The 96060-nt window shown below is 37.5% G+C and carries 89 protein-coding genes and 1 pseudogene; 50 read left to right on the forward strand and 40 right to left on the reverse strand.

What is annotated here, in order from left to right; genetic code table 11:
* Nucleotides 1–760, reverse strand: a pseudogene (locus tag C9J46_RS14100) (histidine kinase dimerization/phospho-acceptor domain-containing protein); the annotation flags it as partial.
* A 365-nt stretch (nt 761–1125) separates the two neighbouring features.
* On the opposite strand from C9J46_RS14100, the gene betI reads away from it, so the two are divergent.
* From betI to choV, 6 genes are all read left to right on the forward strand, one after another.
* The gene (gene betI / locus C9J46_RS14105) at nt 1126–1722 is read left to right on the forward strand and encodes a transcriptional regulator BetI (RefSeq protein WP_107291076.1); all 597 of its coding nucleotides are present in this window, start codon (nt 1126–1128) and stop codon (nt 1720–1722) included.
* 16 nt (nt 1723–1738) lie between these two features.
* Nucleotides 1739–3199, forward strand: a complete 1461-nt coding sequence (gene betB / locus C9J46_RS14110; RefSeq protein WP_107208502.1) for a betaine-aldehyde dehydrogenase — start codon at nt 1739–1741, stop codon at nt 3197–3199.
* An 18-nt stretch (nt 3200–3217) separates the two neighbouring features.
* The gene (gene betA / locus C9J46_RS14115) at nt 3218–4918 is read left to right on the forward strand and encodes a choline dehydrogenase (protein WP_107208503.1); all 1701 of its coding nucleotides are present in this window, start codon (nt 3218–3220) and stop codon (nt 4916–4918) included.
* A gap of 54 nt (nt 4919–4972) precedes the next feature.
* The gene (locus C9J46_RS14120) at nt 4973–5908 is read left to right on the forward strand and encodes a choline ABC transporter substrate-binding protein (RefSeq protein ID WP_107174935.1); all 936 of its coding nucleotides are present in this window, start codon (nt 4973–4975) and stop codon (nt 5906–5908) included.
* 131 nt (nt 5909–6039) lie between these two features.
* Nucleotides 6040–6882, forward strand: a complete 843-nt coding sequence (choW, locus tag C9J46_RS14125) for a choline ABC transporter permease subunit (protein ID WP_107291077.1) — start codon at nt 6040–6042, stop codon at nt 6880–6882.
* A gap of 2 nt (nt 6883–6884) precedes the next feature.
* Nucleotides 6885–8066 carry a choline ABC transporter ATP-binding protein gene (gene choV / locus C9J46_RS14130; protein WP_107291078.1) on the forward strand — a complete coding sequence of 394 codons (1182 nt, stop codon included), beginning with the start codon at nt 6885–6887 and terminating at the stop codon, nt 8064–8066.
* 52 nt (nt 8067–8118) lie between these two features.
* Here choV and C9J46_RS14135 read toward each other — a convergent pair whose 3' ends face one another.
* Both C9J46_RS14135 and C9J46_RS14140 read right to left on the reverse strand, forming a co-directional pair.
* Nucleotides 8119–10005, reverse strand: a complete 1887-nt coding sequence (locus tag C9J46_RS14135) for an FAD-dependent oxidoreductase (RefSeq protein ID WP_107208505.1) — start codon at nt 10003–10005, stop codon at nt 8119–8121.
* A 311-nt stretch (nt 10006–10316) separates the two neighbouring features.
* Nucleotides 10317–11234, reverse strand: coding sequence for a LysR family transcriptional regulator (locus C9J46_RS14140; protein ID WP_107208506.1), 918 nt, complete (start codon nt 11232–11234; stop codon nt 10317–10319).
* 87 nt (nt 11235–11321) lie between these two features.
* Here C9J46_RS14140 and C9J46_RS14145 point away from each other — a divergent pair, with 87 nt between their 5' ends.
* On the forward strand, nt 11322–11972 hold the full coding sequence (locus C9J46_RS14145) for a CatB-related O-acetyltransferase (RefSeq protein ID WP_107208507.1): 651 nt from the start codon (nt 11322–11324) through the stop codon (nt 11970–11972).
* 69 nt (nt 11973–12041) lie between these two features.
* Here the strand turns inward: C9J46_RS14145 and C9J46_RS14150 are convergent, their stop codons facing one another.
* The gene (locus C9J46_RS14150) at nt 12042–13448 is read right to left on the reverse strand and encodes an amidohydrolase (RefSeq protein ID WP_107208508.1); all 1407 of its coding nucleotides are present in this window, start codon (nt 13446–13448) and stop codon (nt 12042–12044) included.
* 317 nt (nt 13449–13765) lie between these two features.
* On the opposite strand from C9J46_RS14150, the gene modA reads away from it, so the two are divergent.
* From modA to modC, 3 genes are all read left to right on the forward strand, one after another.
* Nucleotides 13766–14542, forward strand: coding sequence for a molybdate ABC transporter substrate-binding protein (gene modA / locus C9J46_RS14155; protein WP_107291079.1), 777 nt, complete (start codon nt 13766–13768; stop codon nt 14540–14542).
* Nucleotides 14543–14772: 230 nt separating this feature from the next.
* Entirely contained in the window at nt 14773–15462 is a 690-nt protein-coding gene (modB, locus tag C9J46_RS14160; RefSeq protein ID WP_107208510.1) for a molybdate ABC transporter permease subunit, read from the forward strand.
* Nucleotides 15462–16553: a molybdenum ABC transporter ATP-binding protein ModC gene (gene modC / locus C9J46_RS14165; protein WP_107208511.1), complete on the forward strand. Its 1092-nt coding sequence runs from the start codon at nt 15462–15464 to the stop codon at nt 16551–16553. Before modB ends, modC begins: the two co-directional genes overlap by 1 nt.
* 66 nt (nt 16554–16619) lie before the next feature.
* On the opposite strand, the gene C9J46_RS14170 is transcribed toward modC, so the two are convergent.
* On the reverse strand, nt 16620–17630 hold the full coding sequence (locus C9J46_RS14170; protein WP_107291080.1) for a DUF2955 domain-containing protein: 1011 nt from the start codon (nt 17628–17630) through the stop codon (nt 16620–16622).
* A gap of 62 nt (nt 17631–17692) precedes the next feature.
* A complete protein-coding gene (locus C9J46_RS14175; protein ID WP_107291081.1) occupies nt 17693–18760 on the reverse strand; it encodes an HlyD family secretion protein in 1068 nt (355 codons plus the stop codon).
* Between the two features lie 117 nt (nt 18761–18877).
* On the opposite strand from C9J46_RS14175, the gene C9J46_RS14180 reads away from it, so the two are divergent.
* Entirely contained in the window at nt 18878–19741 is an 864-nt protein-coding gene (locus C9J46_RS14180) for a LysR family transcriptional regulator (protein WP_107208514.1), read from the forward strand.
* Nucleotides 19742–19770: 29 nt separating this feature from the next.
* On the opposite strand, the gene C9J46_RS14185 is transcribed toward C9J46_RS14180, so the two are convergent.
* From C9J46_RS14185 to C9J46_RS14215, 7 genes are all read right to left on the reverse strand, one after another.
* The gene (locus tag C9J46_RS14185) at nt 19771–20523 is read right to left on the reverse strand and encodes an alpha/beta fold hydrolase (protein ID WP_107291082.1); all 753 of its coding nucleotides are present in this window, start codon (nt 20521–20523) and stop codon (nt 19771–19773) included.
* 19 nt (nt 20524–20542) lie between these two features.
* Nucleotides 20543–21619: a DUF2817 domain-containing protein gene (locus C9J46_RS14190; RefSeq protein ID WP_107291083.1), complete on the reverse strand. Its 1077-nt coding sequence runs from the start codon at nt 21617–21619 to the stop codon at nt 20543–20545.
* Between the two features lie 83 nt (nt 21620–21702).
* Nucleotides 21703–21978: a hypothetical protein gene (locus tag C9J46_RS14195; RefSeq protein ID WP_107208517.1), complete on the reverse strand. Its 276-nt coding sequence runs from the start codon at nt 21976–21978 to the stop codon at nt 21703–21705.
* 142 nt (nt 21979–22120) lie between these two features.
* Nucleotides 22121–22804 (reverse strand): DUF4336 domain-containing protein, encoded by a 684-nt coding sequence (locus C9J46_RS14200; RefSeq protein WP_107208518.1) that lies wholly within the window; start codon nt 22802–22804, stop codon nt 22121–22123.
* A gap of 137 nt (nt 22805–22941) precedes the next feature.
* Complete coding sequence (locus C9J46_RS14205) at nt 22942–23847, reverse strand: DMT family transporter (protein ID WP_107261603.1); 906 nt, start codon at nt 23845–23847, stop codon at nt 22942–22944.
* A gap of 312 nt (nt 23848–24159) precedes the next feature.
* Entirely contained in the window at nt 24160–25443 is a 1284-nt protein-coding gene (locus tag C9J46_RS14210) for a sodium:proton antiporter (RefSeq protein WP_199187082.1), read from the reverse strand.
* A 286-nt stretch (nt 25444–25729) separates the two neighbouring features.
* Nucleotides 25730–26452 carry a glycerophosphodiester phosphodiesterase family protein gene (locus C9J46_RS14215; RefSeq protein ID WP_107208520.1) on the reverse strand — a complete coding sequence of 241 codons (723 nt, stop codon included), beginning with the start codon at nt 26450–26452 and terminating at the stop codon, nt 25730–25732.
* A 346-nt stretch (nt 26453–26798) separates the two neighbouring features.
* On the opposite strand from C9J46_RS14215, the gene C9J46_RS14220 reads away from it, so the two are divergent.
* From C9J46_RS14220 to C9J46_RS14230, 3 genes are all read left to right on the forward strand, one after another.
* Nucleotides 26799–27377, forward strand: a complete 579-nt coding sequence (locus tag C9J46_RS14220; RefSeq protein WP_107247158.1) for a nucleoside triphosphate pyrophosphohydrolase family protein — start codon at nt 26799–26801, stop codon at nt 27375–27377.
* A gap of 86 nt (nt 27378–27463) precedes the next feature.
* On the forward strand, nt 27464–28810 hold the full coding sequence (locus tag C9J46_RS14225) for an MATE family efflux transporter (RefSeq protein ID WP_107291084.1): 1347 nt from the start codon (nt 27464–27466) through the stop codon (nt 28808–28810).
* A 36-nt stretch (nt 28811–28846) separates the two neighbouring features.
* Complete coding sequence (locus C9J46_RS14230; RefSeq protein WP_107208523.1) at nt 28847–29665, forward strand: alpha/beta fold hydrolase; 819 nt, start codon at nt 28847–28849, stop codon at nt 29663–29665.
* A gap of 92 nt (nt 29666–29757) precedes the next feature.
* Here the strand turns inward: C9J46_RS14230 and C9J46_RS14235 are convergent, their stop codons facing one another.
* The gene (locus C9J46_RS14235; protein ID WP_107208524.1) at nt 29758–30567 is read right to left on the reverse strand and encodes an alpha/beta fold hydrolase; all 810 of its coding nucleotides are present in this window, start codon (nt 30565–30567) and stop codon (nt 29758–29760) included.
* Nucleotides 30568–30947: 380 nt separating this feature from the next.
* Here C9J46_RS14235 and C9J46_RS14240 point away from each other — a divergent pair, with 380 nt between their 5' ends.
* The gene (locus tag C9J46_RS14240; protein WP_107208525.1) at nt 30948–31403 is read left to right on the forward strand and encodes a helix-hairpin-helix domain-containing protein; all 456 of its coding nucleotides are present in this window, start codon (nt 30948–30950) and stop codon (nt 31401–31403) included.
* Between the two features lie 90 nt (nt 31404–31493).
* Here the strand turns inward: C9J46_RS14240 and C9J46_RS14245 are convergent, their stop codons facing one another.
* Complete coding sequence (locus C9J46_RS14245; RefSeq protein ID WP_107291085.1) at nt 31494–32597, reverse strand: nucleotidyltransferase family protein; 1104 nt, start codon at nt 32595–32597, stop codon at nt 31494–31496.
* A gap of 258 nt (nt 32598–32855) precedes the next feature.
* On the opposite strand from C9J46_RS14245, the gene cobU reads away from it, so the two are divergent.
* From cobU to C9J46_RS14285, 8 genes are all read left to right on the forward strand, one after another.
* On the forward strand, nt 32856–33410 hold the full coding sequence (gene cobU, locus C9J46_RS14250) for a bifunctional adenosylcobinamide kinase/adenosylcobinamide-phosphate guanylyltransferase (RefSeq protein ID WP_107208527.1): 555 nt from the start codon (nt 32856–32858) through the stop codon (nt 33408–33410).
* A gap of 15 nt (nt 33411–33425) precedes the next feature.
* Nucleotides 33426–34052 (forward strand): histidine phosphatase family protein, encoded by a 627-nt coding sequence (locus tag C9J46_RS14255; RefSeq protein WP_107247160.1) that lies wholly within the window; start codon nt 33426–33428, stop codon nt 34050–34052.
* Between the two features lie 35 nt (nt 34053–34087).
* Nucleotides 34088–35554, forward strand: a complete 1467-nt coding sequence (locus C9J46_RS14260; protein WP_107291086.1) for a cobyric acid synthase — start codon at nt 34088–34090, stop codon at nt 35552–35554.
* Nucleotides 35555–36283: 729 nt separating this feature from the next.
* Nucleotides 36284–36763 carry a hypothetical protein gene (locus tag C9J46_RS14265; protein ID WP_107208530.1) on the forward strand — a complete coding sequence of 160 codons (480 nt, stop codon included), beginning with the start codon at nt 36284–36286 and terminating at the stop codon, nt 36761–36763.
* A gap of 325 nt (nt 36764–37088) precedes the next feature.
* Nucleotides 37089–37694 (forward strand): histidine phosphatase family protein, encoded by a 606-nt coding sequence (locus C9J46_RS14270; protein WP_107208531.1) that lies wholly within the window; start codon nt 37089–37091, stop codon nt 37692–37694.
* Between the two features lie 506 nt (nt 37695–38200).
* Nucleotides 38201–38476, forward strand: a complete 276-nt coding sequence (locus C9J46_RS14275; RefSeq protein ID WP_105062330.1) for a hypothetical protein — start codon at nt 38201–38203, stop codon at nt 38474–38476.
* 189 nt (nt 38477–38665) lie between these two features.
* Entirely contained in the window at nt 38666–39595 is a 930-nt protein-coding gene (locus C9J46_RS14280; RefSeq protein WP_107208532.1) for an SPFH domain-containing protein, read from the forward strand.
* Entirely contained in the window at nt 39592–40041 is a 450-nt protein-coding gene (locus C9J46_RS14285) for an NfeD family protein (RefSeq protein WP_107208533.1), read from the forward strand. Before C9J46_RS14280 ends, C9J46_RS14285 begins: the two co-directional genes overlap by 4 nt.
* A 35-nt stretch (nt 40042–40076) precedes the next feature.
* Here C9J46_RS14285 and C9J46_RS14290 read toward each other — a convergent pair whose 3' ends face one another.
* Together C9J46_RS14290 and C9J46_RS14295 are read right to left on the reverse strand one after the other, a co-directional pair.
* Complete coding sequence (locus C9J46_RS14290; RefSeq protein WP_107208534.1) at nt 40077–41360, reverse strand: winged helix-turn-helix domain-containing protein; 1284 nt, start codon at nt 41358–41360, stop codon at nt 40077–40079.
* A gap of 320 nt (nt 41361–41680) precedes the next feature.
* On the reverse strand, nt 41681–42133 hold the full coding sequence (locus C9J46_RS14295) for a DUF3069 domain-containing protein (RefSeq protein WP_107208535.1): 453 nt from the start codon (nt 42131–42133) through the stop codon (nt 41681–41683).
* A gap of 235 nt (nt 42134–42368) precedes the next feature.
* Here C9J46_RS14295 and C9J46_RS14300 point away from each other — a divergent pair, with 235 nt between their 5' ends.
* From C9J46_RS14300 to C9J46_RS14320, 5 genes are all read left to right on the forward strand, one after another.
* Nucleotides 42369–43343: a diguanylate cyclase gene (locus C9J46_RS14300; RefSeq protein ID WP_107208536.1), complete on the forward strand. Its 975-nt coding sequence runs from the start codon at nt 42369–42371 to the stop codon at nt 43341–43343.
* Nucleotides 43344–43529: 186 nt separating this feature from the next.
* On the forward strand, nt 43530–44189 hold the full coding sequence (locus C9J46_RS14305; RefSeq protein WP_199187080.1) for a YceH family protein: 660 nt from the start codon (nt 43530–43532) through the stop codon (nt 44187–44189).
* 124 nt (nt 44190–44313) lie between these two features.
* Complete coding sequence (locus C9J46_RS14310; protein WP_107247164.1) at nt 44314–44622, forward strand: GIY-YIG nuclease family protein; 309 nt, start codon at nt 44314–44316, stop codon at nt 44620–44622.
* Nucleotides 44623–44804: 182 nt separating this feature from the next.
* Entirely contained in the window at nt 44805–45344 is a 540-nt protein-coding gene (locus tag C9J46_RS14315; RefSeq protein ID WP_199187085.1) for a YaeQ family protein, read from the forward strand.
* Between the two features lie 436 nt (nt 45345–45780).
* The gene (locus tag C9J46_RS14320; protein WP_107247165.1) at nt 45781–46446 is read left to right on the forward strand and encodes a YdcF family protein; all 666 of its coding nucleotides are present in this window, start codon (nt 45781–45783) and stop codon (nt 46444–46446) included.
* Between the two features lie 138 nt (nt 46447–46584).
* Here C9J46_RS14320 and C9J46_RS14325 read toward each other — a convergent pair whose 3' ends face one another.
* Nucleotides 46585–46941 (reverse strand): YibL family ribosome-associated protein, encoded by a 357-nt coding sequence (locus tag C9J46_RS14325; protein ID WP_006643799.1) that lies wholly within the window; start codon nt 46939–46941, stop codon nt 46585–46587.
* Nucleotides 46942–47222: 281 nt separating this feature from the next.
* Between C9J46_RS14325 and C9J46_RS14330 the strand changes: the two genes are divergently transcribed.
* Nucleotides 47223–47540, forward strand: a complete 318-nt coding sequence (locus C9J46_RS14330; protein ID WP_107247166.1) for a DUF4144 family protein — start codon at nt 47223–47225, stop codon at nt 47538–47540.
* Nucleotides 47541–47614: 74 nt separating this feature from the next.
* Here the strand turns inward: C9J46_RS14330 and C9J46_RS14335 are convergent, their stop codons facing one another.
* Complete coding sequence (locus tag C9J46_RS14335) at nt 47615–48493, reverse strand: AraC family transcriptional regulator (protein ID WP_107247167.1); 879 nt, start codon at nt 48491–48493, stop codon at nt 47615–47617.
* Nucleotides 48494–48776: 283 nt separating this feature from the next.
* On the opposite strand from C9J46_RS14335, the gene nagE reads away from it, so the two are divergent.
* Nucleotides 48777–50258: an N-acetylglucosamine-specific PTS transporter subunit IIBC gene (gene nagE / locus C9J46_RS14340; RefSeq protein ID WP_107208543.1), complete on the forward strand. Its 1482-nt coding sequence runs from the start codon at nt 48777–48779 to the stop codon at nt 50256–50258.
* A 150-nt stretch (nt 50259–50408) separates the two neighbouring features.
* On the opposite strand, the gene hemB is transcribed toward nagE, so the two are convergent.
* Nucleotides 50409–51401, reverse strand: coding sequence for a porphobilinogen synthase (gene hemB, locus C9J46_RS14345; protein WP_107247168.1), 993 nt, complete (start codon nt 51399–51401; stop codon nt 50409–50411).
* A gap of 205 nt (nt 51402–51606) precedes the next feature.
* Here hemB and C9J46_RS14350 point away from each other — a divergent pair, with 205 nt between their 5' ends.
* Nucleotides 51607–51786: a delta-aminolevulinic acid dehydratase gene (locus tag C9J46_RS14350; RefSeq protein WP_107291087.1), complete on the forward strand. Its 180-nt coding sequence runs from the start codon at nt 51607–51609 to the stop codon at nt 51784–51786.
* Nucleotides 51783–52673 (forward strand): acyltransferase, encoded by an 891-nt coding sequence (locus tag C9J46_RS14355; protein ID WP_107291088.1) that lies wholly within the window; start codon nt 51783–51785, stop codon nt 52671–52673. Before C9J46_RS14350 ends, C9J46_RS14355 begins: the two co-directional genes overlap by 4 nt.
* A gap of 513 nt (nt 52674–53186) precedes the next feature.
* Here C9J46_RS14355 and C9J46_RS14360 read toward each other — a convergent pair.
* Both C9J46_RS14360 and C9J46_RS14365 read right to left on the reverse strand, forming a co-directional pair.
* Nucleotides 53187–53480, reverse strand: coding sequence for a hypothetical protein (locus C9J46_RS14360; RefSeq protein ID WP_107207234.1), 294 nt, complete (start codon nt 53478–53480; stop codon nt 53187–53189).
* 133 nt (nt 53481–53613) lie between these two features.
* Nucleotides 53614–54537: a DMT family transporter gene (locus tag C9J46_RS14365; RefSeq protein WP_107207233.1), complete on the reverse strand. Its 924-nt coding sequence runs from the start codon at nt 54535–54537 to the stop codon at nt 53614–53616.
* Nucleotides 54538–54671: 134 nt separating this feature from the next.
* Between C9J46_RS14365 and C9J46_RS14370 the strand changes: the two genes are divergently transcribed.
* The 3 genes from C9J46_RS14370 to C9J46_RS14380 all read left to right on the forward strand — a co-directional run bounded on the left by C9J46_RS14370 (nt 54672) and on the right by C9J46_RS14380 (nt 57345).
* Complete coding sequence (locus tag C9J46_RS14370; RefSeq protein ID WP_146144064.1) at nt 54672–55082, forward strand: hypothetical protein; 411 nt, start codon at nt 54672–54674, stop codon at nt 55080–55082.
* A gap of 232 nt (nt 55083–55314) precedes the next feature.
* A complete protein-coding gene (locus C9J46_RS14375; RefSeq protein WP_107291089.1) occupies nt 55315–55695 on the forward strand; it encodes a GlyGly-CTERM sorting domain-containing protein in 381 nt (126 codons plus the stop codon).
* Between the two features lie 387 nt (nt 55696–56082).
* A complete protein-coding gene (locus C9J46_RS14380; RefSeq protein ID WP_107207231.1) occupies nt 56083–57345 on the forward strand; it encodes a dicarboxylate/amino acid:cation symporter in 1263 nt (420 codons plus the stop codon).
* A 220-nt stretch (nt 57346–57565) separates the two neighbouring features.
* On the opposite strand, the gene C9J46_RS14385 is transcribed toward C9J46_RS14380, so the two are convergent.
* Nucleotides 57566–58405 carry an SDR family oxidoreductase gene (locus C9J46_RS14385; RefSeq protein WP_107291090.1) on the reverse strand — a complete coding sequence of 280 codons (840 nt, stop codon included), beginning with the start codon at nt 58403–58405 and terminating at the stop codon, nt 57566–57568.
* 355 nt (nt 58406–58760) lie between these two features.
* On the opposite strand from C9J46_RS14385, the gene C9J46_RS14390 reads away from it, so the two are divergent.
* On the forward strand, nt 58761–60557 hold the full coding sequence (locus C9J46_RS14390; protein WP_107291091.1) for a GTP-binding protein: 1797 nt from the start codon (nt 58761–58763) through the stop codon (nt 60555–60557).
* A gap of 119 nt (nt 60558–60676) precedes the next feature.
* Here the strand turns inward: C9J46_RS14390 and C9J46_RS14395 are convergent, their stop codons facing one another.
* Nucleotides 60677–61201: an arylamine N-acetyltransferase gene (locus C9J46_RS14395; RefSeq protein ID WP_233217768.1), complete on the reverse strand. Its 525-nt coding sequence runs from the start codon at nt 61199–61201 to the stop codon at nt 60677–60679.
* 159 nt (nt 61202–61360) lie between these two features.
* Here C9J46_RS14395 and C9J46_RS14400 point away from each other — a divergent pair, with 159 nt between their 5' ends.
* Nucleotides 61361–61876: a GNAT family N-acetyltransferase gene (locus C9J46_RS14400; RefSeq protein ID WP_107291092.1), complete on the forward strand. Its 516-nt coding sequence runs from the start codon at nt 61361–61363 to the stop codon at nt 61874–61876.
* 67 nt (nt 61877–61943) lie between these two features.
* Here C9J46_RS14400 and C9J46_RS14405 read toward each other — a convergent pair whose 3' ends face one another.
* A complete protein-coding gene (locus tag C9J46_RS14405; protein ID WP_107291093.1) occupies nt 61944–62795 on the reverse strand; it encodes an SIS domain-containing protein in 852 nt (283 codons plus the stop codon).
* A 252-nt stretch (nt 62796–63047) separates the two neighbouring features.
* Here C9J46_RS14405 and murQ point away from each other — a divergent pair, with 252 nt between their 5' ends.
* Both murQ and murP read left to right on the forward strand, forming a co-directional pair.
* Nucleotides 63048–63953: an N-acetylmuramic acid 6-phosphate etherase gene (gene murQ / locus C9J46_RS14410; protein WP_107291094.1), complete on the forward strand. Its 906-nt coding sequence runs from the start codon at nt 63048–63050 to the stop codon at nt 63951–63953.
* A 31-nt stretch (nt 63954–63984) separates the two neighbouring features.
* Nucleotides 63985–65439, forward strand: a complete 1455-nt coding sequence (gene murP / locus C9J46_RS14415; protein ID WP_107291095.1) for a PTS N-acetylmuramic acid transporter subunit IIBC — start codon at nt 63985–63987, stop codon at nt 65437–65439.
* A gap of 155 nt (nt 65440–65594) precedes the next feature.
* Here the strand turns inward: murP and C9J46_RS14420 are convergent, their stop codons facing one another.
* From C9J46_RS14420 to C9J46_RS14435, 4 genes are all read right to left on the reverse strand, one after another.
* Complete coding sequence (locus tag C9J46_RS14420) at nt 65595–66008, reverse strand: hypothetical protein (RefSeq protein WP_107291096.1); 414 nt, start codon at nt 66006–66008, stop codon at nt 65595–65597.
* A gap of 285 nt (nt 66009–66293) precedes the next feature.
* Complete coding sequence (locus tag C9J46_RS14425) at nt 66294–67127, reverse strand: C13 family peptidase (protein ID WP_107247179.1); 834 nt, start codon at nt 67125–67127, stop codon at nt 66294–66296.
* Nucleotides 67128–67419: 292 nt separating this feature from the next.
* Nucleotides 67420–69717, reverse strand: a complete 2298-nt coding sequence (gene pflB, locus C9J46_RS14430) for a formate C-acetyltransferase (RefSeq protein WP_107291097.1) — start codon at nt 69715–69717, stop codon at nt 67420–67422.
* A 383-nt stretch (nt 69718–70100) separates the two neighbouring features.
* On the reverse strand, nt 70101–71810 hold the full coding sequence (locus tag C9J46_RS14435; RefSeq protein WP_107291098.1) for an electron transfer flavoprotein-ubiquinone oxidoreductase: 1710 nt from the start codon (nt 71808–71810) through the stop codon (nt 70101–70103).
* Nucleotides 71811–71941: 131 nt separating this feature from the next.
* Here C9J46_RS14435 and C9J46_RS14440 point away from each other — a divergent pair, with 131 nt between their 5' ends.
* The 3 genes from C9J46_RS14440 (at nt 71942) to C9J46_RS14450 (ending at nt 75533) form a co-directional block, all read left to right on the forward strand.
* Nucleotides 71942–72775, forward strand: a complete 834-nt coding sequence (locus C9J46_RS14440) for an electron transfer flavoprotein subunit beta/FixA family protein (RefSeq protein ID WP_107291099.1) — start codon at nt 71942–71944, stop codon at nt 72773–72775.
* A complete protein-coding gene (locus C9J46_RS14445; protein WP_107291100.1) occupies nt 72775–73731 on the forward strand; it encodes an electron transfer flavoprotein subunit alpha/FixB family protein in 957 nt (318 codons plus the stop codon). Before C9J46_RS14440 ends, C9J46_RS14445 begins: the two co-directional genes overlap by 1 nt.
* A 407-nt stretch (nt 73732–74138) precedes the next feature.
* On the forward strand, nt 74139–75533 hold the full coding sequence (locus C9J46_RS14450) for a peptide MFS transporter (RefSeq protein WP_107291101.1): 1395 nt from the start codon (nt 74139–74141) through the stop codon (nt 75531–75533).
* A gap of 330 nt (nt 75534–75863) precedes the next feature.
* On the opposite strand, the gene C9J46_RS14455 is transcribed toward C9J46_RS14450, so the two are convergent.
* The 4 genes from C9J46_RS14455 to msrP all read right to left on the reverse strand — a co-directional run bounded on the left by C9J46_RS14455 (nt 75864) and on the right by msrP (nt 79817).
* The gene (locus tag C9J46_RS14455; RefSeq protein WP_107291102.1) at nt 75864–77192 is read right to left on the reverse strand and encodes an MATE family efflux transporter; all 1329 of its coding nucleotides are present in this window, start codon (nt 77190–77192) and stop codon (nt 75864–75866) included.
* Between the two features lie 110 nt (nt 77193–77302).
* Nucleotides 77303–77929 (reverse strand): hypothetical protein, encoded by a 627-nt coding sequence (locus C9J46_RS14460; protein WP_233217769.1) that lies wholly within the window; start codon nt 77927–77929, stop codon nt 77303–77305.
* A gap of 206 nt (nt 77930–78135) precedes the next feature.
* Complete coding sequence (gene msrQ, locus C9J46_RS14465) at nt 78136–78801, reverse strand: protein-methionine-sulfoxide reductase heme-binding subunit MsrQ (RefSeq protein ID WP_107291103.1); 666 nt, start codon at nt 78799–78801, stop codon at nt 78136–78138.
* 2 nt (nt 78802–78803) lie between these two features.
* Nucleotides 78804–79817, reverse strand: a complete 1014-nt coding sequence (gene msrP / locus C9J46_RS14470; RefSeq protein ID WP_107291104.1) for a protein-methionine-sulfoxide reductase catalytic subunit MsrP — start codon at nt 79815–79817, stop codon at nt 78804–78806.
* Between the two features lie 148 nt (nt 79818–79965).
* On the opposite strand from msrP, the gene C9J46_RS14475 reads away from it, so the two are divergent.
* The 3 genes from C9J46_RS14475 (at nt 79966) to C9J46_RS14485 (ending at nt 82907) form a co-directional block, all read left to right on the forward strand.
* Complete coding sequence (locus C9J46_RS14475; RefSeq protein ID WP_107262095.1) at nt 79966–80451, forward strand: hypothetical protein; 486 nt, start codon at nt 79966–79968, stop codon at nt 80449–80451.
* A 93-nt stretch (nt 80452–80544) separates the two neighbouring features.
* Entirely contained in the window at nt 80545–81678 is a 1134-nt protein-coding gene (locus C9J46_RS14480; RefSeq protein WP_107247187.1) for a fatty acid desaturase, read from the forward strand.
* A gap of 326 nt (nt 81679–82004) precedes the next feature.
* A complete protein-coding gene (locus C9J46_RS14485; RefSeq protein WP_107247188.1) occupies nt 82005–82907 on the forward strand; it encodes a L,D-transpeptidase family protein in 903 nt (300 codons plus the stop codon).
* 438 nt (nt 82908–83345) lie between these two features.
* On the opposite strand, the gene C9J46_RS14490 is transcribed toward C9J46_RS14485, so the two are convergent.
* From C9J46_RS14490 to C9J46_RS14510, 5 genes are all read right to left on the reverse strand, one after another.
* On the reverse strand, nt 83346–83606 hold the full coding sequence (locus tag C9J46_RS14490; protein ID WP_107207210.1) for an Lpp/OprI family alanine-zipper lipoprotein: 261 nt from the start codon (nt 83604–83606) through the stop codon (nt 83346–83348).
* A gap of 436 nt (nt 83607–84042) precedes the next feature.
* Nucleotides 84043–84642, reverse strand: coding sequence for an SCO family protein (locus C9J46_RS14495; RefSeq protein WP_107247189.1), 600 nt, complete (start codon nt 84640–84642; stop codon nt 84043–84045).
* Between the two features lie 173 nt (nt 84643–84815).
* A complete protein-coding gene (locus C9J46_RS14500; protein ID WP_107291105.1) occupies nt 84816–85736 on the reverse strand; it encodes a DUF368 domain-containing protein in 921 nt (306 codons plus the stop codon).
* Between the two features lie 160 nt (nt 85737–85896).
* Nucleotides 85897–86562 (reverse strand): hypothetical protein, encoded by a 666-nt coding sequence (locus C9J46_RS14505; RefSeq protein ID WP_107287574.1) that lies wholly within the window; start codon nt 86560–86562, stop codon nt 85897–85899.
* A 487-nt stretch (nt 86563–87049) separates the two neighbouring features.
* On the reverse strand, nt 87050–88003 hold the full coding sequence (locus tag C9J46_RS14510; protein WP_107291106.1) for a chemotaxis protein CheV: 954 nt from the start codon (nt 88001–88003) through the stop codon (nt 87050–87052).
* Nucleotides 88004–88635: 632 nt separating this feature from the next.
* Here C9J46_RS14510 and C9J46_RS14515 point away from each other — a divergent pair.
* Nucleotides 88636–89064 (forward strand): NADH:ubiquinone oxidoreductase, encoded by a 429-nt coding sequence (locus C9J46_RS14515; RefSeq protein WP_107291107.1) that lies wholly within the window; start codon nt 88636–88638, stop codon nt 89062–89064.
* A 206-nt stretch (nt 89065–89270) separates the two neighbouring features.
* Here C9J46_RS14515 and nagA read toward each other — a convergent pair whose 3' ends face one another.
* Entirely contained in the window at nt 89271–90404 is a 1134-nt protein-coding gene (gene nagA / locus C9J46_RS14520) for an N-acetylglucosamine-6-phosphate deacetylase (protein WP_107291108.1), read from the reverse strand.
* Nucleotides 90405–91285: 881 nt separating this feature from the next.
* Between nagA and C9J46_RS14525 the strand changes: the two genes are divergently transcribed.
* Nucleotides 91286–92044 (forward strand): hypothetical protein, encoded by a 759-nt coding sequence (locus C9J46_RS14525; RefSeq protein ID WP_107291109.1) that lies wholly within the window; start codon nt 91286–91288, stop codon nt 92042–92044.
* 122 nt (nt 92045–92166) lie between these two features.
* Here the strand turns inward: C9J46_RS14525 and C9J46_RS14530 are convergent, their stop codons facing one another.
* Complete coding sequence (locus C9J46_RS14530; RefSeq protein ID WP_107291110.1) at nt 92167–92712, reverse strand: isochorismatase family protein; 546 nt, start codon at nt 92710–92712, stop codon at nt 92167–92169.
* Between the two features lie 133 nt (nt 92713–92845).
* Between C9J46_RS14530 and C9J46_RS14535 the strand changes: the two genes are divergently transcribed.
* The 3 genes from C9J46_RS14535 to C9J46_RS14545 all read left to right on the forward strand — a co-directional run bounded on the left by C9J46_RS14535 (nt 92846) and on the right by C9J46_RS14545 (nt 95393).
* Nucleotides 92846–93532 carry a VC0807 family protein gene (locus C9J46_RS14535; RefSeq protein ID WP_107207201.1) on the forward strand — a complete coding sequence of 229 codons (687 nt, stop codon included), beginning with the start codon at nt 92846–92848 and terminating at the stop codon, nt 93530–93532.
* A gap of 161 nt (nt 93533–93693) precedes the next feature.
* Nucleotides 93694–94185 (forward strand): hypothetical protein, encoded by a 492-nt coding sequence (locus tag C9J46_RS14540; RefSeq protein WP_107207200.1) that lies wholly within the window; start codon nt 93694–93696, stop codon nt 94183–94185.
* A gap of 293 nt (nt 94186–94478) precedes the next feature.
* On the forward strand, nt 94479–95393 hold the full coding sequence (locus C9J46_RS14545) for a cation diffusion facilitator family transporter (protein WP_107207199.1): 915 nt from the start codon (nt 94479–94481) through the stop codon (nt 95391–95393).
* Nucleotides 95394–96060: the final 667 nt, after the last annotated feature.

Here is a 96060-nt window from a genome sequence, read left to right on the forward strand (position 1 = left end):
GTTCATTAATAGAGCTTAATAGTAAGTTAATTGTTTCATTACTATTATTAATAACAGTCATATTACTTCTAATGATAGATTTTAGCTCATTAGCATTATCTTTTTGGTTATCATTTTTTTGGCGAAGAATATCAAGCATGAGTTCCATGGAAGAGTAAAGAGAACTAAAAGGGTTTCTCATCTCATGGGCAATACCGGCACTAAAGCTACGAGCAAAAAGTAATTGATCTTCGTAATGAATGTGATTTCTATAATGTGAAGCAATACCTGTCACATATGAAAAACTAATAACTGCAATATAGCCCCAATGAAAATTATCACTGTTTATCGGATGGAAGCCATAAGAAAATAATGCGCCTAATGATATACCAATAATGGAGATTACGCTGATAATATAAGCATCGTAAATCAATAATATTGATAAAAATAGTGCAGCCATGAAAGACATGACCCAAGGGATAGACCAATCATTCATAATCAGCATAAAGCTGAAAAAGAAAGGCAGTCCTATGGTGATTGTAGCAATGAAATGAATCGCCTTATAACGTAAAAACCAATAAGGAAGATGATCTTTTAAAATGAATGGGATAAACAAACTGCCACAAAATAACCTGAGTAAAAAGTTCTCATAAGGTTGAGGAAAAAGATAATGCCAAACAAAGAAGTATAGTGGAAAACCAATGCTACCAAGATAGCCTATAATGATTAAATTAGGCTCAAAGTAACGGTAAACATTATTAATTCTATTTTTTATACTCATTGTCTATGAACTTCTAGTTATTAGCTTGAATACTATAAACCAAAATAACTAAATAAAAAAAACAAATTGAGTTTATGCTATAGAGCTCACCTTACTAATATTTCATTTCTCTCGTTACATATCATTTCTTAACGTTTAATAATTGCTCGTAATATGTCTCGGTTATTCGACTAGTATGTATCACTTTTTAATTTATACACTCACTGTTAATATTTTGTTACATTCGATATTGTGTTGATAATCTAGCGATTTTCTTTGTTTTGATGGTTTTTTAAACTGTGATTTTGGTTTTATTTTGATTTAATGTAAAAAATATGTCACATTTATACTTAATTGATCGTTCAATAAAAATAAATGGGAGCATTATGCCAAAGGTTGGAATGCCTGATATTCGTAAACCACAGCTTGTAAATGCCACGATGGCAGTGATTGAACGAGTTGGCTTACATGCAGCAAGTATCTCTTTGATCAGTAAAGAGGCTGGGGTGTCAACGGGTATTATCAATCACTATTTTGGTGGTAAGCATGGTTTATTAGAAGAGACCATGCGTGAAATTTTACGTCGTTTGTCAATGAGTGTTACAACATCATTAAGCCAAATCCCCCGCAATGATCATCAAGCTCGAATTAATGCCATTATCATGAGCAATTTTGATGGTTATCAAGCTGAAAATAAAGTAGCGAAAACATGGTTAGCATTTTGGTCTTACGCTATGCATGACGCACAGTTGGGTCGCCTACAGCAAGTTAATGAAAAACGTTTGCTATCGCATATAAAGATTGAACTTAAAGGGTTATTACCATCTTCTCAAGCTGAATTAGTTGCCCATGGTATCGCTTCATTAATTGATGGTATTTGGTTGCGCGGGACATTAAACCCTAGAGGTATTGATGCGAGTAATGCACGCATGATCATTAATGATTATTTAGAAAAGCAATTGTCTTTTTATTCAAAATTATAAATTCTAAGAGTTTCAAATGGATATGAAATCACTATATATCGATGGTAACTATGTTGCTGCATCTTCTGATATTCAATTTACAACGTTTAATCCAGCTAATGGTCAACCGATAGCAACCATTGGACAAGCTTCTCAAGCGGATCTTGAGTTAGCCATTAGTGCTGCTAAAAAAGGCTTTGCTACATGGTCGGCTATGACGCCAACTGAACGTAGCCGTATTTTATTACGTGCTGTTGCGTTACTGCGAGAACGCAATGATGAATTAGCGGTATTGGAAGTCACAGATACTGGTAAACCGTTACAAGAAGCGATAGCGGTTGATATAGAAACGGGTGCGGATGTTATTGAGTACTTTGCCGGGTTAGCACCTGGGCTTCAAGGTGAGCAGCAACCTTTAAGTGAAAATCAGTTCTTTTATACGCGTCGAGAACCATTGGGCATTTGTGCAGGTATTGGTGCGTGGAATTATCCGATCCAAATTGCGATGTGGAAATCAGCGCCAGCGCTTGCAGCCGGTAATGCCATGATTTTCAAGCCATCAGAAGAAACACCGCTTTCGGTTCTAAAACTTGCTGAGATTTTTACTGAAGCAGGTCTACCTGATGGCGTATTTAACGTTGTACAAGGTGATTACCGAGTAGGGCAGATGCTAACGGCACACCCTGAGATCGCTAAAGTGTCATTTACAGGTGAAACCGGCACAGGTAAAGCGGTAATGGCTGATAGTGCTCAAACCTTAAAGTCGGTCACGATGGAATTAGGTGGCAAATCGCCAATGATCATTTTTGATGACACTAATGTCGATCATGCTGTTTCTGCGGCAATGGTGGCTAACTTCTATACCCAAGGTGAAGTATGTACACATGGCACACGTGTTTATGTTCATGAGGCTATTTATGACACCTTTATAGAGCAACTTAAGCGTCGAACTGAGTTATTAATCGTTGGTGATCCTATGAATATGGAGACTCAAATTGGCGCATTGATTTCAACATCACATTTATCAAAAGTGTTATCAGCCATTGATGCCGCTAAACAAAGTGGTGCCACCTTGCTGACTGGCGGATACCAATGTACTGATAATGGGTTAGCACAAGGTAATTTCGTTCAACCTACCGTTTTTATTGATTGTGATGAATCGATGTCTCATGTTCAAAATGAAATTTTTGGGCCTGTGATGTCGGTAATTAAGTTTAGCGATGAAACCGATGTTATCGCTCGCGCCAATAATACTCACTATGGTTTAGCTGCGGGTGTGTTTACCCAAAACTTAGCGAAAGCCCACCGTGTTATCCATCAATTACAAGCAGGGATCTGTTGGGTTAATACATGGGGGGATTCTCCTGCGCAAATGCCTGTGGGTGGTTATAAGCAATCAGGGATTGGACGCGAAAACGGAATAGAAACTTTACAACATTATACCCAAACCAAAAGTGTACTTATTGAATTGGGCGATTACCAAAGTCCTTATGCTTAACGGATGGAGTCGATTTTGATGGATCAAAATAAGCAGCAAAATAACCCCCAACACTATGACTACATTATTGTTGGCGCGGGTTCGGCAGGGTGTGTATTAGCTGACCGTTTAAGTGAAAGCGGTGAATATGATGTGTTATTGCTAGAAGCTGGCGGTAGTGATCGCAGTATTTTTATTCAAATGCCAACGGCATTGTCTTACCCAATGAACAGTGACAAATATGCATGGCAGTTTGAAACTCAAGCAGAACAAGGCTTAGACGGGCGTAAATTACATTGTCCACGAGGCAAAGTATTAGGCGGTAGTTCATCTATCAACGGCATGGTGTATGTACGTGGGCACGCATGTGATTATGACGAATGGGAACAAGAAGGCGCAACAGGCTGGAATTACCAAGCTTGTTTACCGTATTTTCGTCGTGCTGAAACATGGATAAAAGGTGGTAACGCTTACCGCGGTAGCAAAGGTCCAGTTGGGACTTGTAATGGTAATGACATGGCACTCAATCCACTTTACCAAGCCTTTATTGATGCAGGTAAAGAAGCCGGTTATCCCGAAACGGATGATTACAATGGTTACCAACAAGAAGGGTTTGGTGCCATGCATATGACAGTTGATAAAGGTGTGCGTGCATCGACATCTAACGCTTATTTACGTCGAGCATTAAAACGCTCAAACCTGACGTTGAAAAAAGGCATTGTGGCACGCAAAGTTTTACTCGATGGCAAAAAAGCGGTAGGCGTTGAATTTGAACAGTCAGGTAAGCTATCTCAAGTATTTGCAACAAAAGAAGTGATATCTAGTGCTGGATCCATTGGTTCAGTCCAGTTATTACAATTGTCTGGCATTGGACCTGCTGCAGTATTAGAGAACGCGAAGATTAACCTTGTGCACGATCTTCCAGGGGTGGGGGCTAATTTACAAGATCACTTAGAAGTTTACTTCCAATACCACTGTAATGAAGCCATTACCTTAAACAGTAAATTAGATTTAGTCAGCAAAGGTAAAATTGGCGCGCAATGGCTACTAACTCGTACAGGTTTAGGTGCGACTAACCACTTTGAATCTTGTGCCTTTATTCGCTCACGTAAAGGGTTAAAGTGGCCAAATATTCAATATCACTTCCTACCTGCAGCGATGCGTTACGATGGCCGTGCTGCATTTGATGGTCATGGCTTCCAAGTGCATGTGGGGCCTAATAAGCCACAAAGCAGAGGGTCGGTAGAAGTTATTTCTAATGATCCACACGCGAAACCTAAAATTGAATTTAATTACATCTCTACCGAGCAAGATAAGCAGGATTGGCGCGATTGTATTCGTTTAACCCGTGAAATTATGGCGCAATCAGCATTGGATCAATACCGTGGTGATGAAATTCAACCGGGAGCAGATGTCACATCTGATCAGGCTATTGATCAGTGGGTAAAAGAAAATGTAGAGAGCGCTTATCATCCATCTTGTACCTGTAAAATGGGCGATGATAACGATGTGATGGCGGTTTTAGATTCACAGTGTCGTGTTCGCGGTATTGAAAACTTACGTGTTGTTGATTCTTCCATATTCCCGACGATTCCGAACGGTAACCTTAATGCGCCAACAATCATGGTTGCTGAGCGAGCCGCTGATTTTATTTTACAGAGAACCCCGCTTCCTGCAGGCAATGTACCTGTATGGATTGCCCCTAATTGGGAAACGACCCAACGAAACAATTCACAATAAGTACGTGGGAGATACGTACTTAATAATGATAAATAAAAAGACAAAGGAATAATTATGTCTGTTACTAAAAAAACACTTCTTGCCTTAGCGTTAAGCTCAGTCGCTTTTAATAGCTATGCTAACCAATGTGATACGGTACGTTTTGCTGATGTAGGCTGGACGGATATTACGGCAACCACAGCGGTAACTTCTGAGCTTTTAAAAGGAATGGGTTACAACACTAAAACTGATTTATTGTCAGTGCCCGTGACGTACTCATCAATGGCGAATGGTGATATTGATGTCTTTTTAGGTAATTGGATGCCGACCATGGAAGGCGATATTGCGAAATATCGTGAAGCCAAAACGGTTGAAACAGTAAAAGCGAATTTAGAAGGTGCAAAATATACGTTAGCTGTACCTAAATATGTTTATGACGCAGGTGTTAAGAGCTTTGCAGATTTGGCAAAACATGCGGATAAATTTAAAGGCCGTATTTACGGTATTGAACCTGGTAATGATGGTAACCGTTTGATTCAATCAATGATTGATACGAATGCGTTTGGTTTAAAAGACTTTAGTTTAGTGGAATCAAGTGAAGCTGGGATGGTTTCGCAAGTTTCTCGCTCTGTACGCCGTGATCAGTGGATTGTTTATTTAGGTTGGGCACCACACCCAATGAATAGCAACGTTGAAATGGAATACCTTGCTGGTGGTGATGACTTTTTTGGACCTAACTATGGTGGTGCCAATGTCTACACCAATGTTCGCAGTAACTATTTAACCGAGTGTCCAAACGTTGGACAACTTCTGAAAAATCTATCATTTAGCTTAGAAATGGAAAATAGCTTAATGGAAGCGATCCTTAATCAAAAGGTTCAACCTGAAAAAGCAGCACGTCAATGGCTGAGTGAAAATCCACAGCAAGTGGAAGCATGGCTAAAAGACGTCAAAACTCGCGAAGGTAAAGTGGCCACCACTGCGGTGTTGGATTACTTAAAGCAATCTTAATCCTTTCTTAAAATACTGCGTTAATAATCGCTTCTTATTTATTAGCGCAGATACTTCTTTGCTATTAGTTATTGTAAAACTTCATAAAAATAAGGTGGTAAGCATCGTCTTATCAAATAAAAGGCAAAAGTGTGAATTTCATTACGGATAATAAAATCCCTTTGGGTCAATGGATGGAAGCAGGTGTTGATTGGTTAACTATCAATGCAGCAGGGTTATTTGACGCCATTTCATTTTTCTTAGAAACCGTAATTCTATTTTTAGTTGATGTATTTAAGTGGATGCCGCCAGCACTGCCTATTTTAATCACCGCGGCGTTATCATGGTATTTACACCGTAAAATTTCATTAGTGGTTTTCGTTGTTGCAGCATTATTAGTTATTTTAAATTTAGGCTACTGGCAGGAAATGCTAGAAACCTTTGTGTTGGTCTTTGCTGCCACAAGTATTTCAGTGCTTATTGGTGTCCCAATCGGGATCATGTCTGCGCATCGTCCGTGGTTGTATACCTTGATGCGTCCTATTTTAGATTTAATGCAAACGGTGCCGACGTTTGTCTATTTAATTCCAACGCTGGTTTTGTTTGGACTAGGTATTGTGCCCGGGCTTATCTCTACCATTATTTTTGCTATTGCAGCGCCAATACGACTCACGTATTTAGGTATCACGAAAGTGCCTGAAGATTTAATTGAAGCAGGTAAAGCGTTTGGTGCAAGTCGGATGAAGTTACTGTTAAAAGTCGAGTTACCGGCGGCGATGCCAAGTATTATGGCGGGTATCACCCAATGTATTATGTTGTCTTTATCCATGGTGGTTATCGCCGCGTTAGTCGGCGCGGATGGATTAGGAAAGCCTGTTGTACGTGCGCTAAATACCGTGAATATTTCACAAGGATTCGAAGCGGGACTTGCGATTGTATTGGTCGCGATCATTTTAGACCGATTATGTAAAACCCCAGCACAGAAGGAGCTGTGATCATGAATGCAATAACGATTAACAATCTGGATGTGGTGTTTGGCGATAAACAGCAACAAGCCTTAGCGTTATTAGATCAAGGAAAAAGCCGTCAACAAATTATTGATGAAACAAACCAAGTGGTTGGAGTAAATAACGTTAGCCTGCAAATCAAAGAAGGCGAGATTTGTGTACTAATGGGGTTGTCTGGTTCGGGGAAATCAAGTCTATTACGCGCAGTTAATGGATTGAATGATATAAGTCGTGGCGAACTATTGATTAAAGATGGTGAACAAACCGTAGATTTAGCGAACTGCTCAAAAGCCCAGTTACAGCATCTTCGTACTCATCGCGTCTCGATGGTATTTCAAAAATTTGCCTTAATGCCATGGCTAACCGTGTTAGATAACGTTGCTTTTGGACTTGAAATGCAAAATGTCCCAAAGAAAGAACGCCATCAGCGCGCAAGAGAGCAGTTAGAAATGGTGGGGCTGGCTGAATGGGAAGATAAATACCCATCAGAGTTATCGGGCGGGATGCAGCAGCGGGTGGGTCTTGCACGTGCATTTGTTATGGATACCGATATTTTACTGATGGATGAGCCTTTTTCAGCACTTGATCCGTTAATCCGTGCGCAGTTACAAGATGAATTATTAGCACTGCAAAGTAAGCTAAATAAGACGATTTTGTTTGTCAGTCATGATTTAGATGAAGCACTTAAAATCGGTAATAATATCGCGATTATGGAGTCAGGGGAGCTGATTCAACACGGAAAACCGGAAGAAATCGTGCTCAATCCGAAAACAGATTATGTGCGTGATTTTGTCGCACATACTAATCCGTTAAATGTATTGAAAGGACGCTCATTAATGACGCCATTAACCGCGTTAGAGCAACGGGGAAATACTTATAAAGTGTGTGATGCTGATGAGCTTTGGATCGCCCAAAATGAGGATACGTTGTCTATCGTGAATGAAGGTAATCTTGATTGCCTTTCATGGCAAATTACAGATGCTATTCCAAGCCATATAACTGACACCACTATAGTGATGGTCAGCCCTGATATTAGTATGCGAGATGCCATTGAGCTGAAGCGACTGAATAATAAACCATTACTCATGGTTGAAAATAATCAATTGGTTGGGGTGTTACATAACAAAGATGTTTATAACGCGCTGCTAGGTGATTTTCAGCTAGCGTCTTAATGAAAATCGGTCAACAAAGACGATATAAAACGTCATTGTTGACCGTGATTTTTTAGTTCGCTAAAGGTACGGCACGGTTGATAAACAATTTACGATCAACTTTATAATCTGTTGCATAGTGACGAAGTTTACAGTCGTTGCCTTCATCACAACCACAACTTAAACAACGGTTAGCTTCATCAATAGCGGCTTGCTGTGATAGCCCGGTTTCAACTTCATTGAAGCTCAAATGACGCTGTGCCAGTGTTAGCTCTGGCATTTTAGCGCGTAACACTTTAGCTAGGGCGTGATTTAACATCTGTTCGGTTTGCTTAGCGTTATCTCCAGTGGCAATACTTGCCATAACACGTTTTAACTTTTCAATATGTTCAGGCTGAATAAGATGACTTCTTTCAACATTGCGAGATCGGAATGACTCGGTATAGAGTTTTTCCATGGTGCCACCAAAGAACTCATCAATCCCTTTTGCCGCTTTTCGCCCATCAGCAATCGCTTCAATCGCTGTTGCTGGCCCTCGACGAAAATCACCAATACCGAAGATATTTTTAACCCCAGAGTGCATCGTTGTTTCATCAACATTGATGGTGTTCCAGCGACTAAATGAAAGTTCGATATCTTCGTTAGCAATAAAGCTGGTATCGGTTTTTTGCGAGACAGCAGCGATAACGGTATCAAAGTCTTCAACAAAATATTCGCCGGTTGCTTTTGGTGAGCAACGACCAGAGGCATCAGGTTCGCCCAATGCCATTTTTTCAAGTTTTATCTGACAAACATGACCATTGTCATCTGCAATATTTTCAGCAGGATTGGTTAGAAAGTGAAATTTAACACCTTCGTGCTCTGCTTCTTCAATTTCATAGGTTTCAGCTGGCATTTCATCACGCGTACGGCGATAAATAAGTGTGGTATCTGCGCCTAAACGTAATGCAGAGCGGGCGCAGTCAATTGCAGTGTTACCACCGCCAATGACCGCGACTTTTTTACCAATAGTATATTGTTTATCGAGTGTCTGATCTTTTAAGAAATCAACACCAAGATAACAGCCTGCTAAATCACTACCGGTATACTTCATCTCACTGGCTTGTGATGCACCAATCGCTAAACAAACAGCATCAAATTCTTCACTGAGCGAAGAGAGGGTAAAGTCTTCACCTAACTTTTTATTGGTTTCGATACTCATGCCGTTACGACACATAATATCGATTTCTTTATCTAGAATATCTTTAGGTAAACGATATTCAGGAATACCGTAACGTAGCCATCCACCGGCTTGTGGCATCGCCTCATACACAGTGACGTTGTAACCTTCATTACTAAGGAAATAACCACAACTTAAACCGCCAGGTCCTGCACCCACAATGGCAATACGTTTACCTGTATCGTCTTTTTTGATTGGGGTGTAGCTATTTAGTTTTTCAAGGTCAATGTCAGCGGCGTAACGTTTCAATTGACGGATCGCGAGTGGTTCATCGACTAAGTTACGTTGGCATTTTGCTTCACAGAAAGCAGGGCAAACACGACCAATAGAAAGTGGCATAGGTAATGTTTTCTTTATTACTTCTATGGCTTTTAAGTGTTCATTGTGAGCGATAAAGTATAAATAGGATTGGATATCAACGCTTGCAGGACAGGCGATCTGACAAGGCGGTACGCTGCAGTTGGTATTGGCGCGTTGTAAAATTCGCTCTAAATTGCACTTTCGAATATTTGACAGTAATTGCGATGAGGTAGTGACGACCATTCCATCAGTAGGTTTAACTTTGCACGCTTTCACAATCCCTTTACCTGCGATTTCAACATCACAAAGTGCGCATTCATCTGTGAATGTGTCTATGTCGCAGAGTGATGGGATCTCAATACCGCATTGTTTTGCTGCTTCTAATAAGTTTTGATCTTTGTCGACTTGATAGCTATTGCCATCAATATTAATAGTAACCATTAATTGCCTCTATTGTTATTTATTTACTGGGCAGCAAGATTGCTTGGTTATTTGCAGTTAATGATTATGTGAGAAAATTGAATATATTTTTGAAAAGATAAATAAGTAGGGTAAAAGTTATTTATCACTCAGGTGTATTGCGAAGCAACAGCATTGAGCAGCTATTGTATTCACTTTTTATAATCACTATACAAATCTTCTTAATTATATCCTATGCCTTTTACGAATAAAATATGGGTAGTTAAGCGTTGTCAGGCCAATATTAGTATTTTAAAGGCCGTATTCTTCTTTTTATTTCTTTCAATCTATTTTTAATTCTCATTTTTTTTATCAAATTTTTGACGAATAAAATTAACAAATAGACTTGTACGTTGGGCAAGATGTTTACGTTTAGGATAAAGGATATATAAAGGCAAACGATTAGGTGTAAACCAATCAGGCAAGATATTAATAATATGTGTTCGTTTATCACTATCTAAGTGACTGAGCGCCATTTCATCAAGCATAGCAATACCACAGCCTTTGATCATAGCCTCGATCATGACGGTGACTAGGCTAAAACTCATGGCAGGTTTAAGGATAATATTTGTCTTTTCTTGTGTTGTTTGATTAATAAAGCACCATTTATCGAGCGTGAATTCGCTATTTCTATAAATAATGTGGTGATGATCGCGCAAATCCAATGGATGAGTAATCGCTGGATGATCTGCTAAGTAGCTTTCATGAGCAAAGGGTTGGCATTGAAGGTGACGGATATAATGACCGACATAGCCTTCTGGTGGCGTCTCAGTGAAATAAATGGCGACATCAAAACCTTGCTCTATTAGATCTAATGGGGTTTCAGTAAAAGCGACTTCTAATTCAATGTTTGGATGACTCAAATTGAAATCGGCAAGATGTTCACTTAATAGCATCGAGCCAAAAGAAGCAGACGCTGCGATACGAAGTTTGCCATAAACCGAATTAGTGACATCTAATCCTTCGTTTATGGCTTCTGCATGAGCAAACAGTGCTTTTACTTGCTTATAAAATTCAAGCCCATCATAGGTGAGGTGAAATTGGCGAGTTGTTCGCTGTATAAGCTGAGTATCGAGTAGTGCTTCGAGTTGGCGTAACTGTCGACTGATATGCGCGCTTGAGCAATTCAATCTTAGCGCTGCTTTTGCAATGCTTTTTTCTTCACATAACGCCAAATAGATGGGTACGTAACTTAGCCACTTTATTTCCATATGGTAATTATTAATCTCTAAATGGTCGCTTCTGGTAAGAATAAAGAACAATTAGACTAACTGCAATCAATCAACAGGACGTTTAATATGCAGTTTGAAACATGGCTTGAAAGCCAAAAATTAAAAGACACCATTACTAACCCCAACATAGAAGTTGGTGATTACAGTTATTATTCTGGTTATTACCACGATAAATCTTTTGAAGATCAAGCAGTACGCTATTTGCTTGGCGATAAGCCAACCAAAGAGGTTTGGCAAAGCGGTATGTTTGGCGAAGTGGATAAGCTGATCATTGGTAAATTTTGCTCTATTGCTTCTGGCGCGACTTTTATGATGGCGGGTAATCAAGGACATCGTATCGATTGGATTTCAACCTTTCCCTTTGGTAATGATTTTGGTGAAGATGTGCCCAGTGGTTTTAAGCGAGCAGGCGATACCGTGATTGGCAATGATGTATGGATTGGCTCTGAAGCGATGATCATGCCTGGAGTAAAAATTGGTAATGGTGCTGTAATTGGATCAAGGGCGGTGATCACCAAAGATGTTGAGCCTTATAGCGTGGTTGTAGCGAATAATCATGTGGTGAAACAGCGATTCACGGCAAAGCAAATTGAGATGTTGACTGAAATGCAGTGGTGGAATTGGTCAGAGCAGCAACTGAAACAAGCGATGCAAGTTATGTGTAGCGGTGATGTCGAGCAGCTTTATGGATACTATCTTGAAAACATTAAGCGTTAGCCACTTTTATACTAAGAATTGCAATAGGGCAGCTGATACTGCCCTATAAGATGAGATAAAAGATGTTAATTACTGTACGATTTCACCGCTTTCAATAACGGTTTGACGTACTTTATCTGCAAACTGCAGCGCCTCTTTACGAATGTTATCTTCATTAACAGTCAGTACGTTTCTGTTTTCCATAATCACTTTACCGTCAACAATCGTATGCTTTACGTTCGTTGCGTAAGCAGAGTAAACCAGTGCTGAATATGGATTATAGACAGGTACCATATTTGGCGCTTTGGTATCAATAACGATAACATCTGCCAACTTACCGACTTCTAAAGAACCAACTTTATCTTCCATATGGAGTGCACGAGCAGCACCGATCGTTGCCATTTCAATTACATTTTTAGGTGGCATGGCTGCACGATCTTTATTAACTAACTTATGTACTTTTGCAACTTGGTTAAACTCATCGATAGTACTTAGCGTATTGCCTGACATTGGACCATCAGTGCCTAAGCCTATACGTAAGCCGTCATTAAACATTTGTAATGCTGGTGATACACCTTTTGCTGATTTAATGTTTGCACTCATATTATGTGCAATACCCACATCGTACTTTTTTAAGATAGCGATATCTTCTGCGTTTGCATCAATAACGTGTGCTGCGACTAAGTTCTCGTTTAGTGCGCCAATAGACTCCATGTATTTTACAGGAGATAGGCCACCAGAACGTTTTGCAATAACCTCGCGCTCACGATCTGATTCAGCTAAGTGCATCATCACTGGAACATCGTATTTCATCGAAAGTTTGGCAATAGTTTGCAGAGTTTCTGTTGAGTTGGTGTATGGGCCATGTGGCGCAAATGCCATTGTGATACGTGGGTGATCTTTATATTCATTAATCAGTTTTTCTGCGTATTTAATGCCATCTTCCGGTGTTTTAGCACTTGCTACAGGGAATTGAATAATGGTTTCACCTAAAATCGCACGCATACCAATTTGATCTACGGTTTTAGCTACTTCGTCTTCAAAGTAATACATGTCAGCGTAAGTTGTTACGCCACCTTTCACCATTTCAACGTTACCTAATTGAGCACCGATACGTACCATTTCACGTGATACCAGCTTTTTTTCTAATGGGAAAATGTAACGGTGAAGACGATCTGGTACATCATCTGCTAATGAACGGAAAACAGTCATAGATGCATGAGTGTGGGTATTAATAAGACCTGGCATCACAATATCGCCATCAGCATCGATTGTTTTTACTGATTTATACTCATTAATGTCTGAGCCATCAGTAACAGCGACAATTTTATTATCTTTAATTGCAATTAAACCGTTATCAAAAATCGTTTTTTCACGATCCATGGTCAGTATGTGACCATTCTTGATTAATAGATCAACATTTTCGATCGCAAAAGCAGAAGCGCTTGGAAGAGATAAAGTTGCTAATGATGCAGCAAGTAATGTTTTCTTTAACATCGAGTATCACCGAAGGAAGGTATTTTTCGCAGATAATACTGAGTAATTTTTTATTGAAAATAATAATTTCAGTTATTACTTTTAATTGTGATCAAAATCGCTATGACTGGGGTGTTTTATGCTTTTCAGCGATAATAAAAGGCGTGTAATCGTTTGCTATTGGAAGGTGAGAGAATTAATTACTTTTCAGATGACAATAAAAAGTGATGTTGAAGACAGATATATTGTAGTTTAAACACTAAATTTCTATGACACAGATAATACTTGAAATAACCGATATGTAGTTTACTATACATCGAAATATTAGGAGCATCGTCATGACACGTAAATTAGCTTTCGCAACAGCAGCGTTACTCTCAACACTCTCTTTTTCTTCTTTTGCTGCTGATAGCAACATTACGGTATTTGCGGCTTCGTCATTAACCAATGCGTTAAATGACATTGCAGCTAAATATCAAAAGGAGACTGGGGTTAAAACCACGCTTTCATTCGCTTCATCTTCAGCGCTAGCGCGGCAAGTTGCACTTGGTGCACCAGCAAATATTTATTTATCAGCTAACGAAAAGTGGATGGATTATGTAGAGCAGCAGGGCGCGGTCATTGATAATAGCCGTGTCGATGTTCTAAAAAACAGTTTAGTGATGGTTGCGCCTACTGATTATCCACAAAATAATATCAAGCTGACAGCAAGCTGGGATTTATCTAAAGCCTTAGACGGTACACGTTTAGCGGTGGGTAATCCGGCAAATGTTCCAGCAGGACGTTACGCTAAGCAATCGTTAGAGTATCTAAAATTATGGCAGCAAGCAGAGCCCTTATTGGCAATGGCGAATAACGTACGCTCGGCATTAGTGTTAGTTGAACGCGGCGAAGCGAAACTTGGAATTGTATATAAAACCGATGCAGAGATTTCTAAAAAAGTAAAAATCGTTGCGACTTTCCCTGCTGATTCACATAAGCCAATTACGTATCCAATGGCATTAGTCAAAGGTAATGCGACGCCTGCGGCAAAAGCGTTTTATGAATACTTACAGCATGACGAAGCCAAAGCTATTTTTAAACAATATGGTTTTGGTTTTGGTTTTGTTAATTAAGACAAAAAGTTAGGTAATAAATCAATCATATTATGGTTAAACGACGTTATAGATAAAACGAGGCACTGAGCACTTCGCTCCGTGCTTTTTTGTTTATTTATAGAGCAACTACGAAGTTTTATACACATCGTTACTGACTATGACGCAATGATTACTTATGCTATCGCTATTATTACGAATCTCATGCAGAAAAGAGCATGGGTTTAGATTGAAACACAGGATTGTTCGCTTTGCTCACTGATTATGAATTACAAGCGTTATTATTAAGCCTTAAAATTTCAAGTGTTGCTGTGCTATTTAGCCTTCCTTTGGGTATTGCTTGTGCTTGGTTATTGGCTCGTCGAGATTTTTGGGGTAAATCATTATTAGATGGTTTCATTCATTTACCCCTTGTTTTACCTCCTGTTGTGATTGGTTATTTATTGTTAATTTCAATGGGAAGACAAGGCGCCATAGGCAAATGGCTTTATGAGTGGTTTGGCTTTAGTTTTAGCTTTAGTTGGCGAGGGGCAGCTTTAGCGGTTGCCGTGGTCTCTTTTCCATTAATGGTGCGTTCTATTCGCCTTGCCTTAGAAGGGGTCGATAAAAAGCTCGAACAAGCTGCTCGTACACTAGGCGCATCCCCCCTACGTGTATTTGTCACCATTACGTTACCATTAACGATCCCTGGTATTTTAACAGGCACAATTTTAGCCTTTGCTCGTGCTCTAGGTGAATTTGGTGCAACGATTACCTTTGTTTCTAATATTCCTGGTCAAACTCAAACGATTCCATTGGCAATGTATTCCTTTATTGAAACTCCAGGGGCTGAAAGTGAAGCGGCCCGTTTATGCGTGGTCGCGATCGTGATTGCCTTGTCTTCATTATTTGCTTCTGAGTGGCTAACACGGCTTGCTAGAAAACGGTTGGAAGTAATGTAATGACAACTAATAAACGATTAAAAATTAAATTTAAACAACAGTTGGGTGATTTGTCGCTAGATGTTGATCTCGATGTGCCCATGAAAGGGATCACTGCGATCTTTGGTCGTTCAGGAGCAGGTAAAACGTCGTTAGTGAATGTTCTTTCGGGCTTAACAAAGCCAGATAACGGGGTTATTAAGCTTGGTGATAGAACCCTTTATAGTAGTGAAGAGCGGATATTTCTTTCGCCAGATAAACGCAAAATTGGTTATGTATTTCAAGATGCGCGTTTATTCCCTCATTACAGCGTCAAAGGTAACTTAAACTACGGTGTGAAAGTGCCTGATGAAACGCATTTTAATGATGTCGTAAAACTGCTTGGTATTGAAGCGTTATTACACCGTTATCCCTCGTCACTCTCCGGTGGCGAAAAGCAGCGGGTCGCGATTGGACGTGCGTTATTAACTAGACCTGATATGTTGCTGATGGATGAGCCATTAGCATCATTAGATATGCCGCGGAAACAAGAGCTAATGCCTTACCTTGAGCGTTTAGCTAAGAGTGTGAACACACCGATTATTTATGTAACCCATAGCCTTGATGAAATCTTACGCCTTGCCGATTCTATGGTGATGCTTAACCAAGGTAAGGTATTAATTTCGGGTCATGTGAATTCAGTGTGGAGTTCACCTGAAATGCGCCCTTGGTTACCTGTTAAAGAGCAAAGTTCATTACTCAGTGCACGGATTAATTATAATCATCCTAAATATGCATTAACGCAGGTAATGTTAAGTCATGATTCATTCTTATGGGTCAGCCGATTAGAGCAGCAGCGAGGTGAATGGGTGAGGGTACGTATTTTTTCAAATGATGTATCTATTGCTCGTGAACAACCCACTCAAACCAGTATTCGTAATATCTTAGCCGCAAGCATTGACAAAATTCATTATGCTGAAGGTGAACGTGTCGAAGTAAAATTGCGTGTTGGTGAAACGCATTTATGGGCAAATATTACTACATGGGCTGCTGATGAATTAGCGTTAAAGATTGGCGATAAAGTCTATGCGCAAATTAAAGGCGTAAGTGTGACTAAAGATGATTTAGCATAGTGATAATCGCAAGATGATAGAGAAAAACCAACGTAGTATTGATACTAGCTGGTCTATTTATCGTTTTTAAAATTGCTCATTAGGGGCTTTGATTACCCGAATTAAAAAGTGGTGGGTGATCCAAATTACGATTGAAGTTGCTATCACTGCAACGAAAATAGAGCTGAAGCGATATAAAATAGAGAAAAAGGCATCTTTTTGCTCGGGTATTAATGATGTTGTAAGCGGTACGGTTAAGGCCGACATCGCAGAAAAAGCAATACTTGATTTTATGGTACCTTGTGCAATCCAGTGACAGAAAAAGCCTGCAGCTATCGCATAAGCCATCAGAAATAATATGCCGTTATTAACCCATGAATAAAGCCCTAACTGGATAATCATACCCGCTAAACACCCCAAAAATGTCCCTGTAATACGTATTTTAGCGACAGCGATGGAGCCTATTAGTGTCATTGGCGCGAGCACAATGAAAATAGAAGCTTGCGCGGATAATGAATCGCGTAAATCCCCAAATTGAAACAAAAGAAAAGCAACCATTGCAACTATCCAACCCAGTGCGGCTTGGCGGATCATCCCGATACGATCAACGCGCTGTGTGTCATTATTTATACTAGGTGCTGTTTGTTCTTTATCAGATTCAGGGAAAAGAAAATACGCAAGGGCGCAAATAGGTGCAGTTATTAATCCACTCATCCACAAGGTGATATTGAATTCTTCAAGATCAAATCCGGTATAACTCGCAAAGTTAAGCGAGATTGAACCAACTAACAAACCAGTGAACCCAAATAAATAGGTTTTAGGGTTTATCATCGCTTTGCATTTTGCCATTAGCATAATACCAACAGCGATAGTCATTAAAACAGGGTAGGGTTGCAAGAAACCTGAAATAAAAGTCACTTGTACTGTAACCCAGATAATTCCTAAAATCAGTTGCACAAGCAATGATAAATTCCAGCGTTCTGCCTTCATTAATACCATTATTGGCAGTAAAGCAGCGAAAAAACCATAAGACCAACCAAAAATCATACTAATAGCGAGCCCTAAAACACATCCAAACCAGATCCGCATTGTTTTCATTATTAGCTCCTTTTTTAAGCGATAAGAAGGGGCGATCAACCATAAGGTTGATCGCACTGCGGTTAGTAGATGTAGTGCAACCAACTCGCTAGGTGAATTTGAATACTCGCTAAGGTTTGCCATAACAAGCTGTTATCTGAATAAATAACAACAGTAGCACGTGAGCCAATAAACAATTGATGTGGTAACGGCGTATCACTGGTTAAATTAACGCGCACACGCTGTGCGTCACGTACCCAGCGGTTATTAACCTCAACAGCACTTAATTGACCGTTTGGTGTTTCTTGTGCTGCGGCGACACCAAAGTCTCGATTAGCGATATGGAAATTGAAAACTTGACCGGGTAATGCATCGTAGGTGACATAGGCAACAGAGTCTTTATTAATTAATGCTGTAGACTTTTCACGATAATCAGCTGAAACCCACATAGAACTTGTTGGAATAAATGTAAGCATAGGTTTGTTTGCTGTAGCCATTGTACCTACATCAACTTGTAGATTAGTAATGACGCCGTTACTTGGTGCAATAATTTTAGTATGTTTTAAATCAAGTTCTGCCTGTTGTAGAGCATTTTTCGCGGACATGACTGGTGTTGTTTCACCGACTGTATTCCCTAATTTAGCTTTAACGGCTAACAGTTGCTGTTGTGCTGCATGTAATGTCGATAATGCACTACGATCTTTCGCGAATGCTGAATCACGCATAGACGCAGAGACTAATTTCTTCTGCGCCAGTTTATTTATACGACCATAATCATTTCTTGCGTTGTCATAATTGGCTTGGCTGGTGGCAACATTCGCTTTTGCTGCCTCAACTTGTGCTAACAAAGATTTTTCTTGTTCCAAAGATTGTTGTAATGCCAATTTTGCGCGGTCAACGGCAAGCTCATACTTAGATGGATCTATAGTTAATAACACCTCACCTTTTTTTACTTTCTGATTGTTAGTGATCGAAACTGAGGTGATATTGCCAGAGACTTCTGGAGCAATTTGAACGACATAGCCACGAACACGGCTTTCTGTTGTAAGTGGAATATGCCTATCTGCAACAATGATATACCCCATGAAGAGTAAAAACAGGATGATTAATCCTTTCATCCAGCGACGGAATGTTGTGTCAGCATTTGCCATGAGCGTCTCTTTTTATAGTGATCTTTATCACATTATTATAAAGAGTGTGTATTTGATTAAATAGACTAATAAGTATTACACTTGCGTTCTATTTTTAGGACAATGGTTGTATGTGTTATGAAAGCATCGTTAGATGATATTTATTTATTTATGTTAACGGTCAGACATGGTGGGATCAGTGTTGCGGCAAAAGCACATTCATTACAACGTTCTAAAATTAGCAGAAGAATACAACAACTTGAAAAAGATCTTGGTTGTCAGTTATTGATAAGAACAACACGACAAATTGAATTAACTGAAAATGGGCGATTGTTTTATCAATATATCAACCAGCCATTAAGTGAAGTTGACCAAGCGGTGAATTTAGTGAAAAGCCAGCAACAAGCATTCAGTGGTGTGCTTAAAATGGCGATTCCTGCAGCCTTTATTTCATCCTCTGTTTTTCTTGAAATATTGGATCGATACACAGAACAATTTCCAGATGTAACATTAGATATTATTCATCGGTATGAAAGCATCGATTTAAAAAGAGAGAATATCGATTTACAGCTATTGCCAAACATTGTTGATGTGATTAACGAAAACTATGTTCAACAAACGTTTCTGAGTTCAGCGAACCGTTTGTATTGTTCTCCTAAATATCTTGAGTCATACCGTTTACCAACGACGATGGAAGCGCTTTATCAACACCCGATTTTAACGAGCCGATATAACTCAACGTTATTGCCAGAAAGAATGAATGTTCGTTTAGTTTCAGAAGATTTTGGTTTAATTAATCACTTAACTGAATCAGGTAGAGGAATCGCTATACTGCCAGTTGTCTTATTTGAAGATAAAGTTGCCAGCGGCGATTTAATTCCAGTACTTCCAGATACCTTTGAAATAGATATTGTTATGACGTTAGTGTATCCATCCCGTCGTTTTATTCCGAAAAAAACACGAGCAATGATTGAATTACTACGTGAGCAATTTTCAAAGTAATTAAACTGATAATGAAAGAATACGTGAGATTATAAGAAACGTTTAGCGTGCTCACAAACCCATTTTGGGTCATCAAGCGGTATATCGTGACCTGCTGTGGGGTGAATATGAACAGGCAAATTCCAATAGCTAGCTAAATCAATACTGCACTGGTAATTTACGAGCTTGTCTTGCTCGCTTGTAAGTAAACTAATTGGCTGAGATAGCTTATTCGGTAATATAAACTCACGACTAGCATTGAGTTGATTAAACATGTTGAGACATGAAATGGGATGTTGTTCTTTCCAGTTAGCCCAGCGATGAGATAAAGCAATAAGTTCAACGCTATCCCATTGTTTATTTGATGTTAAATGAATGATTTTTTCTTCTTGTTTTAAGTTTGGTAACCATAAAATTTGGAAAATATCGATATAGCGCTGCCAACGTAAACGTTGATGAAAGGGAGAAAGGCTTTGGGTACTGGTATTAATCAATATCGCTTTACGAATATCATTTGGAAATAATGTCATCCACTTTAAAGCAATCATTCCTCCCATAGAAATTGCAATAATATCGGCTTGATGATCTGGCTGTAAAGCATGGAAATGTTGGTGCAGATCTCGAGCAATGCCTTCAAGGCTCGATGGTGTTTTTTCGTTATTACGAGTGCCATTGCCTGCAATATCAAGACAAACAATATTTGAGCGGGGAAAGTTTAATTTCAGCGTTTGCCGAAAGTCCCCCCAATGAAATTGGTCTCGGAATAATCCTCGCAATAATATAATAGTGTGTTGTTTGGTCATATTTAAAAGCCACAGTAGTTTATTGTTGTTTTTTATACCAGCGAGATAATGCTTGTTGTTTGTAGTAAGGGTTATCTGCGTGATTGAACCATGATGGGTAGTTTGCAGTCGCATTGATCATGAAATCCATCAGCACAATGTGTTTTTGTAATACGCGTTGTATGCGTTGAGGTTTCATGGGGTTAAAAATACCCAATGCTTGCCGAATTTGAAGTGGATTTTTCTTTATCCAACGCCAAGATCCCATTTCTAATGTTAGTGGTAGTATAGCCTGTTGTTGCCTTAAACATTGTAGGGTGATGTGATCCCATAAATCCCCATGACAGAGATAGTGCAAAGCCTGAGGTTCAAAAATATAATTTTGATTAGGGTAAGTCGTCATAAATCTATGTCGGAGATGGTAAACATCACCAATATAAGGGAAGGCTCGTTTTGCACTATGGGCATAAGGAAACCAAATTCTATCTTTTAAACCAAAGCCGGAGTGACAATCTAACGACAGTGTTACAGGTCGAGATGTTGTTAAGTCGGTAACGTAACGGGTTAATGCTTCTGCTTCTAATTCCATTTGTTGACTGTTGTTTCCTCTAAACCAAGGGATGCGAGGAGATAAGCGATGTCCACCAATTAAAAAAGCTGTATTTTCTTGACTGTTTAAAGGTGCATTTCGCATTAAATCAACATGATTACCATTTGAACGGTAATTTTTCGCCATCCCTACAGGGTTTACTAAAGGAATAAAAACGATTTGAATCTGCTGTAAAAGATGATGTAGCGTGGTATCCCATGTCATACGTTCGATAATTGTATGCAGATATGACAGCAGTACTTGAGTGCCAATCCGTTCCAAACCATGAACACCGCCTACAAATAGCATTAATGGTGCATTTGGATCAGGCGTACCAAGATGAATCGCATAGAGTGGTAAGCTATTTTTATTGTGCTGAGGAAAATGATCATTGCAAGGGATGTGGGCAAATACATTACAGTGAAATGGTACAGGGGATTTGTACTGGTTTAACCTTTCAATTAACGTTTCAAGTTGTAAGAGTTCTGGTAATAACGTTGAAATAGGGGAAGTTTTAGCGTTTAGCAAAAGAGCCTCACACACAAAGATAAAAAAGAAACAATATCAGTGTATGTTGACAATTAGATGTCAGGCTCTTTTTCTATTAAAGCTTATGCAGACTCTTTCTTGGCTTTTACTAAGCGAAACTGTGTTGTTTCCGCTATCCATTTTGGTCGGTTGATAGCATAGCCGAGTAACAATGCTGGGACTAAAAAAACAATGTGGGTCATCGCAAGATGAAGATCTTTAGCAACTAAATCTGTTGCCCCTGTCATATAGTGAATGGCTCCAACAGCCGCAAAAATAATCCCAAGTATTGCTAAGATAAACATACCGACAACACCAAGGCCTAAAATGTCGCGAATATAAATTCTTATTGGATTCATAGTATGGTTCCGAATCAAACTTATCTGAAAAAGTGATAAGCATGGCGATAATAATCAGAATACTATGCGCTTTAGGTTGAATGTATTTATTGATCTGTCTCACAATTACTGTGAGACAGATGAATAAATAAGCATTATTTTGCTAAGCGTGGAATAACCAGTGAAAAGCGGTTGAGAATAACTGTTTGCCGTTTGTCTCAATAACTTTACCTTTTGCAAAAATGATACGGTCAAAAGGCCATGTTAAGATCTCTTGAATTGATTGGCGTAATCTTACGCGGTCGGTAAAACTGAGTCGTAAATAGAAAGGCATGGCTGGGTGAATATAGCAACCGTTTAGAAGCCCATAACCTATACTCAGTGGGTGCTTCTTATCAACCATCCATGCAAGTAAATCACCCAAAATTAATGTTTTTGATAAAGGATCACAAAAGGCGATTTCTTCAAAGTTGTCACTACCCTTAATTAAGGTTTGTAATAGTTGTCCTTGCCATAAAGCGGGAGTGTACTGGCGTAATACGTCGTCAAACGTTAGATCTCCACGTTTTTGTTGTAAACCAGGAGCGGCAAAGAAATAGGCATCTGGATAAGCGAGCCACCACTCTGATAAATAGTGATGATAGCTTTGATTGGGAGTGACAACGGCGACAATTTCACCCAGTTGCTCTATGGTTGATTTCAATGCATTGTCGAGTTCAACAGGGGAGTGAATAAACAAACGATCATCGTCTAATTTTATCACTGTCATTTTACAACCAACCGCAATACCGTTGGTTTTCATGGCAAAATCTTGATACCAAAGTCTATTTTTATAACATTCGATCATACCGCTTCCTGCGTACTACATTGATAGATTATGTTGTAAACGGTCATTCCTTGACCGTAAATCATCATGAAAATTCTTTCATTAGATTATCATTAAGATATTGTTAAAATCCATCACTCTTTATGTTTCTTCAATACTTATACCGTGGTGCGTTTAATCTTTTTCATCATGTTGTGGCCAAACAGATTCACAACAGCTCCCGAAATAATCAGTGCACCACCGAGGTAGGTCCAAATAGATGGGACTTCTTTGAAGATTAGAAATCCAAGGATGATTGATAAGACAATTTGAACATAAGAGTAAGCTGTTGCTTTTCCTGCTGTTTGAGTTTGCATCGCTTTTGTTAAGCCGACTTGTCCTACTTGTGTAAAAATGCCGACTAATATTAGGCAGATAGTGGTAGGTAAATCAGGGACAACGAAGTTATCAGCGATCAAAAGTAGGGCTAATGGTAAGGTGATCAGCGGGAAGTAAAAGATAATGACGGAGCTATCTTCCGTGCTACTGAGTTTTTTCACAATAATATATGAAATAGCACTAACGAAAGCACCGATTAATGCAATCATGACGCTAAATAAGGGCAGGTGAGAACTTCCAGATGTTAATGTTGTTGGATTAACGATAAAAAATAAGCCTAAGATACTCAAAAAAATGCACACTAGCGTTGAAAATTGAACGCGCTCTTTTAAGAAGATGACGGCAAGTAAAGCAGTAAATACGGGATTGGTGTATTGCAAAATGGTAGCTTCGGCAAGGGGAAGTGTAGTAACAGCATAATAAACACATGAGAGTCCAATAGTACCTACAATACCTCGAACAACTAATAATGGCTTATTATTCCCCCAGACCGAAATGCCTTTACGCTTAATATCTAAATAACTAATGATAAGAGAAACAACAGCACGCGCCGCAACAATTTCAAAGACTGGAATGCCTATTTGGTTAACGTATTTAACGGTAGAAGACATTAAGGCAAAACCGAGGGCAGAAAGGAGCATAAAACGTGCGCCTAATGGAATTAAACTCTCATTGCTGGTGGTCATTAATATATGTCTTATTTAAAGTGATTAAAAATATCATAAAGGAAGCGATTTTATTAACAATGGTTGATTGTAAAAATGTAGTTAATTATTCAAAAGTAACGATCAATGCAATACTTGCTCGAATTAGACGTTGATCATAAAAAAAGAGATAAAAACATAACGGTTCTTTATCTCTTTTGTATGGATTTGTCTCTGGTTTGGCTGTTCTTATTTCTGCTTATAAAGCCCAATAAGGCCGGCACCAAAGGCAGCAATTAGACCAACAAATGCAATAATAATGTGATGGTGATGGATCCAATACATGTTCTCTCCTTAGAATGGTTTATTGTCAACCGCTTTTGCTTTCATGATCATTGGGGTAATGGTTGAGCCTTGGATCAATATTGAAAAGATCACAATAGCGTAAGTCATTAAGACAATGATTTCTTTAACACTGACATCCGGATGAGATGGTAAGTAAATATGGGCTGGGATAGCCATCGCCATAGCAAGTGCTAAGCCACCACGTAAGCCGCCCCATGTAAGAATTTTAACAGACTCTGGGTTGTATTGGCGGTAACGTGTAAAACCGATATAAGAGAGACGAATACTTAGATAACGACTTAATAATACGAGTGGGATTGCAATAATTACCGCGATGATATCAATGCGGTGGAAGCTAAAGGTGATCATCACAAAACCGATAAGAAGGAATAATACGGCATTTAAAATTTCATCGACCAATTCCCATAAATGTGCCATTTGGTCTGCCGATTGTTCTGAAATGTATTTACGCGTGATATTGCCAATTAGGATCCCTGAAACAACCATTGCAAGAGGGGCTGAAACTTCTAAATGTTCACCTAATACATAACCAAAGGTAGGAATAAGCATGGTTAATATTAAGCGCATCATATTATCGCTTGAACCTTTAATTAGGTAGTGGAATATACCGCCTAACACTGCACCAAAAGCAATACCGCCAAGGGCTTCACGAATGAAAAGTAGTGCAGTACCAGATACCGTTGGCGTTGTTTTTCCAAAAGCGACTTCAAAAATAGTAACGAAAATAACTAAACCTACGCCATCATTAAATAATGATTCACCTTCAATTTGAGTTGAAATACGTTGTGGCGCCTTTAATTTTTTCACAATTGCTAATACAGCAATTGGATCGGTAGGAGAGATAAGTGCGCCGAATAAACAGCAATAAATAAAGTTGAGATCAATACCGATAAGATTGAATATTAACCATATGACAATGCCGATAAAAAAAGTAGAAAATAGCGTGCCGACAAGAGCAAGAAAGGTAATTTCAAATTTTTGGTCTTTTAAATGGTTTAAATCTATATTTAGTGCACCTGCAAATAATAAGAAACCAAGCACACCTTTTAGTAAGAAGTCTTCAAATTTTATATGTTGAATAAGCTCTATTAACGCATTTTCTTTATCTATTGAAATATAACCAAAGCTAGTTAATGCTAAAAGAATAAGCGATATAGCGATAGACCAACCTGTAATCGCAATGGTTGTTTGAAAACGTCCAATCTTATGGTTAATTATTGAAATAAAGACTGCAATTGCCGCCATAATACATATAGTGTCATATACTGACATGAAGAGTTTTCTCCCAATTCTGATTATTTTCTGACAATATTATTCAGTTACGGTTATTTATAATATAGAGCGATTTTTCAAACAGAGAGAATCACTATCAATATATCATTCATATAGTATTAATATTACCCACACATATTGAAACATTTTATACAGATTGCTATTAGAATTATTTGTATTATTTCGGAATATAAATAATCAAAAATATAGCTTGAATTATAATTTAGCCCTTAGCTTGTAAGGGGGAGATAAGCGCTTGCCAATAAGCGCTTATACAGAAAAGATGTTAGTCGTTAAGCACTGAAATGAGTAATGCAGGATCATCTGTGATGATTGTTGATACGCCCCATCGAGTAAATTTAGCTACTTTTTTAGGGTCATTCATTGTCCAAATTTGCAGTACTTTACCGGCTTGGATAATTTCTTTTGCAAGTTTTTCATTGAGAAGATGATGATCGAGATGGATACTGTACAACTTCAATTTTTCATCTAATCGTTCAATATCAGGTACCCAATCTTCAATAATTAACCCTCGGCGTACTTCAGGCCATTGCTCTAAGCATTGATGAACTGCGTTATAAGAAAAACTAGATAAAATAAGACGTTCTGGATCAAAGCCATAATTTTTTATCGCTTCAATTGTTTTTGTTACTTGTAAGGCCACTTCTTCTTCGTAATGTACCTTTATTTCAAGGTTAAGATTAAGGCCATATTCATCACAAGCGGCAAGTAGCTCATGTAACGTAGGGATGGTTTCTCCTGCAAACTCTGGTGAAAACCAACTGCCAGCATCAAGTTGTTTCAATTCCTGTAGCGTTTTATGACGAACACTCCCTGAACCATTCGTACATCGACGTACGCTTTTATCATGGATAATAACAGGCACTAAATCTTCACAAAGTTGAGTATCAGTCTCAATCCACTTTGCGCCTGCATCAGCGGCAGCTTTCATGGAAATCAATGTATTTTCTGGTGCAACAGCGCGTGCACCACGGTGTCCTGCAATCATATGAGAGTCCAAAATAAATAACCATGGGTTGTAAATTAACAAACTGATTTTCATCTATTTTAATGAACAATCAAGTGTTAATATCGCAATATCATGATGTCATTTTGTTACATTTGTACACATACATTCAATGATTTTTTCTCTACTAACAAGACATAAGGGTTACGTTGCATATCTTTGAAGTGATGGTTTTAGCAACAAACGAAAACTGATTTCATAATTGGTTTTGTATCTAGTCTCTGATTAGATTAGTATTCTGTGGTTGTCTGATTAAAAATATTTATCGTTACTATTTACGTCGTATTTTTAATGACTAGACCATTATAATTTGAGACAAGGAAAACGAATGAGACTGTCAGTGCTAGACCAACCTCTTTTTGATCATCTTTACCGCGATATTAGAGAGTTTCGTTCTACATTCGATCTTGATATCGAATCACCTCAAACACTAGATATTCAAGCAGACGCCTTACATACATCACTTGCTGTTGAAGAAATGACAGAACTAGCAGAAGCGGATTCTTTAGTTGAGCAAGCGGATGCGATCGTTGACTCTGTTTATGTGTTAATGGGGCGCTTAGTTCATCTAGGTGATAAACAAGTAGAAGATAATATCGGTATTAGTTATTTGATTGATATTCTGTTGCAAATGTCAGCTCGCCTAGGTATTGATTTTATGGCTTGCTGGAATGAAGTCCATTCTAGCAATATGAGTAAAGTGTGCCGTAATGCTGAGGAATACGCAGACACTGAAGCGTTTTATGCAAAGCAGGGCGTTGCACTAACGGCTAGCACCAAAGGTGATTATATTATTGCTAAGTGTGCTCAAGATGTAGATCTTGATGGGAAAATTATTCGTCAAGGTAAGGTACTAAAATCGGTTTATTATCGACCTGCCGATTTGGTCAAACTTGTTATCCGCTAATTGTTTAATTAGAACAACTATCCTCGCTCATGCGGGGATTTTTTGTTTTATGTAATAACTATTTATATCAGTAAGAGAAGTGATCTATGAAACTACCTTCTAATACTCGAACTTTAACTCAAGACCTCTTTAAAATGACATGGCCGATGTTATTCGGTGTGTTATCGCTGATGAGTTTTCAACTTGTAGATAGTGCCTTTATCGCTCAGCTTGGTGTACTTCCACTCGCTGCTCAAGGCTTTACACTACCAATGCAAATGGTGGTTATTGGTCTTCAAGTTGGTTTAGGTATCGCGACTACTGCATTGATTTCACGAGTGTTAGGTGCCAATGAAGAAGTAAGAGCGCAACAACTCGGCGGTTTAGTTGTGCTTGTTGGCGGTATTGGTATCGCTTTACTCTGTGGTGTCATTTGGTCACTTCGTGATGTGATCATGCATTTACTTGATGCGCCAGCAAATGTACTTCCTATCATTGATACTTATTGGCCTATTTGGCTAATGAGTGCATGGTGTGGTTCGATGTTGTATTTTGCTTATAGCTTATGTCGATCAAATGGTAATACTTTGTTACCGGGTACCATGATGATGGTAACAAGCTTATTGAATATTGTTTTAGATCCGTTGTTCATCTTTAAATTTGGACTGGGTATTAATGGTGCAGCTTGGGCAACGATTACTGCATTTATTATTGGTATGCTGGTGGTTTTCCCATTAGTGATGAAAAAAAAATGGTTAAGCTTTCATTGGGCTGGCTTGAATATCATTCAGTCGATTAAAGAGCTTGGACATATCATGGCACCGGCCATGATGAGTCAATTATTGCCTCCTGTATCTTCTATGTTAGCGACGAAATTAGTCGCAGGTTTTGGTGCCGCTACAGTCGGCGCTTGGGCTTTGGGGTCGCGAATTGAGTTTTTTTCTATCGTCGTTGTATTGGCTTTGACTATGTCTATGCCTCAGATGGTAGGAAAGCGGTTAGGTAAACGAGATATTCAAGGGATCAAAACCTTGATAAACATTGCCGTCTCTTTTGTCCTTGCATGGCAATTTATTATAGCAATCATCATTTTCTTACTGTCGTCACCATTAAGTTCATTATTGTCATCTGATGTCAAAGTACAGCAAGTGCTTTTAATGCACCTAACACGCGTTCCTATTAGTCTAGGCGCATTGGGTGTTTGTATGATTATGGTATCGATTTGTAATGCGCTAGCAATGCCGATGCGCGCATTATTTATTTCAGCGTGGCGTTTGTTTATCTGTTTCCTACCGATTTTATGGATAGGATCGCAACTTGCAGGTCTTCCAGGTCTATTTACTGGAGCAATGCTTGGTAATTTTGCGGCAGGGATCAGCGCATGGATTTTTTATCGAAAGGGACTTGCCTTGATCGATAAAAAATATCAATTTGAAGTAGATGCAGTAAGATAGCGTGTGAAACACGTATAAATGATGACAAGGATATGCATGCAAAGTTATGTAATTGAAGATCGTAAATTAACGTATTTAGATCAAGGTAGAGGCCCTGTACTCGTTTTGGGCCATAGCTATTTGTGGGACAGCAAAATGTGGCAACCACAAATAGAGGCATTGAGTCAGCATTATCGTTGTATCGTGCCTGAGTTATGGGCACATGGTCAGGCTGATGCTGCACCTGAAAAAACACGTACGCTGCGTGATTACGCTGATGATGTTATTGCACTACTTGATCACCTTAAGATAGATAACTTTTCGCTTATTGGTTTATCAGTGGGAGGCATGTGGGGAGCAGAGCTTGCCATAAAAGTACCTCAACGTGTTACAGCATTAGTATTGATGGATACTTTTTTAGGTTACGAGCCTGAAGTATTACATGCTAAATACTTTGCAATGTTAAATACAATTATTGAGCAGCAGGCTATTCCTGAGGCAATTATTGATAGTGTTGTTCCTTTATTTTTCCGTCGTCAAGCCGAGCAATATACGCCAGAGCTTGTTGATAGTTTTAGACAACATTTAGTATCTCTGAAAGGTGATAAAGCAGTAGCCATTGCACAAGTGGGTAAAATGGTGTTTGGTCGTCGAGATACGTTTGACGATATAGCGCAACTTAAAGCACCTACTTTGATTTTATCAGGTATGGAAGATAATCCACGTCCGCCACTAGAAGCGCAGTTGATGCATGATGAGATCAAAGATAGCGAATATGTATTGATCCCAGAGGCTGGGCATATTAGTAACTTGGAACAACCTGAATTTGTAACCAAGCAACTTGAAGCTTTCTTAGCTAAGCACATTGAACGCTAATTAATAAATAAACATAAAAAATGGCATAACGTGCACTTAAAGATCTAGAAAAAGATCATTAAGCAGCGTTATGCCTTTTTTACAATAGAATGTTAAGCCGTATAACTGGCTTTATGTTGTTTAATAAATTCGATCGAGTGTTGATTAAAATCATCCGGTCTTTCTACGTTGCAAACGTGCCCGCAATCTTTTAATTCAGTCAAAAAACTAAATTTATGTCGTTGAACCATCTCTTTTACTGGCTTGATAAACATATAGTCATTTGCCCCCATCAAATACAATGTCGGTATCGACAGTTCTTTTTCTTTAAAATACTTCATGATGGGGTTTACTTCTGTTGCCAGTTTAAACCATCGCTTAAATTCATTTTGACACAACTTTTTCGCTTCTCTGACGAATAAATGTCGAGACTCGCGTTGATTTTTTTGCGGCATAACAACATAGGCAAATAAACGATATAACCACATATAAGGAATAATGTGCTTACACATATTACCTAGTTTCACTAAAATTTGAGAACGAGTGTTTAAACGTGTTACTGCGCCACCTAAAATCATCGTTTTAACTCTGTCTGGTGCTATCTCTGCTAAGTTACGAATAATGATTGTGCCCAGAGATATTCCGACAAAGTGTGCTGATTGAATCTTCAAGTGATTAAGTACATGAACGATATCTTTCGTCACACTTTTAAAGGTATAGGGATTAGCGATCATGTCTTTGAACATGTTATTGGATTTACCATGACCACGTAGATCGAGAAGTAACAAATTAAAGTGTTGTTTATACGCTTTAATCTGTTTGTACCAAATTGCTGAACTGCCACCGGCACCATGCACAAACACTACCCATTCATTACTGCTTGGGTGCGGGTAGGTTTTATAAAAAAGCATGTTGTCTGTCATCAAAAGTCCTTTATACGCAAGAAGCGTGAATCATAGTATGGTGTTATTTATTAGCTCACCTGACCACAAGATAGCTATCTTATAGCCAAAGGTAGCCACTTAGTAATGAATAATTGTAATAATTCTAACAAGATCGCATAACCCAACACTACATTGAACACAAATTAAACTACATGCTATGTTTTCTTTACTAGATATAAAAATCACTTTAAAAACATATGGATAAATCTATAAATAAAAGAAAGTGAGAGTCTTTACTGATGGTTTAAGCCGTAAAGGTGAATAAAAACGATGGTTTAAACGCTTTATGATGTTTTATTTTATTTTTTTGTATCAATCGTCTTTAATCTACACTGGATTATCTATAAAGGAGTTTTCTAATGTTTAAAAAATTATTATTAACACTTGCGTTCATTGTGCCATTTGCATCTCAGGCTGCTACAACCGATACCACTAAGCTTATCAAGAAATGTGAAACCAAATATAAGGCAGATAAGCAGAAAAAAATGGATTGTATTACCAAGGTGAAGAAGTCTGCGAAAAAAGAAGCAGATAAAGCAAAAAAGATATCTTCATCTAAAGTAACTGATAGTAAAAAAGCGTCCACGACAAAGTCAAAAACAGAAGTTAAAAAGCAACTTAAAGCCGTTAATGTGAACACTGCTTCAGCCTCAGAGCTTGCAGCATCACTTCCTGGTATTGGTGAAGCAAAAGCAAAAGCGATTGTTGACTACCGCAAAAAGAATGGAAAATTCAAAAGTAGTAAAGATTTAGAAAAGGTCACAGGGCTTGGCGAAAAAAGCGTCGGTAAAATGAAGAAATACTTAAAGTTCTAAAGTAGATCTTCGCTATAAAGCCTCTTAAACACACTAGGCTACTTATTGGTTGAAAGTGCTTAAGAGGTTTTTTGATTAAAGAGAAATGCATTAGTAAATGATTTCTTCATCTTCCTCATGTGGCATCAAATTAAGCACACTCCGTTTAATAATGTGCGGCACAATTGCATAAATAGGCATACGTTTTAAACGGCCACGAAAGCGTAATGATTTAACTGCAAAATGGTAATTAGAGTTTTGGTGTTTTGGAAAAGCATGATTGATAACTTCAGTAAATCTATCTTTATAAAGCCAGAAAATTGTACGCTGGGATTGTGATTGATTTAAATATTGCTGCATGTTGCTAGGAATCGGTAAATCGAATAATTTTTGACATAATGAAAGTGCAAGATACAGGCTGTTATCTTTTCCAATTTGCTGGTGAAGTTGAATTAAGTTATGCCAGAATAATCGCTGTTGTCCATAATGCTGAAATTGTAAATTTAAGTCGTATATATCACGTAAGCCATGATGAAAATCAACTTGATTAAAGAGCATAATAGCCTGATGAAGTACCATAGCCTCAGGAGATAAAAGCGTTGCTGGTAGGGCAATACTGGGAGATATATGATGGTGAAGTAAAGGTGCTTCTTTTAATTTATGGGTTAGTGTTTTAGGTAATAAATGATAATGAATAGCTAACTCAGTTCGTCTTTCTTTATGAACTAACGGCGTCGTTTGCTGAGACCAACGACAATAGAAAGTTTCCTCGTAGTCGGTTATATATTTATAACGCCATCCATTATTTAACAACCGTTGTAAAACAGCTTCTACAAATGACTTAGAAATTAATATCTCAATATTGTTTTTAATCCTACCTGAAAATGCCTCAACTTCAGAAAGTTGTAATGCGCTACCGCGAATATAGCGCCATGACGGTAATATGCCTTGAAACTGTTTGGTTAACTCCTGATGTTCAAATTCTAATGATTGCTTTTGTTTTTCATAACTATGAAAGCCTGAAATTAGCTGTTGCTGGAAGAAAAGAGGAAGATCTTGCCAAATTTCATTACGTTCACAGGTTTTTTTTAATTGTCCTAGTAATGATAAATATCGAGCTTCCGTAATAATTTGGTAGAGAGATCTTGAATCTAAGGAAAGCAAAACCGTTGGAAGTCTCAACACATCAACCAGTCGTACTTGTTGAGAAGCCATAATTTCTTCCTAATAGATTGTTTAATTCATAGTCTAAGTATTAGTCTTTAATAATAAAAATCAAATTTACTCATAATGAAAGAGAATTTTTATTGCTAGGCAATCTTGAAATTAAGACACTTTTGGCTTCTATTGCTGCCGTTTGAAATTTGGTGACTGTAAATATTTTCTATCCATGTTCATAACTGTGAAATGCCACAATACAGCATGGTATTAATAAGTTAACATTCTGTATTTTATATAATTAATAGGTTTATTATGCATGTAAAGCCGTTGCTGGGTACAGAATTGATCTTGGGTGGCGCACGTTCTGGTAAGAGTCGTTTAGCGGAACAGCTCGCAGAACAATCTGGCTTGGTTGTTAAATATGTAGCAACAGCAACCGCTTGTGATAATGAAATGGCTGAACGCATTCTAATTCATAAACAGCAACGTCCTTCTAAGTGGATGCTGATTGAAGAGCCTTATGATTTGGCAAATATTATTCGTGAACATAGTAACAATCAGACATGCTTACTGATCGATTGTTTAACGTTATGGTTAAATAACTGCTTATTTCAACCTATTGGTAACCATTCATGGCAACAGGCAAAAACAGACTTTCTACACGCTATTAGTGAAGCAAAAGGGCATATCATTTTAGTGAGTAATGAAGTAGGGCAAGGAATAGTGCCGCTAGGTGAAGTTTCTCGTCGATTTGTCGATGAGAGTGGTTGGCTGCATCAAGCGATTGCGAAACAATCTGCACGGGTAATATTTGTAACTGCTGGTATACCACAAGTATTAAAAGGCCCGACGTTAAGCGTTGTATAAAAGGATGAGGATCTAATGGCAAAGATAACCCAAATAGATATTCTACGGCATGGTTTACCTGAAGGTGATAATTGTTTACGAGGCCACACTGATTTTGTACTAACTGAACAAGGTTTTGAGCAAATGAAGGTGGCCATCGAAAATCTCAAAGACCTTGATTGTATTGTAAGCTCCTCATTACAACGTTGCTCTTCATTTGCTGATTTTATGGCACATAAATTCATGATTAATGTTTTGCATAGTGATAGTTGGCGAGAAATGGATTTTGGAGATTGGGATGGGTTAACGCGTCAGCAGTTAGTTGAACAACTTGGGGATAATATTGACCATTATTGGCACGATCCCTGGCACGTTTGTGAAGACGGAACAGCGCCACATAATGGCGAAACGCTAGAGCAGTTTGATATTCGGATAAAGCGAGCTTGGCAAGATTTATTAACACAGCATAAAGGAAAAAAAATCTTATTGGTTACGCATTCTGGCGTTATGCGTCAGCTGTTACGTCTGTTACTAGAAATGCCACGTAATAACACCTACCTTCATCGCATTCATTTACCTTATGCCGCCAGAATGCGCATTACTGTCTATCATGATAATCAACAAGATTGGCCTCAGCTACAATGGCCGCCATTTTGTGATTAATTGCAATATCTTTACAGGATTTAATAAAACAAAACATGGATAAAATAGCGAATACAACACGGACATTAATGGTTCAAGGCACAACATCAGATGCAGGGAAAAGTGTGCTTGTCGCTGGAATATGTCGTGTACTTGCGCGTAAAGGCATTCGTGTTGCGCCATTTAAATCACAAAATATGGCGCTTAATAGTGCTGTAACGAAAGATGGCGGCGAAATTGGTCGAGCACAAGCCGTACAAGCTTTCGCTTGTGGTATTGAGCCCACCGTTCATATGAATCCAGTGTTATTAAAACCCAATACGGATATTGGAGCCCAAGTAATTGTTCAGGGTAAGGTGTTGGAAGATATGAATGCGATTGGCTATAACAGCTATAAGAAAGTTGTTATGAAGCCTATATTAGAATCTTTCCAGCGGCTGACGGAAGAATATGATGCGGTAATCATAGAAGGCGCTGGTAGTCCTGCTGAAATAAATCTTCGTGAAAATGATGTTGCCAACATGGGCTTTGCTGAAGAAGCGGATGTCCCTGTGATTATTGTTGCTGATATAGACAGAGGAGGAGTATTTGCGCATCTCTATGGCACATTAGCTCTGTTATCTAAATCTGAACAAGCGCGAGTGAAAGGCTTTGTTATAAATAGATTTAGAGGAGATATTAAATTATTAGAATCAGGGCTTGATTGGCTTGAGAAAAAAACAGGTAAACCGGTTATTGGTGTGTTGCCTTATCTGCATGGTCTAATGCTAGAGGCTGAAGATGCCATTAACGTTCAACAAATCGATGCAGAAGATAATGCTATTACGGTTATAGTGCCCGTGTTTCCACGTATAAGTAATCATACCGATTTTGATCCGTTGCGGATGCACCCACAGGTTAACTTACAATTTATTGGTAAAGGACAAGCGATCCCCCCTGCTGATTTAATTATTTTACCGGGTTCTAAAAGTGTGCGCAGCGATCTAGATTATCTACGATCTCAACATTGGGATAAACAGATACAACGTCATTTGCGTTTCGGTGGCAAAGTGATGGGAATATGTGGCGGTTATCAAATGCTTGGAGAGTCAATTTCAGATCCTTATGGTATTGAAGGGAAAAGTGGAAATACACAAGGGCTTGGGTATTTACCTATAACGACTGAAATTAAGCAGCATAAGCAACTTAAGCAAGTTTCTGGCTCTTTAACATTAACCGCGAATAATACCGTTGCTGTCACAGGCTACGAGATCCATGCGGGGGTTACGTCTGTTGAAACAGAGCAAGATGCGCCTATTAAACTCACCGATGGAGTGGATGGTATGTTAGGTGTAGATAATCAAGTTTTTGGTACGTATTTACATGGGATCTTTGAGCTGCAATCGGCTTGTAATGAAATCTTAGCTTGGGCTGGTTTAACAGATATCCGAACTTCTGATTTTCAACAAACGAAAGAAGATGGGATTAACATAATTGCAGATGCAGTAGAGCAGTATTTAGACTTAAATAACTTAGGGTTTTAGTTAGTCGAATCAAAAAGATAGTTATTAATATATTATATTGGTTTTCTATGACTGGAATACGCGGTATATACAAACGCTATCATTAAGTTATATCAAGTAATCTAAGTATTTATAATATTTAATACGTACTTTTTTTATTCTATTGACATAAAAAATGGAAAAGCTAAGTATGTAGTTTATTGACAGGCGTGGTACTTATTGGATATATGTAAAAATATAACATCAAGTAGTGGTTTAACTGCGGTATTAAATCCCTTCATTTAAAGGCAGTGGAGTTGACAATAATTATTTTTATAGAGAATTTAGTATTATCTTTGTCAATATATTACTAGTCTTAACATGGGGTTATACTATTGAGAAATCTGAAAAGGATTCACAATTAAGCAAGTAATTTGATTACTTAGTTGTTATTTTGTGCGGTTAATCTCTCATAAATTAAATGAAATTTTAATTGGCCATTTTGCGATAAGGGGCAAATTTAAGTATGTAATAGTAATATTGACTGAAGATTAAAGTGATATAAATCCCAGATTCATACAGTTCAATGTCTATTCATAATATTAATTACCTTACAGGTTGGTAATAAAATACAGAAAGTATGTATAAAAATTTCATGTTTAGCTTTAATGGGGCCAATGATTCTTTTGATGACGCATAACATTGCTGTTAAACTGATTAAAAAGAACGTTCTTCTTTTATTGTGGCTGTTATTGATGTTAAAGGAATAATATGAGTAAGCTGTTATGTATCGCATCTTTATTAATGATGATGTGTTCATTAAATGTGAAAGCAGAGGATTGGAACTCATCAAGTATTGACGGACATTACGTTTTATCTGCATTGATCACGCCACCAGAACTCGGTGGAAAAAAGTTATTCTTTAAACTCTACAAAGCGAAGTATAACAATAATGGCTTTGAGCGTTTTTTAAGTCAATGCAATATTCAAGGTCTTAATGGTACCGTATCCATGCTCATTAATGGCAAGAAAATTGAGATGGAAAAGCATTGTAAGAGAAATGAAGACAATTTGAATTACTGGGCTTATACACCTAAAACTAATAATGATTTAACCTTTGTTGTATCTCAATTTAGAAATACAGAATTTGTAGATATAGAAAAAACATTTGTTAATGTTTATAAGCAAAAAGATGATTTGTTTTTTCATATATCAACACAGCGCTTCAGTGATATTTGGATGAGCCGCTAAATATATAGCTATACCATATGTATGGGAGAAGGTTTACTCACTATTCTCCCTCTCTTTCCTTTCTCCTTCTGCACACATGCACGTAGTCGATTTAGCAATCTGAGTTGTGACTATCCTCAAGGAGGAGTTGTCTTGATCTATATAGACGATACTTTTAATTTAGAACAGTTAGACTATTGATTCGTTCTTGTTCCTGTAAACCAAGCCATTCCCATTGTGTTCATTATGTTAAGGCTTGATGTATGCCTTTTTGCTATTAAAAGGCTATTCAACTTGTCGTAAGGTAGTAAGTGGTGTAATTTCTTCTTATCGCAAGGGGAATACAATGTCAAAAAGCATTTATCTATTACGCCATGGTCAAACAACGTTTAACGCTCAACAACGCTTACAAGGACATTGTAACTCAGGCTTGACGGAATTAGGAAAAGAACAAGCATCTATGATTGGCTCATCTATCAATCTAAAAATTGGTAATAAAAAGCATTGGGCTGTTTATTGCAGTCCACTTGGCAGAGCGATAGAAACAGCCAAAATAGTCTGTGAAGAGTTAGGAATAGATAGCAATTTAATAACGACTGATGAGCGCTTAAAAGAGTTTAGTTTAGGTGACTGGGAAAAATGTTTTATTCCTGATTTAGTTCAGAATAATCCGAAGCTATTGAATCATCGTGATTGGTATCTCTCAGCACCAAATTGTGAATCATATGAATCAGTTGTTCATCGAATTAAAGATTTTTTACATGATGACTTAATTCCTGATCATCTTATCGTTGTTTCACATGGTCTAACAGGTGCAGTGTTCAGAGGGGTATATGCTGCCATGAGCTACAGTGAAACCTTTGAGCAAGATTTACCACAAAATGCATTTTTTTTATTAGCAGATCATAAGATTAGCCGCATACAGTGTGAAGTATCAGTGGAAGCTGTGTAAAACAACACGTACTCGCTGTTTATTATTGCTTTTATAAATTTTAAAGTGTTATAGTTTTAAAGCTTTAGGCGACGGCTTGAAGCAGGGAGTGCAGAGAATAATAGTAATCAGCGACTATAATCTGGCTTATCACGGGTTGTGCCGACCTAACTTGCGGTGACGTTAAGTTAGGACATCGCCGACATGGCGGGATTAAGGTTCGATGAGATCGGAGCTGACTCATTGTTGTAGGTATTCCATAGTCCTACCTCCCACCTTATATAGAAACAGGCTCTTTATAGTTTGTATTATCACTAACGGTCTTTTGTAAGTTTCAGTTTTCGTTAGAGAATACGTAGATTGTGAACAATAGGTTATATGTTCATCTTCGGTTCATCTTCAGTCAGTTAATTTAGTTGTAAGCTAAAAATAACTGCTACGAGAGAGTGCAGATCAGTTTAGAAAGAAAATAGTAACAAGTGAGTTAACTATTGTTCTATCTAAATTTTATAGAGAGAGGCTTAGCCATGAAAAATTTACTTACTGGTTTTGTTGCTGTAGTTATTGGATTATTTACTGTTTCTTTTGCTGCGATAATGGCTCTTTTAATGGGCGTCGTGGCATTAATTGCAAAACCATTTATTAAACGCAAATTAGCATCAGAAGGTGTTCAATTTGAAGAGCGTACTTTTAGTGAAGGTTTTGCTGGACGAGATCGCAAAGTTGACACGGATTACCGTCAACAATCAGCACATACAGTGATTGATGGTGAGTTTGAAGATGTAACTATGCGTAAATGCTAATTATGTAGCAATCACCAATACACAATAAGTACTTAATTAAACGCCAAATGTTTATTCATTTGGCGTTTTCTTTTTCTGGTCAACTACGATTTACTGTTCTGTTTTAACTATGTCTCATTTCTTGTGTGTTGATGCATATTTACTTACCCCGATGGTACAATGCTTTAACGCTTATTAGGGAGAGACGCTATGCCATACGATTCGTTAATCACCATTGCTATATTTATTTTTGTTGCGATAGTCATTATTGCATCCTGTGTTAAAACTGTTACTCAGGGATCTGAATGGACAGTAGAACGTTTTGGACGCTATACCAAAACACTTCGTCCAGGTCTAAATTTGATTATTCCTTTTATTGATAAAGTCGGTAATAAAGTGAATATGATGGAGCGAGTGTTAGATATTCCTGCGCAAGAAGTTATTTCTCGTGATAATGCTTCAGTAACAATTGATGCAGTTTGTTTTATTCAAGTGTTCGATGCGGCAAAAGCAGCATATGAAGTATCAGATCTTGAACTCGCTATTCGTAATCTAACGTTAACGAATATGCGTACGGTGTTGGGCTCTATGGAGCTTGATGAAATGTTATCGCAACGAGATACCATTAATAGCCGCCTACTCACAATTGTCGATCAAGCAACCAATCCGTGGGGTATTAAGATCACTCGTATTGAAATAAAAGACGTACAACCGCCTACAGATTTAACCGCAGCAATGAACGCGCAGATGAAAGCTGAACGAAACAAACGTGCTGAAATTTTGGAAGCTGAAGGTGTGCGCCAAGCTCAAATTCTCCGTGCTGAAGGACAAAAGCAATCAGAAATTTTAAAAGCTGAAGGTGAAAAACAGTCAGTGATTCTGCAAGCAGAAGCGAGAGAGCGTGAAGCCGAAGCTGAAGCCAAAGCAACGAAAATGGTATCAGATGCAATAGCGAACGGTGATGTTAAAGCAATTAATTACTTTGTCGCGCAAGGCTATACGGAAGCACTAAAAGCGATAGGGCAGTCTGAGAATGGTAAAGTCATCATGATGCCATTAGAAACCACGGGCTTGATGGGTTCTGTTGCCGGTATTGCCGAGTTATGGGGTAATAAAACAGATAAAGGTGGGAATGCATGATCGACTTACTAGAACAAATGAATTTCTGGCATTGGATAGCATTAGGCTTAGTGTTATTGCTACTTGAACTACTTGGCACTGCTGGGTATTTATTATGGCTTGGTATTTCAGCTGTTCTAGTCGGCGTCTTATTAATAATGTTACCTGTTTCATGGCCCTTACAGTGGGTTTGTTTTGCAGTATTTGCGCTATTTACCACTTGGTTATGGTGGAGATACCAGCATAAAAAAGACAAAACGGATGCCTCTGTTTCAAAATTAAATCAACGTGGCGCTCAATTGATTGGTCAAATTATTACAGTAGAAAAAGCAATGAATGCTGGAAATGGCCGATTGCAACTTGGTGATACCACATGGAGTGTTAAAACAGACGTTGATTTAGTTGAAGGGCAGAAGGTTGTGGTCGTTGATGTAGAAGGAATAACCTTAATTGTAAAACCTTCATAATAAAAAATGCGCAGTACAGAGTACTGCGCATTTAATTATTTATTTGTTGAGCTTGATGAAGAGTATGAAAAAATCGCATAAGGATTTGCTTCACTGGTGTTATTCCAGACAAATCCTGTTGTATTATCAAGCATTAATACTAGATGAGGTTGCTCGTACACTAAGTAACTAAAAAAAGGTTTATTATTTTGAAAACCTTGTTCAACTAAACTACTATGCTTTAAAGCGAGTGATTTCTTTTCATCAAAATTTACACTTGGTTGATAAGACCAGTGAAACATTTCAGGCTCAATTTTCACCGTTTTCAAAAACTGAGAACCTTTATCATACAATATTGCTTTGGCTGCGCTGATAGAGAGAGGGTGAAACATGCCACTCTCTTTCTCTTGAATAAAAGACATCATTGAATAATTAAAGATGCCGTTTTTATTGGTTGGAGTAAGAAAGAGATGCGTAACCTTTGATTGAATACCTGATTTATCAATATATGACGTGTAGGCAATTGACGTTGGTTCTTGCGTATTCTCAGTATGAATAATCGGTGTACCGTGATAGTTCTTTTTATTGTTAACGACAATATCAGCAAATGTCGACCACTCATTTGGTACTATTTTATAGCTAAAATCACTATTCTTTTTACAAACTTTATTGCTGTCTACAGTGCACCATGCCGCAGAATAAAAACTATCTGTCTTATAAAGATAGACTCGTTGATTTTTAGTCGTAATTGAACCGAACTTATTAACTTGTTGATTAATAATCTCTTTTACTTTACCCCGTAGATCTGCGAGATCTTCAGCATTTGACGCTATATAAGTAAAATCATTGCTACCAACTCGATCTTTATCAATTAAATAGTATTTTGGCGATCCAGAATAAGGATATTTCATCCAAGCGATTCCACTGATAATCACGACTAAACTAATGGCGGAAAGAGCGATTGTTTTTTTTCCGATTTTCTTTAATGGAGATAAACGTTGAGAGTCTGATAAATCAACCGTCTCTCGAGTGAATTCTCGAATTTGATAACCGACACGTGGCAATGTTTCTATTACATCACCTTTTTTTTCTTCATTCAGCTTCACACGTAGAGCGCGAATGACTTGAAATAAAGAAGCTTCAGTTACAATGCGATCGGGCCAACCTACATTTAAGAGTTCATTTTTTGTTACGGGTTTACCATAATTATCTATGAGATACGATAAAATGTATTGCTCAGATAAGTTTAACTTGAGCGTAGATTCTGGTGTTTTAAGAACGCCTTGGCTCTCTACATAACACACATTTGTTTGGAATCTTATCTGCTCAGTATTTGGCATCCATGAACCTCTAACTATTGAAATCATTCAATTTTGTATAATATCACGAAGTTATGTAAAACTGCTGCATTAAGTTTGCATTGAGCATTTTAAATTGTTGCAACTTTTTAATTAAGAGGGGATTTAACCGTAGAGTATGATTAGTAAAATGAAAACAATATCAGCAGTCAAAAAGACAAATTGAGGCGTTGAATATTATTTTATAAATTGATGTTATGCTTATTCCTTTGTTATCTTGATTACATTTGAACTTCATTTTTCCAACAAAAAAAAGGAGCAGCAAATGCTACTCCTTATGTTCTATAGTTATAAAAATATAACTACTTTTGAAAGATCATATTGAATTCACGTTTCATTGGTGGATTTTGACGTGCTTTCTTAAGTTGCTTACACATATCTTTCACACAGCTATGAAGAACTTTATCAAGTGCAGATGCTTTGTATTCTGCTTGCTCTTCAGCACTCATGTCTTCAGGGAACGTCGTACCTTGCATTTCACTTAGGAAATCAACACCTGAGTAGCTTTGGCTTAGTGCAACTAGAGCATGAAATTGCTCGAAGTTATCTAATACATTTTGAGCACTTGCAGGCAGTGAATTCCATGCTTCGCGTGTACTTGGCTCAGAAACTTTGTAGACATTAACTAGCATATCAATAAGTTCTGCTGGTACTTTCTCAAATTTTACAACTTGACGAAGTTCTGGTGAACAGTCTTCTAGCGTTAACGTTTCTTCTTCAACGATTTGATCATCGTTTTTGTTCATCTCAGACATGGCTTTTTCCTACAGCATAAGTTTAAGGAGGAGAATCCTATATTTCTAACGTCAAATGTCAATATATCATGTAGAGAACAGTAATAAATCGATGTTTTACCTTGATGTGATTATTGTCCCATCATGCTTAAAAAGCTTGTTTTCATCTCAACTATTGATCCATTGTAAGCCTAAATTAAATTAGGCATGTAAAATGCTTAATAACTTAGACTAAAAATACTCTTAAGGTATCTTGATGAAGCCGATGAACATTTTATTAGTTGATGATGTCTTATCTGAACGACTGTATCTTGAACTAAGGTTGAAAAATCTGGGTCATATGGTTAAAGCTTTTTCTTCAGGACAGGATGCACTTAACAGTTATGCTAGCTTTGATCCCGATTTAGTGCTTTTAGATATCTGTATGCCAGATATGCAAGGTACTGAACTTGCACAGAAAATACGTGCGTGTTTTCCTGAATGGGTACCAATTATATTTCTGAGTGCGCATTCAGAGCCTGAACTCATCGCAGAGGCGATTGATAAAGGTGGCGATGATTATCTGATCAAGCCTGTTAATAGCATGGTGCTATCGGCTAAAATTAAAGCTATGCAACGTATATCGGTCATGAGACGCCAATTAAAACAAACCTCAATTCAGCTACAGCAAGCAAATGATCTATTGTCACAGCAAGTCAATGAAGATGGCCTTACTACTTTAGCCAATCGTCGTTATCTCGATCAAAAATTGAGTGAGCTAGTGTCGCTACATGGCCGAAATGGTTTGCCGCTAACGATTATTATGCTTGATGTCGATCACTTCAAATCATTCAATGATCATTATGGTCATATTGAAGGAGATACTATCTTAAAGCTGTTGGCATATCAGTTGAAAACTAAATTCAGCCGTGCGGGAGAAATTTGTGCACGATATGGTGGTGAAGAGTTCGTTATCCTTCTAAGTAATTGTAATAGTCAACAAGCTATCAAAGAGTGTGAACGCTTGAAAGAAGGGATTATCTCTTTAGCAATTAAACATGAATATTCTGATACAGCGAAAATTTTAACCGTGAGCCAAGGTGCTATTTCTTGGATACCTACAGGTTTAGAAAGTATTGAGAATTTATATCAGGAAGTAGATAAGTTGCTTTATCAAGCGAAAGCAAAAGGGCGTAATCATTATGTTGCTGCGGATTACCTTAATCTACCTGTTGATCAAAGTGAAAACTAATATTGTGAGTTAATAGAGTAAGTTATTGTTGTCTGAAAAGCAGACAAACTGTAATTTTACAGCTTGCTGTTGGCATATAACGTGATAATCTCTTGTTAAGAACAAAAATAAAGCTTCAATGTAGCGTTAATATATCGATATTATCTAATTTTAATGAGTTAGTTTTATAAAGGGTGAAAGATGGGCATGGAAATTAATTTAACGCAAAATCAAGCTCGCGTAATTGGTTGTATGCTTGAAAAAGAAATCACAACTCCAGATCAATACCCATTGACACTTAATGCGTTAACCACGGCATGTAATCAAAAAAGTAGCCGTGAACCTGTTATGTCACTTGATGAAGCAACAGTACTCGACACTGTTGAGGAATTAAAAGCAAAACGTATGGTTGCCGATGTCAGCAGTTTTGGTAGTCGAGTATCAAAATTTCAACATCGCTTCTGTAATACCGAGTTTGGTAGTTTACAATTTACAAAACAAGAGCTCGGAGCAATGATAGTGTTATTACTTCGAGGGCCGCAAACTGCCGGTGAAATCCGTACTCGTACTAATCGGTTATGTGAATTTACGGACGTACGTGAAGCTGAAGCTGTGTTAACTAAGCTATCAAGTGATGAGAAAGGCCCATATGTTGTAAAACTACCTCGAGAGCCAGGTAAACGTGATTGTCGTTACATGCATTTGCTAAGTGGTCAGATTGATATTTCAGCATATGAAAGTGCAGTACAAGCTGTAACAAGTGGTTCAGGCAATAATGAACGTATTAGCCAACTTGAAAACGATGTAGAAGAATTAAAACAAAAAGTGGCAGAGTTACAGGCAATCATTACTTCATTAACTGAATAGATCTGATTAAATGGATACGTTTAGCATTGTTTTATTGCGCTATTAAACCATCCATGATTGAATACCCACACGAACAGGTTCAGCATTGCTGAACCTGTTTTTGTTTTCATGAGATGAGTATTGGATGAGTAAAGAAACGACAAAAGACGTAACATCTTGGTATGTCTATTTAATCAGAACTTCCTCTAATACGTTATATTGCGGTGTAACGACCGATATAGAGCGTCGGTTTGCAGAGCATCAACACGGTAAAAAAGGTGCAAAGTACCTTAAAGGAAAAGGACCACTCACATTGGCTTGGTCGCAAAAAGTACTCAATAAGCGTGATGCGATGGTGTTTGAATATAAAATAAAAAAAACACTGACTAGAGCACGCAAAGAACAGTTAATAAAAATAAACACTGATCTTTATCTGTTATTTCCGCAAAATTAAGCCGCAGTAACATACAATCCTCATCCGCTGTAAAGCATATTGATAACTAATTGTTTTTAAACAGTTAGCCGAAAGGACAAAAATTTTACTGTTATGCGCGCCAGAAATGGCACTAATTATGTAAGACATAACCTCAACGGAGGGCGTATAACATGCAACAGAACAATAATAAGGTTTACTATATGGCTACCAATGCCACTATTTACAAAGTACAAATGAACGTGGCAGACATGGATCGACATGTCTATTTAGATCAGCAACATACTATTGCTTGTCATCCATCAGAAACTTTACAACGTTTCATGTTACGCGTCATTGCTTGGGGCTTAAATGCGGATCACAACTTGCAGTTTACAAAAGGTGTAAGTAGTACGGAAGAGCCTGATTTATGGACGAAAAGTTTAATTGACGATATTGAATTATGGGTTGAGCTTGGCTTGCCTGATGAGAAACGTATCCGTAAAGCGTCACATAAATCAGAGAAGGTGATTATTTTTGCTTATGGTGATAATGCAGCTTCTATTTGGTGGCAAGCAAATGAAAGTAAAATCAATGCATTAGATAATGTTTCTGTGGTCTATATTCGCGATGAAGTGTTGAAACAGCTAGAAAGTGTGGTGGAACGTACCATGCAATTACAGCTAACAATCGAAGGTGAACAGGCTTGGTTGAGTGCGGCGAATGCGAACGTAACAATCATCCCTGAATGGTGGAAGCGCTAATTTTAATTATTAAATGTTTCGCTTAACATTGGTTGTATACGAATAATTTACGACATAACCCCGAAGTGGATTAGTAGCGAGTTAAACGTGTCATACCGTAAGTTATAATGTTAAGACCAAACATACTAGGTGACGTAGACGAGTCTATGTCACCTTTTTTTTGCTTGTTTTATGATTTGATTCAGTTTTTATTAGTCGGTGCCTTATATAATAAAGCAGTAACAGCTTTACGTTTTTGTGAGTTGTGATTAATTATGATTATCAATATTGAAACAGTTTTATCAGTATTAAGTGAGTTTCTTATCTTTGTCATTATGCAATCATAACTAAGACGCATTATGCCACTTATCCCTTATTAAAAAACAATATAGGGCTGTATCAACAGCGTGAAATATCAGAGAGTATTCATTCATCTTGCTGCGAATAAGGACGATTTATGCCTAAACGAATTTATGAACTAGCAACCATAATTTGGGATTATCACCAGTTGAGTCATGAGATAGTAAAGAGTGATTGTATCTTTGTGCTAGGAAGTAACGATGAACGTGTCGCTGAGCGAGCGGTAGAACTTTATAAGCAAGGACTTGCACCTTGTATCATTTTCTCTGGTGGCGTCGGTGAGCTAACCGAAGGCTTATTTAACACTTCAGAAGCCGAACATTTTGCAAAAATAGCGCTAGATATGGGGGTGCCAAAAGAGGCGATTTTGATTGAGCCTGAGTCAACCAATACAGGTGAGAATGTCCTTTTTACCCGTCGTTTATTACAGCAAAAAGGGCTGACACCGAGCAGCTTTATTCTCGTTCAAAAGCCTTTTATGGAGCGACGTACACTGGCGACGTTTGAACAACAATGGCCTAACATGAAAGCTATCGTGACATCTCCGGTAATTCGTTTTGATGATTATGCAAATGATACAATCAGTTTTGGTGATTTGATTAACGTGATGGTTGGTGATTTACAGCGTATCCGTTTTTACCCAGAGTTAGGATTCTCAACACCACAACCAATACCTAATGAAGTATGGGATGCGTTTGAGCGTTTAGTCAGTTACGGTTTTGATCAGCATTTATCAGCAGAATTAACAGCAAAAGCGTCTTAATGCTTTTATCGTATAGTATTGGTTAAAGAAGATGAGCTGAGTTGATTTTTATTTAATAACTTATAGTTTAGAAAGTCGTTTAGAAAGCAAAAAGGCGAACAATGAATGTTCGCCTTTTTCTTTGACACTTAAAGTCTATTAAAATGCTTTAGGTGCGTAACCTGTAACTTCTTTTAAACCCATGCTGCGGCCTAAAGCCGTCATAGGGTGAACAACAACTAGGCCTTTAACTGTTTTCTTCAGTTTGCCCATATCTGCTTGTTCAGCTTTAGTTAGTACACGGTTAAAAGCAAGAGACTTAACATCTTTACCTTTGCTACTCACTTCAGATGATTTACGGTGTTTAACGTTTTGAGCTTTTTTATTTAGCTTGGTAAGCTCATCTTTAAACTGTTTGATGATAACTTTGTCATCTCGTTGAATAGCAGCAGCAAGTTTACGCTGGCACTTGTCCATACGGTTATTAAGATTTTGAAGCTCTTGGTTTAAATTCATGTGTTTTCATTACCTTCGTATTTACGCTCGCAATACACCAAATCGCAGTGTTTTCAGCGAGTAGGGTATTGAGTTCTGAATATTATACCTTATATATGCTAAATCGTGAGCAATATCATGAAAGTATTTTTAGTTCTGATAGGGAAACAGACTTAAAAGCAGCACGACTCATCTTTGGTGACATGGTATAGCGCTTATTTTAGCCACTTATCGGACAGTAAACCGTGTTTGTATTGTGGTTCTTTTTTGATAAATATCGACTTACTTAAGAGGTAAGAGTGATGATTAATTGGCCGTGTTTCTTTAAGTTAGAAGGTGATGATGAACTCATTTACCTAGGCTCAGAAAGTGACTTAATGGATGAATGCCAGTCACTTATTTGGAGTGATGCAGATGTTATCGTCGATAGTGATGGTCAACAGTTTACGTTTACTCTTTCCAAAAACAATACGTTTTGCTTTCAAATGCAAGGTGATCCTCTATCATTAGAGGCCGTGACAGCTTTGATTCAAGCCCATGAATTTTCAAAAGCAGAAATGTGTTTAACCAAAATTCAGTTTAGAGCAATAGATGATGCGATTGAATCATTGTCATTTTAACAATAAAAGGTTTGTTTATTTATCAACGCTTAATCGGCCTAATCATTTCTAACCAGAAAGTTAAAACACACCTTTTAGACCTTAGCATCAAGTTTATAAGTACGTCGATATTCACGCGGAGTCATACTCTTATATTGTTTAAACTGGCGGTTAAAATTGGCTTGATTTCGATAACCGACTTGCTCTGCAACATGAGAAATCGGGTCACGGCTTGATACCAATAATTCAGATGCATGGTTTAAGCGAAGTTTCTTCAGATATTGGATAAAGGTTTCATTAAAATGCTGTTCAAATAAGCGATGAATAGTGCTTTCACTGGTACAGATAAAGTTAGCCACATCTTCTAACATTATAGGTTCAGCGTAATGTTGATCGATAAATGTACATAGACGCTCAATTTTCTCTTTATTACATTGGTCGTGGTTTTTGCTTTCAACATTATGGGAGAGCAAGGTTTGACTGGCTTTATCTTGGCAAAGCGCTTCAAATATATGAATCAAGGCAGCCAATAAGTTAATCGGATCAAAATGTTTTTCATCGATAGCCTCGACGATAGTGATCACCTTTTGTGTCGTCTCTGGGCTAAAAAGTAAGCCTTTCTCTGCGCGCTTTAGTAGCGAGTCAACTTTCCTTAACTCCTGACAACTGAACATCATATTCGCGATCCAGTCTTGCTTAAACCACACCACCAAAGTTTCATAGTCTTTGCTATCAGGAGGGCTAATTGACTCGATACCATGCGGCACATTAGGTGCAATTAAGATCATCGTGGCTTGATCGAAGTCACCTTGGTAATGACCAATATGACAGCGTGAGCGGAAGTTACGGTGGATCAGTAACTCAAATTCTTTCTGGTGATAATGCCAACTGAACTCTTTTACTGGCTCGAGAATTTTTTTAAATCGCCATGAGCAGCCTATACGTTGTGGTACCTTTTCTAATGTCGCTTTCAAATTCCGATCTCCTAAGATTATTTTATCTAAAAAATAAGACCTGATTGAAAAGTATTATTTTCTAGCAATATAGTATCGAAATTATCGCTAAAAATACGTTTGTGATGAAAAAGTACTACTAACTGATAAAAAAGTATCAAAGCTTGTTTGGTGAAAGGATTATTGTATGGCTAAAGGCAAGGTAGGGATAAACAATGAATGTTATCCGTATACTTCATGGTGAAATATAAATTCCCCCTTATATTTCACCAGCCTTATCTATCCTCTAAAAAGGCATACATATATGGTTAATTTCGCTTATTTTCAGCGATTAGGTAAAGCACTGATGCTGCCTATCGCGACATTACCGATAGCAGCGTTATTGCTGCGCTTTGGACAACCCGATTTGTTAGACATCTCTTTTATTGCCAAAGCGGGTAGCAGTATTTTTGATAATCTTCCTTTAATCTTTGCTTTAGGTATTTCGGTAGGTTTATCAAAAGACGGTTCAGGTGCTGCAGCATTAGCTGGGGTTGTGGGTTATTTTATTTTGACGCAAGCGACAACTGCGATTAACCCTGACGTAAAACTAGGATTTTTTGCTGGCATTATCGCCGGTATTATTTCAGGGCATGCTTATAATTATTCCTATCAAGCAAAAATGCCTGATTTCTTAGCGTTTTTCTCAGGGAAGCGATTAACCCCGATTGTTGCTGGATTGTGCTGTTTAATTATGGCTGTCGTATGCGGTGAAGTATGGGTATATGTGCAGCAAGGCATTGATAATTTCAGTGGGTGGATAGCTCATAGTGGCTATATCGGTGAATTTATTTATGGCGTATTAAATCGTGCGTTAATACCTTTAGGTCTACATTACTTCCTACATTCTGTGTTCTGGTTCAGTCTTGGCGAATGTACCAAAGTGTCGTATGAACTCGGTTCATCACTGCATCAGATTTGTTTAAACCCAAGTATTGTTTCACATTTATCAATAGGGCAAATGGTGCCGAATATTGATGGTTCAGTTATTACTAAGATTGCTGATATTACAACCCGTGGTGATTTAAATCGTTTCTTTGCTGGCGACCCAACTGCTGGTGTTTATATGGCGTGGGCATATCCAGTAATGATGGGCGGTTTACCTGGAGCGGCTCTAGCCTTAACGCTAGCATCTCCGAAAAACAAACGTAAGTTAGTCGGTGGAATGTTGTTATCACTTGCTTTTACAGCATTTTTAACCGGTATTACAGAGCCGATTGAATTTAGCTTCCTATTTATCGCGCCAGTTTTATACGGTATTCATGCACTGTTATCTGGTGTATCGATGGTGATTTGTAACTCACTGGGTATCTTACATGGTTTTGGATTCTCAGCTGGATTGATTGATTTTGTTCTCAACTGGGGACTAGCAACGAAGCCATGGTTACTGGTGCCATTAATTGGTGCTTATTTTGTGATTTATTTTGTGATTTTCTACTTTGTTATCAAGGTATTTAAATTACCTACACCTTCAGTTGATGATGACGAAAGTAAAGTATCACAAGAAGTCGGGCTTAATCCTGTGGCTTATATTGAAGCGTTGGGTGGCGAAAGTAATATTATCTCTGTTGATGCGTGTATTACACGACTTCGTTTAGGTGTGAATGACTGTAGTTTATTTGATGAAGAAGCACTTAAAGCCCTTGGTTCAAAAGGTGTAGTGCGGATTGGTAAGAAAAGTGCACAGGTAATTTTAGGACCTAAAGCGGAATCTATAGCCAATAGTATTAAGGCGACGATGAGTTAAAATTTTGAGTTAATTTTTTAAGCTAAAAGGAGTAACTGTCCAATCAGTTACTCTTTTTTGTTTACTTTTTTCGATTAAATATTCATTTAAATGTCGTCTTAACCATTTGTAGATTGCACAAGGTTTAAGATGGAAGTAGAAATAAGTTTCTTACGCGTTGTCTTGCGCCATCCACTCAGCCACTTGCTTGGTATAGTAACTGACAATTAAATCAGCACCTGCACGTTTGAAGCCTGTTAATGTTTCGTATACCACACGTTTTTCATCAAGCGCACCTGCTAACGCTGCAAATTTGATCCCAGCGTACTCGCCACCGACTTGGTAAACAGCAAGAGGAAGGTGAGTTTCGCGACGAAGATTCGCAACAACATCAAGGTAAGGTGTTCCCGGTTTCACCATTAAAATATCTGCGCCTTCTTCTTCGTCAAGTAATGCTTCTTGTAATGCTTGACGACCATTAGCACAATCCATTTGGTATTCTTTGCGATCACCTGTTAATTCACAATCAACCGCAGTACGGAATGGGCCATAAAATGATGAGGCAAACTTAACCGCATGAGCAAGAATAGCCACATGCTCAAAACCTGCGGCATCTAACCCTTCGCGAATAGCTTTAACTTGACCATCCATCATGGCTGATGGCGCAAGCATATCTGCACCAGCACGGGCTGCCGTAACACTTTGTTTAACTAATAGTTCTAATGTTTCATCGTTTAAAACATGTTCGTCATGGTAAACACCACAGTGACCATGCGTAGTGTATTCACAGAAACAAATATCAGGGATCACCATCATATCTGGGCATGCTGCTTTAATCGTTTTCACCATACGTGCCAGTAAGCCATCATCATTCCATGTATCGCTACCAATCTCATCTTTGGTGTGCGAAATACCAAAAGGCATAACATAACGCACACCCAGTTTATAAAGTGTTTTCACTTCATCTGCCAACAGAGTTTCAGGAATACGTGAGATCCCAGGCATCGTGCTGATAGGCACTTCTTCAGTTAACGTTTCTTCAATAAAGATAGGGTGGATCAGATCGGCTAATTTGAATTCGTGTTCACGAACAAGATCACGCATATTTGCACTGCGACGCATACGACGGATACGTTTTAATGGGGAAGTTAGTGTAGTAGTCATTGGATTATGTCTTTTAATAATAATTAGACATATATCATACAAATATTACAACGCAGATCAAATTTTTATGCAAAGAAAGTAGCTATTACAGCAATAGGAAGGTGAGTAGTTAGAGCGGTCATATTGGATATTTATAACTATTATTATAAAGTTAGAATTTATACTTTTAAGGTACAATTTAGAGAGAAAAAGAAGACATATAGCGATGTTAAATATAAAGAAAGCGAAAATTAGCTTATTCATCTTGTTGGTTTTATGTTTCTTAGTAGCCGGTTTTTTTGCAGGTCAAGCCTATCGTGAACACGCCGATCATGCGAAAGAAAAATTAGAAGAAGCCGCTATAATAAAAGCGAGACTTGAACGATGGATTGATAATGATAATTGAACCATATAACACAAGTTTGTTTTTTCTTCATATCAGCTTACTTTGTAACATCTTCTCAAGAACGTAAAGGCCAACGATTATTTATAAAAGATAAATGTATTCGATTAGGTATCCCGGTTTTAATCTCATTAGTTGTTATTAATCCATTTATTGATAATGGTTTTATCAATAATTTCACCATTTTTATTAAAACTGGAAATATAGATCTTGGTGTAACATGGTTTTGTTGGACACTAATTGTTTTTTCTATTGTTTACTCAATTGTTGTAAATAATAAAGCTATGGTAGAAGAGCGTATAGATTCACCATTCCCTGCTGTCTGGATAATTATTGTCTTTGCATTTATTTGGATACCTTTAAATTACATATTCTTATACTTACAAAACGTGGGTGGATATAATTTAATGGGCTTTCGTAGCTTGGGTAATTTCCCTGCTTATATGGCCATGTTTTGTTTAGGTATTCAAGCCTATAGATATCAATGGTTAGATAAGCTAACCGTTAAACATGCAAGTGTCGGTATTTGTATGTGGCTGTTCGCATTTATTACTATGTTTTACTTACACGCAATTAATAGCGAATACACTTCATCTTCATATGTGTTGATTAGGGGCTTTACCGCTATCGGTATGTCAATGTGTGTACTTTATGTATTTAAAACTTTTTTCAATAAAAATAATGACTGGACTAAATGGTTATCTAGAACTGCTTTTGCAGCCTATGTTTTTCAAGATATCGCTTTATATTTTGTCGCTAAGATTTATCAGCCCTTGATGACACAAACCCCACTGATTAACTTTGTTATCGTAGGTATACCAAGCGTGATCATTGCGTTCGCTTTAGCTGGTGTGATTTGTAAAACACCGAAGCTTAAAGAGATATTTTAAAGTGATTATTTGCAGTGATATAAGAAGAACAATGGATAAAGCCACAAAAGGAATGCAGATAATTTTACTCATTATTGCAATATGCTAGCTGGTGTTTTTTTGTTGGTAAACATTACCGCGAGCAAAAGAAGCCGCTATTTAAAAGATGAGGCTAGAAAAATGGATTGATAACAGTGAGTAAATTGGGGAGGAAATACATCTATTTAACTTATTTTTATTTATCGAGTATTCAACTTCTACACATAACATGGCGTGATGTTATACATAACATATCATTTATATATGATTACAATTGATTCCAATAAAATACATGTCAATATCATAAACTTTATCTTTATATGAGTTTGTCAGGTCAAATAAAAGTTAATAATAATTTTTAATGGGTGGTTGAAGTGGTGATATTTATTTTAATATTCTTAATTATATTGTTAACTGTATATTGACTATGAGGGTAATTATATGAGCGTTATAAATTTTATTATCAAAGGGGTTATGTATCTAACCCCAATATTTTTATAAATCGCGCATAATAATTTCATAATATTCATCGGCTTCATTCATCATTTTACTTACGGTTTCTGCATCCTGTTGAGTAAGGATAATATCCCAAGAACTTTTTTTTGAACGTGTTTTATATATCAAATCAACTCCTGTATTTATTATCTTGAATGAAAGATGATGAAAATCGCCTTTTAGAACTTGTTGATTACCTTCTATCATTACTTCAATATCGCCTGTTGGACTAATGAAAACGTCAACCTCTGAGGTATTATTAGGTAGTTTAAAATGCTTATGTTCAATATACATATTCACTCCTTATATATCTGCCACAAAATTAAATCCAAAATCTATACCAATATTTAATCCTTTTATAACAATAAGTTATTTGTCACATATGTATGGATCCTATGATCTTGCACTTAAAGGGTGAGCTTTTGAACTATTCTGGTGCAGAATTTAACTTTTTATTGGACTGCTTTAGGGCTTTTCCACAACCAGGTTTATAGTTAGCGTAAGTTATAATTAAGCCTGATATTACAATGAAAATTGCACCAATGATGGTATATGTTGTTGGAATTTCATTGAAAAGCCAGTAGCCAAAAATACATGAAAACAATATCTGAAAATAGAAGAATGGCGCTACGTGAGAGGCTTCAGCCACGTTCATGGCTTTGATTAAACACAATTGTGACACGATAGTCACAATTGGAATTGTGAGAAAATAGGGTAATGCTGTTAATGTCGGTGTTTTCCAAATATCAGGCTGAGCAATGAGTAGTATTGTTGCAACTGAACCTAAAACAAAAAACGAGTTAATTAAAACAGAAATAAGAGATATTTTTGAGTCGATAGTCTTGGTTATCAGGTTATAGCCAGAGGTCGTTGCTGCAATAAGTAACGGCAATAAATAGACCCAATGCAAGCCATCGACATTAGTGGGATTGATAACAACAACTACGCCAATAAAGCCTAAGATTGTTGCGATAATTTTTGGTAAGGTTAGGGTTTCTTTAAAAAAAATGGCACCACCGAGCATATACGCTACACTGCTCATTTGTACAATAACGATATAGATTTCTAAAGGGATATATTTTAAAGAGATCACCGAAACTACAGCACAGGTTAGGAACATCGCAGCACGGATCAATAATTTACCGTTGGTGGCCAGTATTGCGGTTTTCGTCTGTTTTGGCATAAAAAGCAGCATAAATACAAACGGGATCGCAAAGCGGAAAAATACCATTTGAACGGGATGGTAACCATGTTGTATCAAATACTTATCAGCGCTGTCTTTAATAGTAAGTGATAGTGTCGCAATAATGATTAAGAGTGCGCCAAGCATATTATTGTATTGAGGTTTCATGATGTTCTAGCCATTTTGCTAAACGTTCTGTATACATATCAAAAAGTAATTATAAAGAGGTATGCTGAACCAGAAAGAAACCAGATGTGAAAATACTTGGATAAAAGCGAGATTTTAACTATTAGGTTACGCCATTGAAAAAAATTGATCAGTTAAAGCTATTACTATCTGTTGTCTATATCAGTATAGCGCCTAAGAATTTAACTCATTCTAATAGGAGAATGAAATCTTGGGAGACGGTTCTCGCTCTCACTATACCCTTTCAGATGGTACTTTTAACCATTAACATCATCCTAGAGAGTTTTTTTAGCGTTCATATTCCTATTGAATTGATGTTTGTTTTGATAGGGGCTGCTACTATTGGACCTGCATTGATGATTAATCATATTGTCAGTAAAATCGATAATGTAAAAAAAGCATGGAACTACATCGAAATAGATAAAGCAGACCGCAAAGAGACAGTCTTTTTTATCGGTGCGTTTTACTTTATTACTCCAATCATTTCGTTATTGCTTATCGTAGGGCTGGTAATTTGGCTTAAATGATCAATCCATAAACGTGCCTTTTACTTTTATAAAAAGATAAAGTGTCAGCGATATTTTCACTACTCCCTAATATGCCTATAATTATACAGAACATGGTAATGATTTTACTTATGGTGTAACACTTGTTGGTACACTAGTACCAAATTCTCACATGATAAATAAAACAGTCATTTATCAAACATTCAGTAAAAATGCGATTGATGTAATAACCCAATAAATTAATGGTTGGAACGTGCCAACTGTTGTTGAAGTAAATGATATTGGAAAAGATTATAATATTACGGTTCAGAATTTAACGGTAAATAATATTACCTTAAACTCTGATTCGGATTGTAATCGATTAATAAAACCATTTGATGTTTGTCAATTAAGCTTTAGTGTTAATGATGGAAAAAGTGGGGCCATTGAATTGGGTAAGGCTGGTAATTCATTAAAAATAAAAGTTGTTAATAAATTTGACGACTTAATTCCATATGATAAAAAAAAAGATGACTTAATTCCATATGATGATGACAATAACGATAATAATAATGGTGGCGGTGGCGGTGGCGGCAGTCTTAATTTTATGGCTCTTTTCCTGTTATTTGGTACAGCTTTACTGCGTAAACGTTGAGTTAGAAGGCAACTAAAAATAATTCAAAGGTCACTTAGGTGGCCTTTTTTAATGGCTACATAATACGAAATTAATTCTCACCAAGATATTTCACATAACATACGCATTAAATTTGTATAAAAAATAGCCAGTGATGCTTTTTGTTGTTCGCAAGATATTATGCTTCCTTGGAGATAAAACAGGTGATTTACACATTATCTCTCAATGTGTTATGCGATAAATGGATGTAAATTTAGTTGTTTACTCTAAATGATCGATGTTGCACTTTTGTAAATAAATGCTTTGAATTGTTATGTTGTTGTGTATTATGCACTGGCTCGACAGCAAAATAGTGTTATTAGTCACTATCAAATTATAAAAATACAACATAACAATCGGAGATGAGCAATGGATAAATCGCTCTCAAAAAAGATCTTTGTCGGTCTTTTTGCAGGTCTAATAATCGGCACAGCAATCCAATATATTTTTAATGATATCGCACTCTTTGATACTTACTTATTAGGGGCAGCAGAAGGGGCTGGGGGGATGTTTGTATCCCTAATCAAATTGCTTGTTGTACCTTTAGTTTTTGTGTCTATTGTCTGCGGTATCGTGGAGCTAAAAGATGTTAAAGCTTTTGGTCGTCTTGGTGGTAAAACTTTTGCGCTTTACATTATTAATACCATTATTGCGATCAGTGCTGCGTTAGCTGTAGGTATGATTTTCCAACCGGGTAAAGGCGCGAATTTAGCAGGAAGCGTGTCTGAATCCGTTAAACTTACAACAACAGAAACGCCTAATATCTTTGATTTAGTGGTGAATATCGTACCAAGTAACCCAGTTCAAGCTTTTGCTAATGGTGACATGTTACAAATCATCTTTATGGCAATTTTAACGGGGCTTGCGATTCAAGCATTAGATTCACGTGGTGGTCCAGCTATTCGTACTTTTAAAGTAGCTAACGAAATTATGATGAAGCTGGTTGGCTTAGTGATGAGTCTTGCGCCATACGGTGTATTCGCGCTAATGATCCAATTAGGGGCAACACTGGATTCACATACGCTGTTATCTGTTGCAGGTTACGTAGCGTTAGTTGTTAGCATGTTGGTGTTCTGGATCTTCATTTTCTATCCAATGGCTGTAAGCATTGCAACGGGTACATCACCTAAGACATTTTTGCGTGCAACACGTGAGCAGGTTTTATTCTCGCTATCAACAGCAAGTTCAAATGCAACCATCCCAGTTACCATGCGAACCCTAACGGAAAAGTTAAACGTTTCGAAATCTGTTGCAGGTTTTGGTGTACCACTAGGCGCCACAATGAACATGTCAGGCGTATCTATTTATATTGCACTAGCAACCATCTTTGTGGCTAACGCATTTGGTCAACCTATTAACTCTTCAGATATTGTGACATTAGGTTTAACTATCTTGCTACTGTCTGTGGGCGCGGGTGGTGTACCGGGTGGCGGTATCGTGATGGTAGGTGTATTGCTTAACCAATTAGGACTACCTGCAGAAGGTTTAGCTATTGTTGCAGCTGTTGACCGTATTAACGATATGTTCTGTACGTCATCTAATGTAGTTGGGGATACGGCAGTAAATACCATTGTTGCTAAAACCGAAGGTGCTATTGAAGAGCCAGTAAATGCAGAAGTAAATCCTGCTTAAACGAAATTAACACAATGATAAAGCGGAGCTTAGGCTCCGCTTTTTTATAGTTGATGATTGATAATTCGGATTTTATAACTACTTACTGTTTATCTTTCCGTTCCCGTAAATCAATTTTTTCAACTTATTACATCGATTATTCAACTAAAATCAATCCAAGCGACTCTGAATAAAGCTGTAAAACAACTTGGTAATAAAATAGGCTACTGTGTTGAATTCGTTATAGTGAAAGTGCGTTTTTAACTGTGGTTTCAAATTCTTCTTGGGTTTGCTTATTCAATGTATCACTGAAGTAAACCGAGTCTTCACCAACAGGAACTCGTGCATCTGTAATTTTACCTTCGGCCACTGACAGTATGGCATCAGCGACTAAATCTGGTGAAGGTCCATTGTTGATCATATCTACAACTTGAGGGAGAAGGGCGCTCGCTTGAGTGGCATAAGGCGTATCTTCACTTGTTGTTTTAGTGTTCGCTTTAAGCCCATTTTTTACAAATCCAGTTTTGAATAGACCTGGCGCGACCGTATGAACCTTAATACCAAATGGATTTAGTTCATAGCGTAACGAATCAGTAATACCCTCAACCGCATACTTGCTTGAGTTGTAATGAGTTAACAGTGGAAGACCCATCTTACCTAAGAACGAGCCAACGTTAATGATCATACCGCTTTCGGCTTCACGCATGAATGGAATTACTGCACGACAAGTTCTGAACACACCAAATACGTTTACATTGTATTGGAGTATGAGTTCTTCATCAGTCCCTTCTTCAACACTAGAAACGAGGCCATAACCCGCATTATTAACGAGAATATCAATTTTACCGCTATCTTTGACAATAGATTCAATAGCCGAATTGACGCTATCAGTATTTGTTACATCACAGATAACCGGCGTAATAGTTAGGTCATTAACAGTAAAATCATTTTTTAATGTCTCTCCAGTTTCAGCATTACGAACTCCTCCGTAAACTTTATATCCTTTTGCCGCAAAAAGTTTTGCTGTAGATAAGCCCATACCTGAATTTGAACCTGTAATAAATACCGTTTTCTTATTCATTTTAATATTTCCTTAATCTATATCAATAAAGCTGTATTTAAAATACAACTTTAAAATTACAGGTGTCAACAGTTTTAAGGTGTGCAGTAAGATGCAATGCTGAGTCGCGTTGAAAACTAGAAAATCATGGCTTAAGCCAAAGTCGAGTGAAGCTTTGTTGAATGTATACGGGGGAATAAATTTTACTGTCGTTGCAAAGTCTCTGTTGATTACAAATAAAATATATAACCCATTACCCCCCAATAGTTAATTTAATAAATGTCCTTAAGTTGATACTTATAGTCTAAATGTCGTTATTGGGCACTCATTAAACCCATGTAAGATGTTGCTATCACATCGATATGGGGATAACAAAATGTTAAATACTAAAGACATTCGTAATATTGCGATTGTTGCTCATGTTGATCACGGCAAAACGTCACTTGTCGATCAACTATTAAGACAAGCTGATGCATTAACACGAAGAGAAAGCACACAACGATTGGTGATGGACTGTAATGCTCAAGAACAAGAAAGAGGCATCACTATTTTATCTAAAGTCACGGCAATCGACTGGAAAGGGGTAAGAATAAATATTATCGATACGCCGGGACATGCTGATTTCGGTGGCGAAGTTGAACGTGTTATAGATATGGCAAATGCGGTACTTGTTATTGTTGACGCAGTTGAAGGACCGATGCCACAAACACGATTTGTTGCTCAAAAAGCGATAAATAAAGGTTTGAAACTATTAGTTGCAGTGAATAAAGTCGATCGTCCAGAGGCACAGCCAGAAAAGGCAATTGATCAACTTTATGATTTATTTGTAACGCTAGGTGCTGATTGCGAGCAGCTCGATTTTCCTGCAGTATCATGTTCTGCGAAAGAAGCATTTGCCTATGACACCTTTGGTGAGGCTGATACTGAAAATGGCATGGCGCCATTGTTAGATATGTTAGTTGAAAACGTCGCTTCACCAACGGTAACCGTTGAACAAGAACCTGTTATTCAAATTCATCAACTTGATTACTCAGAATATCTTGGTTTGATTGGGATAGGGCGTGTTATTTCAGGATCCTTTCATCGAGGCCAAAAAGTAGCAGTTAATGCGTCTGGTGAAGATGCACGTTTCTGTCAGATCAAAGAAGTCTATCATCAACAAGGATTAAGTCGTGTTGCCGTTGATTACGGTGTGGCTGGCGATATTATAGCCTTAACAGGGATATCTGATATTGCGATTTCAGATATTGTTACTTCACGTGGCAATCATGTGGAGCTTGAAGCGCTAGAAATTGATACGCCAACTGTTTCTGTGAAATTTAGCGTGAATGATTCTCCTTTTTCAGGTCAAGAAGGTAAGGTATTACAATCTCGAGAATTAGCAGAACGTTTATATCTTGAAGCTTCACACAATGTATCTCTGCATGTTACTGAGGCAGAAGAGGCTGGGATCTATGAAGTTTCAGGTCGTGGTGAATTACACCTTGGGGTATTAATTGAGAGTATGCGTCGAGAAGGGTACGAGTTTTCTGTCTCTCGCCCGACGATCTTGTTGAAATCCGATGCGGGTGAGACGCAAGAGCCTTACGAGAAATGTTACGTTGATTGCGCCAATGAATTTATGGGCAAGGTTATTGAAGAGATGGCTTACCGTAAAGCACAATTCGAGCATAGTCAGCCATTGGATAATAGTCATCAACGATTATTATTCTTAGGGCCAAAACGTGGATTGTTAGGTATTAGACATACTTTACTAAGTTTGACCGAAGGTTCTGCAAGTATTCATAAGGAAGATGTTGGCTACGGTAAAAAAATCGTTGGTGATATTGGTTGTAGGCGTGAAGGCGTACTGGTTTCAAATGGTATTGGCAAAGCTTTAATTTACTCTTTATCTTCGTTACAAGAGCGAGGAAGGTTGATGATTAACCATGGTGATCAGGTTTATCAGGGGCAAATTATTGGAGCAGCCTCTAATGACACCGATTTATGGGTGAACTGCCGCCAAGGTAAGAACCTCGTTCGGATTTGGAGAACAGTGGCAGATAAAAATTATGCTATGAAAGCCATTATGAATTTCAGTTTAGAGCAAGCGCTAACGTGGATTAATAGTGATGAACTGATTGAGGTAACGCCAAAAGCTATTCGTCTTAGAAAAGCGATGTACAGCTATTAGTTTGTAACAAAACAGGTTTAACCGTTATTGTGCATAAGTGTATGTTTTTAAGGTGATTTCACTTTAAGCTCAGCGAGTTTTGCTGGGCTTTTTTGTGTCTAACATTTATAGCAATAAATCTATTTAATTGTAGAGTTAATCCATTGCTCTTGAACTTTACATTGCAACATCCTTCCAAAGAATGCATCTTCGATAAATCGAAAGGTTTGTTTCTCTACTTTAAGCTCTTGATTAAACGTAATTGGTAGTGGTGCTCTGGGGGTATTTGAGCCAAAACCAGTATCAACAAGCCATTGTTGTTCATTGAAAGTCACAATATTGACTAAATGCCCGCGACCTGATGGATTTTCAGTTAAGTGGACTCTAGCTAACTTTTTCTCGACATTAAATTGAAGCGTTTTAAGTACGCGATTCATTAAGCTATTTAATTCAAAGCAATATCCACCTCTATTAGAATAAACGAGCTTATTAAAGATTTTATCTTCATCAAGTTCGACAGTACGACCATTGACGATATCAAGATTTTCAAAAGGGATACTGCTATGTTGACTTTGATGCAGAGCGAATAGAGTCGTTAAATCAGGGGATGTGTTTCCTTGAAAACCGATTTTTTCTAAATAAGCTGATAGTATTTCTTTATTCATATTGGAACTCTAAACTTGTTCTTGCTGAGGGAATGCTTCAATACATTCATTTGTTAAAGTGACTTTGCACCCTCAAGTTAAGTTGAGGTCAAGGGGGAGCTGAATATTATTTAAACTTAAGCCATATATTTCATCATTAAGGAAACGGAGCCAAATGTGATGCAGCAAACAATAGAAAGCCAACGCTTAATTTTGAGACCATTTACGCTAACAGATGCTGAACGAGTAGCTAACTTGCTAAGTGATCAAAGAATTTCTGACATGACAGCAAATATACCTTATCCATACTCTGTATCGGATGCACACACTTGGATTCAGGGACATAGCAACATGTTCTTAAGCGGTACAGGTATTGTTTACGCCATCGTTTTAAAACAAACAATGGAAGTCATTGGTACGGTTAGTTTCCCGAAAATAGAAAATGGCGTAGGTGTGCTTGGGTACTGGCTGGGTGTTCCTTTTTGGGGAAATGGTTATGCAACTGAAGCTTCAAGCTTATTAATTTCGTACATGAAAGAGCATCGTGGCTTAATGCAGTTACAAGTAACCCATTTAGCTGATAACGCACGTTCAAGATCGGTTATCAACAAGCTTGGCGTAACCTATAAAGGTAATCAGATAAACCACATGCAAGGAAAAGAGCGTGAGGTTTGTGTTTACCTTTCTACATTATAAGCTCACTTTAATGACACGGTCTGACATTAAAATACATTTGCAGAATGTTGTATTAGTAATTATTAAGTTAAATTCTATCAATGACTGATGATATATCACTTAAAAGTAGTTTTGCATCATCGCTTTTAAGCTGTAATAAGGCCATGAAGAGTAGATCAGTGATAACATTCTGTGCAGTTCGCGAAGAAATTGAAGAGCTTCGAAATTGTTTTTCATCGGCAATAGTGTCAATCGTATAGTGGGCTAATTGCCGTAAGGGGCTCTTTTTTATATTTGTTAACGCAATGACTGTCGCGCCTTTGTCGTAAGCTGATTGTGCTGCCATTATTATCTCGCGCCGTTTTCCTGAAAATGAAATTGCGATGAGTATGTCGTTTTTCGTTAATGTATTCGCTGTTGCGATTTGCACATGTGTATCTTGTTCAGTGAGTGCAGTAATACCTAATTTTAACAGCTTAAAAGTGAGATCTTTGGCGGTTAATGCTGAACCCCCAATACCTACAATTTGAATACGATGCGCTTGATTTAGCCGCTTTACGATAGTTTCAAATTCTGAAAAGTTGATAGCGTTGGTTGTCGCAATCATAGCGTGTGTTTTCTCTTGTATTAACTTTTGTGCAATCGTTATTGAAGAATCATCGCTATGGATCTTGTTATGAATAGGTCTTTTGGGTTCTAGAATGGCATTTTGTTGAGCAAGATCTTCAATAATGGCAAGTTTTAATGCTGTAAACCCCTTAAAACCAAGCCGTTGAGCAAATTTGATCACACCAGATTGTGAAACACCTACCTTTTTCGCTATATCTTGGCTGACATAGGCACTTAACGAAGCTGGGTCTTCAAGAATAAAGTCTAATATCTTTACTCCATTACTCGACAAGCTACTTCTTTGGTTTTGCATTCGCTCTAAAATACTCATATTTTCCTAATTTTATTGAATTAATTATTCAACGAGACCTAAACATTATTCATTTAACCTGAGTGGAATTAACTATCTGAATAAATAAGTTATTTTTATATTTTTTAGAATGTCTAAAAGAGTTGTGACTCGTATTTATTCTCTAATTTTGGCACAGAATGAATAATTTTAGTTGTGATAACTATCACTTAAATGAATTTTTTATTCTATATGATGCCTCTCAATAAAACCTCCAAGTGAAGAGAGCAGATAATGAAAATTGATCTAACAACCTTAGTGACAGAAAGCCGAAATAAAGATAGTGAAAACATCGATATGCTATCAACGGTTGAGATGTTGAAAGTTATCAATCAAGAAGACAAGAAAGTGGCACTTGCAGTAGAAGCCATTATTCCTGAAATTGCCAAAGTTGTTGATCTTATCGCTAATGCTTTCCAATCTGGTGGACGTTTGATTTATACCGGTGCGGGTACATCAGGTCGATTAGGTATTTTGGATGCCAGTGAATGTCCTCCTACATACGGTTCTAATCCCGATTTGGTGGTTGGCTTAATTGCTGGTGGTCATACAGCGATTTTAAAGGCGGTTGAAAATGCAGAAGATAATGTTGAATTAGGTGCAAGTGACTTACAACAGATTGGTTTTAATGAAAAAGATGTGCTTGTTGGCATTGCCGCAAGCGGACGTACGCCGTATGTCTTAGGTGCAATGAATTACGCAAAAAGTATCGGTGCAACCGTTGCTACCTTAAGTTGCAATGCGAATAGTCCAATGACGCATATCGCAGATATTTCATTAACCCCCATTGTTGGGCCTGAAGTGGTAACGGGCTCTTCAAGAATGAAGGCCGGTACTGCACAGAAATTAGTACTAAATATGTTAACCACAGGGGCAATGATCCGAACTGGGAAAGTCTTTGGAAACTTAATGGTTGATGTTGAAGCAACCAACGCCAAACTTATCCAACGTCAAAAAAATATTGTAGTTGAAGCGACAGGGTGCAGTGAATTACAAGCAGCGGAGGCACTTGCGCAGTGTAATAACCATTGTAAAACCGCAATCCTTATGATTTTACTTGATATTGATGCTGAGTTGGCGACTGCAAAACTCGGTAAGCATCATGGCTTTATTCGTCATGCACTTTTAGACCAAAAATAATAAAACAATCGGTTATATCGAGGATCATAAGATGGCCAAAGTAACTGCTTCAATGATGCAAGAGATACTCACTGCAATAGGCGGTAACGAAAACGTTATTAAATGCGGTAATTGCATGACGCGATTACGTCTTACACTACGAGATGACAGCTTAGCTGATCGTGACTCAATCAAACGTATTGCAGGCGTGATGGGGTTAGTTGAAAGTGACGATCAATTTCAGATTGTGTTAGGACCGGGCAAAGCACAAACTGCAGCTGAAATGATGAATAGTATGCTTGAGAACGAGCAAAGTGAGGAGAAAACTTCTCCAAAAACACATTCCGACCTAAAAGATGTGGCTTCTGCACATAAACAGCAATTAAAGAAAAAACAAACCAGTGCAGCACAACGCTTTCTAAGCAAGTTTGCAACTATATTTACGCCTTTAATCCCCGGTTTCATTGCTGCAGGTTTATTACTCGGTATCGCGACCTTGCTGGAACAACTTTTTGTTATAGGGCAGGCCTCGCCTAATGCGCATTTACTTGATTTAATTGCGTATATGAAAGTTTTCAGTAAAGGTTTATTTAGCTTCTTAAGTATCCTTATTGGCTACAATGCGCAGCAAGCGTTTGGTGGTTCAGGGGTAAACGGTGCGATTTTAGCGTCACTGTTTGTACTTGGTTATAACCCAGATGCAACGTCTGGCATTTTCTCTGGAATGAACGACTTTTTCGGCAATGGTATCGATCCACGAGGCAATATTATTGGGGTTCTGATTGCTGCCATTATTGGTGCAGGCGTTGAGAAAAAAGTCCGCCAATATATTCCAGATAATTTAGATATGATCTTAACTTCTATGATCACCTTGTTGATTATGGGCGCTGTTACCTTTGTGATTATCATGCCAATTGGTGGTGAGCTATTTAAGGGGATGTCATGGTTATTTATCAACTTAAATGGTAATCCATTCGGTAGTGCGATCTTAGCCGGTTTATTCTTAATATCAGTGATGTTTGGTATCCACCAAGGTTTTGTTCCTGTTTACTTTGCTCTAATGGACGCTCAAGGCTTTAACTCACTTTTCCCTATTTTAGCCATGGCGGGAGCAGGGCAAGTGGGTGCAGCACTGGCTTTATATGCAAAAGCGAAAAAAGAATCTTTGTTACGTCTGCAGGTAAAAGGGGCGATCATTCCGGGATTATTAGGTATCGGTGAGCCGCTTATCTATGGTGTGACATTGCCGCGGGTTAAACCTTTTGTTACTGCATGTGTGGGGGGCTCTGCGGGTGGTTTCTTTATTGGGTTAGTATCGTATCTGGGATTACCGATTGGTTTAAATACAGTATTCGGTCCATCTGGTATTGTTGCTTTACCGTTAATGACCTCAAGTTCTGGTATCTTTGCAGGTATGGCCATTTTTACCATTGGTTTGCTGATTGCTTATATCGTAGGTTTTGTCGCAACATGGTTCTTTGGTACGAAAAATGTCGATTTAAGTTAAAATGATAAGGAAGGCTTCTTAGTATAAAAGATGAAGTAAATAAAAAACGGTGCAAAGTGCACCGTTTTCAGGGTAAGTTGAGTTTTTAAAAGTGATATATTTATGGTTTAACTTACCGCTCAGAAAAATTAAATTTTTTATATAATAAAGAATCATTAGCTAGATAATGAATTACAAACTTCTTTTGTTACAGTGTCAGTTGTAAAGCCACCAGATCCTGAAAACCAATAACGTATACCAAGTCCATTGTTTATCTCATAGCCGTATTTTTCACATAAGTAAGGAAAGGAGTCTTTTTCTACATCTGATTTATATATTGTCCATTGCCAGTGTGGGTTTCGTAACATGTATGCAATAGTCATTAGTGATTTTTCACTATCAAAATATACTTTAGCTGTAGCGCCTCTCATACCCTCAATTTCAGTATCATTAACACTTTTTGCTATTTCATTCTTAATTTGCGGAGGTAGATTTCCTTGATATTCAGATTCTGGAAGAGATATACTTAATGTTTGACATCCTGTCAATGTAATCATCAAAAAAATAGAGCTAAGAATTATTTTAGACATGATACTTCCTGTTTGACTTACTAATTAAGAGTAAAATAGTAGTATTTAACATTAAGCAGTATCAAGTAAAAATTTACTTTTATGTATGGGAAATATTCTGAATGTGATAAGTGTAATAATTTGTTAAATTAACGATATAAAATTTTTGGAGCTTTAAGACTTATTATTACGATCTGAAAAGTTAATTATAAAAAAGTTTACCAACACTTGTGCAATAAAGCGCAGCAAAAGGCTCCGCTTTGTCGTTTGTTACTCCAGAGAACGATATAGTTTGAAATAATAATATTATTGAGATATTTCTTTTAACTTATCGATAATGGGTTTTGACGTAATCATCATTGGCTGTGAATTCTCGAATCCCATTTTATTTTCTTTAACTGTGATTCTGGCTTTTGCCGCGATGAAGGCCATTATAAATGAAGCATTTTGTGCAAGCTGTTCTTTAAAGAAAGCTTCACCAAAATAGGTAAATTCAGAGGTGTTGGTACAACCAAATGATGGTTGGCTTGGATTGCTCGCGGTAATAACTAAAGTATGTAAATCTGCAATTTCATTAGCGAATTGTCCTGAGAAACACGATGAAACCACGACAACTTTCCACTTTATTTTTGACTCAACGAGGGACTTTTTAAGATCTTTAGGTGTTATTAACTCTTTGTGATGCGGCCAAAATTTAGAGTGTAAGCCTTTTTCAAAAGAACCATGTCCTGTCAGAAAAAGAAAAACAATATCTTCATTTTTGTCGATAGTGTTACCAATATTTTTTAATACATTATCAAGATTCGATAGTGTAGCCATCGGAGCTTCATTGATAGTTGATGAGTGATTAATCAATGTGACTGAGCGTCCTTTGGTATCAAATTTGTTATCAAATAACTGTTGTGCATATTTAACTTCTTTACTAAATACGTTCTGACTAGAGTCTGCCGCAAAACCTACAAAATATAAGTCTGTTTTATTTGGGCGTTGTGGTAACAATTTTGAAGTTTGCTGTTCAACTAAAGATGGTTGAGCTAGCAGAAGTTCCTTCGACGCACAGCCTGAAAGAATTGCGAAAGAAAGTGCGATAAGTATTAATTTAGGAACAGAAGTAATGGGCTGAATGGTTGCATTTAACATGTTCTTTATTGATCTTTTTAGTCATTGATAGTTCTTTATACAAAACTGAAGACTTAAATTAGAGCAATAAATACAGTTTATCGAGTGGCTTCACAACCTCATTTGTAATTTATTTATTTACATTGTAAGTATAAAAACTTTGTTAATTAAGGAGCTGAAAGAGTAGGTTTTACGATTATATTTTCTGTAAATAATGAATAAAAAAAGCCGCCATAGTTAGGTAGGGAACTATGGCGACAAAATGGTAATACCTAGGTAGTTAGTCGGATATTACCAATGTAGTAGCTATTTATTAAATCTTATTAGTAAAGGTACGGCTAATTACATCTTGTTGTTGTTCACGAGTCAGTGAGTTGAAACGCACTGCGTAACCAGAAACACGAATTGTTAGCTGTGGGTATTTCTCTGGATGCTCAACAGCATCTAATAACATGTCACGGTTTAATACGTTCACGTTTAGGTGTTGACCACCTTCAATGCCATCTGTTGCGCCTGCTGCTTCGTGGTGGAAGTAACCATCCATTAGTGCTGCAAGGTTTTGTTTCTGTGTTTCTTCATCTTTACCTAATGCATTTGGCACGATAGAGAAGGTGTATGAGATACCGTCTTTCGCGTAAGCAAATGGGAGTTTAGATACAGATGTTAGTGATGCAACCGCACCGTTTTCATCACGACCGTGCATTGGGTTTGCACCAGGGCCGAAAGGCATACCAGCACGACGACCACAAGGTGTATTACCTGTCTTCTTACCGTACACAACGTTTGATGTGATGGTTAAGATTGACTGTGTTGGAATTGCTTCACGGTACATGTGCATCTTCTGAATTTTCTTCATGAAGCGCTCAACAAGGTCGCAAGCGATATCATCAACACGTGGATCGTTGTTACCGAATTTAGGGTAGTCCCCTTCGATGTTAAAATCGATTGCTACGCCATCTTCGTCACGTACTGGTGTTACTTTCGCAAATTTAATTGCTGATAATGAATCAGCAACAACAGAAAGACCTGCAATACCACATGCCATAGTACGGCGTACATCGCGATCCATTAATGCCATTAGTGATGCTTCGTAGCTGTAACGGTCGTGAGAGTAGTGGATGATGTTCAGTGCTGTCACGTATTGTGTTGCTAACCAATCTAACATTGAATCAAAGCGTGGCATTAGTGAATCAAAGTCTAATACTTCATCTTCAATTTTTGCTACTTGTGGGCCAACTTGGGCTTTAGATTTTTCATCAATACCGCCGTTAATAGTGTATAGCAGACCTTTTGCAAGGTTAGCGCGTGCACCAAAGAACTGCATGTGTTTACCAACGACTTGTGGGCTTACACAACATGCGATTGCGTAGTCATCGTTGTTGAAATCAGGACGCATTAGATCATCGTTTTCGTATTGAACAGATGATGTTTCAATTGATACTTTCGCTGCGTACTTTTTAAAGGCAATAGGGAGTTGCTCAGACCAAAGAATAGTCATGTTTGGCTCTGGTGCAGGACCCATTGTGTGTAGTGTGTGTAGGTAACGGAATGTGCTCTTTGTTACTAAAGTACGACCGTCAACACCCATACCAGCCATTGCTTCTGTTGCCCAGATTGGGTCGCCAGAGAACAGTGAATCGTACTCAGGTGTACGTAAGAAACGAACCATACGTAGCTTCATGATGAAGTGGTCGATCATCTCTTGCGCTTCTTGCTCGTTGATCAAGCCGTTTTGAATATCACGCTCGATAAATACATCAAGGAATGTTGATGTACGACCTAGTGACATTGCTGCGCCGTTTTGAGATTTAACCGCTGCTAGGTAGCCAAAGTAAGTGAACTGAATCGCTTCTTGTGCTGTGCGAGCAGGAGCAGACATATCGATGCCGTATTTCAAGCCCATTTGACGGATGTCTTCTAGTGCTTGAACTTGATCTGCTAACTCTTCACGTAGGCGAAGTGTTTTTTCTAGATCATGGCCTTGCTCTAGGAATGCTTGAGTGGACTTGTATTGTTCTTGTTTGTCAGCTTTTAGAAAATCAATACCGTATAGCGCTAGGCGACGGTAGTCACCAATGATACGACCACGACCGTAAGCATCTGGAAGGCCTGTGATGATGCCAGATTTACGACATGCTAGGATTTCTTTAGTGTATAGATCGAAACATGCTTTGTTGTGTGTTTTACGGTAGTCAGTGAAGATCTTCTCTACACTTTCATCCAGTTTGCGACCGTATACTTCACATGAGTTTTTCACCATGCGAATACCACCGTTAGCGATGATTGAACGCTTAAGTGGTTTATCAGTTTGTAGACCTACGATTTTTTCTAGATCTTTGTTGATGTAGCCTGCATCGTGAGAAGTAATTGTTGATGGTAAATCAGTATCGAAATCAACCGGCGCGTGAGTGCGGCTTTCTTCTTTAATACCTTCTAGAACGGTATTCCATAGTGATGTTGTTGTTTCTGTAACATCGGCTAGGAAAGACTCATCCCCTTCATAAGGCGTGTAGTTAGTCTGGATGAAGTCACGAGTGTTAACTTCTTGCTGCCAGTTACCTGCGCTAAAACCTTTCCACGCTTCTAACATTTCTGTAGTAGGGATTGTCATAATGTTTACCTCAATAGGTGATATATGCGAATGCGTTATGATGAAACTGACTCACCATAAACTTAAAATCTGATGTGTGTTGAGCACGATCGGCTGATTTAATTCACTGCTTTGGAAGCCTATTTTTTATTATTCAACAGTCGTCATTTCGCTGTCTTAACTGCTTCTTGGCTTGAGATAAATACTATGATTTATAAGGGTATGAGTAAAATGAATGGTTTTCATTTTTCAAATGCATTTAATGCATACATATGAATAATAAATGATGTATAAATAGATATATGTATTAATAAACAATGTGTTATACGTTTTTTTGTATCAATATGATGTTAGAAGCGTTTTGTTGTGTTTACGAACTTTAATTCAAAAAAAGTTTAGACTTATTACATTTTTCTATAATTAGGCCCTGATCCGCTTTCTGGTGGCGTCCAAGAAATGTTCTGAGAAGGATCTTTTATATCGCAGGCTTTGCATTGCAAACAGTTACTTGCATTGATTTGAAATTTCACTTGGTTATTTTCTTCAATAACTTCATAAACACCTGCAGGGCAGTAACGTTGGCTAGGTTCATCAAACGCTTTTAGATGTTGGCTTATTGGTATTTGAGCATCTTGTAATTGAAGGTGACAAGGTTGATCGTCAGGATGGCTAATAGAAGCAAGATAGAGTGAAGAGGTTTTATCAAAGCTTAATTGGTTATCAGGTTTGGGGTAACTTATCTTGTTTGTTTTTGATATAGGCAGTAGGCAAGTATGATCTGGCACATTGTTATTAAGCTGCCATTTTGCACGACCACTAAATAGACTTTGCTCTAAATAGGTTGCAATAGCGCCACTCAGTTGACCGAATTTATGGATATTTGCAGTGGTATTTCTCGCTTGATGAAGTTCATCATACAGCCAGCTACTTTCAAAAAGAGCGTTATAGCAAGGCTCGGTATGGGAATGATCACGAATTAACTCACTGTATACCGCGCTTGCCGCTAACATGCCGGATTTCATCGCGGTGTGGCAACCTTTTAATTTGTTCATATTCAGGGTGCCAGCATCACAGCCTATTAATACGCCGCCTTGGAATGACTGTTTGGGTAGGGAGGCTAAACCACCTTTGGTTATAGCTCTTGCACCGTATTCAATTCGTTTTCCGTTTTGAAGAACTTGCGCAAATAGAGGGTGATGCTTTAGCCGTTGAAATTCATCAAACGGGCTAAGGTAAGGGTTACGGTAGTTTAAGTCGGTAATAAGCCCTACTGCGATATGGTTATCACCAAGGTGGTACATAAAAGCGCCACCCGTTGAACTTGATTCGCTTAGTGGCCACCCCAAACTATGCATCACTCTTCCTTGTTGATGCTGTTGTTTGGGAACCTGCCAAATTTCTTTTATCCCTAATGCGTAATGTTGCGGTTGTTTGTGCCTATCGAGCTTAAGTTGTTTGATTAGCGCTTTTCCTAAATGCCCTCTACTACCTTCGGCAAAAATAGTGTAACGCGCATTAATCAGCATACTGGGTTGATAGTTTTCTTTTTTGTTACCTTGTTTGTCTAATCCCATTGCTTTGGTTGTAATCCCCTTTACGGTGCTCATGTAAATGGGTAAATCGGCATTATCGCTTGTTACGCTGTCACTCCTTTGGTGTTCAAACTGTATTTTGTCAGCGCAAAAGCCAGGGTAGATTTCGACACCCAATAGCTCGGCTTGTTTTGCTAGCCAACGGCATAACTCACTTAAGCTAACAATATAATGGTCGTGATTTTCAAACACTTTTGGACGTAATAAAGGTGGGATTGAAAATACTGATTGTGAGTTGGTTAACCAATAAAACTCATCATGTTTTACTTTGGTGCGGACTGGGCAATCAGTATCTTGCCAGTTTGGTAATAATTCGTTGAGTGCGTGGGGATCAAATAAGGCGCCAGATAAAATATGTCCGCCGATTTCGGCACTTTTTTCTATTACAGCAATAGAGAATGGTCGCTGATGCTCTTTGGCTAATTGCGCAAGTTGGATAGCACTAGCAAGCCCGGCAGGTCCTGCGCCGACGATTAAAACATCAAAAGAGATACTGTCTTGAGCACTTTCTTCCTCTGCCATAGATGACTCCTTTATTGCTTCATTTAACTATAGTCCAGTTGACGTAAACGTAAATTCAACTAGGCTCAAAGAAACAAAGGCATTCCAGTATTAGCCGTTAAATCAACGACTTCTTATTAGAGGTATGTGATATGGCAGAATCTACAATCCGTATATTAGTGGCGATTAAGCGCGTGATTGATCCTTATGTAGCGATCCGTGTTAAGGATGATAATAGTGGTATTGACGATCATAATGTGAAGAAAGCCATTAATCCTTTTTGTGCAATCGCACTTGAACAAGCCGTACAGTTTAAAGAACAAGGGATAGCGTCAGAGGTCGTTGTTGTTTGTATTGGGGATGATAGTTGCAATGAATCATTAAGGACGGCACTCGCGCTAGGGGCCGATAGCGCTATTCATATCAATACTAATCAAACTGAAAGTGACGATGTAACAAATATCACCCCGCTAAAAATAGCAATGCTGTTATCTGTATTAACTATACAGAACAAGAGTGATGTGGTGTTAATGGGGAAACAGTCTATTGATGGAGATAACAATCAAACACCTCAAATGCTGGCGGGAATATTAGACTGCCCACAAGCGACTTATGCTTCAGAGATTAACTATGACAACCCTTCGATATTAGATGAGCTTATTGTGACTCGTGAAGTCGATGGTGGTCTTGAAACTTTGGCGGTTAAAGTTCCTTGTGTGATTAGCTGCGATTTACGACTTAATACACCCAGATTTGCATCACTTCCAAATATTATGAAAGCGAAAGCTAAACCATTAACGACTATTTCGTTGCAAGACTTTATTGAAAAAAATAGCGTGCAGTACCCATCGCTGGAAAATCTGATAAAGACAACGTCTCAAACAATACTTCACTATAACGCGCCAAAACCACGGACAGCTGGGGTTATGGTCGACAATGTTGATGCACTTATTGATAAGTTAAGTCATGAAGTAAAGGTGATCTAATGAAGACAGCAAACATTTTGATTATCGCAGAGCATGATCATCAGAATATTTCGTTAGCTACACGTAAAGTTGTTACTGCGGCAGCTTCATTACAGTGTTTTAGCAAGGGGTTAAGTATCCATATTGTCGTGGTTGGTTTTCAATGTGAATGTGTTGCACAGCAGGCAGCAGAGTTAGCCGATATTGATAAAGTGTTATTGGTGGATGATGTTTGTTATCAGCATGGTTTGGCAGAAAACGTCTCTAAGGTCATTAAGGATATTGCATCAAACTATAGTCATATTTTTATGAGCAGTAGCACATCAGGTAAAGATCTATTGCCGCGAGTATCTGCGATGTTGTGTATAGAGCAATTATCCGATGTGATGGCATTTACTGGTTTAGATGCAGTCGTTCGTCCTATTTATGCCGGTAACGTAACGGTTGAGGTTAAGTCTTGTGAGGCTGTTATGGTGGCAACAATTCGCAGTGCTAGTTTCGAGCCTTGTGGGTTATCGGAGCAACCCGCCGAGCAAGAATTGCTAAAGATAAGTCATTCATTAACCCGTACCCGATTTGTCAGTATGCAAACGAGTAACCATGAGCGACCAGATCTTACTACAGCACGTGTTGTGGTCGCAGGTGGGCGAGGTGTTGCAAGTAAAGATGGATTTTTATTGATTGAGCAATTAGCAGATACCTTAGACGGTGCGGTTGGTGCTTCTCGCGCAGCCGTGGATGCTGGATTCGTACCTAACGATTACCAAGTAGGGCAAACCGGGAAAATTATTGCTCCAGAACTTTATATTGCTGTTGGGATCTCGGGTGCAGTTCAACATATTGCTGGGATAAAAGATGCAAAAGTGATTGTGGCTATTAATAATGATCCTGATGCAAGTATATTTTCTTATGCCGATTACGGTTTAGTGGGAGATTTATTCGATTTAGTCCCTGAGCTTTCATCTAAATGTAAATAGGGTGTGTTGAGAATAATTTTTCACATTTTATCTTAAAAGGGATGAGTATGTTTCTTAAGCAATACAAGTTATAGAAACTGATCCTTGTTTAAAAAGCACTCTAAATGATGGCATTTTTGTTATATTTGTAAGTTAAATGAAATATTTATAGGTATTCACTAATTATCACTTCCTTTTTGGTTTAAAATACTAGTAATTTATGGTTGAGTGGTTCATTAATCTACTGTTAAAGTTAAATATTATTTTTCATTATCGTTGTTGTATTTTTATTCTATTTTAAAATCATAGGCTTATTAAAAAACAAATCTTATAGCAATTTAGTGCTAATTTGATATGTGAATAGTTATTCCTTATAAGTAATGCCAGTATTCATTTACTGAATGAAAAACGAATTAAAAGGAATAATTATGAGAAGAGACTCTAGCACATTACTAGGACACCCTAAGGGGCTGTTCTTATTGTTTGGTACTGAACTATGGGAGCGATTTTGCTTTTATGGCATGCGCGCCATTCTTGTCCTTTATTTAACTTCAAAAACAATGGACGGTGGTTTTGGCTGGACAGCAAAAGATGCGCTAAGTCTTTACGCGACTTATACCGGACTTGTCTATCTTACTCCTCTCATCGGTGGTTGGATTGCCGATAACTTTTTAGGACAACGCCGTTGCGTCATGATAGGTGGTGTGGCAATGGCTGCTGCACAATTTGTTCTTGCATTACCTAACTCGGTTGTTGGGGATTCTGCATTGCATGTTTTTTATGCTGGCCTAACGTTGATGATCATCGGTAATGGTTTATTTAAAGCCAATATCTCAACTATGGTTGGTGATCTTTATGATGAAGGTGATAACCGTCGTGATGGTGCATTTACCATTTTCTATATGGGTATCAATTTAGGTTCGCTACTTGCTGGTATTATTGCAGGTACAGCTGTAACAATCTGGGGTTATAAAGCAGGCTTTGCAACTGCTGGTATCGGTATCTGTATTGGTTTAACGCTTCAAATGTTATTTGCACGTCGTTATTTGGGCGATATTGGTATTGAGGCTGCGGCTAAACGTGATGCAGCTAAAAACAAGTCAGGTAAAAAAGAGCCATTAACAAAAGTTGAACGTGATCGCTTAAAAGTTATTATGGTCATGGGTCTGTTCGTTATTGTCTTTTGGGCTGGCTTTGAACAAGCCGGTGGATTGATGAACATTTACACCCAACAGTATACAGATCGTATTATTGGCAGCTTTACTGTACCAACAGAGTGGTTCCAATCACTTAACCCGTTCTTCATTATTACGTTAGCGCCTGTTATTGCTTCATTATGGGTAAAAATGGGCTCGAAGGAGCCAAGCTCACCAATTAAATTTGCAGCAGCATTGTTCTTCCTAGCAATTGGCTTCCTATTCATGGTGGGAGCAGCGTTAGAACAAGGTGGTGATTTAACTGTTAAAACATCAATGCTATGGCTTGTAGGTGCGTATTTCTTCCATACATTGGGTGAACTATGTCTATCACCAATCGGTTTATCGATGGTAACGAAACTTGCACCATTACGCTTATGTTCACTACTAATGGGTGTGTGGTTCTCGTTTAACGCATTAGCGAACTATGCGGCGGGTATTATTGGTTCACATATTGGCGATGCTGGTGCGCTATCTATCTTTGGTGGTATCGCAATTGCTGCAACGCTATCAGGTCTTATTCTTATCGTGTTCTCAGGAAAGTTAGTTGACTGGATGCACGGTGCAGAAGGTCAACCAACAACGGCAATGAAAGAAGCGGAAGCTAAACTTGCAGAAGCAAATTAAAATTTAAACGATTCATCTCTTCGTTTAGCCCATAGTTAGGAATAGCTATGGGCTTTTTTGTTATATAAGGTAATCTTGTTTAACTGCATGCGCTGAAGTAACTGCGAATGCTGAAAAATAAGTGCTAATGGAGTAATAATTTTTTCATGTTTCATTCTATTGTAGATAAATATAAATCCTACTAAAACAGTTGGTTAACTGTTTTCTTGGAAGTCTTTATAATTATCCCTCAAGGAATACACTAATAATTCATTGTTCTTATGTTAATTGGATAGTGTTTTAAATAGACCGGTAGCAATGTTTAACAATCACTACCGATCTTTGTCGACATTAAAGGCTTTTGAGTTTATATATCATCCATGATGTCAGAAGTAAGCTACAAAAAGGTAATGCGACCCATACACCGTCAACGCCAAAAATATGCGCGAACGTAAAGATAAAAATAGAGATCAAAATTAACTTTCCACCAGTTAATATCGACGCTTCTTTTGCCATGTTAATTGATTGGAAATAGGTCGCACCAATAAGTAATAATCCTTCGAAAGGTAATCCCCAGAAATAAAGGTGCATACCGTTTATAGCAACAGGTTGAAGCAGTTGATTATCACCTGCGAATAAATACACGACATAATCGGGTAAACTATAGAGGATTGTGACGCCAATAAGCGCGACAGCAAGAGTAACAGCAAAAGCAAGGTTTCGTGCTTTGATCACACGATCTTTTAAACCTGCACCTGTATTAAAACTGGTGATCGGTTGTGTGCCTAATGCAATGCCTTCGAAAATTAAATAGAAGAAAGCCTCTGTATAACTCACGATGCTGTAGGCAGCAACATGAATCGGTTTACCGACCATCAAGAAAGCTTTGTTGTGTAAAATTAGTACGACAGATAGGTACATGTACATGAGTAAACTTGATGTTCCGAGTTGTAAAATTTGTAAGCAGGTATCAAGTTTAAGTTTTAGGCTGTCCCAATGAATTCGTAGTGCTGATTTGTTGCTAAAGAAATGCTGTAAACACAAGATGCTGGTGGCGGCTTGAGATAGCATTGTGGCAATAGCTGCGCCTGTTAATCCCCAAGGGATCACCACAATAAATAGCCAGTCTAAGAAAATATTCAGTAGACCACCGAAAATCATGATGTAAGTCACGCGTTTGGGTTGTCCATCATTACGTAATAGTGATGAAAATGCCATTGAGATGATGGCAAAGAAACCCATACTGAAGTACCAGAAGAGGTAATCTTCTGCCATTGATAGGATCTCTCCCTTTGCGCCAACCCATTGCAGTATGTCTGTGCCAAATGTGATCCCTAATCCACAAATAATCATTGCTGCTATTAGGCATAAGCTGAATGCGTTACCAACAATATTTCTCGCTTCCTCTGTTTTATCTTCCCCCAGCTTTATCGAAACTAATGCCGATGCACCCATACCAATAAGAGCACCTATGGCGTAAAGAATGGAGCCAATCGGATAGCCAAGTATAATTGCTGCAAGTCCGTCTTCACCAATAAAGTGGCCAACAAACATGCCATCGACAGCAACATAAATGCCGGTGATCAACATGGAAGCGATAGTGGGGAGCGTATAACGCCAAAATAAACGAAAAATAGAATCGTCACGTAATGATAAAGGTTGAGACGATGAGACAGACATAAGAACATTCCGTGTATGGTGATAGGAGATATCACACTAAAACCGTTTAAGTTAAATTACACTTATTCGGTTAGACTAAAAATTTGGCGCATTTTAATCGGAATGGGGAGTTAGTCAATCTTATAAATTGCAGTTAAGAATAGATAACGTAAAACAGGGGATTGATTATCATGACGTACAAAAGGATGTTTAAGAGACATGCTGCCATTTGTTAAATGAAAGCGTTGTTTTACCGACTCAGCAAAACTGCTCTCACTGGGTTGAAGCTTGATTCCTGTTGCAGCATATTCAAGATGATTATCAGGTAATTCACCAAGCCACCAAGCGGGAATTTCCTTACTCGCTTTACTGCGATCGAACCAATGATCAGCAATCACCATAAGGTAATGTTCACCATGAGTAGAAAAGTTACGTTGTACTTGCTCAATGGTACTAAGTAATGCATCTCTACGGGCTTTATTGGCACTAATGAAGTGATGAGCAATCACCCAGATATATGACTGTTCGTGCTGTAAGCAATAGATAGCTTGCGATGCATGTTGGCTTTGATCTGTGTGGGTAATTTTGACAGGTGTGTTTTGTTGGGCACAATTAGCTGCAATACGGCGGCAAAGTGTTTTCGCTAAATGATCTTCTTGCATGCCTCGGCTATGAATCGTTGGGTAGTGTTGCTCACATAGCAACATGCAATCGTGAGCAAATTCCTCAAGGCTCGTTGCTAAAATATCACTGAACAAAATGAATGACCTTCATGAAATAACATACACAACAACTAAAGATGCAAGGAGTTTATCGTAGCATAAAATTTTGCAATGTCATGTAATTCATGAGGTTTTAATAATAAATGACAAGTTGATAAAAAAAGACCTGTACCAATTGGGATTTAGGTACAGGTTACTAGACAGTGAAAAGCATTCACTAAAATTAATAGGTGTTGTGTGGATTAATTTGATGTCGTCGTTTTCTGATCTCTGTTGATACCAAGGTTAGTCAATCCACGTTTAAATTTGTCTCTGCGACTTAATAAAAGCAAGCTTGCAATAACGATATAGATGGCTGGTTCAATAATACCAGATTTGACAGACCATAAATAATGAATTGGACTCAATAATAAAGCAAGGTATACCCAGTTATGAAGTTTTTGCCAGCTTGCTCCTAATATACGTTGTAACTTCTGAGTAGAAGTCAAAGTCAATAATAATAAAATTAGCCAGCTAATTGCGCCAATAGCTAAATACGGACGTTGAGTGATTTCCTCACCGACTAAAGCCCAATCAAAACCTAGGTCAAGCGAGACATAAACACTCAAGTGTAGCAATGCCCAAAAAAAGCTATATAAGCCCAATACTCTCCGTGTTTTTACCAAAGCCCCTTGTTTTAAATACATGGCAATTGGACTAATAAGCATTGTAATAAATAATGTATTCAATGCCGCTTTTCCTGTGAAGTGCTCAATGTCCTTAACTGGATCAGCACCAAAACCACCATTGAATGTTTGGAGAACTAATACAGTAAGAAAGAATAAGCTAACGGCATGAATTATTACTTTCAGCCAAGTAATATGTTGAGGGGTTAGCTTTAAAAAACGCTTCTTTCTTTGAGATTTCATTATTAGTAGTTCCTTTTTAGATCCATGCCTTTATACAAGCTCGCAACAGCATCCGCATAACCGTTAAACATGGTGGTAGGCTGACGTCGACTACTGAATATATTCCCTTCTCCTATAAAACGTTCACTTGCTTGACTCCAACGAGGATGATCGACTGTTGGGTTTACATTGGCATAAAAGCCATATTCATCAGATGCTAAGATGTTCCATGTTGTTGGTGGCTGTTTGTCCGTTAACGTAATACGTACAATCGATTTAATGCTTTTGAAGCCATATTTCCAAGGTACGACTAAACGAAGTGGAGCGCCATTCTGTGGCGGGAGAGTTTTACCATATAACCCAACAGACAAGAGTGTAAGAGGGTGTAGCGCTTCATCAAGGCGTAATCCTTCCACATACGGATAATCAATGCCGCCACCTAATGAGCGAGATGCTTGTCCTGGCATTTGCTTTGGATCATAGAGGGTCTGAAACGCGACATATTTCGCGCGACTAGTAGGATCGGCACGTTTAATAATATCGCTTAAGCTAAAACCAATCCACGGAACATTCATAGACCATGCTTCAACACAACGTAGCCTGTAAATGCGCTCTTCTAATGGAAACAAAGAAAATAAGTCATCATAGTTAAGCGTTAAGGGTTTATTAACAAGGCCGTCAATCTTTACTTGCCATGGATCAGTAACAAAATTTTCAGCCCGAATAGCAGGTGATGATTTATCCGTACCAAACTCATAAAAGTTATTATATTGAGTGATCTTATTTTCCGGTGTGAGTGAAAGCTTTGGATCAGATAACGGTGATTTTATTGTAGAAAGTGGACGACGGTTATCGATCGTTTTCTGAACGTCATTTGAGAACACATCAAAAATCCCCGCCGTTGCATTAGAAGCTAACGGAAGACTTGCTGCTGCAATACCTAACTTTTTTAAAATATCGCGGCGTTGATGATAAATGGACTCTGGCGTGACATCATTTTCACTTAAATCCCATTTGTTTGTTCTCTTAATTAGCATAACGTTCCCTACGAAAATTGGCTTAAATTAGTAGACCTGATAAAAGCTGTAAAAATTTCATACGATACAAATTATTTGAAATTTCAATAAACAGTACGTAAGAAGTCTGAGTAGTAGATGCTATATAATGAATTTTTATTTTGGAGGAATGAAGGTGGCAAGACATTCATATGACGCTGATCTTGAACTACAGCATATCTATATTGAAGTGCATGCGGAGCGGTATCATCACCTTAAAGCATTTATAGAAGCGTATTACTGTTTTACCCATGGTGCCGTCACCAAACAAGATAAGCCTGATTGGCAAGCAATTTTTGATGTAGGTATTCGAACAACAAATGCTGCGAAGATCATGGATCGTAAATTGCTTATAAGAGATATGTTAGTGCCGTTATCTGTATTAATTGGTTATATGAAAGCCATGGTAAGAGATGATATTTTGACGATTGAAGGTTTGCGTAATTTATTAAATGAGCAATTGAAGTATGTGGTAATGACTCGTGAAGAATATGCTTATTTATCCAAGCAAGGGCTACGCGATGCAATGCCAATAAGCTTTTACCTACGTGAGCATAAACACTATAAGCAGATTTCAGCGCGTTATGATGTGGCAGGTATCACATTAGTCAAGTAGGTCGTATGAAAATACTGCGTATCTATTGATAGTCGTAAATAGCGCATATATTCTTGGCTTACATGTGTACGCTGAATGTAGAGTGATTATAGGATGACAACTCAACAGCAAAAACCCCCTGTACTTTGGTTAAATGTCGCCGTGTTTAGTGTGACGTTACTTGTTGCGATAATTGGTGTTCCGCTTTATGCGTACCAATATGGTTTCGATTGGACACAAATATTAATGTTAGTTGTAGCATTTAGCTTTTGTGGTATGTCTATTACGGCGGGATATCACCGTTTATGGTCACATAAAACTTATCAAGCTAATGCAATGCTCCGTTTCATTTTTGCAATTGGCGGTGCATTTGCTTTGCAAAATAGTATCTTGCATTGGTCTTCAGATCATCGTATTCATCACCGCCATGTTGATAACAATGATAAAGATCCTTATTCAGCGAAAAAAGGTTTCTTTTATAGCCATATTGGCTGGATGTTACGTGATTACCAAGGGAGCCGATACCATGACTACGACAATTGCCGTGATTTACAAAAAGATAAAATAGTAATGTGGCAGCATAAATATTATTTATGGCTGGCGATGGGTACCAATTTTGGTATTCCATTAGCTTTCGGGTTTATTCATGGTGATATTTGGGGGGCACTATTGCTTGTTGGCTTTCTCCGATTAGTACTCAGCCATCATACGACTTTTTTCATCAATTCATTGGCGCATATTTGGGGGTCTCAGCCTTATACTGATAGAAATACCGCACGTGATAACGGATTATTGGCTTTTTTAACTTTTGGTGAAGGTTATCATAACTATCACCATATTTTTGAAAATGACTATCGAAATGGTATTTGCTGGTGGCAGTTTGACCCAACTAAATGGTTGATTAAGGCCTGTTCATGGATAGGTTGGACAAGAAATTTAAAAGTTACGCCTGCTGACCGAATTGAAAAAACCAAAGCAAAAATGCAATTTAAACGAATCCAACAACAATTGAGCAAGATGCCGAACAATGTTGCAAGGCTGACTCAGCTTCAGCAAGAGTATGAAGCTTTGATTGCTAAGATTTCAGATTATTATCAAGCCAAAAAGCGTTTACTGGATCTTGAGAAGCAAAAAATTGCCAATAGCTATGATGATTTTGAGTTTATGCAGCAGTATAAATCTATGCAAGCCCGACTAGAACAACAACGGCGTGCATGGAAAGGTTTGATGCAACAATATACGACGTAGCTTGCTAAACCCCATAGTATTGAAACAGTAATTAAAGAGTTGTTAAGTTTACCGTAACTTAACAGCTCTTTTTTTGTATAAACGGTATAGTAGTATAGATATAATTAATTTTACTATTATTCGCATAGTTAAGTTATGTAACTGATTGATTAAAATGATCTGCTTAATCTAAAACATAACCCTCGCTAGTAGAAATTGCTTATATAAAGTACTATGGATTGTAGAGATTTGTTTATAGTTTGTATTAGAGAGTAATACTGACTATGCAACAAAATGTTTGGGTTTGTTGCAAATAGACTCAGGAATTTTTTAACGGAGACATCGTTTTGTACCGCGCATTGCTTCTTTCACTTACTTGTTTGGTATCTTCTGCTGTAAATGCAATTGAATATCAATTACCAACCGATGGTAGTAATATCGTTGGTACACCTAACTATTACGAAGTACAAAAAGGGGATAGTCTTGCTGATATCGCCAATAAGTATAATGTTGGTTTTTTAGGTATGATGGCTGCGAATAAAGGTATTGATCCTTTTCTTCCTGCTCCTGGACGTTTACTTGAGGTACCAACCAAGGTTGTATTACCAGATGTTGCTCACAAGGGGATTGTAGTCAATCTTGCGGAACTTCGTTTGTATTACTTTCCAAAAGACGATGCATCAAAAGTTTATATCTTCCCTATTGGTATCGGTCGAGTTGGACGTGAAACCCCAAGTATGACAACAAGTATCAATGAAAAAGTGAAGAATCCAACATGGACACCGCCTGCTTCTATTCGTAAAGAACATGCCGCAAGAGGTGATATTCTTCCCGCAGTTGTACCGGCAGGGCCTGATAATCCGTTAGGCGACTATAAAATGCGTTTAGCTTATGGTCATGGAGAATATCTAATTCACGGCACTAATAAAGATTTTGGTATTGGTATGCGTGTTAGTGGTGGCTGTATTCGTATGAACCCATGGGATGTTGAGTGGTTATTTCCACACGTTGCGTTAGGCACACAAGTGCGCATTATTAATCAACCTGTAAAGTATTCAGTTGAACCTAACGGACAGATCGTTGTTGAAGTACATGCGCCATTATCGAAAGATGAATCACAAATGGGTGAAAAGAAAGTTGTAACGGCACCTGCGAAATTGATTGATGACTTGAATTACGATAATGATGCTTATCAGGTACTTACTAAGGCATTAGATAACCAAAGTGGTATTCCTGTTGTTTTGAATTAATTATATTTGAAATGATATCAAACGAGAGCATATGCTCTCGTTTTTTTTATCTAAATATTGTGTGTAATAACGATGGTGGTGGATTTGGTGAAGCATATGAATAATTGTATTAATAGATGATGTAATATGTGACAGAAGCTTTGAACCCTCATTGTTATTAGGTGAGAGTATATAAGTATACGAATTAAGAGAGTTTAAATTTAACTTATCAACCGTAAGATCGTTTCTTCTACTTAGGTTAAGTTACAAATTAAAACGGATTAAAGGGAAGTTTTGCTGCTTAGAATAGGGAGCTGAATACTTGATAGAGGCAATTAATGTTAAGTATTAAACAGAGGAATGATTGATACCATGAATGTATTTATTGGTCTTTCTTATGACAAAAAAAGAGATGGCTTATAAAAAGCCATCTCCTTAAAGTACTTAAGCTAAGACAAATTACTTAGTGTAAGAACCAGCAATGTTGTCGATACGCTTGTTAGCACGCATAGCTTCTTGGTAAGCCGCGTCTGATGCTGCACGAGAGTCGTTTACAGCGCTAACGATTTGGTCTTGTTGACCTTGTAGTGCACTTACTTGCTCAGCTAAAGTGTCTACTTTGTTAGTAAGAGTTTGCATTTTGTCTGCTTCAGTGCTTGAACAACCTACTAAAGATGCAGATAGTAGAAGACCAGCTAAGATAGTTACAGTACGTTTCATTTTTTATAAATCTCCATATTGATTGTGCCACTACAACTGAGTGTGAAAGATTGAGTTGGCAAATTCATTATGGCATAACTTCTTAAAATTGCTCATTAATTTTTTTCGGTTAGATCAAAAAATTCACGTAAACACTGAATTTTTGGTTAAAAAATAAACAATTATGACATTAAATTTTCATACCGTTTTAGTGACTAACTATGCGTAATGCCGCTTGTAATAAGGGCTGGCGCTATATTTATGACTTCAAATAAATTAAAACGTCAGGTTTATGTAAAAAAAATATATTAACAAAAAAAGAAATATAACAGGCGAATTAATGAACGAAAATGCAAATAGAAAATGAGAGTAAGTTCACATGATTTTGATTATCAATTTCGTATCTAAATATCGCTCAATGTTAACTTAGTTGTATATATTGTTGTGTCGTTCATGATTATGATGCATTGGGTACACTTTTAATGATGTTAGGAATTACGGAAATAAGTGGTGCAGGGCTAAGAAGGTGTGGCACTTTATCAATAAGTTCACCGTTAGGTAATAAGAAGTAAAAATAGGAATTGTGATCAATCGTATATTCAAGCGCTGAATCTTTTAAATCTGTCCGTATGTAAAGTACACCGTATTTCTCAGCGAGTTCCTTCGTTTGTTCTTGCGTTCCTGCCATACCTGAAATAGATGAATGGAAATGTTTTGCATAGTTAGCCGTTTTTACTGCAGTATCTCGCTCTGGATCTAATGTTATAAATATTGGCCAGATGTTTTGGCGTTGCTCTTCAGGAATTTGTTTTAAGGCTGCAGACATAACTGCTAATGATGTTGGACATACATCTGGACATTGTGTGTAGCCAAAATAAACTAAACGTATTCTTTGATCTTCGGGATTATAGAGGTCAACGGCCTCGTTGCCTGATTCTAGAAAATTTAGAGGGTAATGAGGCTCTATAGCGAGTGATGGGTCGCGGCTATCAAGTATATAGCTTGTTGTTAGTCCTGCGATTAATGCGATGGCTAGAATAACCCATTGGTATTTCATTTGTTTATCCTTAAACAAGTTTAATCGTACAACTGTGATTATGCTTTTAGCTATCTTATAAGTGTAGGTATGTTTAATACTTTTGTGAGGTATATTTATCCTTGCTCTAAAATATAGAAATGATAAAAAAAGCAGCCAGATGGCTGCCTTCTTCAATGAGCGTTATAGGTAAATTATTTTTGCTCAGTTGCTGCAAATTTTTCTAATCCCCAAACAACCAGAATACCTAAAACCATTGCACAAATAGCGTATCCGATCAGTGCGGGTTGTCCAGTGACTTGCTCGAAGTTAAACGGTGATAAGTTATGTTCAAGTAATGGTACTTGTTCACCATGTGAATTTACACGCCAACTCACCACTTCTTTCCAAGGCCAGATCTTATTTAATGTACCGATCATTAAACCAGTTAAGAACGTTAGTGCAATATCACGGTAGCTACGAAGAATCCATGATAAGAAGTGAGAAAACGTTAATAGCCCTGCAGCACAACCTATTGCGAAAAGACCAAGCGTAACAACATCAATAGATTTAGCTGCCGCAAGGATCGGTGCATACATACCTAGCAGGAGTAATATAAAGCTTCCAGATATTCCAGGTAAAATCATGGCACAAATTGCAATAGCACCTGCAATAAGTACATTGATAGGTGTTGGCTCCATTGCGACAGGGTGAAGGACGGTAATTCCATAAGCAAATACTGCACCGATAACAATGGCAATGAATCGATTAATCGACCATTTTTCCACTTGTTTGAACATATGAATAACAGAGATAATGATCAAACCAAAGAAAAATGACCATAATGGAATTGGATGTGTTTCTAGCATCCAAGTAATGAGTTTAGCGAAGGTAAAAATACTGGTTAGAATACCGGCGAATAAACAGATCAAAAATGTACCGTTGATATGTTCAAATGCGCCTTTAAGCCCTTCTTTTCGAATGATGCCAATAAGCGATGGGTTAATACGACGGATGCTCTCAAGTAAGGTGTCGTAAATACCAGTGATAAAGGCGATAGTACCACCAGAAACCCCAGGGACAACATCTGCAGCCCCCATAGCCATGCCTTTTAGAAAGGTGAAAAGTTTAGTCATTAGATTATGTATCTCTATGATAGCCAAAAACATTTGGTGCATTATATAAGTAATGAGAAAGATACTACCATAAATCTTACTTTTAATATCTTGGGTTATTTGTAACAAAAGCATGACTGATAGTAATAAATGAAGTGACGATAAATTCTTTGACTAGTTGTTATAAAGCGGCAAGTTTGACTTTTATTGCACTTTTAGCGAAATCAGCAAAGCGTTCACATGGTTGCTGATGAAAAGTGAAATTTGCTTGATCATTGCCAATAATATCAAGCAGTAATAGTTCTGCTTGATATTTAGCTTCTAATAATTGGTCATTATTAAAATAGCTAAGTACAGGTGAAATCAGCTTTTTATCTACTTTTTGTAAAGAATAATAGCATTGGTTAATTGCGATATTATCATTGAATAACTCTAAGGCTTGAAAACGAGTTTTGATTTGCTCTTGTGAGTGTAATAATCGTAGGAGTTTATCCCAGCGCTCTGCTGCTAATATTCCCATAGCTACATACTCTGAACGTTGGTAACTTTTTAATAGCATACGCTCATAGTCATCTCGAATACCATTATCATTAAGATCTGAACCAAATAATTTAGTATGGTCGGTGGTGTCTGGCATTGTATAAGGACGAGGCACTTGATGGCTGCTGACATTCTTATCAGCCAAGATTTCAAGTGCTCTAAATTGGTTAAGAGGAAGATCTACATTATGCTGTGTGATTTTTTCAGGAGATAATTTTATTACGCGAGGTATATCTTCGTCTGCTTTTGCAGTTAAGGCTGGAAAATATGAAAAAAATAATAAAGCTATAGTGAATACTTTTTTCATATGATGCGTTCTTTGCTCCCATTGATTGTATTTTTATTTAATCATTACGCTATTTTATATAAAGAGCAAATTTATCTTAATGAAAATGAGATCGTAAGATAATAAAAGAATGGTAGTTGTAATAATGAGTATTAAAATTCTCGTTTTCGGTCACGTTCTTCTACAAATTACTTTAAAAACATGAGTCTATGATGAAATGAAAAGACAGCTGTTATGTTCAGCTTCGATTTAGTTTAGAACTCTATACTGTATGTGTAAATTAAGAGTAGAAAACATCAAATTATCTAATAAAAGATATTTACTCATATTATATTGTAATATAGGAATGATATGCCAGAGCACATATTCGAAGTGTTATTAATTATAGCTGCAATAGTTATTGCGTTAAGTGTATTTTTAATAGCTGTTACAAATTATGCTTAGCTCTCTATCAAAGAGTTATAACACAAGATAATGTGTTAAAAAGTTTGATAGAGAGCCTAAATAATTACGGGTTTTGCTCTGCTAGTTTTTCCATCATTCGGTTATGTACAACTTCAACAATCAGATCTGGTTGGAACTTAGAAATAAATTTATTGCATCCTACTTTCACTGTCATTGCTTCATTGAAACTTCCACTCAATGATGTATTAAGAGTAATGTATAAGTTTGACATGCGAGGATCATGACGAATTTTATGAGTAAGTCGATAGCCATCCATTTCAGGCATTTCTGCATCAGTAAACATCATCAATATTTCATCGGTTACCGTTTTACCTTCATTACACCATTGATCTAATAGGTTATAGGCTTGCTGGCCATTGTTTGCTTCAAATACTTCGATGCCAATTTGAGCGAGTGTTGACTTAATTTGATTACGTGCAGTAGGGGAGTCATCAACAATAAGAATTTTATGTCCTTGTAGATGCTGACTGATATCTCTGCTCAATAATTCATCAGAAATTTTAATATTGTAATTAATAATATTCGCGAGCACCTTTTCAACATCAATTATACCGACAAGTTGTTTTTGGTTATCACGATGTATTTCACAAATAGCTGTAAGGAAATTATTCTTGCCTACTTGATCGGGTGGTGGCTGAATATCTTTCCATGTCATGTTAACGATATTCATTACTTGTCCGACTAAAAATGCCTGCACCGAACCATTATATTCAGTCACTATTAGGTTACTCAGTTCATTAATATCGGTTTCTTTCATACCTATTGAGGTTCGAAGATCGATAACAGGGATAGATACGCCACGAATAGATGCCACCCCTTTAACATTTATATGAGATCCTGGAAGAGAATTAAGGTGGGGTACTTTAACGACTTCACGGACTTTGAACACATTGATAGCAAATAGTTGCTGGCTGTTAAGCCTGAAGATGAGTAGCTCTAGTCTGTTTTCTCCTACTAATTGGGTTCGTTGATTAACACTGTCAAGAATTGTTGCCATGTTTAACCGTCCTTAGTTAGAGTGATTGGCCTTATAGAGTAATTAAGCTCTATCGACAGATAAAAAGATTTATTGAATGAAATAGAAAGTAAAAAAGAAGGTTTAATGTTAAACAGTGAGCTAACTCTTAATTCTATGATTGTTATTTGAGGATGTAGCAGTATGACTTTAGCTATGATGATCATACAGCTCGTTGCTTCAATGTGACGTAGATTAAATAGACAACAAAAACAGTAGAAAAAAGGGTTAAAATTAACCATTTATTTATATCGCTAAAAAATAACCTCTAATTTTAAAACTTTGGATAAATTAACTCATAATCTGTGATTTTAGTCTTATTGTGATAGTGTTTTCATCTACCTTTCTTCGGGTTTACTGGTAAATCTTCTAAATGTAGCGTTAAAACAAGAATGTTACTTATTTATCAATAGATTAACAATTGGCAGTTATATTAATATAGTCGCCTTTATTTTCAAAGTGTTAAGTGCTTATTGCTTGTTATTTAACAATTAATACATAATTCTTTCAAAAATGAAATCTTTCAATTCATATATACATAATGCGTTCAAAATGAGAAAATATACCTAGTAGCAATATTATTGATTTTTCGCTTCACAATTGGAGAGGCAAATATGAAACTAGCATTGATTTTTTTACTGTCATCGATCGGTGGTGTTTTATCTGGTGACCATTTTCATTCATTTGCTGCCGGCTTTGGTATTGCAGCCATTTCTGTAGGAACAGCATATTGGTTAGCATTTCGTTCAACTCGCTACCCGCAATTAGCATTATTATTACTGTTAATGGGAATGATGGCTAAACTTTCCGTAACGATTGTAGGCGTTATGTGGGGATTAAAAGCTGAAGTGATTAATTCACCGTTTGTATTCTCGTTATCTTACTTATTCTTCTCTATTGTTGTTACATATGGCTACTTCAAATTAAGAGAGTTTCAAATGTCTATGGCTGGTAAGCGTGTTGTTATCAATACACAGCAAGAAGAAAGAGATGAAAGTAACAATAAAACGCCAAGACTCTTATCTCAACTCTCTACTAATTAACTATAAAGTTTAGATAGGGCAATAATTAATCAAATTTTAAGGCCAAGTCAGAGATTGACTTGGCCTTTTTATTTTTAACCTGCTTATAAATAGTCTTTAATCAATAGCTACAGGCTATCGCTAGATAGAAGCAATAAAAAAATCCAACAGTAAGATCACCGTTGGATTTTAATCAGATACAAAGTTAACTATTTTACGTGGCTAACTTAGAAAACGTGTTTACCCATTTGGAAGACGTGCTTAACTTGGTTGTCGTCAGAAAGCAACGTGATGTTCGCTTTGTAGCCTTCTTTTAACATACCGTACTCGTTTTCGATCTTAATCGCTTTTGCAGGGTATAATGTAGCCATACGTAATGCTTCTTCACGAGATAGGCCAACGTGATTAATCAAGTTGTTTAAGCCTTGAATCATTGTAACTGCAGCGCCAGCAATGGTGCCATCCGCGTAGAAACACTTACCATCTTTAACGTAAGCTTTAAGACCTGCCATATTGAACTCAGTCATGTCTGTACCTGCAGGTGCAACAGCATCTGTTACCATGAATAGTTGTTCACCCATGATATCATGTGCAATTCGAACAGAAGGGTATGAAGCGTGAATACCATCTACGATAATACCTGCATGTGGCTTTTTATCGAAAATGTAGCCAACAACGCCGGGCTCACGAGAACCAAGTGGTGTCATTGCGTTATATAGATGAGTTGCCATCTCTAGACCAGATTTCTCATTGACTTGATCGTAAGTGGCGTTAGTGTGACCAAGAGAAACGGTAATACCTGATTCACGAACAATATCGATCACTTTTTGCGATGTATTTTCAGGAGCAACGGTTAATACACAGATTTTATCTGCGTTATCAGCTAGGTATTGCGCTGTTTTTTCGTCAAGTTCACGAATGAATTCTTCACGGTGTGCACCTTTTTTCTCTACGCTGATAAAAGGACCTTCAATGTGAAGACCTAAAATACCTTGTTGTTCTGGTTGCTCTGTGGCTTCAACCATTTCAAGCACTTCAACTAATGAAGTAGCGTCACTTGTGATAAATGTCGGTAAGAACTGAGTTGTACCACTTTTTAAGTTGGTCTCGTTCATGATCTCAAGTGTTTCACTACTGATTGCAGTATTAAGAAGTACGCCACCACAGCCATTAATCTGGAGGTCAATAAAGCCAGCAGATGCTAAGAAGCCTTTACCGTCAACCACTGTATCAGGAAGTTCTGATTGGTTTACATCAGCCATTGGAATGATACGTTGAATAACATCATCTTTGACAAAAATTGCTTGATTGTTAAGAGTCGTTTGTCCATCAAATACATTAACGTTGATAATTGCGATCATGGGTATCTCACTTGTAAATTGGTACTGCTAACAACAAGTGTCACAGTAAATACATCATCTTTATACAATGTCTCGTCAATTGAACTTAAACGGCAACGACACATCGATTGAAAGCATTAAAATAATCTTATTTTTCTATGTGAATTAAGATACCTGTTTAGTTAATGATTCGTCAAATCCTTTCATTAAATAAACAGCAAAAGTACCCATAATTGGCCTTTAAATATTCACTGAAAGCATGGTGGGGAATGATTTTTTTAATTAGACAATAAGTGGGTTATTCTTATTTGTACCGTAATTGTATAGTAATTGATATATATATCATCACTTTATTCCAGGTATATCAGTATGCGCTATCTGTAGGAGGAGATGATTATATGACATTCCCTAAGGAAGTTTAGTAATTGGTTATTGCACTAGGAACATTAGAAGAAAGCATATATTACCACCTAAGATTGTGGTATTGGGTGTCAATGTTTAGTTTTGGGCGGTAACTCGCCGCTGCTTTTTTTGGGGCTGTTTTTTCTGCTGTCTTTTGTCACTAAGTGGCTGCTCGGATATTACAGATGTCGTTGCTCCACAGAGCTTATAACATGGTTTTAGTTTAACTTATTTAGCCATGCCAGTTATTGCCACTATGTTGACGTTATTGATGTTATTGATGTTATTGATGTTATTGATGTTATTGATGTTAAGAATACGACCGCTTGATTAATAAACAACGCTTTTTACTGATAAACAAAAAGGCATGACGCGAGAAGTTATCCTTTTTCTTTTTGCACTCAAGTGGGCATTTGGGCAAAATAGCGCCTTCTCATTATTAGTACTGTTAAAGCGCTTATTTAAGCGTTCGTTACTATCCATACTGTATAGGAGTTGTCATGCTGTGGATTGACTGGCCATTTTTATTGTCTCAGGTGTTATCTCAATTTTCTATTGGCGCGTTTATTGTCATTGGCGTGATTATGCTATCGGGGAAACTATGTTTTGGACAATCTGATAGGGTACTTAAAAACTTTCCCCTGATCTGGTTGTTGTTAATTACTGCAATGTTATTGCGAGAAGGCATGTTAATGCTATCGCAAATCCATAGTCAATCAAGTTTTGGTCTTGATACCTTTTTCTGCTTAACAATTTTGATTTTTACCATGGCTTATTGGTTATGCGAAAAACATTTAATTGGCAGTGATAAATGGCGTAAGTCTTTTTTATTCTTGATCGTGGTTTGGAGTGGACTGTACTTTATTGAAGGGGTGATTAATCATGGTATTAGTTACTCGCTAGCCATTCAATTTATCGCCAATGTTCTTATAGGTGGAAGCTTAGTCGCACATTGTATGTTAGTAAAATCTGAGCATAAGTTAACAAAACTTAATACCTTTTTACCTGTATGTGGTTTAGTACTTGGTGTTGTGACGATACTATCGAATATGCAGGGTATGAGCTTATTGGTACATCAGGCTGAACTCGGCAACTTAACTGGCTTTGTCGTTCGAATTTCAAGTATTGGTTTGATGGTTTTAGCATTAAGCTTATGGTTAATGCCGATTATTACAAAGAGTAAACCCGTTACAGTGATGCTTGCTAGCAGTAGTGTTATTATGTCTGCAGCGAGTTTTCTTATGGCTCTATCAATCTAGTAACTGTTTCAATAACAGCCTTACAATTATCAACCTTTTAAAGGCAAAGCGTTATTCTATAATACGATGCCTTTTATTACCCTTTCAACTAAAGAGGTGAGCGCTGCTTACTTTAACAACGTTCATTTAATTAAATTTAGCAAGGCCTTGAATCTATCGCCATTGGCGATTCGCTGTAATTCGAACAATACCATTTCGGTTGAACTGATTTGTGCACCTGCACGTTGCATTTTATTCACTGCAATCTGTTTGTTTTCTTCTGTCCGTGAACTTATCGCATCACTTACTACAGTGACTTGGTAGCCTTCAGAAATCAGATCAATAACGGTTTGATAAACACAAATATGTGCTTCAATGCCAATAATGATGATCGACTTACGTTGTTTTAATTGTAGTTGCTCTACAAAACTAATATTTTGAACGGCACTAAAGCTTTCTTTAGAAATGGGCGTTAATCCTTGCTGAGTAAGAGGTTGTGCTATTTGAGGAATCGTTGCGCCAAGTTTATCGGGTAACTGTTCAAGCCATAATGTTGGTAAGTCAAAGAGTTCGGCGCCTTTTACCATAATTTCAGCTTGTCGAAAAAAGTGGTCCTTTTGGTGCATTAGTTGCGCGAGGTTGCCTTGTATGTCAACCACAACCAATATTGAATGGTGAATATCAAGCATTGCGCGATTCCTTATGTCTATTGAAAAAGTAATGGTTTGTAACCATATTGCTCTTTACAGTGTTGTTTAGAAACGGAACAATGCAAAGTGACTAACGTAAAATAATTGTAAACAAAGGAAGTATTGTCAGATTATGGCTGAGAGAAAATCAAACCCGTTAAGTGAAATTGTTTTTAACGTTATTATACCGTCAGTGATTCTGATGAAGTTTAGTGGCGGTGATCAACTCGGTGCGGTAGGCGGATTACTAGCAGCATTGGCATTCCCTGTTATTTTTGGCGGTTATGAGCTTATTCGTTATAAGAAATATAACTTTATAGCTTTGCTAGGTATTGTCAGCGTTCTTCTAACAGGCGGTATAGGTTTACTTGAACTTGATACTAAGTGGTTAGCGATTAAAGAAGCCTTGATCCCTGGACTTATCGGAATTGTTGTTTTTGGCTCAACATTTACCAAGTTTCCAGTTGTACGCAAATTAGTATTAAATGACAGCGTGCTTAATTTAGGGCTCATAAATGAGCGTTTAAAAGAAAAGAACAACGAGCATTTATTTGATCGCTGTCTAACGCAGTCTAATTACATGTTTGCTAGCACGTTTCTTTTTTCATCTGTGATGAACTATATTCTGGCGACAGTGATTGTAACCAGCAAATCAGGAACTGAAGCATTTAATGAAGAGTTGGGACGTTTAACATTGTTAAGTTACCCGATGATAGCAATTCCATCTATGTTGATGATGATGGGTATATTCTATTTTGTATGGCGTCAAATTCGCCGTATGACACAGCTAGAAACGGCCGAGATATTTAAGTCGCAGTAATGTCGTTTTTCATCAAAATGTAAGCAGTGAATCACTCACTGCTTTTTTTGTATCAAAGTAAGGTGTGTTACCGTTTTATTTTTAAGATAATGCTTACAGGGAAAACATAATTCAAACTTTTGAGTAATAATTTAGACATGTAGTTTAAAAACGGACATGTCATGAAGCTAACCTCAATAATATTCACATCACTAGTAATAACGGCTTGCTCAACGATTGAAGTGGCTAACTCTTCAGATAAAGAAGGAATGAAGTTTGTTGATAAACATTGCGCTAACCACCCGTCCCAACGAGGTTCTCATTTCTTTAGCTCATTTCTAGATACCCAATATCAAAAAATTACAGAGCTTAAAGGTTTTATTAGTGATCAAAATTACAAGCAACTCCATATTGCCTTGTCACAATTTAACGAGCACTGGGAAATACTCAACCAGCAAAGTTACGAAGCATGTGAAAAGCTAGCACGTTGTGAATTTATAAAAGAGCAGTACATAGCATCATTTAATAGACAACAAAGAAACAGAATAAAACTTGATGCAGATAAGCAAAATATGTGTGATAAAAGTAGCTTTGAATTTGATTTGAGCCGAGTAAAAATGGTGTCATTTTATAGTGATGTTGAACGTTTAGAGCTTGTTCGTGAAGAGCAATAATCAATATGTGTCACACACGAAGTTCTGTTTAACCTAATATATACAGTGAAATTATATTCTTATAAGTTAATAACTTATTGTACTTTTTTGTGTTTATACTTCTAAACCTGCATGGCATAGGCTATCTGTTTTACGCCTGTTTAATACTGAAAAATATCAAAAATTCCCCTAAAAGCACTTTTAATGATATTGTATTTGACACTATATTGTTAAATATAGAGATATTTTAAATTGAAGTTTTATTGTCGTAGCGGGTAGTTACGTTATTTTATCATTAATTCTAGGGGGATATTATGGCTTCAAGCCGTAAAATTAGTAAAGAGAGAATGGCGCTGAAGATATCATTAGTAGGAACAATTTTTGTTGCTACGCTAGGTATTGGTTACGGTCTGTATGTTGGTTCTAATGCTATTTTATTAGACGGTATGTTCTCTTTTTTAAGTATGGGGATGACAGGACTTAGTCTTTATACGGCGTACTTAGTTTCAAAACCGGATGATGAACAGTTTCAATTTGGTTATGCCCATTTTGAACCTCTTATCAACGTGGTAAATGGTCTATTAATTTTAGTAACATGTTTATTTGCCTTTGTGACGGGCATACAAACAATAATGCAAGGTGGTCACGACATTATTTTGGGAGACGCGATTGTCTATGCTGTTCTTTCAACCGTCAGTTGTTTTTCGATTTACTTTTTTGAAACCTCTATCGCACGCAGTGTTGATTCCGAATTAGTCCGAGTTGACTCGCAAGAATGGTTAGTTGACGCGATCTTAAGTGCTGCAATATTGGTTGGTTTTATCTTAGTTATTATATTTGATGCAATGGGTTATTCTAAGTGGAATGCCTATGTCGATCCCATTCTTGTTACAACATTATCTATCGCAGCATCAGTATTACCGATAAAGGTATTAAGACGAAATCTAAAGGAAGTATTGCTTGTCGCACCACAAGACAGTGTTCAAGAGCACGTCGATCAAGTTATTGCAGAGCTTTCTGAAAAGTATGACTTCGATGATTATACTCATCATTTTGCTAAAATCGGTCGTCAGTATGATTTAGAAATTAACATCTTGGTAAAAGATGAAAAAAGATGGACGACAAAACAACAAGATAATATTCGTCAAATCATATGGGATAAGTTGGAGGCCGATCTTGGTGAAACATGGCTTTCTGTTAGTTTTACCGGTCAAGAACGTTGGCTGTAACATAGTCTAAATAGAACTTAGGTTTAATGTTAGGATAATTGACTGCGAATCAGGGCTTATCCTAACTAACATTTTGTAATTATACTTTTTCGAATCATTTATATTGAATTTTACAAAATGATAACCACTGTGGTGAAATAGATATAGGAATCTTGTATTATTTCTTCGCTCTAAAAATTATCTTTGTTTAATTAAACACGAAATAAGAGTTAATTTTTAGCCAATGTTGAAAATTATTTTTATCACAGGTGAATCATGGACACTGCTTTAGTTATAGCATTCATTGTGGGTGCATTTTATATCATTCTTAAAGAAAGAAAATGCACTAAGAATATTGATTATAGCAAGGATAGTTTATAATCCTTATTGCGAAGAACAGAAATTAAAAAAAGCGCTATGATTAGCGCTTTTTTTATTGGCAAAAAATGAAACTATTATTGTGATTTAAATCTTATTTTAATGAAATAGAGATAAATTAAAGTTTAAGTTTAACAAACATTATTATTTCATTGATAAGTTTTTTGAGTATATTCTATTCTAATTTGGTATTTAATTTGTAAAAGTTTGACTGTGTTGATTTGTTCTTATAAATTAGAGTGTAAGTCTTAAGTTGAAATGAATATTTTATAACATGTGATCTCTGCTGGTATTTAATCTTCTCTATGGC

It is taken from the genome of Photobacterium sp. GB-36 (assembly GCF_003026135.1).
Classification (GTDB): Bacteria; Pseudomonadota; Gammaproteobacteria; order Enterobacterales; family Vibrionaceae; genus Photobacterium.

Coding starts and splice junctions, on each gene's coding strand:
- C9J46_RS14395 (WP_233217768.1), bottom strand. CDS start 61,201: ATGAATAAAGAAATACTATCAGCTTATTTAGAAAAAATCGGTTTTCAA.
- C9J46_RS14265 (WP_107208530.1), top strand. CDS start 36,284: ATGAGTAAGCTGTTATGTATCGCATCTTTATTAATGATGATGTGTTCA.
- C9J46_RS14385 (WP_107291090.1), bottom strand. CDS start 58,405: ATGAATAAGAAAACGGTATTTATTACAGGTTCAAATTCAGGTATGGGC.
- C9J46_RS14365 (WP_107207233.1), bottom strand. CDS start 54,537: ATGAAACCTCAATACAATAATATGCTTGGCGCACTCTTAATCATTATT.
- modC (WP_107208511.1), top strand. CDS start 15,462: ATGACAACTAATAAACGATTAAAAATTAAATTTAAACAACAGTTGGGT.
- C9J46_RS14325 (WP_006643799.1), bottom strand. CDS start 46,941: ATGAATTTAAACCAAGAGCTTCAAAATCTTAATAACCGTATGGACAAG.
- C9J46_RS14230 (WP_107208523.1), top strand. CDS start 28,847: ATGCAAAGTTATGTAATTGAAGATCGTAAATTAACGTATTTAGATCAA.
- C9J46_RS14495 (WP_107247189.1), bottom strand. CDS start 84,642: ATGAAATACCAATGGGTTATTCTAGCCATCGCATTAATCGCAGGACTA.
- C9J46_RS14380 (WP_107207231.1), top strand. CDS start 56,083: ATGGATAAATCGCTCTCAAAAAAGATCTTTGTCGGTCTTTTTGCAGGT.
- C9J46_RS14440 (WP_107291099.1), top strand. CDS start 71,942: ATGGCAGAATCTACAATCCGTATATTAGTGGCGATTAAGCGCGTGATT.
- C9J46_RS14545 (WP_107207199.1), top strand. CDS start 94,479: ATGGCTTCAAGCCGTAAAATTAGTAAAGAGAGAATGGCGCTGAAGATA.
- C9J46_RS14320 (WP_107247165.1), top strand. CDS start 45,781: ATGCCTAAACGAATTTATGAACTAGCAACCATAATTTGGGATTATCAC.
- modA (WP_107291079.1), top strand. CDS start 13,766: ATGACACGTAAATTAGCTTTCGCAACAGCAGCGTTACTCTCAACACTC.
- C9J46_RS14450 (WP_107291101.1), top strand. CDS start 74,139: ATGAGAAGAGACTCTAGCACATTACTAGGACACCCTAAGGGGCTGTTC.
- C9J46_RS14260 (WP_107291086.1), top strand. CDS start 34,088: ATGGATAAAATAGCGAATACAACACGGACATTAATGGTTCAAGGCACA.
- C9J46_RS14175 (WP_107291081.1), bottom strand. CDS start 18,760: ATGGCAAATGCTGACACAACATTCCGTCGCTGGATGAAAGGATTAATC.
- C9J46_RS14540 (WP_107207200.1), top strand. CDS start 93,694: ATGAAGCTAACCTCAATAATATTCACATCACTAGTAATAACGGCTTGC.
- hemB (WP_107247168.1), bottom strand. CDS start 51,401: ATGACTACTACACTAACTTCCCCATTAAAACGTATCCGTCGTATGCGT.
- C9J46_RS14225 (WP_107291084.1), top strand. CDS start 27,464: ATGAAACTACCTTCTAATACTCGAACTTTAACTCAAGACCTCTTTAAA.
- C9J46_RS14445 (WP_107291100.1), top strand. CDS start 72,775: ATGAAGACAGCAAACATTTTGATTATCGCAGAGCATGATCATCAGAAT.
- C9J46_RS14515 (WP_107291107.1), top strand. CDS start 88,636: ATGAAACTAGCATTGATTTTTTTACTGTCATCGATCGGTGGTGTTTTA.
- C9J46_RS14390 (WP_107291091.1), top strand. CDS start 58,761: ATGTTAAATACTAAAGACATTCGTAATATTGCGATTGTTGCTCATGTT.
- C9J46_RS14535 (WP_107207201.1), top strand. CDS start 92,846: ATGGCTGAGAGAAAATCAAACCCGTTAAGTGAAATTGTTTTTAACGTT.
- C9J46_RS14310 (WP_107247164.1), top strand. CDS start 44,314: ATGAGTAAAGAAACGACAAAAGACGTAACATCTTGGTATGTCTATTTA.
- pflB (WP_107291097.1), bottom strand. CDS start 69,717: ATGACAATCCCTACTACAGAAATGTTAGAAGCGTGGAAAGGTTTTAGC.
- C9J46_RS14350 (WP_107291087.1), top strand. CDS start 51,607: ATGTTAAATATAAAGAAAGCGAAAATTAGCTTATTCATCTTGTTGGTT.
- C9J46_RS14405 (WP_107291093.1), bottom strand. CDS start 62,795: ATGAGTATTTTAGAGCGAATGCAAAACCAAAGAAGTAGCTTGTCGAGT.
- C9J46_RS14480 (WP_107247187.1), top strand. CDS start 80,545: ATGACAACTCAACAGCAAAAACCCCCTGTACTTTGGTTAAATGTCGCC.
- C9J46_RS14205 (WP_107261603.1), bottom strand. CDS start 23,847: ATGACCACCAGCAATGAGAGTTTAATTCCATTAGGCGCACGTTTTATG.
- betB (WP_107208502.1), top strand. CDS start 1,739: ATGGATATGAAATCACTATATATCGATGGTAACTATGTTGCTGCATCT.
- C9J46_RS14180 (WP_107208514.1), top strand. CDS start 18,878: ATGAAAGCATCGTTAGATGATATTTATTTATTTATGTTAACGGTCAGA.
- choV (WP_107291078.1), top strand. CDS start 6,885: ATGAATGCAATAACGATTAACAATCTGGATGTGGTGTTTGGCGATAAA.
- C9J46_RS14455 (WP_107291102.1), bottom strand. CDS start 77,192: ATGTCTGTCTCATCGTCTCAACCTTTATCATTACGTGACGATTCTATT.
- C9J46_RS14280 (WP_107208532.1), top strand. CDS start 38,666: ATGCCATACGATTCGTTAATCACCATTGCTATATTTATTTTTGTTGCG.
- C9J46_RS14500 (WP_107291105.1), bottom strand. CDS start 85,736: ATGACTAAACTTTTCACCTTTCTAAAAGGCATGGCTATGGGGGCTGCA.
- C9J46_RS14330 (WP_107247166.1), top strand. CDS start 47,223: ATGATTAATTGGCCGTGTTTCTTTAAGTTAGAAGGTGATGATGAACTC.
- C9J46_RS14305 (WP_199187080.1), top strand. CDS start 43,530: ATGGAAATTAATTTAACGCAAAATCAAGCTCGCGTAATTGGTTGTATG.
- C9J46_RS14140 (WP_107208506.1), bottom strand. CDS start 11,234: ATGGAAATAAAGTGGCTAAGTTACGTACCCATCTATTTGGCGTTATGT.
- C9J46_RS14120 (WP_107174935.1), top strand. CDS start 4,973: ATGTCTGTTACTAAAAAAACACTTCTTGCCTTAGCGTTAAGCTCAGTC.
- C9J46_RS14300 (WP_107208536.1), top strand. CDS start 42,369: ATGAAGCCGATGAACATTTTATTAGTTGATGATGTCTTATCTGAACGA.
- nagE (WP_107208543.1), top strand. CDS start 48,777: ATGGTTAATTTCGCTTATTTTCAGCGATTAGGTAAAGCACTGATGCTG.
- C9J46_RS14510 (WP_107291106.1), bottom strand. CDS start 88,003: ATGGCAACAATTCTTGACAGTGTTAATCAACGAACCCAATTAGTAGGA.
- C9J46_RS14475 (WP_107262095.1), top strand. CDS start 79,966: ATGAAGGTGGCAAGACATTCATATGACGCTGATCTTGAACTACAGCAT.
- C9J46_RS14285 (WP_107208533.1), top strand. CDS start 39,592: ATGATCGACTTACTAGAACAAATGAATTTCTGGCATTGGATAGCATTA.
- C9J46_RS14200 (WP_107208518.1), bottom strand. CDS start 22,804: ATGATCGAATGTTATAAAAATAGACTTTGGTATCAAGATTTTGCCATG.
- C9J46_RS14505 (WP_107287574.1), bottom strand. CDS start 86,562: ATGAAAAAAGTATTCACTATAGCTTTATTATTTTTTTCATATTTTCCA.
- C9J46_RS14245 (WP_107291085.1), bottom strand. CDS start 32,597: ATGGCTTCTCAACAAGTACGACTGGTTGATGTGTTGAGACTTCCAACG.
- C9J46_RS14425 (WP_107247179.1), bottom strand. CDS start 67,127: ATGTTAAATGCAACCATTCAGCCCATTACTTCTGTTCCTAAATTAATA.
- C9J46_RS14360 (WP_107207234.1), bottom strand. CDS start 53,480: ATGTATATTGAACATAAGCATTTTAAACTACCTAATAATACCTCAGAG.
- C9J46_RS14290 (WP_107208534.1), bottom strand. CDS start 41,360: ATGCCAAATACTGAGCAGATAAGATTCCAAACAAATGTGTGTTATGTA.
- C9J46_RS14220 (WP_107247158.1), top strand. CDS start 26,799: ATGAGACTGTCAGTGCTAGACCAACCTCTTTTTGATCATCTTTACCGC.
- C9J46_RS14235 (WP_107208524.1), bottom strand. CDS start 30,567: ATGACAGACAACATGCTTTTTTATAAAACCTACCCGCACCCAAGCAGT.
- C9J46_RS14255 (WP_107247160.1), top strand. CDS start 33,426: ATGGCAAAGATAACCCAAATAGATATTCTACGGCATGGTTTACCTGAA.
- C9J46_RS14270 (WP_107208531.1), top strand. CDS start 37,089: ATGTCAAAAAGCATTTATCTATTACGCCATGGTCAAACAACGTTTAAC.
- C9J46_RS14185 (WP_107291082.1), bottom strand. CDS start 20,523: ATGACCAAACAACACACTATTATATTATTGCGAGGATTATTCCGAGAC.
- C9J46_RS14525 (WP_107291109.1), top strand. CDS start 91,286: ATGCTGTGGATTGACTGGCCATTTTTATTGTCTCAGGTGTTATCTCAA.
- cobU (WP_107208527.1), top strand. CDS start 32,856: ATGCATGTAAAGCCGTTGCTGGGTACAGAATTGATCTTGGGTGGCGCA.
- C9J46_RS14315 (WP_199187085.1), top strand. CDS start 44,805: ATGGCTACCAATGCCACTATTTACAAAGTACAAATGAACGTGGCAGAC.
- betI (WP_107291076.1), top strand. CDS start 1,126: ATGCCAAAGGTTGGAATGCCTGATATTCGTAAACCACAGCTTGTAAAT.
- betA (WP_107208503.1), top strand. CDS start 3,218: ATGGATCAAAATAAGCAGCAAAATAACCCCCAACACTATGACTACATT.
- C9J46_RS14135 (WP_107208505.1), bottom strand. CDS start 10,005: ATGGTTACTATTAATATTGATGGCAATAGCTATCAAGTCGACAAAGAT.
- C9J46_RS14145 (WP_107208507.1), top strand. CDS start 11,322: ATGCAGTTTGAAACATGGCTTGAAAGCCAAAAATTAAAAGACACCATT.
- C9J46_RS14195 (WP_107208517.1), bottom strand. CDS start 21,978: ATGAATCCAATAAGAATTTATATTCGCGACATTTTAGGCCTTGGTGTT.
- C9J46_RS14275 (WP_105062330.1), top strand. CDS start 38,201: ATGAAAAATTTACTTACTGGTTTTGTTGCTGTAGTTATTGGATTATTT.
- murQ (WP_107291094.1), top strand. CDS start 63,048: ATGAAAATTGATCTAACAACCTTAGTGACAGAAAGCCGAAATAAAGAT.
- C9J46_RS14240 (WP_107208525.1), top strand. CDS start 30,948: ATGTTTAAAAAATTATTATTAACACTTGCGTTCATTGTGCCATTTGCA.
- msrP (WP_107291104.1), bottom strand. CDS start 79,817: ATGCTAATTAAGAGAACAAACAAATGGGATTTAAGTGAAAATGATGTC.
- C9J46_RS14210 (WP_199187082.1), bottom strand. CDS start 25,443: ATGTCAGTATATGACACTATATGTATTATGGCGGCAATTGCAGTCTTT.
- nagA (WP_107291108.1), bottom strand. CDS start 90,404: ATGATCGCAATTATCAACGTTAATGTATTTGATGGACAAACGACTCTT.
- C9J46_RS14420 (WP_107291096.1), bottom strand. CDS start 66,008: ATGTCTAAAATAATTCTTAGCTCTATTTTTTTGATGATTACATTGACA.
- C9J46_RS14400 (WP_107291092.1), top strand. CDS start 61,361: ATGCAGCAAACAATAGAAAGCCAACGCTTAATTTTGAGACCATTTACG.
- C9J46_RS14170 (WP_107291080.1), bottom strand. CDS start 17,630: ATGAAAACAATGCGGATCTGGTTTGGATGTGTTTTAGGGCTCGCTATT.
- murP (WP_107291095.1), top strand. CDS start 63,985: ATGGCCAAAGTAACTGCTTCAATGATGCAAGAGATACTCACTGCAATA.
- C9J46_RS14150 (WP_107208508.1), bottom strand. CDS start 13,448: ATGTTAAAGAAAACATTACTTGCTGCATCATTAGCAACTTTATCTCTT.
- C9J46_RS14490 (WP_107207210.1), bottom strand. CDS start 83,606: ATGAAACGTACTGTAACTATCTTAGCTGGTCTTCTACTATCTGCATCT.
- C9J46_RS14215 (WP_107208520.1), bottom strand. CDS start 26,452: ATGATTGCAGGACACCGTGGTGCACGCGCTGTTGCACCAGAAAATACA.
- C9J46_RS14530 (WP_107291110.1), bottom strand. CDS start 92,712: ATGCTTGATATTCACCATTCAATATTGGTTGTGGTTGACATACAAGGC.
- C9J46_RS14295 (WP_107208535.1), bottom strand. CDS start 42,133: ATGTCTGAGATGAACAAAAACGATGATCAAATCGTTGAAGAAGAAACG.
- msrQ (WP_107291103.1), bottom strand. CDS start 78,801: ATGAAATCTCAAAGAAAGAAGCGTTTTTTAAAGCTAACCCCTCAACAT.
- C9J46_RS14435 (WP_107291098.1), bottom strand. CDS start 71,810: ATGGCAGAGGAAGAAAGTGCTCAAGACAGTATCTCTTTTGATGTTTTA.